The organism is Rhizobium sp. NLR8a (assembly GCF_019685235.1).
Taxonomy (GTDB): Bacteria; Pseudomonadota; Alphaproteobacteria; order Rhizobiales; family Rhizobiaceae; genus Rhizobium.
In genome coordinates, this window is record NZ_JABDWI010000014.1 from 115344 (window position 1) to 214917 (window position 99574).

84 protein-coding genes and 7 pseudogenes (1 of these 91 running past the window's edge) are annotated in these 99574 nt (G+C 60.8%); 53 read left to right on the forward strand and 38 right to left on the reverse strand.

The features are described from left to right. Positions 1-67 carry the 3' portion of an NCS1 family nucleobase:cation symporter-1 gene (locus HJC04_RS25170; RefSeq protein WP_221147380.1) on the forward strand. 1385 nt of this gene lie to the left of the window's left edge, so 67 of the gene's 1452 nt are visible here — the last part of the coding sequence; its start codon lies off the left edge, out of view; its stop codon occupies positions 65-67. Positions 68-156: 89 nt separating this feature from the next. Here HJC04_RS25170 and HJC04_RS25175 read toward each other — a convergent pair whose 3' ends face one another. Further along, complete coding sequence (locus HJC04_RS25175) at positions 157-2040, reverse strand: HAMP domain-containing methyl-accepting chemotaxis protein (RefSeq protein WP_221147381.1); 1884 nt, start codon at positions 2038-2040, stop codon at positions 157-159. 197 nt (positions 2041-2237) lie between these two features. Between HJC04_RS25175 and HJC04_RS25180 the strand changes: the two genes are divergently transcribed. Then, positions 2238-2948, forward strand: coding sequence for a DUF4272 domain-containing protein (locus HJC04_RS25180; RefSeq protein ID WP_221147382.1), 711 nt, complete (start codon positions 2238-2240; stop codon positions 2946-2948). Between the two features lie 160 nt (positions 2949-3108). Further along, entirely contained in the window at positions 3109-4152 is a 1044-nt protein-coding gene (locus HJC04_RS25185) for a magnesium and cobalt transport protein CorA (protein ID WP_221147383.1), read from the forward strand. Here HJC04_RS25185 and HJC04_RS25190 read toward each other — a convergent pair whose 3' ends face one another. The 3 genes from HJC04_RS25190 to HJC04_RS25200 all read right to left on the reverse strand — a co-directional run bounded on the left by HJC04_RS25190 (position 4153) and on the right by HJC04_RS25200 (position 6251). Beyond that, positions 4153-4926 (reverse strand): phosphotransferase enzyme family protein, encoded by a 774-nt coding sequence (locus tag HJC04_RS25190; RefSeq protein ID WP_221147384.1) that lies wholly within the window; start codon positions 4924-4926, stop codon positions 4153-4155. Positions 4927-4936: 10 nt separating this feature from the next. Further along, positions 4937-5818: an MBL fold metallo-hydrolase gene (locus tag HJC04_RS25195; protein WP_210631829.1), complete on the reverse strand. Its 882-nt coding sequence runs from the start codon at positions 5816-5818 to the stop codon at positions 4937-4939. A 70-nt stretch (positions 5819-5888) separates the two neighbouring features. Continuing rightward, positions 5889-6251 carry a hypothetical protein gene (locus HJC04_RS25200; protein ID WP_221147385.1) on the reverse strand — a complete coding sequence of 121 codons (363 nt, stop codon included), beginning with the start codon at positions 6249-6251 and terminating at the stop codon, positions 5889-5891. 269 nt (positions 6252-6520) lie between these two features. Between HJC04_RS25200 and HJC04_RS25205 the strand changes: the two genes are divergently transcribed. The 3 genes from HJC04_RS25205 to glgB are packed head-to-tail and all read left to right on the forward strand — an operon-like array spanning position 6521 to position 15231. Then, positions 6521-9748 (forward strand): alpha-1,4-glucan--maltose-1-phosphate maltosyltransferase, encoded by a 3228-nt coding sequence (locus tag HJC04_RS25205; RefSeq protein ID WP_221147386.1) that lies wholly within the window; start codon positions 6521-6523, stop codon positions 9746-9748. Continuing rightward, positions 9749-13030: a maltose alpha-D-glucosyltransferase gene (gene treS / locus HJC04_RS25210; RefSeq protein ID WP_221147387.1), complete on the forward strand. Its 3282-nt coding sequence runs from the start codon at positions 9749-9751 to the stop codon at positions 13028-13030. It begins immediately after the preceding gene. After that, positions 13027-15231, forward strand: a complete 2205-nt coding sequence (gene glgB / locus HJC04_RS25215) for a 1,4-alpha-glucan branching protein GlgB (RefSeq protein WP_210631833.1) — start codon at positions 13027-13029, stop codon at positions 15229-15231. The genes treS and glgB overlap by 4 nt, the downstream gene beginning before the upstream one ends. Before the next feature lie 21 nt (positions 15232-15252). Here glgB and HJC04_RS25220 read toward each other — a convergent pair whose 3' ends face one another. Both HJC04_RS25220 and HJC04_RS25225 read right to left on the reverse strand, forming a co-directional pair. Continuing rightward, positions 15253-16881, reverse strand: coding sequence for a thiamine pyrophosphate-dependent enzyme (locus tag HJC04_RS25220; RefSeq protein WP_221147388.1), 1629 nt, complete (start codon positions 16879-16881; stop codon positions 15253-15255). A 25-nt stretch (positions 16882-16906) separates the two neighbouring features. Beyond that, positions 16907-18085: an amino acid aminotransferase gene (locus HJC04_RS25225; RefSeq protein ID WP_221147389.1), complete on the reverse strand. Its 1179-nt coding sequence runs from the start codon at positions 18083-18085 to the stop codon at positions 16907-16909. 153 nt (positions 18086-18238) lie between these two features. On the opposite strand from HJC04_RS25225, the gene HJC04_RS25230 reads away from it, so the two are divergent. Further along, a complete protein-coding gene (locus tag HJC04_RS25230; protein ID WP_210631836.1) occupies positions 18239-18706 on the forward strand; it encodes an Lrp/AsnC family transcriptional regulator in 468 nt (155 codons plus the stop codon). An 18-nt stretch (positions 18707-18724) separates the two neighbouring features. Here the strand turns inward: HJC04_RS25230 and HJC04_RS25235 are convergent, their stop codons facing one another. The 5 genes from HJC04_RS25235 to HJC04_RS25255 all read right to left on the reverse strand — a co-directional run bounded on the left by HJC04_RS25235 (position 18725) and on the right by HJC04_RS25255 (position 22467). Further along, positions 18725-19486: an ABC transporter ATP-binding protein gene (locus HJC04_RS25235; RefSeq protein ID WP_210631837.1), complete on the reverse strand. Its 762-nt coding sequence runs from the start codon at positions 19484-19486 to the stop codon at positions 18725-18727. After that, positions 19483-20523, reverse strand: coding sequence for an iron ABC transporter permease (locus HJC04_RS25240; RefSeq protein WP_221147390.1), 1041 nt, complete (start codon positions 20521-20523; stop codon positions 19483-19485). Before HJC04_RS25240 ends, HJC04_RS25235 begins: the two co-directional genes overlap by 4 nt. Further along, entirely contained in the window at positions 20520-21545 is a 1026-nt protein-coding gene (locus tag HJC04_RS25245) for an ABC transporter substrate-binding protein (RefSeq protein ID WP_210631839.1), read from the reverse strand. The genes HJC04_RS25240 and HJC04_RS25245 overlap by 4 nt, the downstream gene beginning before the upstream one ends. 161 nt (positions 21546-21706) lie before the next feature. Further along, positions 21707-21988, reverse strand: coding sequence for a hypothetical protein (locus HJC04_RS25250; RefSeq protein WP_210631840.1), 282 nt, complete (start codon positions 21986-21988; stop codon positions 21707-21709). Between the two features lie 26 nt (positions 21989-22014). Continuing rightward, entirely contained in the window at positions 22015-22467 is a 453-nt protein-coding gene (locus HJC04_RS25255; protein WP_221147391.1) for a hypothetical protein, read from the reverse strand. 168 nt (positions 22468-22635) lie between these two features. Between HJC04_RS25255 and HJC04_RS25260 the strand changes: the two genes are divergently transcribed. Both HJC04_RS25260 and HJC04_RS25265 read left to right on the forward strand, forming a co-directional pair. After that, positions 22636-28935 carry a HAMP domain-containing protein gene (locus HJC04_RS25260; RefSeq protein ID WP_221147392.1) on the forward strand — a complete coding sequence of 2100 codons (6300 nt, stop codon included), beginning with the start codon at positions 22636-22638 and terminating at the stop codon, positions 28933-28935. Positions 28936-28945: 10 nt separating this feature from the next. After that, positions 28946-30619, forward strand: coding sequence for a response regulator (locus tag HJC04_RS25265; RefSeq protein WP_221147393.1), 1674 nt, complete (start codon positions 28946-28948; stop codon positions 30617-30619). Between the two features lie 60 nt (positions 30620-30679). Here the strand turns inward: HJC04_RS25265 and HJC04_RS25270 are convergent, their stop codons facing one another. Then, a complete protein-coding gene (locus tag HJC04_RS25270) occupies positions 30680-31162 on the reverse strand; it encodes a hypothetical protein (protein ID WP_221147394.1) in 483 nt (160 codons plus the stop codon). 305 nt (positions 31163-31467) lie between these two features. Between HJC04_RS25270 and treZ the strand changes: the two genes are divergently transcribed. From treZ to HJC04_RS25305, 7 genes are all read left to right on the forward strand, one after another. After that, positions 31468-33246 carry a malto-oligosyltrehalose trehalohydrolase gene (gene treZ, locus HJC04_RS25275; RefSeq protein WP_221147395.1) on the forward strand — a complete coding sequence of 593 codons (1779 nt, stop codon included), beginning with the start codon at positions 31468-31470 and terminating at the stop codon, positions 33244-33246. Positions 33247-33259: 13 nt separating this feature from the next. After that, complete coding sequence (gene malQ / locus HJC04_RS25280) at positions 33260-35179, forward strand: 4-alpha-glucanotransferase (RefSeq protein WP_221147396.1); 1920 nt, start codon at positions 33260-33262, stop codon at positions 35177-35179. 11 nt (positions 35180-35190) lie between these two features. Beyond that, complete coding sequence (locus HJC04_RS25285) at positions 35191-35391, forward strand: hypothetical protein (RefSeq protein WP_210631846.1); 201 nt, start codon at positions 35191-35193, stop codon at positions 35389-35391. A gap of 103 nt (positions 35392-35494) precedes the next feature. Further along, the gene (locus HJC04_RS25290) at positions 35495-35710 is read left to right on the forward strand and encodes a hypothetical protein (protein ID WP_210631847.1); all 216 of its coding nucleotides are present in this window, start codon (positions 35495-35497) and stop codon (positions 35708-35710) included. Positions 35711-35720: 10 nt separating this feature from the next. Then, positions 35721-35897 (forward strand): hypothetical protein, encoded by a 177-nt coding sequence (locus HJC04_RS25295; protein ID WP_210631848.1) that lies wholly within the window; start codon positions 35721-35723, stop codon positions 35895-35897. A gap of 9 nt (positions 35898-35906) precedes the next feature. Then, a complete protein-coding gene (locus HJC04_RS25300) occupies positions 35907-36095 on the forward strand; it encodes a hypothetical protein (protein ID WP_210631849.1) in 189 nt (62 codons plus the stop codon). Positions 36096-36178: 83 nt separating this feature from the next. Continuing rightward, a complete protein-coding gene (locus HJC04_RS25305; protein WP_210631850.1) occupies positions 36179-36340 on the forward strand; it encodes a hypothetical protein in 162 nt (53 codons plus the stop codon). Between the two features lie 57 nt (positions 36341-36397). Here the strand turns inward: HJC04_RS25305 and HJC04_RS25310 are convergent, their stop codons facing one another. The 5 genes from HJC04_RS25310 to HJC04_RS25330 form a co-directional block, all read right to left on the reverse strand. After that, a complete protein-coding gene (locus tag HJC04_RS25310) occupies positions 36398-36541 on the reverse strand; it encodes a hypothetical protein (protein ID WP_210631851.1) in 144 nt (47 codons plus the stop codon). 11 nt (positions 36542-36552) lie between these two features. Continuing rightward, a complete protein-coding gene (locus HJC04_RS25315; RefSeq protein ID WP_210631852.1) occupies positions 36553-36774 on the reverse strand; it encodes a hypothetical protein in 222 nt (73 codons plus the stop codon). Between the two features lie 47 nt (positions 36775-36821). Next, complete coding sequence (locus HJC04_RS25320) at positions 36822-37112, reverse strand: hypothetical protein (protein ID WP_247241766.1); 291 nt, start codon at positions 37110-37112, stop codon at positions 36822-36824. A gap of 207 nt (positions 37113-37319) precedes the next feature. Beyond that, positions 37320-37508 carry a hypothetical protein gene (locus tag HJC04_RS25325; protein WP_184491010.1) on the reverse strand — a complete coding sequence of 63 codons (189 nt, stop codon included), beginning with the start codon at positions 37506-37508 and terminating at the stop codon, positions 37320-37322. 200 nt (positions 37509-37708) lie between these two features. Then, a complete protein-coding gene (locus tag HJC04_RS25330) occupies positions 37709-37915 on the reverse strand; it encodes a DUF982 domain-containing protein (protein WP_247241779.1) in 207 nt (68 codons plus the stop codon). Positions 37916-38255: 340 nt separating this feature from the next. On the opposite strand from HJC04_RS25330, the gene HJC04_RS25335 reads away from it, so the two are divergent. From HJC04_RS25335 to HJC04_RS25355, 5 genes are all read left to right on the forward strand, one after another. Then, on the forward strand, positions 38256-38546 hold the full coding sequence (locus HJC04_RS25335) for a hypothetical protein (RefSeq protein WP_210631854.1): 291 nt from the start codon (positions 38256-38258) through the stop codon (positions 38544-38546). 15 nt (positions 38547-38561) lie between these two features. Next, the gene (locus HJC04_RS25340; RefSeq protein ID WP_221102841.1) at positions 38562-38969 is read left to right on the forward strand and encodes a hypothetical protein; all 408 of its coding nucleotides are present in this window, start codon (positions 38562-38564) and stop codon (positions 38967-38969) included. Between the two features lie 66 nt (positions 38970-39035). After that, entirely contained in the window at positions 39036-39284 is a 249-nt protein-coding gene (locus HJC04_RS25345; protein WP_210631857.1) for a hypothetical protein, read from the forward strand. A 209-nt stretch (positions 39285-39493) separates the two neighbouring features. After that, positions 39494-39724 carry a hypothetical protein gene (locus HJC04_RS25350; protein WP_210632201.1) on the forward strand — a complete coding sequence of 77 codons (231 nt, stop codon included), beginning with the start codon at positions 39494-39496 and terminating at the stop codon, positions 39722-39724. Between the two features lie 99 nt (positions 39725-39823). After that, on the forward strand, positions 39824-40087 hold the full coding sequence (locus HJC04_RS25355) for a hypothetical protein (RefSeq protein ID WP_210632202.1): 264 nt from the start codon (positions 39824-39826) through the stop codon (positions 40085-40087). Between the two features lie 31 nt (positions 40088-40118). Here HJC04_RS25355 and HJC04_RS25360 read toward each other — a convergent pair whose 3' ends face one another. Then, on the reverse strand, positions 40119-41189 hold the full coding sequence (locus HJC04_RS25360) for a LacI family DNA-binding transcriptional regulator (protein WP_210631858.1): 1071 nt from the start codon (positions 41187-41189) through the stop codon (positions 40119-40121). Between the two features lie 179 nt (positions 41190-41368). Between HJC04_RS25360 and HJC04_RS25365 the strand changes: the two genes are divergently transcribed. The 5 genes from HJC04_RS25365 to HJC04_RS25385 all read left to right on the forward strand — a co-directional run bounded on the left by HJC04_RS25365 (position 41369) and on the right by HJC04_RS25385 (position 45987). After that, positions 41369-42196, forward strand: coding sequence for an ABC transporter substrate-binding protein (locus tag HJC04_RS25365; RefSeq protein ID WP_210631859.1), 828 nt, complete (start codon positions 41369-41371; stop codon positions 42194-42196). 76 nt (positions 42197-42272) lie between these two features. After that, complete coding sequence (locus HJC04_RS32125; protein ID WP_221147397.1) at positions 42273-43811, forward strand: amino acid ABC transporter permease/ATP-binding protein; 1539 nt, start codon at positions 42273-42275, stop codon at positions 43809-43811. Between the two features lie 64 nt (positions 43812-43875). Next, entirely contained in the window at positions 43876-45012 is a 1137-nt protein-coding gene (locus tag HJC04_RS25375; protein ID WP_221147398.1) for an FAD-binding oxidoreductase, read from the forward strand. Between the two features lie 94 nt (positions 45013-45106). Further along, a complete protein-coding gene (locus HJC04_RS25380) occupies positions 45107-45619 on the forward strand; it encodes a hypothetical protein (RefSeq protein ID WP_210631862.1) in 513 nt (170 codons plus the stop codon). 116 nt (positions 45620-45735) lie between these two features. Next, positions 45736-45987, forward strand: a complete 252-nt coding sequence (locus tag HJC04_RS25385) for a hypothetical protein (protein WP_210631863.1) — start codon at positions 45736-45738, stop codon at positions 45985-45987. 149 nt (positions 45988-46136) lie between these two features. Here the strand turns inward: HJC04_RS25385 and HJC04_RS25390 are convergent. Together HJC04_RS25390 and HJC04_RS25395 are read right to left on the reverse strand one after the other, a co-directional pair. Continuing rightward, positions 46137-48630 (reverse strand): annotated as a pseudogene (locus HJC04_RS25390) (methyl-accepting chemotaxis protein). A gap of 211 nt (positions 48631-48841) precedes the next feature. Next, on the reverse strand, positions 48842-49570 hold the full coding sequence (locus HJC04_RS25395; protein WP_221147399.1) for an endonuclease/exonuclease/phosphatase family protein: 729 nt from the start codon (positions 49568-49570) through the stop codon (positions 48842-48844). Positions 49571-49694: 124 nt separating this feature from the next. Between HJC04_RS25395 and HJC04_RS25400 the strand changes: the two genes are divergently transcribed. Continuing rightward, positions 49695-50654 (forward strand): lysylphosphatidylglycerol synthase domain-containing protein, encoded by a 960-nt coding sequence (locus HJC04_RS25400; protein ID WP_221147400.1) that lies wholly within the window; start codon positions 49695-49697, stop codon positions 50652-50654. Here the strand turns inward: HJC04_RS25400 and HJC04_RS25405 are convergent. Continuing rightward, positions 50601-52136: a phospholipase D-like domain-containing protein gene (locus tag HJC04_RS25405; protein ID WP_221147401.1), complete on the reverse strand. Its 1536-nt coding sequence runs from the start codon at positions 52134-52136 to the stop codon at positions 50601-50603. The two genes, HJC04_RS25400 and HJC04_RS25405, sit on opposite strands and share 54 nt — an antisense overlap. Before the next feature lie 108 nt (positions 52137-52244). Between HJC04_RS25405 and HJC04_RS25410 the strand changes: the two genes are divergently transcribed. Next, positions 52245-53495, forward strand: a complete 1251-nt coding sequence (locus tag HJC04_RS25410; RefSeq protein ID WP_221147402.1) for a DUF763 domain-containing protein — start codon at positions 52245-52247, stop codon at positions 53493-53495. A 75-nt stretch (positions 53496-53570) separates the two neighbouring features. Here HJC04_RS25410 and HJC04_RS25415 read toward each other — a convergent pair whose 3' ends face one another. The 8 genes and pseudogenes from HJC04_RS25415 to HJC04_RS25450 form a co-directional block, all read right to left on the reverse strand. Continuing rightward, positions 53571-54386: a DUF4105 domain-containing protein gene (locus HJC04_RS25415; protein ID WP_311044471.1), complete on the reverse strand. Its 816-nt coding sequence runs from the start codon at positions 54384-54386 to the stop codon at positions 53571-53573. A 546-nt stretch (positions 54387-54932) separates the two neighbouring features. Further along, entirely contained in the window at positions 54933-55850 is a 918-nt protein-coding gene (locus HJC04_RS25420; protein ID WP_221147404.1) for a DMT family transporter, read from the reverse strand. A 220-nt stretch (positions 55851-56070) separates the two neighbouring features. Then, positions 56071-57164, reverse strand: a pseudogene (locus HJC04_RS32130) (hypothetical protein). Between the two features lie 179 nt (positions 57165-57343). After that, positions 57344-57613 (reverse strand): annotated as a pseudogene (locus HJC04_RS25430) (ABC transporter substrate-binding protein); the annotation flags it as partial. 45 nt (positions 57614-57658) lie between these two features. Continuing rightward, on the reverse strand, positions 57659-58603 hold the full coding sequence (locus HJC04_RS25435) for a dihydrodipicolinate synthase family protein (RefSeq protein ID WP_221147405.1): 945 nt from the start codon (positions 58601-58603) through the stop codon (positions 57659-57661). Positions 58604-58637: 34 nt separating this feature from the next. Beyond that, entirely contained in the window at positions 58638-59513 is an 876-nt protein-coding gene (locus tag HJC04_RS25440; RefSeq protein ID WP_221147406.1) for an SMP-30/gluconolactonase/LRE family protein, read from the reverse strand. Continuing rightward, positions 59510-60340: an NAD(P)-dependent oxidoreductase gene (locus HJC04_RS25445; RefSeq protein ID WP_221147407.1), complete on the reverse strand. Its 831-nt coding sequence runs from the start codon at positions 60338-60340 to the stop codon at positions 59510-59512. Before HJC04_RS25445 ends, HJC04_RS25440 begins: the two co-directional genes overlap by 4 nt. 21 nt (positions 60341-60361) lie before the next feature. Continuing rightward, a complete protein-coding gene (locus tag HJC04_RS25450) occupies positions 60362-61075 on the reverse strand; it encodes a FadR/GntR family transcriptional regulator (protein WP_210631877.1) in 714 nt (237 codons plus the stop codon). A 371-nt stretch (positions 61076-61446) separates the two neighbouring features. On the opposite strand from HJC04_RS25450, the gene HJC04_RS25455 reads away from it, so the two are divergent. From HJC04_RS25455 to HJC04_RS25480, 6 genes are all read left to right on the forward strand, one after another. Continuing rightward, the gene (locus HJC04_RS25455; protein ID WP_221147408.1) at positions 61447-63384 is read left to right on the forward strand and encodes an ABC transporter substrate-binding protein; all 1938 of its coding nucleotides are present in this window, start codon (positions 61447-61449) and stop codon (positions 63382-63384) included. 115 nt (positions 63385-63499) lie between these two features. Then, positions 63500-64486, forward strand: coding sequence for an ABC transporter permease (locus HJC04_RS25460; protein ID WP_221147409.1), 987 nt, complete (start codon positions 63500-63502; stop codon positions 64484-64486). 9 nt (positions 64487-64495) lie between these two features. Further along, positions 64496-65617 (forward strand): ABC transporter permease, encoded by a 1122-nt coding sequence (locus HJC04_RS25465; RefSeq protein ID WP_210631880.1) that lies wholly within the window; start codon positions 64496-64498, stop codon positions 65615-65617. Between the two features lie 7 nt (positions 65618-65624). Next, positions 65625-67346, forward strand: a complete 1722-nt coding sequence (locus tag HJC04_RS25470) for an ABC transporter ATP-binding protein (protein WP_221147410.1) — start codon at positions 65625-65627, stop codon at positions 67344-67346. Further along, positions 67343-68560, forward strand: a complete 1218-nt coding sequence (locus HJC04_RS25475) for a mandelate racemase/muconate lactonizing enzyme family protein (protein WP_210631882.1) — start codon at positions 67343-67345, stop codon at positions 68558-68560. The genes HJC04_RS25470 and HJC04_RS25475 overlap by 4 nt, the downstream gene beginning before the upstream one ends. Before the next feature lie 12 nt (positions 68561-68572). Next, a complete protein-coding gene (locus HJC04_RS25480) occupies positions 68573-69760 on the forward strand; it encodes a mandelate racemase/muconate lactonizing enzyme family protein (RefSeq protein ID WP_221147424.1) in 1188 nt (395 codons plus the stop codon). Positions 69761-69865: 105 nt separating this feature from the next. Here the strand turns inward: HJC04_RS25480 and HJC04_RS25485 are convergent, their stop codons facing one another. The 7 genes and pseudogenes from HJC04_RS25485 to HJC04_RS25515 all read right to left on the reverse strand — a co-directional run bounded on the left by HJC04_RS25485 (position 69866) and on the right by HJC04_RS25515 (position 76953). Further along, on the reverse strand, positions 69866-70438 hold the full coding sequence (locus HJC04_RS25485; RefSeq protein ID WP_221147411.1) for an NADPH-dependent FMN reductase: 573 nt from the start codon (positions 70436-70438) through the stop codon (positions 69866-69868). 82 nt (positions 70439-70520) lie between these two features. Next, a pseudogene (locus HJC04_RS25490) lies at positions 70521-70863 on the reverse strand (nitroreductase family protein). Between the two features lie 205 nt (positions 70864-71068). After that, positions 71069-71422 carry a helix-turn-helix transcriptional regulator gene (locus HJC04_RS25495; protein WP_210631884.1) on the reverse strand — a complete coding sequence of 118 codons (354 nt, stop codon included), beginning with the start codon at positions 71420-71422 and terminating at the stop codon, positions 71069-71071. Positions 71423-71605: 183 nt separating this feature from the next. Continuing rightward, positions 71606-72298 (reverse strand): annotated as a pseudogene (locus tag HJC04_RS25500) (response regulator transcription factor). Position 72299: 1 nt separating this feature from the next. Beyond that, entirely contained in the window at positions 72300-72677 is a 378-nt protein-coding gene (locus HJC04_RS25505; RefSeq protein ID WP_210631886.1) for a response regulator, read from the reverse strand. A 2-nt stretch (positions 72678-72679) separates the two neighbouring features. Then, the gene (locus HJC04_RS25510; RefSeq protein ID WP_210631887.1) at positions 72680-73321 is read right to left on the reverse strand and encodes a response regulator transcription factor; all 642 of its coding nucleotides are present in this window, start codon (positions 73319-73321) and stop codon (positions 72680-72682) included. Then, the gene (locus HJC04_RS25515) at positions 73318-76953 is read right to left on the reverse strand and encodes a PAS domain-containing protein (RefSeq protein ID WP_221147412.1); all 3636 of its coding nucleotides are present in this window, start codon (positions 76951-76953) and stop codon (positions 73318-73320) included. Before HJC04_RS25515 ends, HJC04_RS25510 begins: the two co-directional genes overlap by 4 nt. A 336-nt stretch (positions 76954-77289) precedes the next feature. Between HJC04_RS25515 and HJC04_RS25520 the strand changes: the two genes are divergently transcribed. The 3 genes from HJC04_RS25520 (at position 77290) to HJC04_RS25530 (ending at position 78746) form a co-directional block, all read left to right on the forward strand. After that, positions 77290-78042: an SDR family oxidoreductase gene (locus HJC04_RS25520; protein ID WP_221147413.1), complete on the forward strand. Its 753-nt coding sequence runs from the start codon at positions 77290-77292 to the stop codon at positions 78040-78042. A gap of 69 nt (positions 78043-78111) precedes the next feature. Continuing rightward, the gene (locus HJC04_RS25525) at positions 78112-78345 is read left to right on the forward strand and encodes an AbrB/MazE/SpoVT family DNA-binding domain-containing protein (protein ID WP_064693019.1); all 234 of its coding nucleotides are present in this window, start codon (positions 78112-78114) and stop codon (positions 78343-78345) included. Next, positions 78342-78746, forward strand: a complete 405-nt coding sequence (locus tag HJC04_RS25530; protein ID WP_210631890.1) for a type II toxin-antitoxin system VapC family toxin — start codon at positions 78342-78344, stop codon at positions 78744-78746. Before HJC04_RS25525 ends, HJC04_RS25530 begins: the two co-directional genes overlap by 4 nt. A 200-nt stretch (positions 78747-78946) precedes the next feature. Here HJC04_RS25530 and HJC04_RS25535 read toward each other — a convergent pair whose 3' ends face one another. Further along, on the reverse strand, positions 78947-80050 hold the full coding sequence (locus HJC04_RS25535; protein WP_210631891.1) for a LacI family DNA-binding transcriptional regulator: 1104 nt from the start codon (positions 80048-80050) through the stop codon (positions 78947-78949). Positions 80051-80377: 327 nt separating this feature from the next. Here HJC04_RS25535 and HJC04_RS25540 point away from each other — a divergent pair, with 327 nt between their 5' ends. The 11 genes and pseudogenes from HJC04_RS25540 (at position 80378) to repC (ending at position 93858) form a co-directional block, all read left to right on the forward strand. After that, positions 80378-81340, forward strand: coding sequence for a sugar-binding protein (locus HJC04_RS25540; protein WP_210631892.1), 963 nt, complete (start codon positions 80378-80380; stop codon positions 81338-81340). A 75-nt stretch (positions 81341-81415) separates the two neighbouring features. Beyond that, positions 81416-82957 carry a sugar ABC transporter ATP-binding protein gene (locus HJC04_RS25545; protein WP_221147414.1) on the forward strand — a complete coding sequence of 514 codons (1542 nt, stop codon included), beginning with the start codon at positions 81416-81418 and terminating at the stop codon, positions 82955-82957. A gap of 42 nt (positions 82958-82999) precedes the next feature. Further along, positions 83000-84025, forward strand: coding sequence for an ABC transporter permease (locus HJC04_RS25550; protein WP_221147415.1), 1026 nt, complete (start codon positions 83000-83002; stop codon positions 84023-84025). A gap of 304 nt (positions 84026-84329) precedes the next feature. Further along, positions 84330-85328, forward strand: coding sequence for a LacI family DNA-binding transcriptional regulator (locus HJC04_RS25555; protein ID WP_210631895.1), 999 nt, complete (start codon positions 84330-84332; stop codon positions 85326-85328). Continuing rightward, entirely contained in the window at positions 85325-86845 is a 1521-nt protein-coding gene (locus HJC04_RS25560; RefSeq protein WP_210631896.1) for a sugar ABC transporter ATP-binding protein, read from the forward strand. The genes HJC04_RS25555 and HJC04_RS25560 overlap by 4 nt, the downstream gene beginning before the upstream one ends. After that, positions 86845-87888 (forward strand): ABC transporter permease, encoded by a 1044-nt coding sequence (locus tag HJC04_RS25565; protein WP_210632205.1) that lies wholly within the window; start codon positions 86845-86847, stop codon positions 87886-87888. Before HJC04_RS25560 ends, HJC04_RS25565 begins: the two co-directional genes overlap by 1 nt. Before the next feature lie 53 nt (positions 87889-87941). After that, positions 87942-88931 carry a substrate-binding domain-containing protein gene (locus tag HJC04_RS25570; protein WP_221147425.1) on the forward strand — a complete coding sequence of 330 codons (990 nt, stop codon included), beginning with the start codon at positions 87942-87944 and terminating at the stop codon, positions 88929-88931. Positions 88932-88937: 6 nt separating this feature from the next. Further along, positions 88938-89928, forward strand: a pseudogene (locus HJC04_RS25575) (hypothetical protein); the annotation flags it as partial. A gap of 274 nt (positions 89929-90202) precedes the next feature. Next, the gene (gene repA / locus HJC04_RS25580; RefSeq protein WP_221147416.1) at positions 90203-91396 is read left to right on the forward strand and encodes a plasmid partitioning protein RepA; all 1194 of its coding nucleotides are present in this window, start codon (positions 90203-90205) and stop codon (positions 91394-91396) included. 1 nt (position 91397) lies between these two features. After that, on the forward strand, positions 91398-92399 hold the full coding sequence (gene repB, locus HJC04_RS25585) for a plasmid partitioning protein RepB (RefSeq protein ID WP_210631898.1): 1002 nt from the start codon (positions 91398-91400) through the stop codon (positions 92397-92399). Between the two features lie 154 nt (positions 92400-92553). Then, the gene (gene repC, locus HJC04_RS25590; protein ID WP_221147417.1) at positions 92554-93858 is read left to right on the forward strand and encodes a plasmid replication protein RepC; all 1305 of its coding nucleotides are present in this window, start codon (positions 92554-92556) and stop codon (positions 93856-93858) included. Positions 93859-93902: 44 nt separating this feature from the next. Here the strand turns inward: repC and HJC04_RS25595 are convergent, their stop codons facing one another. Continuing rightward, positions 93903-94916 (reverse strand): substrate-binding domain-containing protein, encoded by a 1014-nt coding sequence (locus HJC04_RS25595; protein WP_210631900.1) that lies wholly within the window; start codon positions 94914-94916, stop codon positions 93903-93905. A 269-nt stretch (positions 94917-95185) separates the two neighbouring features. Between HJC04_RS25595 and HJC04_RS25600 the strand changes: the two genes are divergently transcribed. From HJC04_RS25600 to HJC04_RS25620, 5 genes and pseudogenes are all read left to right on the forward strand, one after another. Beyond that, positions 95186-96448 carry an ABC transporter substrate-binding protein gene (locus HJC04_RS25600; RefSeq protein ID WP_221147418.1) on the forward strand — a complete coding sequence of 421 codons (1263 nt, stop codon included), beginning with the start codon at positions 95186-95188 and terminating at the stop codon, positions 96446-96448. 66 nt (positions 96449-96514) lie between these two features. Then, positions 96515-97501, forward strand: a complete 987-nt coding sequence (locus HJC04_RS25605) for a carbohydrate ABC transporter permease (RefSeq protein ID WP_221147419.1) — start codon at positions 96515-96517, stop codon at positions 97499-97501. Beyond that, complete coding sequence (locus HJC04_RS25610; protein WP_221147420.1) at positions 97501-98331, forward strand: carbohydrate ABC transporter permease; 831 nt, start codon at positions 97501-97503, stop codon at positions 98329-98331. Before HJC04_RS25605 ends, HJC04_RS25610 begins: the two co-directional genes overlap by 1 nt. Before the next feature lie 11 nt (positions 98332-98342). After that, positions 98343-99368 carry an ABC transporter ATP-binding protein gene (locus HJC04_RS25615; RefSeq protein WP_210631904.1) on the forward strand — a complete coding sequence of 342 codons (1026 nt, stop codon included), beginning with the start codon at positions 98343-98345 and terminating at the stop codon, positions 99366-99368. A gap of 58 nt (positions 99369-99426) precedes the next feature. Continuing rightward, positions 99427-99574, forward strand: a pseudogene (locus tag HJC04_RS25620) (trehalose utilization protein ThuA); the annotation flags it as partial.

Below are 99574 nucleotides of genomic sequence, written 5' to 3' on the forward strand. Positions count from 1 at the left end.
CATCGGCGGAGCGATCTATTTCGTGCTGAGGATGGGCGCACGGCGCAATCCGGCCTTCGCCGCATGACGAAACAAAGGCGCCTGGCCATCGCCAGGCGCCTTCATGTTCTGTTTGGAAAATCTGCCGGCCCGAGGGAGCCGGTCATTTCGCCCGGTTCAACGGCGTGCCGCCACCGCATGGATGGCCCCACGGCCGATGGGCTGGGCCATGGATTTTGCCGTCGAGCGGAGGGCTGCGGAATGGCTGGAGACCACCTCGTCGAGCCTGAACTGTGCGACAAGTTCGCGAAGCTTCTGGGCCTCCTGCGCCAGTGAATCGGATGCTGCAGTCGATTCTTCCACCATCGCTGCGTTCTGTTGTGTGGTCTGGTCCATCTGATTGACCGCGACGTTCACTTCGCTCAGTCCGATCGACTGTTCTTTCGCAGAGGTGGCGATCGAATCCATGTGGTGATTGATCTGTGTGATGAAGCCGCCGATGGTCTTCAAGGCCTGGCCGGTATCGCGCACCAGCTTGACGCCGCTTTCCACTTCCCTCGATGAGTTCTGGATAAGCCCCTTGATTTCCTTGGCAGCGCCGGCAGAGCGCTGTGCGAGTTCGCGCACTTCCTGGGCGACGACCGCAAAACCCTTGCCGGCTTCGCCGGCTCTCGCCGCTTCGACGCCGGCATTGAGGGCAAGAAGGTTGGTCTGGAATGCGATTTCGTCGATGACGCCGATGATGTTGGAAATCTGCTGCGACGAGGCCTCGATGCGTTCCATCGCTTCCTCCGCATGGGAGACGACTTCCGCCGAAATCCCGGCGCTCCGGTTTGCCTCGGTGGCGACTGCGCGCGTCTCCTCGGTCCGCTTGCTGGAGTTCGACACGTTCGCTGTGATTTGTTCTAATGCGGCCGCCGTTTCTTCGAGCGAGGCCGCCTGCTGCTCTGTCCGTTTCGAAAGATCACCGGCGCCCGAGGAGATTTCCCGGGTGCCTTCGTCGATCGTGCCGATGCTTTCGGAGATTGCTCTCAGCGTCGCGCCAAGCTGCGTGACCGACTGGTTGAAGTCATGGCGGAGTGCTTCAAACTCGGGGGCGAAGGCCTCATTGAGCTGGAAAGCGAGATCGCCCGAAGCGAGCCGTTTCAGACCGGCGGCCAGACCGGAAGTGGCGATGCGCAACCGCTCTGATGCGTCGGCTTCCGCCTGCATCTGCGCCGCAACACGATCTGCCTCCGCCCTGTTGCGGTTCTCCTCGGCTTCCACCGCCAGGCGCTTGTTCGCAATCGCGGCCTGGCGGAAAATCTCCACCGCTCCCGCCATCAATCCGATTTCGTCGGCGCGATCGGCAAAAGGAATTTCCGAGCCGGTGTCGCCTTCGGCGAGATGCCGCATCGAGGCGGTGATGTTGGTAATCGGATTGGCGATGCTCTTCAGTACGAAGACGATCGCGCCGAGAACGAGCAATCCCGCAAAGGCGATCGTTGCAAGGAGGTAGGATTCGATGGAGGCGAAGGTCTCCTTGCTGAGATCGGCAGCCTTCTTGCTGCCGCTGACGTTCAATTCGACCAGGGCCGCCGTGGCCTCCTTGAGCTTGTCCGAATAGGAACGCATCTCGCCGCCCAGATATTGGCCAGCTTCTTCGGTCTTGTTTGCACGGGAAAGAGCAAGCAACTGCGAACTGCTGGCGACGTAGCCTTCGACACTTTCTTTGATCGTCTTGATCAGATCCCGCTCGCGATCGGATGAAGCCAGCTGAAGATAAGCGTCTGCCGATTTGCGAGTTGCATCTTCGGCGGCCTTAATGGCCTCTTCACGGGATTTCTTCTCTGCTTCCGCCTGGACGATAATGTGATCGCGGTAAGCGAGGCGCAAATTTGTCATGGCGAGGCTGATCGCTTGCGAAGCCTGCACGCTCGGCAGCCAGTTGGCGGCGATTTCTTCGGTGGAGCCGTTCGTCTTTTGCAGGCCGTCGACCGCGAGATAGGCAACGAGCCCGAAAAGGAGAGCTATGCCGCTGAAAATGAACAGCAAACTCGATTTAATGTTTGGACGGCGCATCAAAGTCCCCATCGAACAGTCCGGTGTCGTGCCGGTTTGACCAGGCATGTTTGTAACGGAAAAAATTTAACGATGTGTTCCGGAGTGTAAAACGCCGTTTACCAGTTTACGCGAAACTCGCCGCCCTCTTCGTGTTCAGATTCCCGCTCCAACCGGAAAACGCTTAATCGACGGCTCAGGGACAATAGGAGCCAGACATGGTGAAGCGCATATTTTCCGCCCTTCTTGCGTTGGTCCTGCCGGTACAGGCAGCCGTTTCTCAACCCCCTGATGACGCACAGGCACGCAAAGCCCGGTCTGTCGCCCAGCTTCAGTCGGAAGGCGTGCCGACCATCGATCATCTGCCGTCCATCGAGGCAGAGAGCGACAGTACCCGCCGCGATAAAAGAGCAGTCGTTCAGCGCGCTATCGCGCTTGCGATCGTTGCCGTAAAAGGCGAGACTGGTGATCACTCGATGGGCCAGGCTCTCATCCGGCAATTCGATGCAGCAAGTTTCTTCACCCCCAAGGAACAGGCGTTCATGGACGACCCCGATCCTTCGGAGCAGGACCGGGTGAACTTCGCTTGGCGCTATGAGGGCGTGCACGTCATGTTATGGGCGCTCGGGATCACGGCCGATCTCGAACGTCCCGACCATATTTGCGATGTGCCATCCATCGCCGGGACGCTTCGCGAACTCGGCACCGACGGGCTGATGCGCCGCGCCAGGCTGCGTCCGCAGAAAGAACTGCTCGACGCCGCCGACCTGATCTACCGCTACGATTGGGCGGTCGTGAATGCACGGCTGAAGGGCGAGGAGGCGCCGGCCGGACTGGACAAGGGCGTGGTTTACGAGCGCCACTACGCCCTCAACTGGCTGATCGGTTACCTGAATCAGGACTGGGATGATATTTCCACCGATACGTGACGAGTGTGGACTTCCTGCCCAAGTCGAGGATTGAGGCGGGGGAGTCGGCCCCCGTGCCGAAGTGGATGCATGTTTTGCGAAATGGCATTATGATCGGCGCATCGCCTGACCGGCGTTGGTTTCGGACACGTGATCCGCAGGACGGGGAGGACGGCAGGATTTGGAACGGCTGAAGGATCTGGACAGTGTTTCCGCGCGGGTTGGCAGCGGGTCGGCGTCGTCTCCCTACGAGCGGCGCGGCGTCGTGGCCGCAGCCGTATACCAGCATGGGCAGCGCATTCGCGACATCAGGATAGAGGAGGCTGGCGAATGGCGGAACCGGGAGGATGCGATCGTCTGGATCGGCCTGCACGAGCCGGATGAAGTGCTGCTGCACCAGATCCAGGCCGAATTCAATCTCCATCCGCTGGCGATCGAGGATGCGGCGCAGCCGCACCAGCGTCCGAAGCTGGAGATTTACGGTGACGCGATGTTCATCGTCGCCCGGACCGCCCATATGAAGGATGGCGAGATCATCTTCGGCGAAACGCATCTGTTCGTTGGCCGCGGTTATGTCGTCTCCGTTCGCCACGGAGAATCGTCTTCCTATCTGGCCGTCAGGCAGCGATGCGAGGCGACGCCCGCCGCCCTTGCCCATGGCGAGAACTACATTCTCTATTCCATCCTCGACTTCATCGTCGACAACTACATGCCTGTTATCGAGGTGGTGCAGGAGGAGGTCGAGATGCTCGAGGATCTCGTGCTGCGCGAACAGCTGGGAAAATCCGACATCGAGCGGCTTTACATGCTGCGGCGCAAGCTTCTGCGGCTGCGCAACGCAGTAGTGCCGCTCGTCGACGTCTGCCGGCGATACGAGCATATCGATCTTCCCGGCATGGATCCGACGCTGCAATCGCTGTTCCGCGATGTGACCGATCACGTGCGCCGGGTTCAGGAGGATATCGACGCGTTGCGCGAGGTGCTCGCTTTCGCCTTCGAGGCCAGCGTGATGATCGGCCAGACGGAACAGACGGCAATCGCCCGCAAGCTCGCTGCCTGGGCGGCGATTCTCGCTGTTCCCACCGCGATCGCCGGCATCTACGGCATGAATTTCAGCGACATGCCGGAATTAAAATTCCAATATGGCTATTTCGTCGTGTTGGGCGTCATCGTCGTCCTGTGCCTCAGCCTTTTCGGCTTCTTCCGCCGGCGAAAGTGGCTTTAGTCAGGACAGCGCTTTCAGCAGCCGATTTCGGTGTATCCCGATATAGCCGATGTCGTTCAGATAGAGCCTGGCGTCTCCTGCATCGACGTCTTCCGCGAAGGTCTCGTCGCCGGCCGCAGCCTTTGCCAACATGAAATCGGCAAGGGCTTGGAGCCGCGTGCAGACCATTTCGGGAAGCCCACGCCGTTCTGCCATCGTCGCGCCATAGGCGGTGCAGAAGATTTCCGCCCGCCGCAGTTGCTCGTCGAGACCGAATGCCACGGAGGCATTGGCAGGATCGGAGAGGGGCGCCCAGCGATAGACCGCATAGGCGAGATCCCAAAGGCGCGGGGCGGGATGGGCAGTGTCGAAATCGACGATCCCGACAGCTTCCTGATCGACGGTGGCGACATTGTAGGGCGCAAAGTCTCCGTGACAGACGATCTCCCGCGGCTCCTGCGGCGGCAGCATCCATATCTGAGCATCGTCATCCGATTCCAGAAAGCCTTGAGATGCTCTATGAAAATCGCGCAGAAGTCTTGCTGCGGAAATCAGCATGCGCTCCGATCCGACAAGGGGATCACTGAGGTCTTCGCAGACGCGCCCGTCGACATAGCTGACGACCTCCTGATCGTCGCCGATAATTTGAATGGGCTGCGGAGCCGCCGGGAAGCCGTTGCTTCTGAGATGGCGCAAGAACCGGTGCGTGGTCGGCGTCCATGCTCCTGATGGTCTGATGACGGTATCGCCGTCGCGCCAGATCTGCCCGGTTCGACCGCCCTCCAATAATTCCACGCATGGCCTCCTACGCAGATTTCAGTTTTTCGATATGGGCCTGAACCGTAGCGCCAAGGTTCGTCTCATGGCAGTTCCGGTAGAACGCCGCCGTGTCCGACGGCATCCCGTTGGGAATGGCGACGAAGTCGTCAAGCCGGAAACCACTTGTACTGCCGAGTTGCGGGTCAGCCAGCTGGCTTTCACTCAGGGCGCCGACGCGAACGGCCAAGTCTTGGAAATAAGCGAGGTTCTCGTCCACTGCCGAAGGCGTCGATGTTCTGCCGTGTGCGGGAATGACCAGTTTCGCATCAAGGTCACGGATAAGCCTGAGTGAGGAGCGGATCTGGCGAAGATCATCGGCACTCCTGCTCCAGACTTCGGGAATGGGATATTCCACCGCGTCGACGGCGAGGCAGATGCGGAGTTCCGGAATCCAGACGGCGATATGGTCAGGCGTGTGTCCCGGCGTGTGAATGAGTTCCAGCGTCAGATCGCCGCCGTTAAGGACCATCGAGCCGGAGAAGGTGATATCCGGGCCGATAAGTTCGACGTTCGCAAACCGCGTTTCCTGTCTCGCCTTGTCCTTCAGGATCTGCTGCGTAGAGGCATCACGCAGACGGTCGAGCGCGGCGGCATGCGCGATGATCGGAGCACGCCCTGAAACCGCAGTGTTCCCCCAGAAGTGATCCCAATCCATATGCGAATTGACGACGATCAGCGGGCGATCCTCGCCTCTGTCCCCAACCAGATCGAGCGCAATCCGGCACAGTTCCGGCGTGCCGAGCGTATCGATCAGGACATTGAACCTCTCGGTCCGCACAAACACGGCATCGACCTCGTCTCCCGCCCGGAGGATAATGATGCGCTCGTCAAGTCCGGGATAGGAGCACAATTCTACCGCTGGGTTCACGTCTGCCCGCCTTCGCTGCAATCGCAGTGATATCATCTACTACATCAAATCTCGTTTGGATGCTCGCCCTCTAAGGGCTTCCCGATTTCCGCTCCACCGGCACTGGCACATCCCACCGTTCCATCACGGCGTTCGGCACAGCGGCCGCGCAGATCACTATAACGCTGGGCTTCGAGCGGCCGAGGCTCTTCGGCGTCCATCGTGCCTGCAGGGGCACCGCGCATCGGGGCACAAGCACCTTCGCATTGGGTTCTAGCACGTTCCACTGCTCGTGCGCCTTGGCGTTCTCCTGTGCGATGAAGCGCCTGGCCTTTTCGCGGATTTCGAACAGGCCGTGCTTATCCGGCGTCGAGCGATCGGTCTCGATGCTCCAGGAGGCGAGGCAGGGTATGCAAGCCGTGAGGGCGGTGATGAAGACTATTGATCGAAGCATTGATGGGCTCTCAACCGCTCGAGATTTCCGGATCGGAAACAGTCGGACGATCTTTTATCGCATGGCGGCAATATCTCTACCGGCAAATCGTGAGGACTTCCTTCTCTCGCTGAGCGAGATCGGCCTGCCGGATCACGTCGTCTCCCACCTCGCGCGCAGGCGCGTTCAGCCTTTAGCCATGTGCCCCATGCAGCCGTGAATTGACGGTTTGAGTGGAACAACCTCCGCCAAAAGAAGTTTGCCTGAAAAGCAACACGAGGCGGCGGCCGATGTTACTCTCTGCGAAGCAGGGTGCGTTCAGCACCCCACCCCGGATCTATTATGTCAACCCGCTACTTCTCCAAGGCATCGATGCATGGCGCGAGGTTTTCGACCATGCGGCGGATACTGGCTTTGAGTATGTTCTGACGGCGCCGCTCTTCGACCGAGGCGGGGACTGCAGCGTCTTTACCTCCCGGGATTTCGATCGGCTCGATCCTGAACTGCAGCTCGGAAGCGCGGTCGATGATGGGATATCGCGCCTGTCGGAGGCCGCTGACAAGAGCGGCGTCGGCCTGATGATGGACCTGATGCTCGACGGGAAAGTCGGCGATGCGCAAGTGGGCTTTCGTCCGATCGATCCTCGACGCTCGCCGCTCGATCCGGCGGAGCCGATGAACACGATCGGGTCCGAGCGGCAATTGCGTTTGTTGGGGGAGTGGACCGAACGGCTGTGGCGGCTGTCCGGGCTCGGCCTCTCCGGCTACCGAGTGCTCGGGATCGATCGCGCTGAACCGGCGCTTTTCAAATCGCTGATCGCTGCGGTGCGCGAGAAGGCTGACGCGCAATTCCTCGCCTGGACGCCCGCCACCGACTTTGCGGTAAGAAGAGGGATCGCGGATGCGGGCTTTTCTGGATGTTTTTCATCGATGGCCTGGTGGGATCTCGACGAGAGATGGTTCGTCGAGGAGCATCGCGTTCAGGAGGCGCTCGGCTGGCAAATTGCCTTTCCCGAACCGCCCTTTGCCAGACGGATTGCGCATGGGACCGAGAGCCGTGAAATTCTCGAGCGGCGTGCCGTCAGAGCGCTGCGGCTCGCCGCCTCGCTCGGCGGCGGCCTCATGGTTCCGATTGGTTTCGAATATGGTGCGGCGACGCCGCTCGATCCAACCCACGGCGATGGTTCGGGGCTGCGGAAGCTGCGCCATGATCTCGCCTTCGACATCTCCTCTGAAATACGTGCCGCCAATGCCGAGATCGGCAGGCCCGGCCACGCGCGCGCTCCGTCGCTTCGCCTGATCCGCAACGCCAACGGGCCGGTCTCCGCGCTTGTGCAATCCGAGGAGCAGGATCTCCGCAGTGCATCGAATGTGCGGTTCGTCCTGATTAACCGGGACCTCCGGAGAAGCGCGCCCGCGCCGATGACGGCGCTTCGCGAGGCGGTGTCCGGCTATCTTCCCGTCGCGGCCGATGGCGCAATCCTGCGCCTGCGGGCCGGGGAGACGCGGATCATCGGAGCCAGAGCGCCGGAGCCGATCACATCCCGACCCGCCCTCGACGTCGAGCAGGCGATCGCTTCGCCGCGGCTTGCCATCGAAAACATCATGCCGCGGGTCGATGACGGACGCTTTCCTGTCAAGCGGGTGGTCGGCGAGACCGTCACCGTCGAGGCCGATCTATTCGCCGACGGTCACGACCCGATCGCGGCCGTCCTGCTCTGGCGGCCGCACGACGCCATGGCGGAGTGGAACGAGACTGAGATGCAGCTGGTCGAGAACGACCGCTGGCGCGCCGAATTCCTGCTGGAGCGCATCGGACGCTACGAGTTCGCGGTCGAAGCGTGGAAGAATCCGTTCGCGATCTTCCGCTACGAACTGACCAAGAAGAACGATGCCAGGTTGGACCTGAAGCTGGAGCTTCAGGAGGGGTTGAACCTCGTGCGCGCCGCGAGGGCCGAAGCGCCGGCGGCACTCGGCGCCGACTTGCAGGCGCTCATCGACGGTCTGGAAAACGCCTCGGATGCCGAGCGCACGGCAATCCTGCTCGACCCCGAGACCTCCGAGTTGATGAACAAGGCTGACAGGCGGCCCTTCCGGCTTCGCTCCACGACAAGCGCCGTCGATGCTGAACGCAAGTCGGCGGCCTTCGCCAGCTGGTATCAGATCTTCCCGCGCTCACAGAGCGGCGATCCCAATCGGCACGGCACCTTCGACGACGTCATCCCGAGATTGTCTGCCATCCGCGACATGGGTTTCGACGTGCTCTATTTCCCGCCGATCCATCCGATTGGAACGACCAACCGAAAGGGACGCAATAACAGCCTGAAGGCAGCGCCTGATGATCCCGGAAGTCCCTATGCCATCGGTTCCGAGGAGGGCGGCCACGATGCCATTCATCCCGAGCTTGGCGATTTCGAGGATTTCGGCCGGCTGGTCGAGGAGGCGGGCCGGCATGGTTTGGAGATCGCGCTCGATCTCGCGATCCAGGCTTCGCCCGATCATCCCTGGCTGACGGAACATCCCGGCTGGTTCGACTGGAGGCCCGACGGCACGATCAAATATGCCGAGAACCCGCCGAAAAAGTACGAGGACATCGTCAATGTCGATTTCTATACGAAAGACGCGCTGCCCTCTCTGTGGGTGGAACTCAGGGATATTGTCCAGCTTTGGGTCGACCAGGGCGTCAAGCTGTTTCGGGTCGACAATCCGCACACAAAGCCATTTCCGTTCTGGGAATGGCTGATCGGCGATATCAGGGCGCGCCATCCCGACGTCGTCTTCCTGTCGGAAGCCTTCACCAAGCCGAAGGTCATGTACCGGTTGGCGAAGATTGGCTTCTCCCAGTCCTACACATACTTCACCTGGCGCAATACCAAGTGGGAGCTCGAGCAATATATGCGAGAGCTGACCGAGACGGCGCCGAAGGAATTCTTCCGCCCGCATTTCTTCGTCAACACCCATGACATCAATCCGGATTTTCTGCAGAACGCGCCGCGCCCGGCCTTCCTGATCCGCGCTGCACTCGCCGCGACGCTTTCCGGTCTGTGGGGCGTTTATAACGGCTTCGAACTCTGCGAGGGCCGTCCCGACGCCAAGCGCAAGGAATATGCCGACAGCGAGAAATACGAGATCCGCGCCTGGGATTACGACCGGCCGGGCAACATCATCGCCGAAATCAGGATGCTGAACCGCATTCGGAACGAAAATACCGCGCTGCATTCGCATCTCGGGCTGACGCTGCTGAACGCCTGGAATGACAACATCCTGTTCTTCGAGAAGGCGAGCCAAGCCCGCGACAATGTCTTGCTGATCGCGATCAGCCTTGACCCCCATAATTTTCAGGAAAGCGATGTCGAACTGCCGCTTTGGAAGTGGTCGTTGGATGATGGCAGCGCGCTCGACGCCGAGGACTTGGTCACGGGGCACCGGTTCAGGTGGAACGGCAAGCGGCAGAGAGTGGGTTTCAATCCTCAGATCCTGCCCTTTGCGATCTGGCGCGTTCGCGCAGCGGAGGCATGAATGGACACGATGAATCCCGGTAGCGTCGACCCGCTGCTCTGGTACAAGGATGCGATCATCTACCAGCTGCACATCAAGTCATTCTACGACGCCAATGGCGACGGCGTCGGCGATTTTGCCGGCCTGCACCAGAAGCTCGATCACGTCGCAGCGCTCGGCGTCAACGCGATCTGGCTTCTGCCTTTCTTTCCCTCACCGCGTCGTGACGACGGCTACGACATCGCCGACTACGGCAATGTCAGCCCGGATTACGGGACCATGGAGGATTTCCGCGCTTTCGTCGACGCCGCCCACCAGCGCAATATCCGTGTTATCATCGAGCTCGTCATCAACCACACCTCCGACCAGCATCCCTGGTTCCAGCGGGCACGTAATGCACCTGCGGGATCGCCGGAGCGGGATTTCTATGTCTGGTCGGACAGCGATCAGAAATTTCCGGAAACGCGCATCATCTTCCTCGACACGGAAAAATCGAACTGGACGTGGGATGCCGTCGCCGGCGCCTATTATTGGCACCGCTTCTATTCCCACCAGCCCGACCTCAATTTCGACAGCCCGCTTGTTATGGAGGAGCTGCTGAAGGTGATGCGCTTCTGGCTGGAGACCGGTATCGACGGTTTCCGCCTCGATGCGATTCCGTACCTCGTCGAGCGCGAGGGGACGATCAACGAAAACCTTCCCGAGACGCACGCAATCCTCAAGCGCATCCGTGCCGCCCTCGATGCCACTCATCCCGGCGTGATGCTGCTTGCCGAAGCCAATCAATGGCCGGAGGACACGCGCGAATATTTCGGCGAAGGCGACGAATGCCATATGGCGTTCCACTTCCCGCTGATGCCGCGCATGTACATGGCGATTGCCAAGGAAGACCGCTTCCCGATCACCGACATCCTGCGCCAGACGCCTGAAATCCCGGAGAATTGCCAATGGGCGATCTTCCTGCGCAATCACGACGAACTGACGCTTGAGATGGTCACCGACGCCGAGCGGGACTATCTCTGGGAGACCTATGCTTCCGACAAGCGCGCCCGCATCAATCTCGGCATCAGGCGGCGCTTGGCGCCGCTGATGGAACGCGATCGCCGGCGCATAGAGTTGATGAACGCGCTTCTTCTGTCGATGCCGGGGACGCCCGTTATCTATTACGGTGATGAGATCGGCATGGGCGACAACATCTATCTCGGCGACCGTGACGGGGTGCGGACGCCGATGCAATGGTCACCCGACCGCAATGGCGGCTTCTCCCGAACGGATCCGGCGCGCCTCGTCCTGCCGCCGATCGCCGATCCGCTCTACGGCTTCGAAGCTGTCAATGTCGAAGCCCAGAGCACCGATGCGCATTCACTGCTTAACTGGACGCGCAAGATGCTGGCGCTGCGCGGTCGGCATCCGGCCTTCGGACGCGGTTCGCTGCGTTTCCTCTCGCCTGAGAACCGCAAGATCCTGGCCTATCTCAGGGAATATGAAGGCGAGACGCTGATGTGCGTCGCAAACCTCTCGCGACTGCCCCAGGCGGTCGAGCTCGACCTCTCGGCCTTCGAGGGCCGCGTGCCGATCGAACTGACGGGCATGTCGCCCTTTCCGCCGATCGGGCAACTGACCTATCTCCTGACGCTGCCGCCCTATGGCTTCTTCTGGTTTCAGCTGGAGGCCGATGCCGATCCGCCGGCATGGCGTACTGCTCCGCCCGAACAGCTTCCCGATCTCGTGACGATGGTCCTCCGCCGCGGTCTGCTCGACCTCGTCGATGAACCGCGGCTGGGACGCGTCCTCAGCAACGAAATTCTGCCCGCCTACCTCTCCAAACGGCGGTGGTTCGGCGCAAAGGATCAGCCGCTTCAGGCGGCTCGACTGATTTCGGCAACGCCGATCCCCTATGCCGATGGGATCGTTCTCGGCGAGTTGGAGGTGGAGCTGCCGGATCACAGCGAATCCTATCAGTTGCCGCTGGCGGTCGCCTGGGATGATGCGCAACCCTCCGCTCTGACACAGCAGCTTGCGCTCGGGCGGGTTCGTCAGGGCAGGCGGGTCGGCTTCCTGACAGATGGGTTCGCGGTCGAGCCGATGGCGCGCGGTATCCTGCGCGGGCTGACCGACCGCTCGCGCATCACCGGACGTACCGGCACCCTCGAATTTCTCGGCACCGAGCGGCTCGACCGCCTACAGGTTACCGACGGCATGCCGGTTCATTGGCTATCGGCCGAACAATCCAACAGTTCGCTGATCGTCGGCGACGTCGCCATGATCAAGCTGATCCGGCACATCTTTCCGGGCGTCCATCCGGAAGTCGAGATGACGCGGTTTCTGACCTGCGCGGGTTACCATCACACCGCTCCACTCCTCGGCGAGGTCGCGCATACGGATTCCAGTGGGCGTCGCTCGACCTTGATCATCGTCCAGGGCGCGATCCGCAACCAGGGCGACGCCTGGAATTGGATGCTGAACAATCTGCGCCGCGCGGCCGACGAGCTCGTGTTGAACGATCCGGCGGTCGAGCCCGGCGACGACGTCTTCCGGCCGCTGATCAGCTTCGTTGCCATGGTCGGTATGAGGCTCGGCGAGTTACACGTCGTGCTCTCCGGGGAAAACGCGGACGAGGCTTTCAGCCCTGTGGTCGCTGGCGACGATGAGGTCGAGGCGATCAAGAAGGCGGTGGCGGGCGAAGTCGCCTATGCCATGTCGAAGCTTGCCGAGCGCGAGGAAAATGCCGAGCCCGCTATCGATCTGCTCGCCCGTCCGCTTCTGGAACGCCGCTCCGAACTGGTTGAACTTGGCGCGCGCCTGGCGGAGAGCGCCCGCGGCACGCTGATGACGCGTACGCATGGCGACTTCCATCTCGGTCAGATCCTGGTCAGTGAGGGCGACGCCGTCATCATCGATTTCGAGGGCGAACCCGCGAAAAACCTCGCTGAACGCCGCGCCAAGACGGTTCCGCTGCGCGATGTCGCCGGGCTTCTCCGGTCGCTCAGCTATCTCGTCGCCACCGCCCAGCTCGACAATGACGCAGTCACCGAACACGAAAACGAGGTGCGCCATGACGCCATCGCCCGTTTCGGGCGCAATGCCGAGCAGGCTTTTCTCGATGCCTATTGGCAGGCGGTCTCGGCCTCGAAGGCGCTCGCCATGCCGACCGAACAACGACGGAGGGTTCTCGATGCTTTTCTTCTCGAAAAGGCGGCATACGAAATCGCCTATGAGGCCCGCATCAGGCCGAAATGGCTGCCGATCCCGCTTGCCGGCCTTACCGAAATCGTATCGCGCTTAGCGGGGGTCGAGGCATGAATGTTGAACGCTCGGAACTTCTCGCCGGCATCGGACATGATGCGCTCTGGGCGCTGATCGAGGGACGCCATGGCGATCCCTTTTCGATCCTCGGCCCGCATGAAAGCGGCGGCATGACGATCGTGCGCGTCTATTTGCCGGGTGCCGAAGGCGTCGATCTCATCGAAGCGGCGAGCGGCAGGGTGGTGGCACCCTTCAGCATCGCTCACCCCTCAGGCTTGTTTGCGGCGGCGATGGGTTCGAGGATGCCCTACCGGTTGCGGATCACATGGCCGGATGGCGAGCAGATCACCGAAGATCCCTATAGTTTCGGACTTCTGCTTGGAGAGCTCGATCTCCACCTGATCTCCGAGGGCACGCATTATAGCCTGAGCCGGACGCTCGGCGCGGTTGAAATGTCGGTCGACGACGTCGCAGGTGTCCGTTTCGCCGTCTGGGCGCCGAATGCCCGCCGCGTTTCGGTTGTCGGCGATTTCAACGCCTGGGACGGGCGGCGAAACCCGATGCGGTTGAGGCAGTCCGCCGGCGTCTGGGAGCTGTTCGTGCCCCGGCTGGCGCCCGGCGAAAGATACAAGTTCGAGATCATCGATCCGCATGGAAACTGTTTGCCGCAGAAGGCCGATCCGGTGGCGAGAGCGAGCGAAGCTGCCCCGTCCACCGCTTCGATCGTCGCATCGTCGATGCGATTCCGGTGGACTGACGACAATTGGATGAAGGGCCGGTCGCGACAGCAAAGACTGGAAGGGCCGATCTCCGTCTACGAGGTGCATGCCGGTTCCTGGCTGCGGGAGAATGGCGGGCGGTCGCTCGACTGGGTCGAGCTCAGCCAGCGGCTCGTTCCCTATGTTCGCGATATGGGATTCACCCATATCGAGCTGCTGCCGATCATGGAACACCCCTTCGGCGGCTCCTGGGGGTATCAGCCGCTCGGCCTCTTCGCCCCGACCGGCCGTTATGGCACGCCTGAGGATCTCGCCTATTTCATCGACCGCTGCCATGGCGCCGGGATCGGCGTCATCCTCGATTGGGTGCCGGCTCATTTTCCCACCGACGTCTGGGGGCTCGCCCGCTTCGACGGCACCGCGCTCTACGAACACGAGGATCCGCGTGAAGGCTTTCACCGTGACTGGAACACGCTGATCTACAATCTCGGCCGCAACGAGGTGAAAGGCTTCCTGATCGCCAGCGCGCTGGAATGGCTCGAACGCTACCATATCGACGGATTGCGCGTCGATGCCGTCGCCTCGATGCTCTACCGCGACTACAGCCGCAACGAGGGGGAATGGATTCCGAACCGGTATGGCGGTCGTGAGAACCTGGAAGCGGTGGAATTCTTCAAGCACCTGAACAGCATCGTCCATGAGCGCTGCCCGCATGCGATGACGATCGCAGAGGAGTCGACCGCTTGGCCCGGCGTCACCAAGCCGCCGGAAGAGGGTGGGCTCGGTTTCGACATGAAGTGGAACATGGGCTGGATGCATGACAGCCTGAGCTATATCGAGAAGGACCCCGTCCATCGGAGCTACCATCACGGCACGATGACCTTCGGCATGATCTATGCCTATTCCGAACGCTTCATTCTGCCGATTTCGCACGACGAGGTGGTCTACGGAAAAGGCTCGCTGCTCGGCAAGATGCCGGGCGACGAGTGGCAGAAATTCGCCAATCTGCGGAGCTACCTCGCCTTCATGTGGGGCCATCCCGGCAAGAAGCTGATGTTCATGGGAGGCGAGATCGCTCAGCTCGGCGAGTGGAACCACGACGCCTCAATCAGCTGGGATGTGCTGGATCGGCCCGCGCATGCGGGAATCCAGCGGCTGGTCAAGGATCTGAACGGCTTCTACAAAGACGAGCCGGCATTGCAGTTCGGCGATTTCCATCACCAAGGCTTCGAATGGGCGGCGGCCGACGACGCGGTGAATTCAGTGCTCGGCATGCTGCGTTATGCCCCCGATCGCTCGTCCTCGGTTCTCGTCCTCTCGAACTTCACGCCGGTGCCCCGTTACGGCTACAGGATCGGCGTGCCGCAGGATGGCGTGTGGGTCGAACGGGTCACGACGGATGCGCGCGAATATGGCGGGTCCGGTCTCGTCAACGGCGCAGTGTCGAGCGAACCCGTGGCCGCCCATGGCAGGCCGCATTCCCTCGCGCTGACACTGCCACCGCTGGCGACGATATTTCTCAAGGGGCCGTCGCCGTGAAAAGGTCTCGGCCCCTTGCGGTCATTCGGCATGCGGAGCCGGATGAATGAAAGGCCAGGGACTCGCCTCAGATCCCCTTCCAACCGGAACTTCGATGAGAACGGGCTCGTCGAGTGCGAGTGCCTTCTCCAGCACCTCTCTCAATTCGCCGGGGCTTGTCGCCCGGAAGGATCGGATGCCGAAGCTCTCGCCAAGGACGACGAAATCGGGATTGGTCAGATCCGAGCCGAGAGTGCGGCCCTTGTAGATCTGCCTCTGGTCGCGCAGCACATTGCCGTAGGCTGAATTGTTGAAGACGATGGCGACGACGGCGATCTTGTGCTGGACGGCTGTGGCAAGTTCCTGGACGCCGAACATGAAGCCGCCATCGCCCGAAACGGAGACCACTGCCTTATCGGGATGGGCGACTTTCACGCCCAAGGCGGTGTTGAAGCCGAAACCGAGATTGTCCTGATAGCCGCATGTCACGTATTGGCGAGGGCCGTAGGTCGGGAAGGCAAAGCGGGCGGCAAAGCCAGTCTGGCTGATTTCCTCGACGAAGAAGCCGTCTTTCGGCAGGGCCTCGCGAATGGCTTCGAGATAGCCAAGCTGTGGCTGCACCGCCGAGAAACGAGATCTTGCTTCTTCATTGAGTTCGGCAAATTTGTCCCTGCGATCCCCTCGGAAGTACCCCGCCAGCGCGTCGGTAAGAGCCTGGGCCCCATCCTTGGCGTCCGAGACGATGCCGACATCCGGCTTGAGACGGACCATCTCGGTCGGATCGATATCGATGCGGATGATCTTGAGCCCCTTGGGAAGCCACTTCCAGCGCATGAACTGCAATTCGAGCCTGCTGCCGATCCCGATCAGCACGTCGACCTTCTTCCAGTATTCATAGGCGGCCACGAAATTCAGATAGTTCGGATGGTCGTCGGGCACGATGCCCTTGCCGGAGCGATGCGATGTCACCGGCGCCTGCAGCAATTCCGCTAACGCGGCGATCTCCGCGCCGGCATCCGCCGCGCCGCCGCCGACCATGATCATCGGATTGCTTGCGCTTGATATCAGTGCTGCCGCGGCTGCGATCTGATCGGGATCGACGGTTGGATGAGGCGCTCTCGCGCCAACGGGAATGTCGATTTCAGGGCCGGATTGTCCGAACACGTCCCAAGGGGCTTCGACCGCTCCCGGGCCCTGGCGGCCGGAGAGCATCTTGCCGACGACCGCCGCCATGACCGGACCGGCTTCGGACTGATGGTTGATGCGTTCTGCCGCCTTGGTAATCCCGCGCATCGTCGCAAGCTGATCCGGCAGTTCGTGCAGCTGTCCTCTGCCTCGGCCGATGAGGTGCGACATGATGTTGCCGGTGATGCAGAGCACCGGCGCGTTGGCGCCGTAAGCGGTGCAGAGGGCGGCGCCCGAATTGAGAACGCCCGGGCCGGGCACGACGGTATAGGCACCGATCCTGCCGGTGGATTTGGCATAGCCGTAGGCCATGTAGGCCGCGCCCTGTTCATGCCGGGTGTGGATGAACCGGATCTTGTCGCCGGCGTCGTAGAGGGCATCGTTGAAATCGTACATGTGGGCGCCGGGGATGCCGAAGACTGTATCGATCCCATGGGCGACAAGCGATCGGGTGATCGCCTGGCCGGTCGTTTCTTTCCTGTTCATTCAAAGGCTCCAATGGTGCGATCGGTTATGATTTCAGGCAGCCTTCGGCCCGGAGCGCCGCGACGATGGCGCCGGCATCGGCGGGCTGCATGCCGGCAAGGTTCATGCGCCCGGAATCCGCCATGTAGATGCCGTGGTTTGCCCTGAGCGCGACCGCCGTTTCCTTGCGCATGGAGAGATTGGAAAACAGGCCGCGCTGACGGCTGATGAAAGCCAGTTCGGGCGAGGCAGCAGCCAGCGCCGCGCGATTGCCGTTGATGCGCTCGCACATCTCTTCGAGTTCGGCGCGCCACATTGCCGTCATTTCCGGGTTTTCGAGAATGGCCCTGACGATGGCGGCCCCATGATCCGGCGGCATGGACCAGTTGACGCGGGCAAGCGCCGCCATGTTGCTTTCCGCCTTTCTGGCGTCATCGGCATGGCGAGCCACGACATACAGCGCGCCGACGCGTTCGCGATAGAGGCCGAAGTTCTTGTCGCAGGAATAGGCGATCAGCGCTTCCTCGACCGCATCGAGGATTATGCGCGTCGGTGCTGCATCTTGTTCAAGACCGTCGCCGAGCCCCTGATAGGCAAGATCGATGAAGGGCACGAGCCTGTGCGCAACGAGAAGTTGGGTAATCTCTCGCCACTGTTCCACGGTAAAATCGATACCCGTGGGATTATGGCAGCAACCGTGAAGCAGCACGACGTCGCCTTCCCCGGCGGAAGACAAAGCGGAGACCACGCTTTCGAACGTCACCTGCTGTGACGTCAGGTCGACGAAGGCATACTCCTTTACGTCCAAGCGTGCCGAAGCGAAGATCGGTGCATGGTTAGGCCAGCTCGGCGTTCCCAAGAGAACCTTTGCCGATGGATTTGCCGTTTGGATGAGTTCCGCGCCGAGACGGAGCGCGCCGCTGCCGCCCGGCGTCTGAATGCCGGCGAGCCGTTGGGCGAATTTCGGCGAGTTGCCGAAGATGATCGGCTCAAGCAGGCGCACGAATTGCAGATCACCCTCGGGGCCGAGATATTTCTTGCTGTCCTGGGTCTCCAGGAGAAACTGCTCCGCCGCCTTGACGGCCCGCATGACGGGCGTGCGTCCCATGGCATCGCGATAGACGCCGACGCCGAGGTCGATCTTTCCGGGACGATCGTCGGCCTGGAAGGCTTTGATGAGCGCGAGCAGGCTATCGGCCGGCCGGCTGTTCAGTTGGTCAAACACTGTCACCTCCACTTGCATGTCAGAGGCCGAAGATTAACGGAACTATCGCGACGAATTTCTGCGATTATCGTCCTGTTTAAGCGTAATTGTGCAGATAATCTGCGTCATATCGGTATAATACGCAGAAACTCACCGCAATCGAGGCCGATGACCATGCTGGACCCATTTGATATCAAACTGCTCGCCGCTCTCCAGCAGAACAGCGAACTGACGCAGAGCGAACTCTCTCAGAAGGTCAATCTCTCGGCGACCCAATGCGCCCGCCGTTTGGAAAGGCTGCGCAACGAGCAATATATTCAGAGCGTCGTCGCCATCCTCAATCCGGTGAAGCTGGGTTTCACCGTCGTCGCGCATACGCTCGTCAGCCTTCGCGCGCATACAGAAGGCGGAAACGAGCGGCTCCATCGTTTCATCGAGACTGCGCCGGAGATCCTGGAATGTTATTCGCAGACGGGTGACGCCGACTTTCTGATGAAGGTCATGACGCGCGACCTCGACCATCTCAGCCAGTTTCTCGAAAGAATGATCCGGGTCACCGACAATCTGGCGTCGGTGAAATCGAGCATCGTCCTGAAGACGATCAAAAAAACGACCGCTCTGCCGCTGCAGATCGTGACGTGAGGGCGGTTCCGGCCGCTTTCACCTGAGATAATGGATATGCGGGCGCGAATGATGGGGTGAAGCTTCGATGCGGGCTTCGACCGAAAAGACTTCGCGCAGCAGTTTCTCGCTCAACACGTCCTCTGGCGCGCCGGAGGCGACGATCCTGCCCTGCTGCATGATAATAAGCTCATCGCAGAACATGGCGGCATGGTTGAGATCGTGCAGCGCGACGATGCTGGTGATCGGCAGGCCGGAAACGAGCCGCATTAGGCCGATCTGGTGCTGAATGTCGAGATGATTTGTCGGTTCGTCGAGGATCAGCTCCTGCGGCGATTGGGCAAGCGCCCTGGCGATATGGGTGCGCTGCTTTTCGCCGCCCGACAGGCTCTGCCAGCGCTCGTCGCGCTTTTCGGCCATGCCGGCGCGTGCGAGTGCGGCCTCGACCGCCTCTTCGTCGGCTCTCGTCCAGCCCGAGAACATCGACCGGTGCGGGAAGCGGCCGAGCTTGACGACGTCGACGACCTTGAGGTTGGCGTTCGTCGTCGCGTGCTGCTCGACGAAGGCGATGCGCCGGGCGATCGACCGGCGGCTGATGGTACCGATATCGCTACCGGCGAGGATGACGCGACCCGAATGCGGCCGCTTCAGGCCGGCGAGAAGCCGCAGCAGCGAGGTCTTGCCCGATCCGTTTGGCCCGAGCAGGCCGAGCATCCGGCCGGGCTGCGCCTCCATGGAAACACCGTCCAGAATGGTCTTCCTGCCAATTTTCCAGGTGAGGTTGTCAGCCTTGATGCTCATGGCGCGCGCTGGAACCGGTAGAGGATGATTGAGAAGAAGGGCACGCCCACCAGCGCCGTGACGACGCCAATCGGCAGGATCTGGTTGGGAATGAGGGCGCGCGCGGCAATGTCTGCGAGCACCATGAAGATCGCTCCCGCGATGGCGCAGGCCGGCAGGAGACGGATATGCAGCGGCCCGACGACGAAGCGGGCGACATGCGGCACGACGAGGCCGACGAACCCGATCGAGCCGACCATGCTGACGATCGTCGCCGTCATCATCGCGGTCAGCGCGAAGAGCGCCATTCTGGCGCGGCTGACATTGACGCCGAGCGAGGACGCCGCTTCGTCGCCGAAAGCGAAGGCGTCGAGCACGCGGGCGTAGAGCAGACAGGCGGCGAGGCCGAAACCGACGACGATCGAGACCAGCGCGAATTCCGGCCAGCGCACGCCGCTGAAGCTGCCGAGCAGCCAGAACATGACGTCGCGGGCCTGTTGCGCGTTGGCCGAGGTGGTGACGATATAGGAGGTGGAGGCGTTGAAGAGCTGCGATGCGGCGACACCGGCAAGGATGGTGCGGTCCGCGCCGCCGCGCGTGCCGTTCGACAGCAGCGCCACGAAGAAGAAGGCCGCGAAGGCGCCGGCGAAGGCGCCTGCTGAGAGCGATACAGCGCCCGCGCCGACGCCCAAGATGACGATCGCGACGGCGCCGGTGGAGGCTCCGGCGGAGATGCCGAGCACATAGGGTTCGGCCAGCGGATTGCGCAGCAGCGACTGCATGATGGCGCCCGACAGCGCCAGTCCCGCGCCGCAGAAGGCGGCGACGAGCGCGCGGCTGAGCCGATAGTCCCAGATGACGGTCTCATGGATGCGGTTCAGCTCGACCGCGGTCCAGCCGAGCCGGTTGGTGACGGCCGAAAAAGTGGTCGCAAGCGGGATCGGCAGGTCGCCGATCCCGACGCTGACGCCAATGGCGACAGCGATGAGGCAGAGGGAAGCGAGCAGCAGTGCGGTGACCGCTCCCAGCCGCCGGAAGAGACGGCCTGCGTTGGTCACTTCAGCAGACCAAGGGCCTTCAATTGCTCGGCAACCTGCTCGGCGCCGTAGATCGTGCGGATGGTCGGATTCATCGCCTGGCCGTCCATCACGACGAGAGCCTTGTTCTTGACGGCCGGGATCTGGCTGACGGCCGGATCGGTGTTCAGGAAGTTGATCTTGGCCTCGGGCTTGTCGAGCTCCCAGCGGTTGCGGTCGAGGCTGGCGACGACGATGACGGCGGGATTGGAGGCGATGATGCCTTCCCAGCCGACGGTCGGCCATTCGGCGTCCGCGGTGATCGCATTGTGGCCGCCAAGCAGGTCGGCGATGAAGCCGGAAGCGCTGTACTTGCCGCCGACATAGGCATCGGCCGAGGGGCTGGGGCTGGAGAACCAGAAAACGTAGGAGAGGTTCTGGCCGTCCTTGGCAACGCTGCCGCGGAGCTTGGCTTCACGCGCCTTGAAATCGGCGATCAGCGCCTGGCCGCGATCGGCGACATCGAAAATCTGCGAGAGTTCGTCGATCTCCCTGTAGAGCAGATCCATGTTCCATGGCTCGCCGCGGCTGCCGTACTGGTCCTTGACATCCTTGGTGCTGAGGCAGGTGCTCGGCGAGAGATAGGTTGAAACGCCGACCTTGTCGAAATCCTCGCGCTTGGCGATCTTGCTGTTCGGGCCGACGAGGCTCGGCAGGGCGACGGCCACGAAATCGGGATTTTCGGCAAGCATGGATTCGAAGGTCGGCATCTCCACGGTGAGGAGCTTGACCTTGGCATTGGCTTCGGCGAGTTGCGGCAGGACCTTGCTAGGCCAGAAGGCGGTGCCGACCATCTTGTCCTGGAGGCCGAGCAGCAGCAGGATTTCCGCGCTGTTCTGCCCAAGCCCGATCGCCCGCTCGGGCGCTTTCTTGAAGGTCACCTGCGCGCCGCAGTTTTCGAGCGTCAGCGGGTAGGTTGTCGAACCGGCGAATGACGGGGCTGCGGCAAGGCCGATCAGGGCGGAGAGGCCGCAGGCGGCCAGAAGTGATTTGAGGCTGGTCACGAAGAAAATCCCGGTGCGTGAATATATGCGGCCGGGGTATAGCCACAGGAACGATCGGAAAACAAGACAAAAAAGATCAACTTATCGCAAAAATCGACGGCACTGAACATTGCCGCCGGAACAGTGCTCGCCGGTGTCGAGCGAAAAGCCTTCGAACATGATTAGCTGAGCTTGCCCACAAGCTTGGCATAGTCCGAAAAAGTGGCGCCTTCGCCTTTTCCGCCGGCTTCGCCGGCAAGCTGCAGTACGCGGATCGGAAATAGGATTGCCGCCAAGTTGGCGCCGGACAGCTCGTGGTCGTCGTCTTCCTCAATCGCCTTTTGAGCTTTCGAGAGCGCGGCGTCGATCTCGCCGCGCGTGAGCAGTTCCTTTTCCACGATGGCGTCGAATATCGAGGCCATCGCCATGATCAGGCCTTTGAGCTGCAGATTGGCGGTATTCATGAGAACTCCCAGGTGAAGAAAGGATCCTAGTCTGGCTCGACGGGCCGGATTGTTTCGACCGAGACCGTACCCTCGAGTATACCGCGCTTTATATCATGTCTGTTCCGATCGATCTCTATCACGGTGTAGAGTTTATCGTCGCGAAAGGCGCTAGCATTGGCGGTCGTGACGTCCTCGGCGGGCGCCGCATCGACTTCCATGAAATCGAGTTCTCGTGCGGCCGCGACGATCCTGGCATCGCCTGGCGTTCGGGCGGCCACGACGATCGTGCCGTGATTGGTGGCATTGCCCCATCTGGGATCATCGGGTTTCGCAATCGGTTCCAGCCGATAGATGTTGAGCACCTCGCCGCCGGCCTCTGGCGATGCCTCCGCGGCGGCATCCTGCATCTGCGCCTGACTCTCGACCGAGCGCCCGAAGGTCGTCGGGCTGGTCGCGTTGTTGATCTCGTCTTTGCCTGTCCTTGAGACGTTCGACATGTCGCTCTCCTTGTCAGGGCGGAAACGACGGGCGGCGGGAAACTGTTCCCGCGCAGGCAAAGTTTGGGCGTTGACGATGGGTTAGGCCTATCTCTGCAACCCTGCCGCACACCCATACCCTTTTTCCAGCCGAGCACTAGTTACCTTCTGTCGAATAAGGGGGATTCCGTGAGCAAGCAGACCAGTGAATATTCGGCCGATAGCATTGCGGCAGAGAGCCTCAACGGACGTGACCATAAAAGCATGGCGTTTGACGATGCCAGCGCGCTTCTGGAGGTGCTTGTCGCGGTCCGGCGCGGCGATTTTTCCGTACGGATGCGCTCCGACCTGACCGGTGTTACCGGCAAGGTCGCTGATGCGCTGAACGATATCATCGCCGCCAACCAGCGCATGGCAAAGCAGCTCGAACATGTCGGCCAGGTGGTCGGCCGCGACGGGCGCACGAGCACGCGCGTGCGCTTCGGCCTGTCGGATGGTTCATGGTCCGAGATGGAAGGCTCGATCAATGGTCTCATCGACGATCTCCTCTGGCCGACGACGGCCGTCACCCGCACGATCACCGCGGTCGCCAAGGGCGATCTGCTGCAGACCGTGCCGCTCGATGTCGACGGGCGGGCGCTCAAGGGCGAATTCCTGCGCTCGGCCGATATCGTCAACACGATGATCAAGCAGCTCAGCGTCTTTACCTCGGAGGTGACGCGCGTTGCCCGCGAAGTGGGCACCGACGGCAAACTCGGCGGGCAGGCGCAGGTGCCTGAAGTGACCGGCGTCTGGAAGGACCTGACCGAAAGCGTCAACTCGATGGCGTCGAACCTGACGGCGCAGGTGCGCAATATCGCGGAAGTGACCATCGCCGTTGCCAACGGCGACCTTTCCAAGAAGATCACTGTCGACGTGCGCGGTGAGATCCTGCAGTTGAAGGAGGCGATCAACACCATGGTCGACCAGCTGCGCTCCTTCGCTTCCGAAGTGACGCGCGTCGCCCGCGAGGTCGGCACCGAAGGCAAGCTCGGCGGCCAGGCGCTGGTGCCTGGCGTCGCCGGCACCTGGAAGGACCTGACCGACTCGGTCAACGCCATGTGCGGCAACCTGACTGCCCAGGTGCGCAACATCGCGCAGGTGACGACGGCGGTTGCGCGCGGCGACCTCTCGCGCAAGATCACGGTCGACGTCTCGGGCGAAATCCTTGAACTGAAGGAAACCATCAATACGATGGTCGATCAGCTGAACGGCTTTGCCGGCGAGGTGACGCGCGTGGCGCGCGAAGTCGGCACCGAGGGCCGCCTCGGCGGCCAGGCGCAGGTGCCCGGCGTCGCCGGCACCTGGAAGGATCTGACTGACAACGTCAATTCGATGGCCTCGAACCTGACGGCGCAGGTGCGCAATATCGCCGAAGTCTCCACAGCCATCGCCAATGGCGACCTGTCGAAGAAGATTACGGTGACAGTGTCGGGCGAAATCCTCGAACTGAAGGAGACCATCAACACGATGGTCGACCAGCTGAACGCCTTTGCCTCGGAAGTGACCCGTGTGGCGCGCGAAGTCGGCACGGAAGGCCGGCTCGGCGGCCAGGCGAACGTGCGTGGCGTCGCCGGCACCTGGAAGGACCTGACCGAAAACGTCAACTCGATGGGCGGCAACCTGACGGCGCAGGTGCGCAATATCGCCGAAGTCTCGACTGCGATCGCTAACGGCGACCTGTCGAAGAAGATCACCGTCGACGTGAAGGGTGAAATCCTCGAACTCAAGGAAACCATCAATACGATGGTGGACCAGCTGAACGCCTTCGCTTCGGAAGTGACGCGCGTGGCGCGTGAGGTCGGCACGGAAGGCCGGCTCGGCGGCCAGGCGAACGTGCGCGGCGTCGCGGGCACCTGGAAGGACCTGACCGATAGCGTCAATTCCATGGCCTCGAACCTGACCGGCCAGGTGCGCAACATCGCCGAAGTCGCGACCGCCGTCGCCCAGGGCGACCTTTCCAAGAAGATCACCGTTCCGGTTTCGGGCGAAATCCTCGAGCTGAAGGAGACCATCAACACGATGGTTGATCAGTTGAACGGTTTTGCCGGCGAGGTGACGCGCGTGGCGCGCGAGGTCGGCACGGAAGGTCGGCTCGGCGGCCAGGCGAACGTGCTCGGAGTCGCCGGTACCTGGAAGGACCTGACCGACAGCGTCAACTCCATGGCCGGCAATTTGACGGCGCAGGTGCGCAACATTGCCGAAGTCTCCACAGCGATCGCCAATGGTGACCTGTCGAAAAAGATCACCGTGTCGGTCTCGGGCGAAATCCTCGAGCTCAAGGAAACGCTGAACACCATGGTGGACCAGCTGAACCGCTTCGCCTCGGAAGTGACTCGTGTCGCCCGCGAAGTCGGCACCGAAGGCAAGCTCGGCGGCCAGGCTCAGGTGCCTGGCGTGGCCGGTACCTGGAAGGACCTCACCGAAAACGTCAACTCCATGGCCTCCAACCTGACAGGCCAGGTGCGCAACATCGCCGAAGTCACCACCGCCGTGGCGCGCGGCGACCTCTCGCGCAAGATCACCGTCGACGTGAAGGGGGAAATCCTCGAACTGAAGAACACCATCAATACGATGGTGGACCAGCTCAACGCTTTCGCCGGCGAAGTGACCCGCGTCGCCCGCGAAGTCGGCACCGAAGGCAAACTCGGCGGCCAGGCGCAGGTCTCCGGCGTCGCCGGCACCTGGAAGGACCTGACGGACAGCGTCAACTCCATGGCCGGCAACCTGACGGCGCAGGTGCGCAACATCGCCGAGGTGGCGACCGCGATCGCCAATGGCGACCTGTCGCGCAAGATTACCGTCGACGTGCGCGGCGAAATCCTGCTCCTCAAGGATACCTTGAACACCATGGTCGACCAGCTTCGCTCCTTCGCCGGCGAAGTGACGCGCGTCGCCCGCGAAGTCGGCACCGACGGCCGGCTCGGCGGCCAGGCCGTCGTTCCCGGCGTGGCCGGCACCTGGAAGGACCTGACCGATAACGTCAACCTGCTCGCCGCCAACCTGACGACCCAGGTGCGCAACATCGCCGAAGTCACGACCGCAGTGGCGCGCGGCGACCTGTCGCGCAAGATCACCGTCGACGTGAAGGGCGAAATCCTCGAACTGAAGAACACTATCAACACGATGGTGGACCAGCTCAACGCCTTTGCCGGCGAAGTGACGCGCGTGGCGCGCGAGGTCGGCACCGAAGGCAAGCTCGGCGGCCAGGCGCAGGTGCCGGGTGTGGCCGGCACCTGGAAGGATTTGACCGACACCGTCAACGTCATGGCAGCCAACTTGACCGAACAGGTGCGCGGCATCGTCAAGGTGGTGACGGCGGTCGCCAACGGCGACCTCAAGCAGAACCTCACCGTCGCCTCCAAGGGCGAGGTGGCGGCGCTTGCCGAAACCATCAACAACATGACCAATACGCTCGCGACCTTCGCCGATCAGGTGACGACGGTGGCGCGTGAAGTCGGCGTCGAGGGCCGCCTCGGCGGCCAGGCGAATGTCCCCGGTACCGCGGGAACGTGGAAGGACCTGACCGGTAACGTCAACCTGCTTGCCGCGAACCTCACGACCCAGGTGCGCGCCATCGCCGAGGTCGCCACCGCCGTCACCAAGGGCGACCTGACGCGCTCGATCAAGGTCGATGCACGCGGCGAAGTGGCCGAGCTCAAGGACAACATCAACACGATGATCGACAACCTGCGCCTGACGACGGAGCGCAACACCGAGCAGGACTGGCTGAAGACCAACCTGGCGCGCTTCACCAACATGCTGCAGGGGCAGCGCGACCTGACGCTGGTCGGCAAGATGATGCTCTCCGAGCTCGCGCCGCTGGTTGGCGCGCATCAGGGTGTCATCTATCAGGTGGATGCCGACGAAGAGCAGGCGTTTCTGTCGCTGCTGTCGGTCTATGCGCAGGGCGTCGAAGCGGCGCATCCGCCGCGGCTCGATTTCGGCCAGGGCCTCGTCGGGCAATGCGCCAGCGATGCCCGCCGCATCCTCGTCACCGATCTTCCCGACAACGTCGTTCCCATCAGTTCGGGCGTGTTCACGACGCTGCCGCGAAGCGCCATTGTCCTGCCGGTGCATTTCGAGGGGCAGGTGAAGGCGGTGATCGAGCTTGCCTCCGCCGGTGAATTCACCGAGCTGCAGCTTTCCTTCCTCGACCAGCTGACGACCTCGATCGGCATCGTTCTCAACTCGATCGAAGCGACGATGCAAACCGAAGGACTGCTCAAGCAGTCGCAGCAGCTTGCCGCCGAACTGCAGACGCAGCAGCGCGAGTTGCAGCAGACCAACGAACAGCTCGGCCAGAAGGCGCAACAGCTGGAGGAACGCAACGTCGAAGTCGAAGCGAAGAACCAGGAAATCGAGCAGGCGAGACGCGCGCTCGAGGAAAAGGCGACGGAGCTTGCACTCACCTCCAAATACAAATCCGAATTCCTCGCCAACATGTCGCATGAGCTGCGCACACCTTTGAATTCGATCCTCATCCTCGGCCAGCAGCTCGGAGAAAACCCGGACGGCAATCTGTCGGTCAAGCAGATCGAATTCGCAAAGACGATCCACGGCGCCGGCACCGATCTGCTCAACCTCATCAGCGACATTCTCGACCTCTCGAAGATCGAGTCCGGCACGGTCTCGGTCGATGCCGAGGAGATCTTCGTCAGCAACCTGCTGGAGGTGATGGCGCGGCCGTTCCGCCACGAGGCGGAAAACCGCAACCTCTCCTTCGCGGTCGAGGTCGGCGCCGATGTGACAAAGAGCATCATCACCGACTCGAAGCGGCTGCAGCAGATCCTCAAGAACCTGCTCTCGAACGCCTTCAAGTTCACCGCGCAGGGCGGCGTGACGCTTCGCGTCGCATCGGCGACGAGCGGCTGGTCACCGGAGCATCCTTCTCTGCGGCACGCGCCTTCGGTCATTGCCTTCGAAGTGGTCGATACCGGCATCGGCATACCGCCCGAGAAGCAGCGCATCATCTTCGAGGCGTTCCAGCAGGCGGATGCGTCGACCAGCCGCAAATATGGCGGCACCGGACTTGGCCTGGCGATCAGCCGCGAACTGGCGAACCTGCTCGGCGGCGAGATCCAGCTGCGCAGCACGCCCGGCGTCGGCAGCACCTTCGTGCTTTACCTGCCGCTCACCTATGTCGGCGCCGGCGCGGTGGCGCCGAAGTCCACTCCGGCAGCGGCGAACGTCGTCGAGTTCGCCGAGGCGGCTGCCCGTCGGGCTGACAAACCGGTCGAACATGTCGCGGACGACCGTCACCGGATCGAGCCCGGCGACTCCGTGCTGCTCGTCGTCGAAGACGATGCGCATTATGCCCGCGTCCTCGTCGATCTCGCCCGCGACAACGGTTTCAAGGTGCTGGTCGCGATGCGCGGCAGCGACGCGCTTGTTCTCGCCCAGGAATACAGACCGTTGGCGATCTCGCTCGATATTTTCCTCCCTGATATGCTGGGCTGGACGGTGCTGAGCCAGCTCAAACAGAATTCCCAGACGCGACACATTCCGGTTCAGATCATCAGCCTCGACGAGGACCGCCAGCACGGGTTGACCCGCGGCGCCTTCGCCTTCATGAGCAAGCCGACGACCCCGGAAGGCCTCGGCAAGGCACTGTCGCGGCTGAAGGCCTATGCCGAGCCGCGCCGCAAGCAGTTGCTGCTGGTGGAAGACAACGAGGCCGAGCGCGTGAGCGTCACCGCCCTTCTCGGGCACGACGACATCGACATAACAAGCGTCGGCTCCGGCTCGGAGGCGCTCGCCGTTCTCCGGCAAGGCTCTGCCGACTGCGTCGTGCTTGACCTTACGCTGCCTGACATGTCCGGCTTCGAAGTGCTGGAGCAAATCCGCGACGACGACGGGATCGCCGAAGTCCCGGTGGTCGTCTTCACCGGCCGGGAGCTTTCACCTGACGAAGACGCGATGCTGCACAGCATGGCCCGCAGCGTCGTGGTGAAGGGCGTGGAGTCGCCTGAGCGCCTGCTCGACGAGACTGCGCTCTTCCTGCACCGCGTCGTCGCCGACCTGCCGGCCGCAAAACAAGCGACGCTGCAGGAGCTGCACAGCTCGGACGAGGATCTGGTGGGCGAGACCGTGCTGCTCGTCGATGACGATGCGCGCAACATCTTCGCGCTGAGCAGCGTTCTCGAACGTCGCGGCATGAAGGTGCTGACGGCGACGACGGGCAGCGAGGCGATCGACGTCATCAACAATGAGCCTTCCGTCGCGATCGTGCTGATGGACATCATGATGCCGGGGATGGATGGCTATGAAACAATGCAGGTGATCCGATCTGAGCCCCGCTTCCGGCGGCTGCCGATCCTGGCGCTGACGGCCAAGGCGATGAAGGGCGACCGGGAAAAATGCCTGGAAGCCGGCGCCTCGGACTACCTGGCGAAGCCCGTCAACACAGAGCAGCTGCTGTCGGCTCTGCGCATGTGGCTGCACCGCTGAGGATCCGGTCATGAGCCCCGTCAATATCCTCCTCGTCGACGATCAGCCTGCAAAGCTTCTGAGCTATGAGGTGATTCTCGAAGAGCTCGAGGAAAACCTGATCAAGGCGCAGTCGGCGCGCGAAGCATTCGAGCACCTGTTGCGCACCGAGATCGCCGTGATCCTCGTCGACGTCTGCATGCCCGAGCAGGACGGTTTCGAACTCGTCGGAATGATCCGTCAGCACCCGCGCTATCAGAACACGCCGATCATCTTCGTCTCGGCCGTGATGCTGGCCGAACCTGACCGGCTGCGCGGCTACGCGGTCGGCGCCGTCGACTATGTCTCGGTCCCGATCGTGCCCGAGGTGCTGAGGGCAAAGGTCAGAGTCTTTGCCGATCTCTACCGGAAGACACGGGAACTCGAGCGCCTGAATGCCGAACTGGAGGCCAGGGTGCACCAGCGCACCGCCGAGCTCGAGGCCTCGGCCGCGCAATTGCGTCAGCTGAACGAGGAACTCGAACACCGCATCGACCAAAGGACGCGCGAACGCGAGGAGGCGCTGGCGCAGCTGTTCGAGGCGCAGAAGCTCGATACGATCGGCCACCTGACAGGCGGCGTGGCGCACGATTTCAATAATCTTCTCATGGCGGTGCTCGGCAGCCTCAGTCTGCTCAAGAAGCGGCTTCCGGCCGATGAGCGCAGCGAACGCCTGGTGACGAACGCCATCCAGGCGGCCGAACGCGGTACGGCGCTCACCCAGCGTCTGCTCGCCTTCGCCCGCCGACAGGAGCTGAAGCCACAGGCGGTCGACTTCCTCCGGCTGTTCGAAAACGTCGAGGATCTGCTCGCAAAGGCGGTTGGACCGCGCGTCGAGATCCGAAAGCGCATACCGGCGGATCTGGAGCCGCTTCTGGTGGACAGCAACCAGTTGGAACTGGCCCTGCTAAATCTCTTCGTCAATGCGCGGGATGCGCTTGAAAGTGGCGGTGCGGTGACGGTCGCCGCGGCGGCGGAGCAAGACCGGCCCGCCGGTCTTGCAGGCGGAAACTACATCAGGATATCGGTCTCGGATGACGGCGAAGGGATGGACGAGGCGACGGTCCTGCGCGCCGCCGAGCCATTCTTCACCACGAAAGGAATCGGCAAAGGCACTGGTCTTGGCCTATCGATGGTGCACGGCCTGGCGGCGCAATCGGGCGGTTCCATCCAGATTTCGAGCACAAGAGGGAAGGGCACAACCGTCTCGCTCTGGCTGCCCGTTGCGCAGAGCATTGCCAAGGAGGAGCCGGCGGTCGTGCCTGCGGCCGCGGAACCCTTGAAACCGGTCTCGCGATCGCTTGCCATCCTCGTCGTCGACGACGACGCGCTCGTCAGGACCGGAACCGTGGCAATGCTGGAGGATCTCGGACATCTGCCGCGGGAGGCGGCTTCCGCTACCCAGGCCCTGGAATTCCTCGCCGGCGGACAGGAGTGTGATCTCGTCATCACCGATCATGCCATGCCGGGGATGACCGGCGCCGAGCTCGCGCGCCACCTTCGTTCAGCCTTCCCCAACCTGCCCGTGATCCTCGCTTCAGGTTATGTCGAGCTTGCCGAGGATCAGGGGCTCGGCCGCATGCTCAGGATGGCGAAGCCGTTCACGCAAGAGCAACTCCAGGCGGCCATGGACGAGGCGCTGAGGGACAAGGTCGCGGCGGCATGATGATCGAGGCGCGGCGGCTGGGGAGAGCTTGACTGGTTGGAGCAGGATCAGTTCCATTTCTTAATTGCCTCGCTCCCAGGAGAGGATCAGAAAATACGAAAAGCTGTCAATTTTACTGTCCTTTGGATTGATGGCCAAAGCTGCCTCCTCAAAACTCCTGGCGCCGCCCAGGAGATAGACTGTTTTGCATCTTCCGAGAGTATCTACAGACGGATTGCAGAATATTAAGTGTCGATTTTTGATGTTTAATTCTTCATTTATAGTTTTACCAACGTCCAGCAATATTTCCTTTGCGTAGATGTCTGGATTTCTAATATACGAAGCGCCGTCAAAATTTAAGCTCTTGGCAATCATCAACGTCCGTTTGTTTCCATCGCATTGCATGACGAGCGACGCGTCTGATGAAGTTTTTCCAAAACCTGGACAGCTAGTAGCGACGGAATCGAGCGACTTTATAGAAAAGCTCTCTGGTAGTGCAGGCGTATACAGCCCGACTGCAAGCAAAATTGATACAAAGCTGAAGGCGTGAGGCGCTGCTGTCATCTTTGCATCCACACTCGATTAATCCGCGACATAACGCGCATATCATATTTGGGACTGGTTTGGTGCTGAAATCGCGGCCTTTACCCCGCATGGTTGAATCACAACCGCGTTGCAAACGGAATACGAAAAGCTAGTCTTTCGTCCGCGTGAATCCTTCACGATCAACGAGATGACGTCGCGGCTAAATTCGGACTTGCGCCGCCCGCTGATCAGGTCTCGCTCGCTTGCTGCGCTCCACCCCAGGCGAAACTTTTTGCCCTGACAAAAGTTACTCAAACCCATCTCACGTCACCGAAGGCTTTCCTTTGACCAAAACGATGTTCGGCCCCGCGTTCACCGAAGATGGCGTCCTATTTCGCCTGTGGGCTCCCCTGCATGAAAGCGTTTCATTGAAAATCGAAAGCACCGATCCGCGTCCGATGCAAGCGGCTGAAGACGGCTGGCATCGGTGCACGGTCGCGGATGCCGGCCCTGGTACGCAGTATCGCTTTATCCTGCCGGATGGACTCGAAATTCCCGATCCTGCCTCGCGCTTCCAACCGCAGGATGTGCATGGTCCGAGCGAAGTGGTCGACCTTGCTGCATATCGCTGGAGCACGCGCGAATGGACCGGCCGGCCCTGGGAGGAGATGGTCATCTACGAACTGCACGTCGGCTGTTTCACACCCCAGGGGACTTTCAAGGCCGCGATCGAGCGTCTCGACCATCTGCGGCAGCTGGGCGTCATGGCGCTGCAGATCATGCCGCTCAGCGACTTCCCGGGTCGCTACAACTGGGGCTATGACGGCGTGCTTCCCTACGCGCCCGACAGCAGTTACGGCCGGCCGGAAGATCTTATGGCGCTGGTGGATGCGGCGCACGAACGTGGCATTTCTGTCTTCCTGGACGCAGTCTACAACCACTTCGGACCCGACGGGAACTATGTCCCCTCCTACGCGCCGCTCTTTACCGATCATCACAAGACGCCCTGGGGCCACGGCATCAATTACGACGGCGACGGCTCTGAGATGATCCGCGAATTCATCATCGAGAACGCCATCTATTGGATCAGCGAGTTCAGGCTCGACGGTTTTCGCTTCGACGCCGTCCACGCCATCAAGGACGACAGTTCTGAGCATCTTCTTCACGCGCTGGCCCGCCGCGTCAGGGCTGCGGCCGGTGACCGGCATGTTCATCTGATCGTGGAAAATGAGGAGAATGACAGCGACCTTTTGGAACGTGACGCAGACGGCGAGGCGAGGTTGTTCACGGCCCAATGGAACGACGATATCCACCATGTTCTGCATGTTGCTGCCACGGGTGAAACCTTCGGCTACTATGCCGATTATGCCGGCGACACCGGCAAGCTCGGTCGGGCGCTGACGGAAGGATTCGTGTTCCAGGGCGAGCACATGCCGTATCGTGGAGGAAGCCGAGGCAGGCCGAGCGGCCACCTGCCGCCCACCGCCTTCGTGTCCTTTATCCAGAATCACGACCAGATCGGCAATCGGGCGCTGGGGGACCGGATCATGGCTTCGAGCCCGACCGATGCCGTCAAGGCCGTCACATCGATCTACCTGCTGGCGCCTGAGATACCGATGCTGTTCATGGGTGAGGAATGGGGTGCGCGAGAGCCTTTTCCGTTTTTTTGCGATTTCGACGAGTATCTGAACGAGAAGGTCAGGAAGGGCAGGCGCGAGGAGCTTTCGCGCCTGCCGGGTTTCGACGCTGACGAGCTTCTTGACCCGACGGCGCCGTCGACCTTTGCGGCCGCCAAGCTCGACTGGTCGAAAAGTGTCTCATCAGAAATGCTTGAATTCTATAGGACGCTTCTCGACCTCCGACGTCAACGGATCGTACCTCTGCTGAAAGGTGCCGGCGGTGGAAACGCGGCCTATCGTTCGAGTTCAACGCTTGCGGTGGATTGGGCCCTGGCCGGCGATCGGCGGCTTCATCTGGATGCCAATCTCGGCAGCGAAGCGGCGCCGCTTCTCCAGCAGCGCAACGAAGGCGAGATGATCTTCCGCCTCGGCGGCAGCGAGGGAGGCAAACTGGCGCCCTGGACGGTGATCTGGAGCATTTCGAAAGGTGAGGGCTTGGCATGAAGGCGATCGGACGATGAAATCTGCCGAGCTCGACAAGCTCGCCCGTCGATACGGGATCAGCCCAACCAGGCCCAGTCCCGAGGATCACGAGGTGGCAATTTCCGCCGACACCAAACGCAAGATACTCTCGGCTTTGGGAGTCGAGCTATCGGGAAACACCCATCCCGAGATCTATCCACTGCGACGGCAGCGGCAGTCGGGGCCGGCGGATGAGGCGATCCCCAAATCATTTCTGCCGGATTTCCTGCTCAAGACGCGGGTCTGGGGTATCAGCCTGCAGCTTTACGAACTCCGTTCGGTGCGCAACTGGGGCATCGGAGATTTCGAGGATCTGTCCGATGTGGCCGACCTGGCGGGAAAGCTTGGCGCCGATTTCATCGGCCTCAATCCGCTTCACGCACCATTTCTTGCCGATCCCGATCGCTGCAGCCCCTATGAACCTTCAAGCCGTCAGCATCTCAACCCGCTCTATATCGCGGTCGACCGATTGCCGGGTTTTGTCAGTAGTGCCGAACTCGAACGGCAATTGGAGGGACTTCGCGGAAGCGACCTCGTCGATTATGCCGGAGTTGCGAGGGTCAAGCTTGGAATTCTGCGGGATCGCTGGCGCGCCTGGCTGCAAGCGGATGCCGCCGATGAAACCTACAATCCCGTCGATTTCGATGTCTTCGTCGCGCAGGGCGGCGACAGCTTGCGGCGACACGCGCTTTTCGAATGCCTTTCGCTTTCCATGGTGGAGCGTGGGAGGGGCGCCGGTTGGCAGCGATGGCCGGCCGATTTCCGGCGCTTCGACAGCGCCGCCGTCGCCGAATTCGCACGTGAGCATGCGGAGGAGGTCCGTTTTCATATGTGGTTGCAGTGGCTCGCCCACCGGCAGTTGCTGCAGGCGGCGGACCGGGCGCGCGAAGCCGGCCTGCGGATCGGGCTTTATCTCGATCTTGCCGTGGGCGAGGCGGTCGACGGATCGGCGATGTGGAGCGAGCCGGATGTCTATATCTCGAAGGCGACCATCGGCAGCCCTCCCGATCCATTCGCGGTAGAGGGGCAGGACTGGCATCTCGCCGGATATCTGCCGTCCGCGATCGCTGCGGGAGACAATTCTCCTTACCGGCGCATGGTAAGCGCCGCCATGCGCTATGCCGGTGCGATCCGGATCGATCACGCCCCGGCGCTCCGACGCCTCTTTCTGGTGCCGCTCGGCAGCAGGCCGGATGGCGGCGCCTATGTCCGCTACCCCCAGCATCGGCTTCTACAGATCCTGGCCGAGACCTCCGCTGAGCATCGATGCCTCGTCATCGGTGAAGCGCTGGGAGTGATACCGCCGGATTTGCCTGACGAGCTCGCGGCGGCGCAGATCCTTTCGTATCGCATTCTCTCCTATGAACAAGACGGGAAAGGCTTCAAGCCGCCGGATGCCTATCCCGTTTTCGGCCTGGCCTGCATTTCGACGCACGACCATCAGACGCTTGCCGGTTGGTGGCGCAGCGCCGACATCCAGGATCGCCGCGACCATGGTATCGTGCCGCCCGATCTCACGGCAAAACATCGTCAGCACCGCCGACGCGAGCGACGAAATCTGAAGACGGCGCTCCGCGCTGCCGGCATCGACGTGCCGGCCCGTCTCAACGCAAGGGCGAGCCGGGAGACCTTGAGGGAATTGACCGTCAGCGCCTACCGCTTCATCGCCCGTACTCCGTCGCTTCTCGTCGCGGTTCGGGTTGCCGACCTGACCGACGAGAAAAGCCCCACCAACATCCCCGGCACGAGCGACAGCTACCCCAACTGGAAACCGAAGCTGTCGGTTTCGCTGGAGGGGCTGGCGTCGAACCCGCTGCTGCATCGCATTACGGCGGCGATGCGGGAAGAAAGGCCACGAATTCACGCGGCGAGGGAACGATCAGGGAGCAGGCGGATTTCGAATAGACAGGGATAAGGATCGCCGAGATGAAAGCCAGAAAACCACTTGTCGAGGTCGCGGTAGAGACCGAGGAAGGCCGGGTGCCGTTGGGCATCATGAACGCCAAGCAGGCATTGTCGCTTCCTGACGATCTCGATGTGAAGGTATCGCATCCTGATCACGAGCCGGGCAGCACCGACATTTTCATTCCCAAGGACGAACTGCACCGGCATCTGGACAAGTCATAGGATGCGTCACCTTACCAGCTCGACGCGGGCAGGCGATTTGAATTCGAGCCCGGAACCTCGGCGGGCCTGGAGTGTTTGACTCGATAAACCGAAGGAGAAAATCATGGCACATGCCGACCGGAAACATATTGGTGCTGGCACGAAGGGAAAGGGCGACGGCGGCGGCGCGATGACCGATCTCGACCGGGAACAGCTTCCCGAAAACATGGTCCTCTCGAACCGCGACAAGACGCAGCATTCCAAGGAGCGCGGCCTCGACGGCAAGACGATCCAAACTGAGCAATACGCGGATCACAGCTCCAATCGGAATCCTAAGTGAGGAAAAGGTGATGAGCAGCAGATTGCCCCCCATTCCCGCCAAAAACGTCAGCAACAAGGGAGCCGGCAAGCCGGCGCGGACCGAGGCGGAGGATACCGCAAGCGGCAACGAAAACCCTGAGAAGAAGGGTCAACAAGGAAACACCAAAGTCAACACTACCCATCAGGGTTACCAGCAGGACAGGTAGGAGGCATCGATGTCTACCTCGCAGAAGAGCCCGTCAACTATCCGCCAGGGCGGCCCAGGCGCATCCCACGAAAACGCCAAGGCGCCGCTCGAGGTACCGAAGCCGGCAGCCGAGCCGGATAGACGCACGCGAAGCAAGGTTTCCGGCGGCGGCGGCGAGCATGATCGCCACCACACCCACGACGCAAGAGAGAAGTGAGGGACAGACCTGGCGGCGGAACCCTGATCGGCCAACGTCGCAGGTCCACCGCTTCACATGATCAACATGACGGAAAACAGACCATGACGACCGCATTCATCCTTGTTGCACTGGCTCTCCTCATCATCTACGCCGGCCCGACATTGCTTTACATCTGCGTTGGTTATGCTGACTACATGATCGAGCGGCGCCGACATTTGCTGGCTGTGAAACACGCCGTAAAGCGTCGCAGCGACGAGCTTTAGCTGTCCGTTACAACGGGCCATCAATACTTGGGGTGCCGTATCTTTGGCTCCGCAGGTTCATTCTTCTTCGTTGGAGCGCTGGGTGATCGCGAAGTCCTGGAGGATGCCGGCCTTTTCAGGCTCGCTGCCGGCATGGGCGATAAGAGCATGGAAGGCGGCTCGAACGATCTCTTTCTTGGTGGCCTGCGGATGCGATTTCATCACCGCCTTGATCAGCTGTTCCCCGAACCGTCGTCTTCGATTTCCTCGACATCATGACGAGGCAGAATGCGCTGCTTCACTTCCTCGGCCGCGACCGCGATACCTCTGGCCGTTCCCGCCAGCGCCAGTTCAGCGGCGATAAGAGGGTGCTTGCGCACAAGCTTGCCCAGCACTTTGGCGGCTGCAGCCGCCTTGGCCTGGGACAGGACGCCTTTATTAGCGCGTTTGCGCAAGAGAGATTCCAGCTTTCGCTTCGAACGCTTTCGGGGCGGCGTCGAATCTAATGTACGGCGACGCCCTTCCGAGGGTTTTCTTCGGCCTGTTTCCGGACTTTCTTCGGGAGCGCCGAACTGGCGGCGTCACGCACGACGCCGACGGCCGCATCGGTTGCGCTGTGAAAGGCTCGGCCGACTAGCCCAAGGGTCTTGGCGCCCTTGCGCCCACCCGATTTTGCGGCGCCGGCAATGTCGTCGCTATCCTCCACGAGCACGGCCGCTGCAGCGCCGGCCCCGGCGATCAGCGCCTTTCCCAAGATATCGCGGCCTGTCGAGCTCGCCAGTAATGTTTTCACTATAGAATTCTTCCGGATGCCTTTAGGTACCTTGTATCCTGCAATCCTCTTCGGAATCTTTGTCTTGGCCATAGTACAGCTCCCTTTTGAACGTTGGAAACGCGGTAAAGCGCACCCTGTTCCCAGATTAGGTGGCACAGTTCGCGATGGCGGGATCTCCGGCAGTGCGGGAGCTCCGGTCTCGTCGCAGCAAAGGGAGAATAGACGTTAGTGGATCGACTGCGAGGTCGGAGCGTTGATCTTGAGCAGATCCGGGGCGGGAAACATCTCGATCAATCCTGCTGCGAGGTCGTCGACATCCGTCTTGCCGTCATTGAAGAGCTGAATGGCGGCGCTGCACAGGATCTGGCTGTCGTGTTCGCTCACCGAGACGCCGAAATGGCGATACCAGCTCATGACAGCCTTCGAAAGACATCTGAAATCCTGCGGTAGTATCGGTCTGTAGAAAATCGCCATGAACGCCCACCACGATTGCCGCTTGTCGCCTTCACTTAATCAAGATAATGCCCGTCCTGTTTGATACCAAGCGGCTTGTTTCTTCGGTGCGTTAGCGCACGGACCAGCTATTTCGAGCGGCGTGCCGAGCCTCCTTTGCCTCAGGCAAGGACACCCGCGGCAATGGCGGCCTGGATGAAACGTTGGCGCGCCAGTTCGGCGCTTCCGCGTCGGCGAAGCGCATCGACGCAGCGCCGCTTCGCTTCGAAATAACCGCCGCCCCGAACGTTGGTCCAGCGATGATTCAGGATGTCGAGTGCCGCGTCCGGACCTTCTATGCGCTGCTGCTCGCTCTCGGCGGTGCGGATGAAAACTGGATATTACCAAACCAGGTGGAAATCGACCTCGATGACGTCAGCCATGATATGATCCAGAATGGTCTTTCGGACGGTGGCCCCTGCCGCTGTCCTGGAACGTCCGGTAGTGGCCCGGGTGAACAAACGCATGGCGAGCCCTGGCCGGGAGCCTTGGTCGGATCGGTGCTTCATGGTCCATATGGCATCTCCTTTGCCGGTCGAACTACGCCATGGCACGGGTGTTCCTGTTCGAAAAAGGAACTCCTGCCTGCCGCCACCGAGTACTGGAACAATGTCTGCCTCGCCTTGTTATTTGTGCGACAGGCGAATGCCGAAGCAGCCGGAGGATACGATGAGGCGGAGCATTGTGCTTGGGCTGGTTCTGGCCATCGCGCTGACGGGTTGCACCACCAGCGCAGGCAGCTACACATCGGCGGGACTTGAGCCTATTCCGGGCAGCATCACCTATCAGGGGCAGCCGCGCACAAAGCTGACGAAATCGCCGGTCGGTTCATCGTTCCCGCACAGCTTCACGGATCAATGGGGGCGGCAAGTCGAGGAGATCTATATTATCCAGCCGGACCGCAGCTTACTGATTTCCCAGCGCCACTACCGACCGGTTTTTTCGCTCGACGACGACTAGGAAGGAGACCTGATCATGCCGCGCCGTAAGAACAATGTTGGGACGACGCTCGACACCGAGGGAGCCAAGATCGGCGAGCCTGTTCCGAAAGCGATCATCGATATCAACACCGCCTCTGTCGGGGTCCCCCGCCAGGCCGAGCAAGATTTGCGCACTGAATTGGGCGCTCTGCGGCAACAGGTTGATAGGCTACAGCAACAGGTCATCAGTGCCGGGCGTTCTGCGAAGGGCGGCGCCCGAAACGCAGTCCGCGAGACCGAGGCTCTGGTGAAGCATTATCCGCTCTCAACGTTTGCCCTCATGGCTGCTGTCGCGGGTTTGTTGACGTTTGCCTCACGTCAGCTCTCCCCACCACGCCATCGTGAGTCCTCAGCCCTACGAGATCTCAGGGATTTCTACGACAGGATGCGCGAGCGGATCTGACAAGATTTTAGGATTGCCAGCATTCCGATTCTGCCCGACTCTCTGTCAGGCAAGGAGGGAAAATGCATGCTCGACGTCCTTATACGAAGCGCTCTCGATATTGTCCGGCGCGCGGAGCGCTTGATCGAAGCGGCGAGACGGCTGCTTGACAGGCATGATCTTGCTGAGGGCGAGCGATATGAACTCGATTATGAGATCGAGCGGCTGAGGGACGCGGTTCTTGCGGTGGAGGAGGCCGTCCGGTCGCTCGCGCGCAGGAGCGAACGCTGGCCGCAGGCCGCTCGTGTCCATGCGCTGCAGACGACATTGCACTGATTGCGTGACTTCACAGGCTCCCTGTCGTTTTCCATAAATTACTGTTTTCCAAGCAATTTTCTAAGGCGTAACTGCATGTCACGCCGATGTCACGCGACCATGGAAGCAATATATGCTTGATTGGGCCGCTTAGCGCTTATGATTTCCGGCACCGGGTGCATGAAACGGGGGACGAGGAACAGGGGCGCTGTGATCGTTGGGGCATCGCGATGACTTTGGAAACATCCGGGCAAATATCCGAGCCCGACGAATTCGTATTTCCGGTTCACACCCGGACGATCGCTCAGATACGCTATGATATTCGCAGTCATGTTATGACGGTCATCTATCACGACGGCCGCTCGCGCACGACAACGGGCATACAGGGTCCGGCGATGCTAAAGATCCTCGCCCAGCGTCCGCTGGAGCGTTCCCCGTTTCTTTTGCGGACGGTCATCTGATCGAGAAAGTCGAGCATCCACCGCTAAATCGTGTTGGTGGTGCATCCATTTCAGTGGAGCTGCGTTCATCCTGGGTAGTCAGACATGAAGGGAACGCCGATGACCTTTCCACCGCCAAAAGCCGAGGCTCCCGCTCAGCGGTTCGAAGAAGCGAGCGCTGCTGCGCGCGACGCTTTGGAGGAGCTGATTGCAGCCGCCAATCAAGCCGGATGGGCAACCGAAGAAATCTCGGTCGCATTCCTTGAGGCGGCGCGGTTTTTGACCGAGGCCAATAAAAAAGATCCCGATCCTGCGGAAGATCCCGTGATTAGCGACGTGCCGGGCAAGCGGGAGCAGATCGGCCATGGTGAACTTTTCGATTAGGACGTCGCTCACATCCGGCTCAGGACGCATCTCACCGGCCAATCCTTGCGACCGAGCTGCGTATGACGAGGCTCGTGCTGACCCGCAGCCGTTCAACGGCTAGGGGGATCTGTTCGATGCGGGCGACGAGCCGCTCGCCGGCGAGTTTGCCCATCTCGTATACGCGCTGGTCAACGACTGTGATCGGGGGAACGGTAACGCTTGTCCAATCGGCATCCAGGAAGGAAATCATCGAGATGTCGTCGGGAATTGAGAGGCCGAGTGATTGCAGCGACTTGAAGACGCGCAGCCCCACCAGGCTGTCTGATGCGAGGATTGCCGTTGGCGGTGATGAATCCGAGAGCAGGCGTCTGATCACGGCGTCCGTCTGCGGTTGGTCCGTCGCGCCGAGCCGCACATAGTGAAGGGGGTTGGGCAAGCCTGCCTCTGTCAGGACGCTCACGAAGCCCTCCACGCGTTCACGCACGGCAGAATTCGATATGCGGGCGACATCGGTGGGTCCGCCGTCCTCGGCGTCCATGGCCGAAACGTAAGCGAGATGTCGGTGTCCTGCCTCGACCATAAACCGGGCGGCGGCGATGGCAGCCTCGCGATCATCGCCGGTCACGGCGTCGACATCGAGTTCCGGGATGCTCCGGTCGAAGAGGACCAGCGGCATACCGGCGCGGCCGACGTGCCGGAGATGGTCGACGCTGTCGCAGCGAGCGGGCGTCACGATCAAGCCATCGACACGCTTGCCGATCAGGAGGTCGACGGCTGATTTCTCCGCTTCGAGCTTCTCGCCCGAATTGGAAATGATCACGTTGAAGCCGGCGAGCCGAGCCGCATCGCTGATGCCGCGTACCGCCAGACTGAAGAAGGCGTTTTCGATATCGCCGACGACGATCCCGATGATGCCGGACCGGCCGGTGCTCATGCTGCGCGCAAGTTCGTTCGGCCGGTATTCGAGTGCGGCCGCCGCCGCCAGGACCTGATCCTTTATCTTACCGCTAACGACACCGTAGCCGCCGAGCACGCGGGCGGCCGTCGCTTTCGACACCCGTGCCGCCTTCGCGACGTCGGCGACAGTAACTGAACGTTTCGGGCCAGCGGAATTTTCCATGCCGCAGCACTACAAGAGTTATTGACGGGCGGTCAATTGACAGTTATCAAAATGGCTGTGAGACCGGTCTCTTTTAGATAGAGACCGGTTTCCTTGCAGGAAAGTGTTGCCGCAAAACGGCGGCAACGGATAAACAGCTAATGCCGACAAGAGCATTCCTTCCGGAGCGGAGAACGAACATGAAACTTTTTGAATCACTTCCGGCAGTCATTGCGCCTCTGCAAGCCGGCCTCACGGCTTGCTTTCTGGCGATGGGAGTGGGTTTCGCAGCAGCGGCCGACAATCCCTACAATCTGATCGAGCCTGGCGTTATCAGCGTCGGCACGATGGGCGATGCCAAGCCCTATACATTTGCGACCGCGGATGGCCAGTTCACCGGTTTCGACATCGAACTGTTTCTCAACGTCGTGTCTAGGCTCGGCTTTCAGAAAGACAAGGTGACATTCACCGGCCAGGAATTTTCCGCCCTCCTGCCATCGGTTGCAAACGAGCGGTTCGACGTTGCGGTCGCCGCGATCGGAACCACCGAAGCCCGCAAGAAGACCGTCGACTTCTCCGACGGCTATCTCGCCGGTTATCTCTCTGTGCTGACGTCGGACGGTGCCATCAAGGACGCGGCCGGGCTGAAGGGCAAGCGGCTTGGTGTCGTGCAGGGAACCTTGCAGGAAGTCTACGCCGCCAAGAATTTCGGTGAGACCGATCTCGTTAAATTTCCTGACAACAATTCCGCCGTCGCCGCGCTCAACAACGGCACGATCGATGCGCATTTCCTCGACTACGAGGCGGCCAAACAATATGGCGAACGCTATCCTGCGCTGAAGGTCGCCGTCAACATTCCATCCTTCGATGCGCCGGCGGGCTTCGTGATCAGGAAGGGAAACGACGCCTTCCGCACGGCGCTGAACAGTGCCCTTCACGACGCGATGCAGGACGGCACCTGGAAGACGCTCTATGAGAAGTGGTTCCCCGGCTCACCGATGCCGGACCAATATCTGCCGAAGAAATGAGGCGCCAGGCCGTCCGCCGAGGCGGACGGCCTAGTCTCGGCGGCTGCATGCCCGACAAGGCCTCACGGGGATCACGATGAACTGGATAGACAATCTGCGCCGCAGCTTCCTCGATTGGAGCGCGATGGCGGACGTGCTGCCGAGCATGATCAGTGTCGGCCTGAAAAATACTCTGATCCTTGCCGCGGCATCGACCGTGCTCGGCGTCGTCATCGGCATGGTTCTTGCCGTGATGGGCATCTCTCAGTCTCGCTGGCTGCGGCTGCCGGCGCGCATCTATACCGATATCTTTCGCGGGCTGCCGGCCATCGTTACGATCCTGATCATCGGCCAGGGCTTTGCCCGGATCGGACGGGATATCTTCGGCCCGTCGCCATTCCCGCTCGGAATACTGGCGCTCAGCCTGATTGCCGGCGCCTACATCGGCGAAATTTTTCGATCGGGCATCCAAAGCGTCGAGCGCGGCCAGATGGAAGCCTGCCGGGCGCTCAGCATGAGCTATGGGCAAGGCATGCGCCTGATCGTCATTCCGCAGGGTGTGCGGCGCGTGCTGCCGGCGCTGGTCAATCAGTTCATCGGCAACGTCAAGGATTCGAGCCTTGTTTATTTCCTCGGATTGCTCGCCTCAGAGCGGGAGATTTTCCGCGTCGGGCAAGACCACGCGGTCGTAACCGGCAACCTGTCGCCACTGCTCCTGGCAGGTGTTTTCTACCTCGTGATCACCGTGCCGCTGACCCACTTCGTCAATTACATCGATGCGAGGCTGCGATTGGGAAAACAGGGGCGGGGTCCCGGTCCCGGGAGTGGATTGGTCGAGGTGACCGAGCTTGCGGCGGCGGTGGGCCCCCACTCCATCACCGGCGTCGCGAGCTGCGATAATCAGCATTTCAAGGGCGGGACGCTTGAAATCCGAGATGTGAGTATGGCTTACGGAGAGCTCGAGGTACTCAAGGGTGTCGATCTCGATATCGCCGCCGGAACCGTCACTTGCATCATCGGCCCTTCCGGCTCGGGAAAATCGACGCTGCTGCGTTGCATGAACAGGCTCGTCGAACCGAAGGGTGGCGACATACGGCTCGACGGCGAAAGCATCCTGGCCATGAAGCCGGAAAAGCTCCGTCGTCGGGTCGGCATGGTGTTCCAGCACTTCAACCTCTTTCCCGACCACACCGCTTTCGAAAACGTCATGCTTGCACTGACGAAGATCAAGAAGATGCCGAGGCAGGAGGCGCGGCGCGTCGCCGAGGCGCGCCTGGCCGATGTCGGTCTTGCCGCGCGCCGGGATCACCGGCCGGCAGGCCTCTCCGGCGGGCAGCAGCAGCGCGTCGCGATCGCGCGGGCATTGGCCATGGATCCGGAGATCATCCTGTTTGACGAGGTGACGAGCGCGCTTGACCCTGAATTGGTGAAGGGCGTGCTCGACCTGATGGCGAGGCTCGGTCGTCAGGGCATGACGATGGCCGTCGTGACGCATGAGATGGGGTTTGCCCGCCGCGTCGCCGACCAGGTGGTCTTCATGGATGAGGGCCGTATCGTCGAAGCCGGCTCGCCGCAGCAGATCTTTGACAATCCGCGAAGCGAACGGCTGAAGCGCTTCCTTGCGGAAGTTCTCTGAGGCGCCAGCCGTAAGGCGTGCAAATTCGGTTCGATCAAGCAAGAGCAGGAACAGGGTACCCGACATGAATGCTTCCACCAAACCTTCGAAGGTCGTTGTCATCGGCGGCGGGATTTTCGGCGTCTCGACCGCGCTCCATCTGGCCCGGCTCGGGGTTGATACCATGCTCATCAATGACGGCCCCCTTGCCAACGGGGCTTCCGGCCGGTCGCTCGCCTGGCTGAACTCGGCGCGAAAGCGCTCCGATGCCTATCACCGGCTGCGTCTGGCAGGCATTGACCGCTATCGTACGCTGGCTGCTCGATATCCCGATGCGCCGTGGTTGCGCTTCGACGGCGGCCTGACCTGGGACGCGGACGACGCGAACAACGAGATCGCCGAAGTCTTCGACTATGAACGTGACCTCGGCTATCACGCACAATGGCTCACCCGGGAGAAGATTGCTGCGGTAACGCCCGGCGTCGACCCAAGCGCTGTGACGCCGCAAGGCGCTATCTTCAATCCGGGGGAGGGGTGGGTCGATCTTCCATCCCTGATTGGTAGGCTTTCGGAAGAATTCCAGGTGCTGGGCGGCGAGATCATCACGGATGCCGGACGCGCGGCGGTCGACGTCAGCAACGGGCGTGCCCGTTGCGTAGTCACACCGGACGGCACGCGCCACGACGCCGACGCCGTGCTGCTCGCTGCAGGCAGCGAGGTTCCCGCAATCGTTGCGGAGGCCGGCCAACAGATCGAGGATGCAACGCCTGTCGCCCTTCTCGTCAGGACAAAGCCGATCCGCCACCCGCTGAAGGCCGTGCTCAACACGCCGCGTGTTGCCATTCGACCGATGTCCAATGGGGGCTTCGCACTCGATTCCGCCTGGTCGGAGGAAGAGGTAGGCGTCAACCCCGACGGCAGCTACAATGTCAGGCAATCGACGCTGCAGGGACTGCTGCGGGAAGCGTCGAAAGTCCTCGAAGGCAATCCGGTCCTTGAGATCGAAGATTATGGGGTCGGTCCGAAACCTATTCCTGGCGATGGCGAGCCTGTTTTCGGCGAGCTGTCCTCGATCCCGGGTTACTTCGTCGCCTTTAGTCATAGCGGCGCCACCCTTGGCCTGATTGCCGGCGAGCTGTTGGCGGATGAGATCGCCACGGGCCGCCGCCATCCGCTGCTGGCGGCGTTTCGCCCTGAGCGCTTCAGCGCATCGTGCCGGTGACGTCCGCGATATGGGTGGCTGCCAGCCTGATCGGCGCGCGGATCATTTAGAGCCATCGAGCGTTCTGCCGAAAGGAACCAATGGGAGACGCAACATGTTCAAGGATCAGGCCGCCGCCTTCGGCGCCGAAAATAACCGAGGCGATGCCGCCGCTTCAATGCCGAATGGAGAGGAACCAGCCATCAATCCGGATCTCATTCGGCGTGAGGGCTTCGCGAGCGAGGCCGAATACCGCGCCTACTTTGCCACATTGGGCAGAGATGTGTCCGCTCCGACCGAAGATCACGTGGGAGAACCGGTGCGGACCTCCGGGGAACACATCCTGGAAAGCCGGCTGCAGGAATTGAGGTGGGAACTCGAAATTCTGCAGGCTCGTCTTCATGGAATCAGACGCCAGGCCGCGACCGTTGTCACCGAAAACCTCCGGTGGGCTGATTCCAGCGCCCATGCCCAGCTTGGCGATCAGCCCTGGCTGAAGCTCGCCGGCGCGATGGCGGGTGCCTTCGTCATCACCAGGGGTTTGAAGCGCCTGCCTTGGGGAACTGTGGCGACAACGGCGCTCCCCCTGGCCGTCGCGGCAATGAACAGAAAGCTCGCTCGGCGGTGATGTGGCAGGCACAGATGGTTCTGCGTGAGATCGCGCGCCGGTTCCTTAATCATGAAGGGACGCCATCATCTCGCCGAAGTGTTCGTGACATCCTACCGCTTTAAACGGAGGCGAACATGGCTGGACATGACGATCGCTACGTCGAGATTACCACGCGTCTTCGCTCGGTACGGTCGTTCTGCGACTTCCTCTCGCAGGGCGGAACTGTCCGCGTCGCCCTATCGGAGGGCGAACCGTACAAGGATGTTACTGCCGCGCTGCTGGAGCGGAACCGCCGGGAGGCGGAGGCACTCGCCCGCACGCGCAGGTACCTCTACCCGGAGCTGGCCGACGAAGAGGTGGCGCCGCCGCTCTACAGCCATCACTGACGCACCCGCGCGTCGTGACCATCGCGAGGGTAGGATGGGATGGGCCTAAAGCGCGTCGCGATCTTTCGGATTCGTCTGCCGCGCTTTGCGTCCTTGTGCTTACGCATGTCGTTATTGCAAAACCGCTGCACACTTTTGCGCGACATGCTCTATGCAGCGGCAACCCGGCGTGCCTCCGTTTGATCCAGCTGGAACTGGTCGATCAGCTGCAGGAGCGTTCTGGTCTCATCGGCAAGTTCCTTCGTCGCCGCGCTGGTTTCCTCGACCATGGCGGCATTCTGCTGCGTCATCTGGTCCATCCTGTTGACGGAAGAATTGACCTCGTGCAGCGCGTTGTACTGCTCCCGGCTCGAGCGGGCGATGACATCCATCTGCTCGGATGCGGTGACCACTTTTGCGGAAATGCTTTCAAGGACCTCACTCGTTTCGCGAACGACCCGCGCGCCGTTGGTGATCTCGGCTCGCGAACGTCCGATGAGTTGCTTGATCCGTTGGCCGGCCTCCGCTGAGCGCTGGGCGAGATCGCGGACTTCCTGGGCCACGACCGCAAAACCTTTGCCGGCCTCGCCGGCGCGGGCCGCTTCGATGCCGGCATTGAGCGCGAGCAGGTTCGTCTGAAAGGCGATGTCATCGATAACGCCGATGATCTGCACGATCTCATTGGAAGCCGCCTCTATCTTGCTCATCGCCTCGATGGCGCTGGCTACCACCTCGGATGAAGAATCGGCGGTCTTCTTGGTATCCGTGATAATCTCACGGGCATCGTCGGCGCAGGCCGCTGATGAGCGAACCGTCGTTGTAATCTCCTCGATGGCGGCGGCGATCTCTTCGAGCCCTACGGCCTGCTGTTCCGTGCGCTTCGCGAGGTTGCTGGCGGACAGATCCATCTGACCGGCATTGCCCTCGATCATCCGCGTGTTGGTGCGAATCTGGTCAATCGTTTCCTGCAGACGAAGCAGCGACGAATTGAAATCGTTACGAAGTTGCTCCAGCCGGCCGAAGAAAGGCGTCGCGATCGTCTGGGAGATGTCGCCTCGCGCCAGGCGCCCGAGCCCCTCGGCCAGTGCCGTCACAGCAAAATCGATCTGCTGCTCGACAGCGCGTTTCTCCTCATCATTACGGTGCCTTTCCTCCTCGGCCCTCGTCCGTTCGATCTCGCTGCGCTCCTCAATCTCGACCTTGGCGATCGCATTGTTCTTGAAGACACCAAGCGCACGAGCCATGTCGCCGATTTCATCGGCGCGGCTTTCGCCGACGATCGACGTTTCCAGCCTGCCGTCCGCCAGTCGCCGCATTGCCGAGGTGATCTGATTGAGCGTCACAGTCAGACCGATGCCGGCTAGAATTGCGATCACCACGCCGAGGATCGTTGTTCCAAGCGACATGGAGTTGGCGTCATCGCGTTCGTCGGCCGCGTTCTGCCGCTGCATTTCGGCGAAAGCCGTCAGCTGGGACCACATCCGATCCACATCGGCGGCGGCGGCACGGAATTCGTCCTGGCGCTGCGCGCTGATGCGGACGAGGTCGGCAGCGGATTTCTGCATCTTGTCCAGCGCCGGCAGAAGCTTCGGTTTGAGATTGTCGAATTGTGTAACGCCGCCGGCATTGGAAACCAGCATGTCCAGACCTTTTCTGACGGCGGTGATCTCCTGCGAAAGCCGCTGGAGATTGGCGTCCGTCGGGGCCAGCGCCAGCTTCGCCATGACGATCTGGATCACGTAAGCCGAGGTCGTCAGCTTCTGACCATCTCTCTGACTGGTCTTGGCGCGCTCGACCATTTTGGCTGTCTCGGCCGCCTTGTCGGTCACGGCCTTCAGCCGCCGTGTGGCGACCACCCGCAATTCGGGCAGGCTGCCGACGATCTGGCCAGTTTTATCGCTAAGCGCGGCTGCGCGTTCATCGGTCTGGCCAGAGGTTTCGACGAGCGGCTTCAGGGAAGCGACGGCGTCGTCGATCGCCTTTTTGGCATCCGGCGCTTCGCCGCCAAGGGCCATTCCCACGATGCGCTGCTGCCGGGCGAGTTGCTCCATATCCGGCCTGGCAATCGTGCCTGCGGCCTGGGCCTTGTCGTTCAGCAATTGGGCGAAGGACGCGAAGTCCGAAATACGCTGTGCGTCGGCGAGGGTGTTGCGGGATTCATCTTCCTGCAGGTCGGCGGTACGCTGGAGAGCCTTGGTCCCTTCGACAATATCTGTCTGAGACGATACGACGACGCTCTGGGCTTTCTGAAGATCGGTGAGCAGCGCTGCCCTGCTCTCCTGAAGCTGCCACAGCAAATCCATGCGGGCTGCAATTCGGTCAATGGAAGAGAGCACCTGCTCCAGTTCCTGCTGACCACTATGATCTGCGCTGAGCCGCTCGATGCCGGATTTTTAAAAGGCTGCGCTGGTCGGCAAGCCTGGCGTTGACGGCCTCCCGGTTTTCCTGCGTGGCATTGGCGAGGAACTCGGCCATTGCCGCCGACAGATTGCGAAAGCCGCTCAAGGATTGCAGGACGGAGTTGGAAATATCCATCCGCCCCTGAAGCAGACTCGATGCATAAAAACCCGTCGCGCCCACGGCCATGATGCTCAAGATGAACGGAATGATGAACAGCATCACCTGCGTCTGGATGCGAACCCGCGATAACAGCCTTCCCAGCATCAAACCCCTCCACCCCTGCAGGAAACAGCCGATCTCGAGTGAAGGTCCCGATCCGCTCGAATCGACTCTATCCGTCTCCGTCCCGACACCTATGGGATCGCGGAATGAATATTTCATAACGCCTAACTCGTGAAATATTCGCTTCAATGTCGCTATGGGTGAACGTTGAATGCCGTTTTCTGCCGGAGACTCCACCGCCGCTGGCGAATGATCAGGCGAAACTGATTTCTGCAAGAAGAGGGAGGTGGTCGGAGGCGACCCTCGTCAGCCGGCTTTGGAGCACTATTGCCCGTTGGACGACCAGGTCTTCGGTGACGAAGATGTGGTCGAGACGCATCAGCGGATAGCGGGAGGGGAAGGTCGCTCTCGGCGCCTCGCTGCCTGCGAGCTGGGCGTCGGTCAATGAGCGCGCGGCAAGCCGGTAAGTCGCCGATGACGGAATGGCGTTGAAATCGCCGCAGAGAATGCTTGGAACCGGTTCGTCCGACGGACCGCGCAGCCAGCCGGAATTCAAGAGCGTCGTCATCTGCCGAATGCGCTCGCGCCCTCGAAGGCCGAGATGAGTATTGACCACGAGCAACTTCCTGTCGCCGAGCAATATTTCGACGGACAATGCGCCCCTCGCTTCGCCGATGGAGGGCAGCGGACCGGCCTTGACCGCGCCGGTTGGCAACGCGGTGATGATTGCATCGCCATATTGCTCCTCGGCAATTGACAGCGCAGGGTGAAAATGAGCCTGCATCTTTAGAAGGGAAGCGATTGCATGGGCCTGGTCGACGCCGCCGGTCCTGCGCCTGAGGACGTCGACCTCCTGCAGGGCGACAATGTCGGCTTCAGCCTCGGCGATGACCGAAGCGATCCGCCCGGGGTCGAGCTTCCGGTCGTTGCCGATGCAGCTGTGAACGTTATAAGTTAGGAGTTTGATCGATCTATCCGGCATAGGTCCGCTGAAGCTGATCTCCCCTCGAGAGACGGGACTCGTTCTCCCCCAGGGGAACACAGAACTCTTTTGATCGTTCCAAATGATCGAGCCGTGGGGCTCGCACTTCGGAAACGGACAATCGATGAATCTGAAAACCATAATCTGGAATGGACTGCTCGTTGCCGCCCTTTGCGTCGCGGGCTTTCTACTCTATCGGATTTTCCGCCAGTACAGCCTGGAGCAGATCGTCCAATCGGTCCGCGGCATACCGTTTGAGACCTTCGCCACCGCGTTGCTCTTCGCGGCGGCATCCTATCTATGCCTCAGCTGTTTCGACCTGCTGGCGATCCGTTCCCTTGGCAAATCCCTGCCTTACCGGAGGGTCTTGCTCGCCTCATTCATCAGCCTTTCGCTCGGTCACAATATCGGCTTTGCAGGTCTGAGTAGCGGCGCCTTCCGCTATCGTTATTATTCCCGCTGGGGACTGACGACGGAGGACGTGGCGAAGATCATCCTGTTCTGCGGTGTCACAGTGGGGCTCGGCCTCATCACGCTCGGCGGCTTTGCCCTGATCGTCAATCCCGCTGACGCGGCACGTCTGCTGCGTCTCGATGCGGCAAGCACCCGGGTGTTCGGGCTGCTGGCTCTGACCGTGCCGGCCGTCTACGCGGGGTTGGCGTTCTTCATCCGCGGCAAGCTGCGGCTGTGGCGATGGTCGTTTCAACTGCCGCGCTTTCCGATCGCGGTGGCGCAGGTAGGCGTTGGGACGATCAACTTCATGCTGGTGTCCGCCTGCCTGCACCAGATGCTCGCGACCTTCGGCGACGTTGCCTTCTTACGCTCCGTCACGGCTTACGTGCTCGCCAATTCGGCGATCCTGGCAACCCATGTCCCCGGCGGCCTCGGCGTGCTGGAGGCGACCGTCTCCTACGCCGTGCCGCAGCAGGCCTCGATCGGCGCGCTGATCGCTTTCCGCTGCGCTTATTTCTTCATCCCGCTGACGCTGGGCACGACACTTCTCCTCGTCAGCGAATTCATCTTCCGGCGGTCACGCAGTGCGGGCGAACAGGCGGAGGAGCGCGCCGAGGCCCAGTCGGTGTAGGAGCAGAAAGGGCCGGCTGGGGTCGACGATCGCCGTACCTGTGATCGGCGAGACTTTGCCTGACAGTTCGACGGCAAATTCCCTGAGGCCGCGAGCCCCCTGGTTCAGCGCGTCTATCGCCTCGATCATCGAACCGCGTTGCGCGTAGGCAGCCGCGAAAGCCTCGGGAGCGGCTCCGAGATATTCCGCGAGAAGCCGATTGTACAGCTCCGCGATCGCGCGGCGATGCTCGCCGGTTTCAGCCTCGAACAGCAGATCGCATTCTGAATCAAGCCCTTCCGAGCGATTGTTGAGATTGGAAGAGCCGATGCGGACCAGTTCGTCGTCGGCGATTATCAATTTCGAATGGATGAGCACCTCGACCTCGCTGTCTGCCTGCGCCGACTGCCCGGGCGCCTCAGGCCCTGGCACTTTCGGCCCGGGCACGACGGGGTAACAGACCCGCAGGCGGTTGGCGCGATCGGCGCGTTTGAGGCGGCGGATGACACGGTCGCGATTGCTGCCCATGACGAGCTTTTCGATCAGCCCGTGAGAACTGCGCGTGCAGATGACGACCACCTCGGGCCCGTCCTCCTCCTGCAACCGTGCGGCAATGGCGTCGGCGACGCGGAAGGAGGCGAGATATTGCGCCTCGATATAGAGTTGACGCCGCGCTCGGGCGATGATCTCCAGGGTCGATGCGATGCCGTCGCCGATACCGGTGCGCCAGGTGGTTTCCGGCTCCGTGAGGGCGAAACCGACCGGGATGTCTTGCAGCGATATCGAGAGATCGTCTGGCCAGGCGAAGGACAGGCTGCCGGCAAGTGGCAGATGCTTTTCGCCGGTGGCGTTTTCCCAGCGCCGCCTGGCGATATCGCCGATCAGCCGGGCGGCATCGCCCGTAACCATCGCCTGCACGTCGTGCAGCGGATCGTAGGGGGCACCGTCGGGGTCGCGCCGCAGCTTGTCCTTGGCGTGATGGCGCCTGGTATCCCATCGCCGCGACGTCATGTCTATACCGCCGATGAAGGCGACCGCGTCGTCGATGCAGACGAGTTTCTGATGATGACAGCCGCGCAACGCGTCCTGAAGATCGAAACGCAGATCGATCCTGGCATTCTTGGGGAAATTCTTCTTCCGAAGTAGATCTATCGATTTGTCCGAGTAGATCGGCCCGAGCGCCCAAATAAGAATGCGTATTTCGAGTTCGGGATTTTCCGCCGCCAGCGCGTGCAGCAGGTCCGCCAAGGTTTCGTCCGACTTCTCGGGCTCCAATCGAATATTGGGATGGAAGTCCCATCCGATGATCCACACATTGCGGCGGGCCTGCCGCAACGCCCTTGAAACTTCGGCAAAATATTTGTTGCCGTTGATTAGAAAGGCGGCTTTTTCCGCGCGTCCCTGGAGCCGAAATGCCGCACTCCCCTCTTTTTCGCCTCCCCGATGTTGCGCTTTTGTTCGGGTCAGGTAAGGTTGATCGGAAATGGTTTCGAATGCGGTCATGTTTGCCTCGGCCGTTTTGACTGAAAACAAACGCCTGGAAATTCACCGGGTTCCCGATCCCGGCCGTCGCCGCACAGCGGGTCGAACAGCGAGGATATAGGAAACGAGATGTCACAGCGGGCAGGCAGCGCCGATCTTCCCCTTCACGGGGGACGTGTGCCGCATTGGCTCGGCGACAGGATGACCCGGTTGGGAACGCTGATCACCGAGGCGATCGTTCATCACTACGGCCGCGACGAATTTCTGCGCCGGCTTGCCCACCCTTTCTGGTTCCAGTCCTTCGGCGCGGTCATGGGCATGGATTGGCATTCCTCCGGCATTACGACAAGTGTTCTCGGTGCGTTGAAGCGCGGGCTGAAGCCGCGCGCCGGCGAGCTCGGCCTGCATGTCTGCGGCGGCCGAGGCGCGCATTCGCGCAAGACCCCGCAAGAGCTGGTCTCGATCGGCGAGCGCGTCGGCCTCGACGGGGAGGGGCTGGCGACGACGAGCCGGCTCATCGCCAAGGTCGACAGCGCCGCGCTGCAGGACGGCTTCGACCTCTATCTGCACGGCTTCATCGTCGCCGATGACGGTCATTGGGTAGTGGTGCAGCAGGGCATGAATGGCGACCGGCGGCAGGCCCGGCGTTATCACTGGCTCTCCGAAGGACTCGAAAGTTTCGTCGACTCGCCGCATGCGGCAATTGAAGGCAGAAGTCAGGGCGAAATTGTCAATCTCGCCGATAAACGCGCCGAGCGCTCACGGCGTGGTCAGCTCGACCTCTTGGCAACGCTCGGCCCCGACAGGATCATCCGTGAGGCGGCCGCGCTGATGCGTGCGGAGGAGCCGGCGCCCGAACCTGCCGAACAGCCGATGCTGCCGCATTTGGTCATGCCCACTCATCATGATGTCCGCGAGAGCGATGTCCACATGCGGCGCCTGCATGGAAATATGGCGGCTGCGGCGGACCGCGGACCGGTGGACTTTCAGGAGTTGCTCCTCGTTCCAGGTGTCGGCGCCCGCACGGTGAAGGCGCTGGCGATGGTGGCGGAAGTGATACACGGCGCGCCCTGCCGTTTTTCTGACCCGGCACGCTTCTCCATCGCCCACGGCGGCAAGGATCGACATCCCTTCCCGGTGCCGCTCAAGGTCTATGACGAAACGATCGACGTGATGAAATCGGCGGTGCGCAAGGGCAGGCTCGGGCGCGAGGAGGAACTGCAGGCGCTGAAGCGCCTGGACGATCAATCCCGGCAGATGGAACGCTATGTCACGGGTCCCGATCTCAAGGAGATCATCGCCGGCGAATTCCGCCAATCCGCCGATTTCGGCGGCCGCAGCGTCTTCGGCTGGGAGCCGCCGCCCGGGGATGAGGATTAGGCCATGACGGCGAATGTGTCAGCCATTTCGGGCGGCATCGTGCCATCGATTCGGAGTTTCAGGCCGATGCGCTGTTCAATCGCCCGGTGAAGGCACACCCTCGCGGATCTCTTTCGAAAATTCCTCGGAGGCGGCGGCACCCTTTGCCCGTGCGGTGATACGCGCCGCCGCTTTCAATTCCTCAAAAGGCAGCTTCATATCGAGCGCTTTCCGGTCATAGGCGAATTCCGGAAGGTAACCGTTCACGATCAGCCGCCAATCAAACGGAAATGTAGCGCCGACGGCCCGCATCATTTTAGCGGCAGTCGTGGTGCAGTTGGTGGTGAGCGAGTTGTAGAAGCGCGGGTGTTCGGCGAGCGTGTTCGCATCGCTCACATATTGCAGGAGAAGCCGAGCGGCATTGGCCGGCGGAACGCGCATGCGAAAAAGCTGAACGTCCTCGCCGCGTATGTTGGATCGGACAAGAATGACGTCGCTTTCGGTGGCCGCGATAATGACGAGGGGATTGCTTTTGAAGAGGTCGCCGATCGGAGAGAATTTACCCCCGGCCGTCCTCCGCACCTCGATCGACCATGCCAGGTATTGGTAGTCTTCGAACCCGAAACTCAGGATCATGTGCGCCATCTCAGGCCCTGACCAATAGGACATGAACAAATCGAGGCTCCTGAGCTTGTTCAGGTCGTAGGTGCGCGACTCCCATTTCTCCACAAAACCGCCATCCGTTTTCCAGGCGAAATTTCTGACATTGGTCAGCGTGAGGATGTTGCCGTCGACCGTGCCTGTCACCTGCCTGGCGACGTCTCCCGCCCAGTCGGCCGTCACTGGCGGCTTTATTGAGGTCCACCAAACGGCGATGCCTGCAAAACATAGGACGAACGGAAGGACAACCATGGGGCGTGGCTTCCAGATTATTGAAACTGCCGCGGCAACACCGACCAACGCGAGGACTCCTGCTGCGACCTCTCGGACCAGCACGGAAACGGGCAGACGATAGAATAGCGCGAGAGAGGCCCATATGGTCGCCAGCAGAAACGCTAGACAGAAGACAGCCTTTGCAGCCCGAAACAATATCCGAACGAGCAGGGGCGCTTGCCGCCGTCCGCGGCCTGAATATCTTGACGCACTTTGGCTGTTGTTGAAACTCATGACGCCTTCCTATCCTTGTTGAAGGTCAATCGATGATTTCGGTGTCCCAGTCATGTGACGAGGGCCGAGAAGGCGTATTTATCCGGAGACGCGGCTCCCGTGACGAGGGGATGGCGAACAATTTGTCTTGAACTGAGGACGCTTGTCCAGTCCGCATCGGACAAAGCCAAGAGTCTTACGAGCAAACGACAGTCGAATATATCCGGGCGATATGTCCGTGCCATTCGGAGCAGCGCCAGCAAGAGTAGATCCTTACGGGCAAGACGCATTCCTGAATGCCGATGCGGTTCGTCAATGGCCGTCCGGGGGGACGGCCTCCGCCGGCACCGTCTCCTTCAGGTTCTTCCGGTGGAAGATGAACAGGCCGGCAAAGACGATGATTGCGGCGCCGACGACGATCTGCATATCGGGAATATCGTTGAAGAAGATATAGCCCAGCACGATTGCCCAGAGCAGCAGCGTATATTGCAGCGGCGCCAGCAGCGATGCTGGCGCGAGCTTCAGCGAGCGGGTGATCAGCAGATGCGCGCAGGTGGCGACGATGCCGAGCAGCAGCATGCCGGCCCAATCGATCGATGTTGCCGGCTGCCAGTTGCCGATGCTGATTACGATGCCGGTGGCAAGGGCGGCGACCGTCTGCCATGTCACCAGCGTCGTGTCGCTGGTCGAGCGCAGGTAGCGGCTCATTACCAGTGACAGCGCGAAGGAAAAGCTGCCAGTGAGGCCGAAGAGGGAGGGAAGCGACAGCATTGCCGTCGACGGACGCAACGCGATGACGACGCCGGCAAAACCGACCAGAACGGCGAGCCAGCGGCGCCAGCCGATCTTTTCCCCGAGAAAGAAATGCGAGAGCGCCGCAATGTAGATCGGTCCGGCCATGTAGAAGGTCATGACATCGGCGAGCGGCAGATAGGCGACGGCGGCGTAGAACAGTGCGACATCGCCGGTCGCCATGACGACCCGCATGAACTGCAAGCCCTTCTGCTCGACGCGGAAGAGCGCCATCGGTCCCTGCCGCAGGATCATCGGCCCGAGCAGGATGAAAGCGCCGACCGAACGGATCACCAACACCTGACCGACGGCAAAGCTCGTCACCAGCCACTTGCCCATCGCATCGTTCAACGCAAACAGCAGATCGCCGAGCAGCATCAGCACGACGCCCGTCATGATCAGGTTTCCGGCATTGGCGACGGCCGCCTTCTTTTTCATTCCTCGAATCCTCGCAAAAACGGCCGCGCATGCGCGGCCGATTGCGGCTTCGGCCTTAACGCGGCCGATGTCAACGATCAGTTTGAAACACCTGTCTTGAATTTCACATAGGTGACAGGGTGAGCGACTTTGCCCCGGCACAGGCCCGACGACGCGTTGAGTTTTCTGGACTTCGTCACTTCCGTCGAGTTGAGCGTAAATGGCGGCGATCTGACCGCCTTCAGTATTTCCAGCTTGTATAGTCGCCCGCAACGCATCCGAAGGGAGCGCGATCTTGGCCGAACCGCTTCCGCAATTGAATGCACCCCCATTTGTTCAACGGCGTCGGCATGAGATTGTTGATGTCCATCCCCGGCGACTGGAAAGGTGTGCTGGCACTTGTCACGTACCAAAGCCAGAAACCGATGAAGCCGGCGAGGATCAAGAGGAGGGTGCCAAAAAACAGCCGCAGCCGCGCGCCGACCGACATTGTCTTCCCGCGCTTGCCGATCAAGACCGGCACAGTCTGTCCACCGCCGTGCTGTGCGAATGGCGCAAGCGCAATCTTTCGCTCGTCATCCGTCAGCCCGATACGTTGCAGACGATCATCCAGAAGCACTGGCAGCGCTGTCCTGCCATGCCGGACCGCCAAGCCCACGGCTTTGCCGTTTGCCACCCCCACAATCAAAGGCTCCTGACCTCCCTTCATCTGGGTGTAGGCTGATCGACCTGTCCGATCGTTGGCGATCTTGTCATTGTAGGTAACGGAAAGAATGTGCGCTTGCGATCGAACGCAGCAATTTCCACCGGTATGGTATCCAAGAACGCCGGTTGGCGCAGTTGCCGTTTAACACGCCAGATCCGCAACGCCTGGAACAGTGTTCCAAGGCTCATGCCGCCAAGAAACAGGGCAAATACGGTGAGGGTTATGATCCGGTTCCAGAGCTTGTCCAGACCGAGGCTCATTGTCGCCAATTCCGGATGGTCGGCCGAGATCACCACGCCCGTTTCATAATCGCCGGTATGAAAATCGACGAACATCACTTGGACTTCCGTGTCGTAGTTGCGTCCGTCGTAACTGTAGACGAGCCGCGCCTCACAGTCCGTAAAGAAGAGCTTGCGTGTCGTGCATCTCCCGTTTTGGACGTCACCATTCTCGACGGCCAACGGATTTTGGCTGACCTGAAAATCCCTGATGACGCCGGGCGCTTGCCAAGTGACCATAAACACCGCCAGTGCCGCGATGACGGGAGTGGCCCAGAAGTAAGCCCGCGGCGTGGAGATCACATCAGGTGCAAGCGATAAAGGGCGGCTGGGAAGAACGAGCGCAGGCACGGGGATGACGCCTTTCGAGTATTCGAGCTGAGAAATACGCCGGATAGGAATTTTGATCGAAGCGGGTGACAGCTTCGCAGTAATGTTCGCACTGATACATTGTGCGCTGGCCAAATGTCACTCTGGTTGTCTCGCGAGACCGGCACATCTTCACATAAAACTGGGGGTGTCATGGGTCGTGCGCTGGCGGACCATCGAGGGACGGTTTTCGTCGCCAGCATCGGTTTCAGGGTCTTGAGGTCATCAGGCGACAGCTGCACGAGATTGTCGTGGAGGTTCGAGATCAGCTCGGACACCGTGCGGGCGTTGTTCTGGGCCGGATCGAGCGTCCGGATACCGGTCAGATTCGTGCCGATGACAAGCATGTTGGGCGGCGATGCCGCCAGGCTCGGCTGCGCCGCCATCAGCGCGCCTGTCATTGCGATCGTCGTCAGTAGCTGTTTCAGCATCTCAAGACCTCCCAATCCTGTTGCTTGCGGGAATGATGTTTTGAATTAGCCGGCCGTCTTCACGTCCTGCCGGTCCGTTTGGATATCGCCCTCGGTCTCCCAGCCTCGAAGCAGCCGACGCAGCTCGTCGCGATCCTGCGCGTCGAGCCGCGGCAGTCCTGGCACGCGTACCGGGCCGACATCGAGGCCGGAATAGGTGACGGCCTCTTTGACGACGGTGACGTTCGCGCCGTTGCGGAACTTGGTGCGCATCCGCTCGAAGGGTTCGAGCTTGTTGACGATTGCTCTCGCCGCGGCGAAGTCGCCTTTCTCAAGCGCTTCATGGACGGCGAGCGACAGCTTCGGCGCGACGTTGACGAGGCCCGAGGTGAAGCCGCGCGCGCCGGCCGCGGTGAATGTCGGCGCCCAGCTCTCCGCCAGGCCGCACACGAACAACGCGCCTTTGGGATCGGCGGCGGGGATCGCCCTCGCCAGCAGCATCAGATCTGTCGTGGCGAACTTGATGCCGGCAATATTGCCGTGATTGGCGAGGCGGACGATCTCGGCGACGCTGAAACCCTCGGCTCTGACGTAAGCGACGAGCGGCAGAGTGGATGCATCGGCGAGATTGCAGAAATAATCGATCTGGGCCGACGGCGCCGCGAAGGGATCGACCGGCTGATGCGACATGACCGCGGAGGCGCCGATCGCGGCCGCATCCCTGGCCATGCCGGTCGCTTCGCGCAGCGACCGGCCGATCGCCGCCGTCACCGGCGCCCGGCTATCCACACCCGATACCGCCGCCTCGTGGACGATCCGGATCTCTTGCGGCGTCAGGGCATAAAATTCTCCGGTATTGCCGGCCGCGACGATGTTGTGAATGCCGGCCGCGGCCACCCGCGCATAGACCTTCGCGGTAATCCGGGGCTCGACTTCGCCCCCGGCATCATAAGCCGTGACGGGAACGCCCGACACGCCCCTAAGCGCCTTGCGCATGATCGCGATGCTCATTTTTCTCCCCCGTTGGCTCTTCTTCCAGTGATCGTCAGCCGAACCGGAAGGGCGGCAGCCCCTCCGCATCGACATCGAAGGCAATGACCGTCCCCGCCTCGAGACGTCCGGTGCGGTCGCTCGACAGGCTCGTGACGTAGAGGGTGCTGAGATCAGGGCCTCCGAAACACGGCATTGTCGGTGCTGCGACCGGCAGAATGTAGATTTCAACGATTTCGCCGTCGGCCGATATTCTGTTCAGGCGGCCGGCGGAGACGCCGGCGCTCCAGTAGAAACCGTCGCGATCGGTGGTCGCTCCGTCCGGCCGGCCTTGTTCTTCGGTGAAACTGCGAAGGCGGCGTCCCCCGCCGAGTTCGCCCGTCTCGGGATTGAAATCGAAGGCTTGCAGAAAACACTGCCGGCTGTCGGAGTGATACATCCGCCGGCCGTCCGGCGACCAGGCAAGGCCGTTGGAACTCGTCAGCCCCGTTGCGACGGTCCGCGTGCTGCCGTCGGCGCCGACACTGAAGAGCGCCGCATCATTCACCTGCGGCTTGGCCTCGCTGATCGAGCCGACCCAGAAGCGGCCGTCCGGCCCGACCTTGCCGTCGTTGAGGCGGCCGATCATCTCTCGTCCCACGGGATCGCACAAAAATTCAAGCTGGCGGGAGACGGGATCGAAGAGATGCACGCCCGTCTGGAGTCCGACGACGATCCTGCCGTCGCGGCATAGTCCGAGGCAGCCGATCGCGGAAGGCATGTCGAAGTGGTCGGCTTTGCCTTCGGCCGAGAGCCGGACGAGCGCCGGCGCCAGGATATCGACGAGCCAGAGCGCGCCGGTCTCCTCGTCCCATACCGGCGATTCACCGACCGTCAGCGGTTGCTGCAGGACAGGACGGATCTTCGGCTCAACGATGCGGGGTGCCGTCACGAGACTGTCTCCGGATCTTTGACGAGGCCTTCGGCATCGCGCATGCGGATGCTGCCATCGTGATTGAATTCGCAGAAGCCGCCGCCCTGGAATGCAAGGGCGACCCGTCCTTCCGCGCCGTTCTCGATATGGGCGTGATCACGCGGCCGGTCCTGCGGCTGGTAGCCAAGCCGCGTCGCCAGATCGTTGTCCCACCATTTCGTGTCGGTATCGGAAACGCCATAAACGACGGTCGCGGCGATCTGCGGATGGGTGAGGCCGATCCGCACCAATTGCGCCAGATCCCGGGCGCTGATCCAGATTGCGATCGTGCGTTCGCTGTTGGGATAGGTGCCGGCATTGCCGATGCGGATGGATAGGGAGCGAATGCCCGACGTATCGTAATAGAGTCCCGCCACCAGTTCGCCCCAGCATTTGGAAAGCCCGTAGGGGCTGTCCGGTCGCATGGGATCGAGCGGTGAAATGACCTCGCCGCGGGGATAAAAGCCGGTCGCATGGTTACTGGAAGCGTAGACCATCCTCTCGACCTTGTTGATCCGGGCGGCCTCATAGAGATTGTAGGTGCCGAGGACATTAGCCTGCAAAATAGCGTTCATATCGACGCCGCTGGCGATGCCGGCGAGATGAACGACGCCGTCGACGCCGCGCAAAGCGGCCGTTACCTCTTCGAGCTTTGACAGATCGGCGCGGACGAAGCTTTCATTTCCGGCCAGGTCCACAGGCTCGCGAATATCGATCAAGCGGACATGCTCCGCATGCTGCCGGAGGAACGGGCGCAACAGCGTCCCGACACGTCCGGCGGCACCCGTTATGGCGATCCGTCTCATCGTCCTTCCTCCCATTGTCGCTCAAACCCCCTGGAACATGCGGGCGCGCGCATTCAGTATGTGTCTCTTCATCGCGTCGTGCGCTTCGATTTCCCGACGTGCGAAGATCGCCTCTACGATGACCGCATGCTCGTCCTGAACGCTGCGGATCTGCTCCGGAGTCCGTTTCAGGCTCAGGCTTCGCGTTACGGAATGGCCGATGGCGAAATGCGGCTTGAACCATTCACGCACGGTGATGTGAAACTGATTTCCCGTCGCCATCGCGATCGCGTCGTGCAGGGCCTGGTCTTCGTCGGCGCCGAGTTCGCCGTTCCTCAAACATTGTTCGATTGCAAGAAGCGCCTCAGTGATCCGCTCCTTGTCGGCCGGCTGCCAGTTTCGCGCGGCAAGCTCCGCAGCTTCGGCCTCGAGGCCGGCGCGGAATTCGAAGAACCGCTGGACATCGGCAAGCGAGCCGACCGGGACCATTTTCAGCATCGACGAATCCGGCCGCTGCCGGACATAGGAGCCAGAGCCCTTGCGGGAAACGACGAGGCCATCGGCTCTCAGGCGTTCGAGCGCTTCGCGCACGACGGGTCTCGATGCGCCGAAATCGGCTGCAAGCCTGGTCTCCGACGGCAGCCGCTCGTTGACAGGGAAATTGCCGTCCGCGATCATCCCCACGATCTTCTCGTAGATGATGTCGCTGAAGCGCGTTGCGCCCCGGTTCGAAACGGCATCAAGTGCAAACGTCATTATCGCTCTTTTCTCCCCCGCCAAGTGGCAAATTCGCCCCGTCGGCTCTTCGCCCGGCGAGCAGAAGCCGGATATGCCTTCTCGACCATGCGCCGGGATGGCGCCGCGCCGTCACCGGCCGCGATGCGGCCTGTATACAGCTTCTGACAGATCTGTCTTCTTTCTCTATCCAACGCAGGATTGCCAACGGCTTGGCGTTGTGTCTGATACGGCATGTGCTATCGAATCTGTAATTATCTGTCAACTCTTGTAATCATTTGAGAACGTGTCTATGGTTTCGTTCCAGCGCCGAGGAGGGCGCAAAACGGCAGGTCGGGAGCCCGCCGCACCAGCCGGGACAAGCCAGTGCCGGCATAAAAGGGGAGGAATCGATGCCCAATGAAATTCTGTCTCGCGGTGTCACCCGCCGCGCCGTTCTCGGCGGCATGGCTGGTGCTGCAGCACTGTCCATCGCCGGTCGCGCCTTCGCCGCCGGCGGCGAAGCGCCTGCGCTGGCGCAACTGGTCAAGGACGGCAAATTGCCGCCGCTGGCCGAGCGCCTGCCGAAGAAGCCGATGGTGGTAACGCCGTTCGAGAAGGTCGGCACCTATGGCGGCACGTTGCGCCGCGGCCTGCGCGGTTCATCCGACCATAACGGCATCCTGCGCATGGTCGGCAACCAGAGCCTCGTGCGCTGGAATCTGGAATTCACCGCCGTGCAGCCGAACCTTGCCGAGCGCTGGGAAGTCAGCGACGACGCAACGCAATTCACCTTCCATCTGATCGAAGGCGTGCGCTGGTCAGACGGTCATCCCTTTACCGCCGACGACGTCGTTTTCGCGATCGAAGACTGCGTCAAGAACACCGAACTCTACAGCTCGACACCGGCGCAGCTTGCTGTCGCCGGCAAGCCGGTCACCGTCGAGAAGATCGACGATTATACGGTGAAGTTCACCTTTGCGGCGGCGAACGCGCTTTACCTCGAAAATCTCGCCACGCCGCTCGGCCAGCATCCGACGCTCTTCCCGAAGCATTACTGCAGCCAGTTCCTGCCGAAATACAATCCCAATATCGAGGCCGATGCGAAGAAGGCGGGCGTCACCAGCTGGACGGAGCTCTTCCGCAGCCGCTGCGGTGACATCGAGATCCCGACACGCTGGGGCAATGTCGACAAGCCGACCCTCGATCCCTGGGTCGTCAGTGAGCCTTATGTCGGCGGCGCCACGCGCGTCGTCATGGCCCGGAACCCCTATTTCTGGCAGGTCGATACGGCAGGCAACCAGCTTCCCTACATCGATGAGATCAATTTCGGCATTTCCCAGGACGTCGAATCGCTGATGCTGAACGTCATCTCGGGCAAGATCGATATTCAGGAACGTCACATCAGCGTGCTGGCCAACAAGCCGACGCTTTCCCAGAACATGCAGAAGGGCGATTATCGCCTGCTGACGCTCGTGCCTTCGGCCTCGCAGCAGTGCCAGATCTACTTCAACATCACCCACAAAGATCCTGCCATGCGCAAGATGTTTGCGGACAAGTCATTCCGGCAGGCGCTCTCGATCGGCATCAATCGCCCGGAGCTTATCGACATCGTCTATTTCGGGCAGAGCGAGCCCTACCAGGCCGGGCCGCGTCCGACCCATCCGTGGTATCATGAGAAATATGCGCGCCAATTCACCGAATATGATCCTGAAGAGGCAGGCGCGATGCTTGATCAGGCCGGTTATAAGAAGGGGCCGGACGGCTTTCGCGTTCGGCCCGACGGTCAGAAGGTGTTCTTCTCGGTCGACGTCATTCCGACGCTTTATCCCGATCTCGTCGATGCCCTGGAGCTGGTCAAGACGCATTGGTCGCAGATCGGCATCGACATGAAGGTCAATACGATCGAGCGGGCCCTCTATTATACCCGCGGCGACGATAATGCCCATGATGCGCAGGTGTGGCCGGGGCCGGGTGGTCTCGATCCGATGCTTGACCCGCGCGATTTCTTCGCTTTCCATCCGCAGGGTTCGCGTTACGCCATTCCGTGGACGCTCTGGTATACGTCTAACGGCGCGCGCGGCGAGGAGCCGCCGGAAAGCCAGAAGAAGCGCATGAAGCTGTTCGACGAAGCGCGTTCGACGGCCGATCTCGACAAACGCGGCGCGATCATGAAGCAGATCTTCGACATCGCCGCGGAGGAATTCGAGACCGTCGGACTTTGCCTCGCCGTTGGCGGCTTCGGCATCATCCGCAATAATCTGCGCAATGTTCCCGAGAAGCAGCCGGATAGCTGGTCCTGGCCCAATCCGGGACCTGCGATGCCGCAGCAGTTCACCTTCACGAGCTGATTTTGATCGAGCGCCGTACCGACGGTACGGCGCTTTCTTCGGTTCGCCTTCCGATGCCTTGCCGGCGATGAGAGCCGGTTAGCCCCGAGGGCGGTACTCAATGCAAGAGGCGCCCATGCTGGTCTTTATCGCCAAACGTTTGCTGTGGATGATTCCATCGCTCTTTGCCGTCAGCTTCCTCGCTTTCGTGCTGATCCAGCTGCCGCCGGGCGATTACGTCACGACCTATATTGCGACGCTGGCGGCTTCCAACGAGATCGTCGATCAGAACACCGCGGCACAATTGCGTGAACGCTTCGGACTCGATGACCCGATGCTCATCCAATATTTCAAATGGATCTGGGGCATCCTCTCGCGCGGCGATTTCGGCATTTCCTTCGAATGGCAGCAGCCGGTGTCGGATCTGATCTGGGAGCGCATGGCGCTGACCCTGGTTCTCGCTCTTTCGACATTGATCGCCACCTGGGCGATTGCTCTTCCGATCGGCGTCTTTTCCGCGGTGCGCAAATACTCGATCGGCGACTATTTCTTCACCGCCTTCACCTTCTTCGGTCTGGCCGTTCCGTCCTTCCTCCTGGCGCTGGTGCTGATGTATATCGCAGCGGTCGAATTCGGCCAGGACGTCGGTGGATTGTTTTCGCCACAATATGGGAATGCGCCCTGGAGCTTTGCCAAGATGGGCGATCTCTTCTCGCATCTCTGGCTTCCCGTCGTCATCCTTGCCGTCTCCTCGACGGCGAGCCTCATCCGCGTCATGCGCGCAAACATGCTCGACGAGCTGCCGAAGCCTTACGTGACGACGGCACGGGCAAAGGGGCTCTCGGAATTCCGCCTGCTGATGAAATATCCGATGATGATCGCGCTCAATCCGTTCATCTCGACGATTGCCTGGCTACTGCCCAATCTCATCTCCGGCTCGGTCGTCGTCGCCATCGTCCTCAACCTGCCGACGGCCGCCCCCTTGCTGCTGCAGGCACTGATGGCCCAGGACATGTATCTGGCCGGCGCCTTCGTTCTGCTGATTTGCGCGCTGACGCTGATAGGCTCTCTGATCAGCGACATCCTGCTTGCGCTGGTCGATCCCCGCATCCGGTTGGAATAGGAGCCTGATATGGCCGACATCGCCGTTACAAACATTCAGCCGGATCGCGCCGCCGTCGCATCGCAGTGGCAGCTGATCTGGTGGGCTTTTCGCCGCCACAAACTGGCCATGGTGGCGCTCGTCGTCACCGTGATGATGTACATCGTTGCCCTGGTTCCGGGCTTCTTCACCATCAACGATCCGAACCTGCAAAATGCGCGGGCGACCTTCCACCCGCCGCAGAAATTGCATCTGATCGATACCGAGAACGGATTTTCCTTCGGTCCGCACTATTATCCGATGAAGCTGAGCCGCGATCCGGAAACGCTCGCCGCCATCTTCAAGGAAGACACGACGAAGCGCGTCGACGTCCAGTTCTTCGGGCGCGGCTATGAATATTCCGTGTTTGGCCTGTTCAAGACCAACATCCATCTGATCGCCTCGCCCGACAAGACGACGCCGTTGCTTCTCTTCGGCGCCGACCGGCTGGGGCGCGATGTTTTCAGCCGGACGGTTCAGGGTTCGCAGGTCTCGCTGTCGATCGGCCTCGTCGGCGTCTTCCTGTCATTGATGCTCGGTATCGTGATCGGCGGCATCTCGGGATATTACGGCGGCCGCATCGATTTCTTCATGCAGCGTGTAATCGACTTCGTGCTGTCGCTGCCGACGATACCGATCTGGCTCGCCATGGCTGCCGCCCTGCCGCAGGATTGGCCGGCGACGCTGCAATATATGATGATCACGATCATCCTGTCGCTGACCGGCTGGGCCCAGCTTGCCCGCGTCGTTCGCGGCCGCTTCCTATCCCTGCGAACCGAGGAATTCGTCGCGGCCGCCAGACTGGATGGCGTTCGTGAAGGCCGCATCATCTTTCGCCACATGCTGCCGAGCTTTGCGAGCCATATCATTGCTTCGATCACCCTCGCAGTGCCGGCGATGATCCTGGCTGAAACCTCTCTGTCCTTCCTCGGGCTCGGGCTGCAGCCGCCGACCATTTCCTGGGGCGTGCTGCTGCGCGAGGCCCAGAACATTCGCTCGATCGCCACGGCGCCCTGGCTCTTCCTGCCGGGCTGCGCGGTCGTGGTCGCCGTCATGGCGCTCAATCTCCTCGGCGACGGTCTGCGCGACGCGGCCGATCCCTACAACAAATGAGGCCGGCATGACCGACATCGTTCCCATTGCCGGCAGGCCGCTGCTCGAGGTGAAAAACCTCACCGTCGAGTTCCCCCTGCGCACCGGCGTCTTTCGCGCCGTCAGCGACCTGTCCTTTACAATCGAGCCGGGCAAGACGCTCTGCGTGGTGGGTGAAAGCGGATCCGGAAAGTCGGTGACGGCGCGCTCGATCCTGCAGATTGTCGACGCGCCCGGCCGGATCGCCGGCGGTTCGATCACATTGAACCACCCGAAGGGCGGCTCCATAGATCTGACCAGCCTCAATCCGCGCGGGCGCCAGATCCGGGCGATCCGCGGCCGCGATATCGCGATGATCTTCCAGGAGCCGATGTCGTCGCTGTCGCCCATCCACACCGTCGGCAACCAGATCATCGAGGCGCTTCGCCTCCACACCAGGATGAGCAAGGGGGAAGCGCGCGCCGAAGCCATATCGCTGCTCAAACAGGTGGAAATTCCCGCGCCTGAAAAGGCGTTGGATCGATATGCCTTTCAATATTCCGGCGGCATGCGTCAGCGCGCGATGATCGCCATGGCCCTCGCCTGCAGGCCGCAGTTGCTGATCGCCGACGAGCCGACCACGGCGCTTGATGTGACGACGCAGGCCGAAATTCTCGACCTGATCGCCCGGCTGCAGAAGGCCAACGGCATGGCCGTTCTCTTCATCACGCATGATATGGGCGTCGTGGCGCAGATCGCCGATGATGTTTTGGTCATGCATAACGGCGTCGCCAAGGAATATGCGCCGGTCGAGCAGATCTTTCACGCCCCGAAAGACGATTATACCCGCATGTTGATTGGCTCGGTGCTGAAGCTGGAGCAGAAGGCCGAGATTCGCCTGGCGCGGGCGCCGCTCGATCGGACGGCGGCGCCAATCCTGGAATTGCGTAATCTTTCGATGGATTTCGGCGAGGTAAAAGCACTCGACGACGTCTCCATTTCGCTGTTGCCCGGTGAGACACTCGGCATCGTCGGCGAAAGCGGATCCGGCAAGACGACGATGGGCCGCTCGATCATGCGGCTGCTCGATCCAACTGCCGGCGAAATCCTCTATCGCCGCGCCGATGGCGGCATCATCGACCTGGCAACGGCAAAAGGGCAGACGCTTGCTGCCGCGCGCCGCGAATTGCGCATGGTGTTCCAGGATCCCTTCGGCTCCCTCAATCCACGCATGACCGTCTCCCAGATCATCGGCGAACCCTTGCTCGTCAACGGCATCGCCAAGGGGAGGGCGCTCGACGAGCGCGTCTGCCACCTGATGGAGCAGGTCGGCCTCGATCCGAGGGCGCGCGAACGCTACCCGCATGCCTTCTCCGGCGGCCAGCGCCAGCGCATCGGCATCGCCCGCGCCATCACCCTCAATCCGCGGGTCATCGTTGCCGATGAGGCGACCTCGGCGCTCGACGTCTCCGTGCGCTCGCAGGTGCTCGATCTCCTGATGCGCCTGCAGGACGAACTCGGCCTCGCCTATATCTTCATCAGCCATGATATCGGCGTGATCCGCTATATGTGCGACCGCGTCGGCGTCATGTATAAGGGTCAGCTCGTCGAAATCGGTGAGGCGGAGAAGGTCTGCCGCACGCCCGAGCATGCTTACACGCAAGCGCTGATATCGGCCATTCCGCGCCCCGATCCACGTGACCGCGACCGTTCGCGGCGCTTCCGCTATATCGCTCCCGACACTCTCAAGAACGGGAGCGCTCAGCGATGAGGATCACCGGCATAAGAACATTTCTCATGCACGCCGGTCAGCCAGACCCTTCGAAATGGGCCTCGGATGAGCGGTCGGGAGACGGTGCATCCACGCAGCTGCGGGGCACGAGAAATTGGCTGTTTTTGAAGATCGACACCGATGAAGGCATCACCGGCATCGGCGAATGCTCCGGCTGGCCGCGGGTGATCGAGACGGCGATCCATGATCTGGCGCCTCTCCTGATCGGCGAAGATCCCGCCCATATCGAACGTCTGTGGCAGAAGTTGCATATCGCAATGATGGGTCACGGCATGCTCGGCACCGTCGGAGGCGGCGCGATGACCGGCATCGACATGGCGCTCTGGGACATCAAGGGCAAGGCGCTCGGCGTGCCGGTCTGGATGTTGCTCGGCGGCAAGGTGCGCGACAAGATCCCGATCTATTCGCATGCCAATACGCCCGAACGCGCGCTTGCGGTCAAACAGCGCGGCATAAAGGCGATCAAGTGCGGTGGCGTGGCCGATCCGGTTCGCAAGGTCGCAGCACTGCGCGAGGCGGTCGGCGACGATATGGACGTCGCCATCGACCTGCACGGGCCGCCATGGCTGACCCCTGCGGACGCCTGCCGCCTGGTGCGGGCGCTCGAACCCTATGAGCTGATGTGGGTGGAAGATCCGATCGCGCCCGACAATCTTGAAGGCTACCAGCGCATTCGCGACGCCGCTCATGTGCCGCTTGCCGCCGGCGAACGTTCGGCGACCATCTTTGGCGAGCGCGAGCTCATCGAAAGAGAGCTGGTCGACGTAATTCAGCCCGATACCGGCCGAGCCGGCGGCATCACCCAGATGAAGAAGATCGCGGCCATGGCCGAAGCCCATCATATCCAGATGGCACCGCATTCAGGCTCGCTCGGACCGGTGGCGGAATATGCAGCCTTGCATCTGTTGGCCGCCATTCCGAACGCGCTCATCCTCGAGCGGCTCGACGATGACTGGGACGGCCGCCGCCAGACGATCGTGCCGCATCCAAAGCAGGTGGACGGGATGATCACCGTTCCCGACGCCCCCGGGCTTGGCTGCGATATCGACGAGGAATTCGTCGCCCGCTTTCCGAGCGGCGGCAACGTCTCCGTTCCCGTGCCGGAGGCCGCCGGTTCCTACAATCCCGGAACCTACGACGAGCATCTCTACGTGCAGACGCGCGTGGCGCGCCGCAGTTATTTCAATCGCTAGAAGGACAGAATGATGAAGATCGACCGCATGCGGGTGTTCATGACCCGCGACAAGGACCGACCCCGCGTGATCGTCGCGCTCGATACCGACGACGGCCTGACGGGCTGGGGCGAATGCTACAATCACGGCCCCGATAAGGCGCTGCCGCCGCTGCTCGATTATCTCTACGGCTTTCTCTCCGGCCAGGACCCGACACGCGTCGATTATCTCGTCAACCTGCTGATCCAGCAAAGCCGCTTCCCGCCGGGTGCACTCGGCCTTGCCGCGATTTCCGCGCTCGACCATTGCCTGTGGGATTTGGCGGCCAAGGCCGCGAATGTCCCGGTCTACAAGCTGCTGGGGGGCGAGGTCCGCGACCGCATCAAGGTCTATGCCGGGGTCTATACCGCCCCCGACGCGCCCGCCGCCCGCGACGAGTTCGATCGCCTCAAGGAGGAATGGGGCTTCACCGCCTTCAAACTCAGCCCCTGGCGTATCGACATGCATGCCCATCGCTGGGGCAATGTCGTAAAAGCCTCGGCCGACTATTTCCGCTCGCTTCGCGAGACGGTCAATGACGAATACGAGATTGCCTTCGATGCTCATGCCAAGATTTTCGAACCGATCGCCGCAAGGCAACTCGGCAATGCGCTGGCGCCCTATGATCCGCTGTTCTACGAAGAGCCGCTGCGTCCAGAGAACATCGAGGCCTGGGGCGACCTGAAACAGGGGCTCAACTGCGTCCTGGCCACCGGCGAGTCGCTCTATAACAGGAACGAATTCCTGCGGCTGCTGCAGGTCAAGGGCGCCGACCTGATCCAGCCCGACATTTGCGTCGTTGGCGGCATCAGCGAAATGCGCCGCATCGCCACGCTTGCCGAAGCCTATTTCGTCGGCATTGCTCCACACAACCCGATGGGGCCGCTGGCAACGGCGGTCAATGTGCATTTTTCGGCCGCGGCCCAGAATTTCCGCATCCTCGAATACCGGCTGCCAAAAGGCCAGGCCTATGTCTATGGCGGCCTCGACATCGAGAAGCGGCAGGGGGAAACCCGCTATGTCGTCGACCCCTATCTGCCGAAGGATGGCCATCTCGAACTGCGCCCCGACCGGCCGGGCTGGGGCGTCGAAATGGACGAGAAGGCAATGCAGGAGGAAGGCTATATCCATTGGCAACGGCGCGTGCCGAAGCGGCCGGACGGCTCTTATGCCTTCGCCTGAGGGCTTCACACACTAATCGGAGCTGGCCGCCGGATGACGCGGCCGCTCCTGCGCGGCGACGTTTGCAGGCATTGCAGGAACATCGCCATCCCATTCCAAGCGCCTCTAGGCGTCTTTCGGCAACACTGAGCGAACCCTCGCGATGAAGACGTGGAAGTCCTGCATGAACGTTCGAAGGAAATCGGCGGTGCTGGCGTTCGTGACCTCGCCGTCATCAGTAATCAGCCCCGGCGTGAATTGGATGTAGGCTTCTGGAGCATTCATCTGCGGAGAGTTGCAGAAACTGAGCACGCTGCGCAAATTCTGCTGGGCGACGGCTGTGCCTACAGCGCCCGGCGACGTGCCGATCACCGCCGACGGCTTGCGTGTGAACGAGTTGGTCCCGTAAGGGCGGCTCGCCCAGTCGATTGCGTTTTTCAGCCCGCCGGGGATGGATCGATTATATTCGGGCGTCACGAACAGTACTGCGTCGACGGCCGCGATTGACGCCTTGAATGCTCTGCCGGCCGGAGGGTAGTCGGCGTCGTAATCGTAGCTATAGAGTGGCAGGTCCTTGAAGGAGATCTCTGACATTTCAAGTTCCGGCGGGGCGACGCGCACCAACGCCTTGGCGAGCTTGCGGTTGATCGAGCCCTTGGCGAGGCTGCCGATAAGATAGCCTACTTTATGCGTGGTCATGGCGTTCTCCAGTATCCCGCATGATAAGGGACCATCATACGCGGAATTCTCGACGGGGTCTCTGTCCTTTGAGTGCAAGCAACTATTCGTCGATGAACGTGACCGTTTCGGCCAGCGGGGCGCGGCCCGTACGGGCGTAACCGCAGGGTCTTCGTAGCCGATCGACATGCCGCAGAAGAGGATCAGCCCATCGGGCGGCGACAGGACCTCGGCGACCGTCTCGCGCACCTGCGACCACGCCATCTGCGGGCAACTGTGCAGTCCTTCGGCGCGGAGCAGCAACATGACCGTCTGCAGATACATGCCGACGTTGACGGCGACCAGGCAGCGGCGGCCAGCACGCGCTCAAGTATCTCCATCGCCACAGGCTGGTCCTTGAATCCGCGCACCGACCGTCGGCTTGTGACTGCCTCATATACGTCCATGATCGCCTCCGTGCGCCGGGCCCTTCGTTCCGTTTCTGATGTGGTTCATTATCTCCATTCGCAATGGAGGCGTAATCACACCGTGGTCTAGGAGGCGTACATCAAACGAACATCGAACGTACATCAGCGATCGACGGGTCGAGGCGCATGTCAGCAGAATTGAAGACCAATCATGAGCGGCAAGGTCAGCGTTCCGCCATTGGAGTTAGGCGCCGACGGCTCGAGCACGTTCTGCCGCCGTACGGCGATGCGATCCGAAGATGTCCGCGAGCGTATCGAGCATTGCCCTGACCCCTTCAGATTGAAGTGAATAGTAGATCGTCTGCGCAGCCCTTCGCGTCTGCACGAGTTCCTGGTCTCGAAGAATTGCCAGATGCTGAGACGTCGAAGATTGGCTCAATCCCACTTCGTCAGCCAGGACGGTTACGGACATTTCTCCTTCGCTCAACAGATGCAGAATGTGAAGCCGTTTGGAATTCCCGATAGCCGACAGGAAGTTTGCTTCGGTGTCGAAGGCATTGGTTTTAGGGGAAGGCGCGACTGACGATTGATTGTTCAAGGCGAGATCTCCTTTGGGGAACCAAAGCCGGGCACGATGTCATATCCCCGAACTTTAATTTAGAGATAACGCAAGCGTGCGGGGTCGGAACCCATTGCCGGCGCCGCATCGTCTTTTTTGGCGTGAATCGGATACGGCGTGCATCAAATGGACAGCCGGCGTTCTTGGCTCCTTGATTAAAAGCTAACGCGCCCCAGCCTGACGCATCTGCGCCGGCAATGTTTCCCAGGCCCGGATCAGTTCGCCGATTGAGGCGGCCTCCATCTTGTGCATGACATTGCTGCGATGCAGCTTGACCGTCACCTCGCTGATGCCGAGATCGAAGGCGATCTGCTTGTTGAGGCGTCAGCGTGCCACTTCGTGCAGAACCTCGCGCTCGCGCTGCGTCAGCGTCTCCAGCCGTTCGATATTGCGATTGGCGATCGCCGCTTCCGCCCGTCGTTCGCCGTCCATTGAAATAGCGGCGGTCACGGCATCAAGCAGCGTCTGATCCCGCGCCGGCTTGGTGAGGAAATCCACGGCGCCGGCTTTCATCGCCTGGACGGTCATCGGGATATCGCCATGGCCGGTCAGGAAGATGATCGGCTTGGCAATGCCGTTCTCAGCCAGATGGCTCTGCAGGTGGAGACCGCTTGCCCCCGGCATGCGCACATCGAGGATCAGGCAGCCGGGTCTGTCCAAAACATCCGCATCGAGCAGTTCGCGGGTAGAAGCAAAGCTAATCGGCTGAAAACCGGCCGACAGGATCAGCTCCGACAGCGCCTCGCGAATGGATGCGTCGTCGTCCACGATCATGACGAGCGGCTGATCCTCTTCACATTCACGCTGCGCTGAAAAAGGCGCCGATCTACGAACGAACGGCTGGTCAACCCTCATGTCACCCTCCATCTCTCGATTTGTGTAAGGCATGGGCGATGGCCGCGATCAGGGCCTGGGCATCGAATGGCTTGCGGAAGAATCCGCCGGCGCCTTGAGCGCGGCCCTGATCCGCGATCTCGTGGCGGCCCGTGATCAGGAAAACCGGCAGCTCCGGACGTGATTTCCTGACGAGATCACGAAGCTCGAAGCCGTCTATGCCGGGCATTCCGATGTCGGTGATGAGCAGATCCAGGTCCGACAGCCCATTGACGAGCAGCGAGCCTGCCGACGAGAAGCCGCGGGCGACATAGCCCGCCGATTCCAGAAGGTCACTCATCGATTCGAGGAGTCTTGGATCGTCATCGACAATTGCCACGACATGTCTTGTCTTGTTCATGTTCAATTCCCTCCCACCCGGCGCGAGTGGGTTATCGGTATTTCCAGTTTCTCCGCGATGCGCACGAGATCGGCGAGCGATGCAGCCGCCATCTTCTGCATCACGTTTCTTCTGTGAATCTGCAGAGTGACTTCGCTGATCCCCAGCTCTGCCGCTGCCTGCTTGTTGAGGAGGCCGCTGACGACGAGCGGCAACACCTCGCGTTCGCGCGGCGTCAGTTCGAGATAGTGTTGCCTCAGCATTCCGAGTTCTGCGCGGCCGGCTCTCTTTTCCCGATCCTCGGCGATCGCTGCCTGGATTGCCGCCATGAGGTCCTCATCGCTGAACGGCTTGGTGAGAAAATCCACCGCGCCGCGCTTGATGGCGCGCACGGAGGAGGGGATGTCCCCATGTCCGGTGATGAAGACGATCGGCGGATGATCGCCGTCGGCGATCTGCCTCTGCAGGTCGAGGCCGTTGATATCGGGCAGTTCGATATCGAGGATGAGGCAGGCGGGAACATCCGGCTTGTTCGCTTGCACATAGTCGCAGGCAGACTCGAAGGCGATGGCGCGTATGCCATGCGAGTCCAGCAGCTCGCCGAGAGCCTCCCGGATGCGTTCATCGTCATCCACGATGAAGACGATATGGTCATCGGTCGTCATGACGCTGCCTTCGTTTCGATGGGTAATGTGAAGATCAACGTCGCTCCGTGCGGTTGGTTCTTCTCCGCCCACAATCGTCCGCCATGCAGCTCGACGATCGAGCGGCAGATCGCCAGCCCCATCCCCATGCCGTTTTCCTTCGTGCTGAAAAAAGGCTCGAACATCTTTTCGGGAAACTCGATGCCCCGCCCCAGATCGCGGATCTCGGTCTGGACGGCATTGCCGACCTGGTGCGAGCGTATCTCGACCAGCCTGTCGCTTGTCGTGGCGTCCAGGGCCTCGATCCCGTTGCGGATGAGATTGATCAGAACCTGCTGGATCTGAATGCGGTCGAGCGCGATGGACGGCAAGCTGTCGTCAACATCGACGTCGATGCGGACGCGCCGCCGCCAGGCTTCGTCGGCCATCAGGCTGCGCACCTCCTCGATGACGCTGGAAAGAGTCGTCTGAACTCTCCTGTCGGCGGATTGTTTGAACAAGGCGCGAATGCGGCCGACGACCTCAGCCGCCGAATTGGCGTCGCGGATGATGCGCTCGACCGTTCTCTGCGCCCGCTCCATATTCGGCGGGTCGGCCATCAGCCAGCGCTGACAGGCGTGGGAATTCGCCACCACGGCCGCCAGGGGCTGGTTCACCTCGTGCGCGATCGAGGCGGAAAGCTCGGCGAGGCTCGCTGCCTGGCCCGCCCGGGCAAGCCCCTCTTGCGTCCGGCGCAGCTCTTCCTGCGCCTGAACCTCACCGTCGATATCGAGGCATATGACATTCCACTGCACGATCGCGCCCTCGCCGTCGCGCATCGGCGCGGCCCGCGTCTCCACCCAGCGATAATCGCCATCGAACCGCCGCAGCCGATGCCGGCGCGCATAGGGTTCGCCGGTGGCGAGCGAATGGGCATATTTCTCCTTGACATCGGCCAGGTCGTCGGGATGAACGCCGGCATCGAGTGTGCCGGCCAGCCGTGACTTGCCGGTTCCGTCAAGGTCTTCGAGCCTGTATCCGAGAAAATCCCGAAGCTGCGGATTGCGATAGACCGGCTCTCCGTCGGGAGCCGCGCAGTCGATCATCACAGGCAGCGTTTCGACGATCTGCCAGAGCGACCGTTCCCTCTCGCGCAGCGCCTTCTCGACGCGCAGCTGGTCGTCGATATCATGCGACAGACCGTACCACTGGACGATCTGCCCGTTTTCGTCACGCAGCGGCTCGGCGCTGCCCTTCACCCAGCGATAGACGCCGTCAGCGCGCCGGAGGCGAAATTGTTGCGAGAAGCGTTCGCCGGTGACCAGGGAATGGTTGAGCGCCTCGGAGAGTTTCTCAGCATCTTCGGGATGGACGGCGACTTCGATGAGGGCCGCGAGCCGGCCGATGCCCGGTTTCTCCATCTCGGCGACGTCGAGACCGAGAAAATCGATCAGGCGCTTGTTGAAAAAGGTTGGACTGCCTTGCGGATTGAGCCGCCAGAGCAGACTCGGGACCATGTCCACCAGTTGGGAGAGCTCCCGCTCCCGATTGCGCAGCGCCTCCTGCGCGCGCATCTCGTCGTCGATGTCGACCGATATCACGTACCATTGCACGATCTCACCGTTCTGACCCCGCAGCGGCTCGGCGCGGCAGTCGACCCAACGATAGGCACCGTCGAAACGACGCATGCGGTATTTGATCGAGAAGGGATCGCCGCTGGCGAGGGAACGGTGGACTGTCTCAAGCAGCCTGGGCGCATCATCTGGATGGACGAGAGTGTGAATGTTTGAGGAAAGGCGGCTCATGCCCGGCCGATCCATATCTCCGACGTCGACACCGAAAAAGTCGATCAGGCGCTTGTTGAGGAAGACCGGCTCGCCTTCAGGCGTCAGGCGCCTGATCTGGACCGGGACCATGTCCACGAGCTGCGAGAGTTCGCGCTCGCGATCGCGCAAGGCTTCCAGCGCCCGCACCTCGTCATCGATGTCGAGGGACACGCCGTACCATTGCACGACCTTCCCCTCGTCGTCGCGCCGCGGCTCCACCCTGCATTCGGCCCAGCGATAGACGCCGTCTTTTTCAAGCCAGCGGAACCGCATCGCGGTGCCGCCGTCGCTTTCGAAGCAATTGCGCAGCATGCGCCGCACAGCGGGCGCCTCGTGGGGGTGCACCAGCTGGTTCAGCAGCTCGTCGATGCGCGGCTCGGCCAGGGCATCGAAATCGGCGATGACCGATCGGAAGTGATCCTGGTAGCGTTTGTTGAAGTAGATCGACTCGCCCGCCGGCTCCACACTCCAGATGCGGACGGGAACGGCGTCGATCATCTGCTGCAGCTGCTGCTCGCTCCGGCGCAGGGCCTCTTCGGCATGGACCTGATCATCGATATCGTGGCAAAGACCGTACCATTGGACGATTTTTTCAGCCTGATCGCGCATGGGCACGGCGCGGCTCGACATCCACCGATAGACGCCGTCGGCGCGGCGCAGCCGATAGCGCATGGCGAAGACTTCGCCGGTGACGAGGCAATGGCTGAGCGACTCTCTGAACGCCGCCATATCATTGGGATGAACGATGGCTTGAAGGACTGCCTCCAGCCGGCTCACATCAGGCCGGTCTGAATCCGCAACGTCGATGCCGAGGAAGTCGATCATGCGTTTGTTGAAGAAGGTCGGCTCGCCGTCCGGTCTCAGGCGCCAAACATGGCTCGGCACCATGTCTACGAGCTGCGATAATTCCCGTTCCCTTTCGCTGAGCGTTTCCACGCTCTGACGCAACGAAAACACCGCCAGCTGATGCTGACGCGATATGGCGGCGACGATCAGCGCTGAGAATGCTGAGATCGCCAGGAAAAGCTGCAGCATGACCTGGTTGTATTTCTGGGACGCCGGGTCGCCGGCAAACTGGCTGGCGCCCGTCATCGTGGAGACGGCGGTGATCAGGGCTAGGAGAGCGAGCGACACTGCCGCCCCCTTGATTTCGAAGCGGACCGCGGCCCAGAGAAGAGGCGGCATGATGATATAGGCGAAGGGGAGATAGCCACTCAGCGAAAGAGCGGCGACGCCGAGAAAGATCAGCGCCAGGACGGCAGCTTCCACCCATTGCCCTGCCGAGAGTTGGGTCTTGCCGGGCCAGCTGTGGAACAGAACCAGTGCAAGCGGTGCCACGATCAGGACACCGGTCGCGTCTCCGATCCACCATAAGGGCCAGGCCGTCAGGAAGGATTGCGACTGGATGCTGAACCAGGCGAGCGTGGCGCTTCCGATGGTCGCGCTGACGGTTGGCGCAATTCCGGCGCTGATGATAACAAATGCAATCACTTCCTGCAGGGTTTCGAGCCGAACCGGGAGCTTCAAAGTCCGGTTGACGAGCCATGCCGCGACCATCGCTTCGAGAGCGTTGCCGACATAGATCAGGAAGGCCGCAGCTTGCGGACTATGGAACCATAGGACATTACTGAACATCTCTCCCAGGCAGCCGGCCAGAATCCACCATGGCCAGCTGGGTCGGGAGGCGAGGATCAGGGTCGCGATGAACAGCCCGGCCGGAGGCCAGATGGAAATACCGGTTTCCGGCACCACCGCGAGCGACTGGGCGAAGCCGCACGCGAGCACATAGGCGAGGAAGAAAAGCGCCAGACGCAGGAATGGCGGGCGGTGCGACCAGACGCTTTCCATCCATCGTTCCGGCTGGACAGGCGAAGCCAGGGAATTGTCAGCATGTCCTGCAGCAGTTGTTTTCCATTTCGGGGCCGGCGCGCTCATATTGGAACCGTAATCCTGGCGCACCACAACCGCAACTCATGGAAACCCATGCATTGCGCGGGAATGTAGGCGGATTTCTCCACCGCCGGCTGACCTTCCATCTTTCCGATCCGGCATCCTAGACTTTGGGCTGGCTCCGCTAATCCTGCGTCTCGGACATCCGACCCTCAAGCATGATGGAAGGCGTTCGGCGTCCCGGTCATTCTCCGTCCGCGCGGGCATATAGACGATGCAACAGAGGATGCCGAGATGAAAATCATGATAGCGGGAGCAAGCGGTCTGATCGGAACGCAACTGGCGGCGGAGCTGCGGCGTTTGGGCCACGACGTCACGGCCGCATCTCTGTCGTTCGGAGTCGATACGGTGATCGGCAAGGGCATCGATGCGGCGATGACGGGAGCGGACGTCGTCATCGATGTGACCAATGCCGCGTCCTTTGGCGACAGTTCGGCGCTCGATTTCTTCAAGGCATCGACGAAGAACCTGCTCGCGGCGGCGGCGGAAGCCCGCGTCCGGCACTATCTCGCGCTTTCCGTCGTCGGCACGCCGCGCCTCGTCGAAAGCGATTATTTTCGCGCGAAAGCGGTTCAAGAAAATCTCATCAGGGCCTCGGCTCGCCCCTACACGATCCTCCGCTCGACGCAGTTCTACGAATTCATCAACGGCGTGATCGACATCGGTGCCGAAGGCAACGTCGTTCGTTTGCCTCCGGCCCCCATCAGGCCGGTCTGGGCTCGGGAAGTCGCGGCATTCCTGGCGGAATTGTCAGCCGGAGATCCCTTGGGCAATATCGTCGAGATCGGCGGCCCCGAACAGTTCGGCATCGACGACATCGCCCGCATCTATCTGTCCGCGAACGAGGACCCGCGACAGGTGATAACCGATCCTTCCACCTCGTATTTCGGCGTCGAACTGAGCGGTGATGTGTTGCTGCCTCATGTCGGCGCGCGCGTGGGGAGCCAGACGCTCTCCGAGTGGCTCTATAGGTCGATGGCGGCTTAGCGGCCATCTTGAATTTTGCCGAACGAAGTAATACCTTCTTCTTGGAGAGTATTACAGAAGGCGTTCGCTATGACCACCACCGTTACTGCGAAAGGGCAGGTGACCATTCCGAAGCCTGTACGGGACATGCTTGGCATCGTTCCTGGCAGCCAGGTCGATTTTCATCGTGCTGCCGACGGCAGTGTGGTTCTGACGCGCGCCGACAAGAAACGGCCGGCGAGCCGCTTCGAGAAGCTGCGCGGCCATGCCGGCAAGGGCCTGGATACCGACGCTATCATGGCTTTAACGCGCGGCGAAACGTGACCCTGGTTGATACCAATGTGCTCCTGGACCTCGTAACCGACGACCCGGAATGGTCCGACTGGTCTATTGCGCAACTCGAAGCCGCGAGTATCGAGGGTCCCCTGCTCATTAATGATGTAGTCTTTGCCGAACTTGCGGTTCGATACGAGAGGATCGAGGACCTGGAGGCCTTTGTGGAACAGGCCGCCCTCGAGATGATACCGATGCCGAAACCCGCCCTGTTTCTTGCCGGGAAGGTTTTCACGCAATATCGCAAAGCAGGCGGTACGCGCACCGGCGTACTTCCCGATTTCTTCATCGGCGCTCATGCCGCCGTGCAGGAGCTGCCGCTCCTGACGCGAGATGTCGGCCGCTATCGCCGCTATTTCCCCTCGTTGAAATTGATAGCGCCCGGTTCCTGAGGCGAAGACCCGCGTTATGGCAGATTCCAATAAATCTCCCTGCAGCCGGGGCTCAAGCTTTGCGCGGCCTCAACACTATTGACCGGTTGGCCTTCGCATCAAAGGGTGAATCCTGTTCTATTGAACAACCAGAGAATGATGCCGACCGAAACGGGGATCATGCTCCAGCGGTGCAGTGCCCCGCCGGCTCGACCTCCAGTCTATCGCGGCCCATGCGCCCCATCGAAGATATGCCGCGCCTTGGCCCTCGGCGCAGCGACGGAATGACGATTGACCAGTGAGCATTCGAGCTTCGTAATTGGATAGCGCTTGCCGGGCATGGTCTGAAGGTTGAGATGTTCAATCGCCCACTGACCCATGGCGAGGTGCGGAAGGACCGAAGTGGTCAGTGCCGGCACCAGATGTCTTGAAATTTCCTCATCGTCGTAGCCGACCACCGACATATCCTGGGGAATGCGAAGCCCGGCATCTTTGAGCGCTTCGTAGCATCCCACTGCAGTGCGATCGTTCTGGCAGAAAATGGCGGTGGGGGGGTCCTGCAAAGCAAGCAATTGCATCGTAGCGGCGTAGCCGGCACCGGCCGACCAGTCGCCTTCAACGACTAATTCTGGATCGAAGGGTATATCGGCGGTCGCCAGTGCACGGCGGTATCCCGTCAGCCGGTCTTGTGCAGCCTGCATCCAGATTTCACCAGTGATCGTCCCTATGCGATGGTGACCGTGCGCGATTAGATGCCGGGTGGAGCTCTGGCCTCCGGCGATTTCACTTGGCACCACGGCTGGAAAGGCATGATCCGCCGTGTAGCAGTTCAACAATACCGTCGGGATCTTGAGTTCGTAGACATAAGAAGGGAGTTGGACCTCTCTGGTATAGATTGTCATGTATATGAGCGCGGATATGCCCCCGTTCGTCAGCGCCCTGATCGCTTTTGGCTCCATGACAGGATCACCCAGCGTTTGGGTGACCAACAGCACGTTGCCCGTGTTCCACGACGCTTGGCGGGCGCCCTCGATTGCGACGATCGCTTCCGGGCTGGTAGCGAGCTGATCCACTGCGAAACCGATCACGTTGTCCAGGCCCGAATAAGTGGCCTTCATGGTATAGCTTGTCCCCATGTAGCCGAGGGCGCGCGCCGCCTCCAATACGCGGTCGCGAGTCTGCTGTGAGATGCGGGTACCGGGCGTGTCGTTGAGCACGAAGGAAACAGCAGCCTGCGAGCAGCCGGCCGCCGCGGCGATGTCCATCATGGTCACGCGGGCGGGCTTATCCATTTCAGGATTCTTTTGGGTCTTAGGCTTTCGCATGCGGGGGAATGATCTCCGGATCTTGGAAGGAGTTGCGTTTTAGGTAATTAATATTAGCATTTATCCGAAAGTGCTGGCAATCGCGCGATCACCTGCATTGCTTGGCGATCATCACTTCAAAACTTGATTCTAGTTATCCCGCGATGAAATGTTTTGATGTGCATTGATAATACTATTTACTAATTAAGATTCTTGTATACCGTCAGAGGGCGATCGGAACCTATGCCACTCGTCGCTTTTGCGGCGGCCCTTAGGAGGGGGCGCGCATTCGGCCGGCCGTAAATCGCAAACGGGCCCATGCGACTGCGGCCCCTCGGGAGGTATATTATGAAACAGCTGAAACGGAATGCAGCCTTGTTCCTTGCCGGGCTGGTACTGAGCGCGGCGCCGATTGCAGTATCCGATGCCGCCGACAAACCAACTCTTGCTTTCGTCGTCAACGGCGCGTCTGACTTCTGGAAAGCCGCGGAAGCGGGCGTGAAGAAGGCCCAGGCCGAATTGCCGGATTACCAACTGGAACTGAAGTACCCTGAGCAGGCATCGGTAGCCATCCAGCAGCGCCTGATGGAAGACCTCGTCAGTGCTGGCGTCAAGGGGATCATGGTTTCCGCAGTCGATCCCAAGACGCAGACCGAGGGCTTGAACAAGATCGGCTCACAAACAGCCCTCTTCACGACCGACAGCGACGCGCCGCAGACCAACCGCGTCGCTTATATTGGCTCGTCCAATATCGACGCCGGTCTGCAGGCGGCTGAAATCGCGAAGAAGGCAATGCCGGATGGCGGCAAATGCATCGGTTTTGTCGGGCTCCTCGGAGCCGATAATGCCAAGGAACGCATTCAGGGCATGAAGGATGGGCTTAAGGGGACGAAGATCGAGCTGACAGATGTGCGCGGTGACGATATCGACCAGACACGCGCAAAAAAGAATGTCGAGGATGCACTGGTTGCCAGCCCGGACGTGACCTGCATGGTCGGCTTCTACTCATATAACACGCCACGCATCTATGAGGCGCTGCGCGACGCCGGAAAGCTTGGTCAGATCACTGTCGTCGGCTTTGACGACGATCCGATCACGCTCGGCGGCGTCAAGGAAGGCACTGTCGCGGCAACCGTCGTGCAGCAGCCATTCGAATGGGCTTATCAGGGGATGAAGCTGATGGCTGCCTACCTCAAGGGCGACAAGTCCGGTGTTCCCAGCAACGGCTTGATCATCATTCCGACAGTGATCATCGGCAAGGATGACGTCGATAAATATGCCGCCAACTTGAAGGCCATGGCTGGAAAGTAATTCTCTTTCGCGGCGGGGGTACTCCCCGCCGCGAAAGACGTTTCATGCCGCAGCACCCGCAGTCATGGACAGGCAATGAATCATAGCTCAGACATCCCGTCACCGAACGCGCCTGCAACGCCGTTCCTTTCGCTTTCCGGCGTTGGCAAGACTTTTCCAGGCGTCGTAGCGCTTGACGGGTTGTCGCTCGACATCGTGCCGGGAGAGGTCATCGGCTTGGTCGGCGAGAATGGGGCCGGCAAATCGACGCTGATGAATATTCTTGGCGGCGTGATCGCTCCGGATCGGGGCACGATCCTGCTCGATGGCGCAGAGCTTCGCCACCTTACTGTGGAGACGAGCATCGCATCCGGCATCGCTTTTGTGCATCAAGAACTCAACCTTTTTGACAATCTCGACGTCGCCGCCAATATCTTCCTGGGCCGTGAGCCGTTGAAAGCGGGACCTTTCAAGTTTGTCGATCGTGCTCGGCTTCGAGAGATGGTGACCCCGCTCTTGAAGCGCGTGGGAGCACATTTTTCCGCCGACACACCCGTTGCGTTGCTTTCTCTTGCCGAGCAGCAGATGGTGGAAATCGCCAAGGCGCTGTCGATCAAGGCTCGGCTTGTCATCTTCGACGAACCCACTTCCAGCCTGCCGCTGGCCGAAACCGAGCGGCTGCTGAACATCATCACATCGCTGAAAGCGGATGGAATCAGTGTGATCTTCATCTCGCACCGTCTCCACGAGGTTGAGCGCGTAGCAGATCGGGTGGTCGTATTACGCGATGGCACGCTCGTAGGTACGCTCGCCAAGAAGGACATTGGCCATGATCAAATGGTCAAGCTGATGATCGGCCGGTTGCTCGCGGCCCGGACGGCAAAGCCGCAGCGTTCGCCAGGGCCGGTCGCATTGAAGGTAAACGGCGTGCGCACTGAGGCCTATCCCAGCCGCCCCGTTGACCTGGAAATAAGGTACGGAGAAATCCTGGGGCTTGCAGGCCTCGTCGGGTCTGGCCGCACCGAGCTTGCAAGGGTACTCTTCGGCATCGACCGGAGTTACGGCGGAGCCATTCTGCAGGACGGACGCCAAATTGCGATCGGTTCTGCTCGGGACGCTGTCGCCCGGGGCATTTTTCTGGTGCCGGAGGATCGCAAGCGCAATGGCATTCTTCTTGATCTTCCGATCGCCCAGAACATCACCCTTGCCGATCTTCCCAGGATTTCTAGCCGCTTCATGGTCTCCGCTGAACGGGAGATCGAGGCCGCTGAAAAGCAGCGTGTTCGTCTCGGGATCAAAGCGCCCTCCGTTTCGACGCGAACCGGCACTCTGTCCGGCGGCAACCAGCAAAAGGTGGTTCTAGCCAAATGGTTGTCGATGAGCCCGAGGGTAATGATCTTCGATGAGCCGACACGCGGCATCGATATCGGCGCGAAGAACGAAATCTACGGCCTGATGCGAGCGCTTGCTGATGCCGGTGTCGCGATCCTGATGATCTCCAGCGACATGGAAGAGGTGATCGGCGTTTCTGACCGCATCGCCGTCATGCACGAGGGCCAGATCGCCGGCATTCTCGAAGAGGACGAATTCAGCCAGGAAAGCGTCCTTTTGCTTGCTGTCGGCAAAAGCGTAAAATAGCGGCCGCGGCCATTATGAACGGGTATCGGAGATGGGTCTCGAATGATCAAGAAAGATCTTGGACTGCTGCTTTTGATCGTCGTTGTCGGCGTCGTCGTCGCCATCATCAACCCGCGCTTCTTGCTGCCGATCAACCTCGCGAACACCGCCAACCTGATTGGTCTGTTCGGCATCCTGTCGATGGGTCAGGCCTTTGTCATCATTACGGGCGGTATCGAGCTTTCGGTGGGCTCGCTCGTAGCGCTTCTTGGCGTACTGTTCGTCGATTTCATAGCGGTACAAGATATGCCCTGGACGCTGGCACTGCCGCTCATTCTCCTGCTCGGCGCCGTCATAGGCGCCGTCCACGGTTGGCTCATCACCCGGCTCAACTTGCAGCCCTTCGTCGTCACCCTTTGCGGCCTCCTGATCTATCGCGGGGCAGCGCGCTTCTATACGGCCGACGGAACGGCGGGATTTGCTTTCGGCCAGAATTTCCCGAAGCTTGAGTTTCTGACCGCCGGGCGGTTCTATGGCATTCCGAGCACCTTCATTGCGATGGTCGTCATTTCCGTGGCCATGTGGCTGGTGCTTCATCGCTCTGTCTTCGGACGTTATCTTTACGCGGTTGGAAAAAACGAAGAGGCTGCTCGCTATTCAGGTATCCGGACTGACCGCTTGGTTATGACGGCCTATATCATCTGCGGACTGCTTACGGCGCTTTCGGCGATCTATTTCGCCATGTACACGCGCTCGATCTCGCCGGCGAGCCATGGCCAGTTCTACGAGCTCTACGCGATCGCCGCCGCCGTGCTCGGCGGCTTTTCACTCCGCGGCGGTGAGGGATCGATCGTCGGGGTCGTGCTGGGCACAGTCCTACTGCAAGAGTTGCAAAACCTTGTAAACCTGCTCGGCATTCCTTCGTCGCTGAACTTCGCCGTCATGGGTGGCGTGATCCTCATTGGCGTCCTGATCGACCAACAATGGCATTCTATCCGCGCAAAGCGACGCCTCGTCTCCGCCGCACGGCAGACTGAATCCCGTCGTCCAAACGAAGGAACCTTGCCGGTGGTTGCTAACCGGGAATAGATGCGGCCACACTCGGCGAAGAGTTGATCGCCTGCTCGTTTCTGGAGCTCATGTCATGACCATTGAAGCCATGACCAACATTGGTCGACCGTGAACGCGGAACATCTTTTCACGTGTACCTTCCTTCCAAGGAGGGGGTGCGGCTTGAGAGATATCCATACGAAATCGATTGCGCAAACGTTTCGATGACGTTAGCGTGATCATATTCGCGGATCCCGGGAAAGCCTGTTCGAGTTGGTTCCGCTTGGGAGGATAATTTGAGCAGCTTCCTTGTAGTGCTGCTGGCGAAAGCCGGAGGGCACGCATGACCACTATTTCCGCGGTCGCAAGGGCGGCCGGAGTTTCTGTCTCCACGGTTTCGCACGTTCTTAACAAGACCCGCTACGTGTCGCCCGAAAAGGCGAAGCTCGTCATGGAGGCTGTGGACGCGATTGGCTACATTCCAAACGCCGTTGCGCGCTCGCTCAAACTCTCCTCGACAGGTACAGTCGGCTTGGCGATTTCCGCGATCTCGAACCCTTATTTCAGCGACATCATTTGCGCGATCGAAGCCGAGTGTTCCAAGAGAGGCTTGATCGCATTTTTGTGTGACACTCAGGACGATCCAGATCGAGAACTGGAGCTCGTCCGGCATTTGCATCGGCGCCGCGTCGATGGGATTATTCTTGCCCCTTCGGGCGATCCAAAAAGATCGTTGGACTACCTTATCGACTGCAATCTTCCCTGCGTGCTCGTCGACAGGCTCTCCGATGATCGTTTCGATCAGGTCGGGACCGATAACACGGCGGCTATTCGCATGCTGGTCGATCATCTCGTTGCACTCCATCACGAACGGATCGGAATCATCCTGGGTCAGCCGGGATTTGCGACGACCGTGGAGCGCACGAAGGCTTTCCGGGCTGCCATGGCGGAGAAGGGGATAGAGGTGCCGCCTGCTTTCATCAGCAATGGCAATAGCAGCACCGCAGACGCCACGGCTTCGACGCACCGGTTGCTGGAGCTGAAGGAGCCACCCACAGCAATCCTGGCCTCAAATAATCTTGCGATGATCGGCACCATGAGAGCCATTCGGGAACGCGGTCTACGCGTTCCCGTGGACATATCCGTGCTCGGAATCGATGATTTCGAATGGGCGGATTATTTCGAACCGCGCCTGACGCTCATGGCCCAGCCTTGTGACGAGATTGGTTACAAAGCAGCGGATCTCCTGATCCAACGGATCGGCGATAAACATCTACCTCGGCAGACCGTGCGCCTGTCGCCAGTCCTGCGTATCCGTCAATCGTGTGGAGAAGCAGCATGAATAATCAGGTTGTTCTTTCGGCGAAAGGGGTCACCAAGCATTTCGGCGGTGTTCAAGCGCTACGTGGCGTGGATTTCGATCTCAAAGTTGGAGAGATTCATGCCCTGCTTGGGGAGAACGGCGCGGGCAAATCAACATTGATGAACCTGATGTCGGGGGTGCATACGCCGGATCGGGGAGAGATCTTCATCAACGGAAACCCCGCGCGATTTTACACCCCCCGCGATGCACAAGCCGCAGGAATCGCGACGATCTTCCAGGAATTGGATCTCGTTTCGAGTTTGAGCGTCGCGGCCAATCTCTTTCTTGGTCGCGAGTTGGTCCATCGACACGGCATGCTGGACGGAAAGGCGATGTTGCGCGAAGCCCGCAACAGACTGGAAGCGATTGACCGTTCAATTGATCCGGCTCAGCTCGTAAGCGAACTTTCAATCGGCCAGCGCCAGGTTGTCGCCATTGTCAAGGCGCTGTCTTATGCGTCGCGTGCTCTGATTATGGACGAGCCAACAGCTGCCTTGACCGCTGGGGAAGTCGATCGCTTGTTCGAAATCATGCGCGGACTCGCATCATCAGGCGTAGGTATCGTCTATATTTCGCATCGGCTTGAGGAAGTCCCGCAGATTGCCGATCGAGTGACGGTGATGCGCGACGGTAGAGTAGCTGGCGTTACCGAACCGAACGCGCCGCAGGCCAAGTTGGTACAGCTTCTCGTCGGCCGTCCATTGAGCGAGCTTTACCCGCCTCGCTCCGGTCATGTCGGAGATGTGCTTCTGCGGATGCGGCAGGCCTCCTTCCGTCCGCATCGGCCGTCACCCGGGTGGCGGGCCCCATCTAAAATTGATCTGGATGTTCACCGCGGTGAAATTGTCGGTTTGGCTGGTGTGATGGGCGCGGGCCGGACGGAGCTTCTGAGCGCTCTGTACGGGACGGGCGTGCCGGGAAGATGGCAGGGCGAGGTTACAATTGACGGCAAACCGGCAAGGCTCAGATCCATCGCCGCTGCGCGCAGAGTTGGTCTCGCATTCGTAACCGATGATCGGCGCGGTGCCGGACTTATGTTGCGTATGTCTGTTGGCCTCAATCTGGTGATGTCGATCATTCGGCGGATATCGCCGAATGGCTTGTTGTCTGCGCGTCGACAGGACGATGCGATTAAGAACTCGTTCGGGAATTTCGACATTCGTCCGAAGAACCCCCGGATCGCGGTGGGTGCTCTTTCTGGCGGCAATCAACAGAAGGTCGTCCTTGCGAAGGAGGTATTGGGCAATCCCAGCTTGTTGCTTCTCGACGAGCCGACCCGTGGTGTTGACGTCGGAGCGAAGGGGGAGATTTACACTCGCCTGCGCAAATTTGCCTCGGACGGATTGGGCATTCTTGTCGCTTCAAGCGAAATGCCGGAGCTGATCGGCTTATGCGACCGAATAGTGGTTCTCCGCGACGGCTGCAGCGTTGCCGAATTTTCCGGCGGCGTGGGCGAGCATGAGGTTCTGGCCGCTGCCAACGGGAGGGAGGGATGATGTCCGAACAGCAGATCACGTCCAATCCAGCGATACAGCCTGCTAAGCGTATTGATCCGCTTGCTGTGATAGTGCGCTTCCAAAGCCTGATCGGCCTTGTGCTGGTCTTTGCCGGCGGCATCATATTCTCTCCCCGCCGGCACGGCGTTATCCTGTTTCTCCAGCCCGACAACATCGCCAACATCGTCCGCGCGGTATCCGAAACCGGCATCATCGCGATCGGGATGACGTTTGTGATCATCACCGCCGGGATCGATCTATCGGTCGGGGCGACCCTTGGTCTTGCGAGCGTTGTTACTGCAACGTTGATGGTCTCTGGTGGCTTCGGGCTAATTACGACGGTTGTGGCGGTGCTCCTGATGGGAACTTGTTTCGGGTTGGTCCAAGGAGCAATCTCAAGCAAGTTTCGGCTCGAAGCATTCATCGTGACCCTTGCGGGGCTGCAGGCTGCTCGAGGCCTGGCACTCGTGGTCTCGGGAAATCAATACATCAATATATCGTATGGCGAGGGGCCAGGCCTTGCTCCGCCGATCTTCGCAATCCTGGGCGGCCGTCTGTTCGGCAACGTCGTTCCGGTAGCCACCATCGTCTTTCTGATTTTCGCCTTCATCGCCACGATCCTTCTCAATACAACGCGGTTCGGCCGTTACGTCTATGCGGTTGGCGGAAATGAGCGTGCCGCCCGCATATCGGGCGTTCCTGTCTCGGCGATCAAGATCGCCGTCTATGCCATAACAGGCTTTGCATCCGCGCTAGCCGGCATCGTCCACGCCGGCCAATTCAACTTCGGTAGCGCCAATGATGGCACCGGATACGAATTGACTGCCATCGCCGCCGTGGTGATTGGAGGAACCAGTCTGTTTGGCGGCGCGGGTTCCATGGTCGGAACGATCGCCGGCACGATCATGCTGGGTGCCTTAGCCAATATTCTGCAGCTCAACAACATCACGCCAGCGATGCAATTGCTTGCCACGGCGGCAATCATTGTCTTGGCGGCAGTCCTTCAATCCCTCGTTCGTCGCCGCGAAGGGTTGGGCAGGTAATGTGGCGGCACCTCCCGGAAGGTGGATCCGGGATCAATGTGGAGGAGAAAGCAATGATACGGACTACATTTCAGTCATCAAATACCTGGCGAATCCTGCTACTGGCCTGCTCTTGCGTCGGTTCTGTGAGCGTGGCCCAAGCTGCCGATCCGCTCGTGAAGGCTTGCGCCAAAGACGGCGAATTCGTCATCGGCTTCTCGCAAGCCAACAACGCTGAGCCATACCGCCAGCATGTCAACGATGAGCTGGAGGCGGCCGCCAAGGCGGTCCCTCAGTTTACGCTGCAGATTGCCGACGGGGCCGGCAATGTGAACACTCAGACATCACAGGTCGACAATTTCATAACGCAAAAGGTTGACCTCCTGTTGATATCGCCTTTCGAAGCGGCTCCGCTTACCCCTGCCGTCAAGCGGGCAATGGACGCGGGTATCCCGGTCATCGAACTCGATCGTAAGACGAACGGTGAAGCCGGCAAGGACTACACAGCTTTCATCGGTGGCGATAATTACAAGATTGCTTTGGCAGCCGGCGAATATACGAGCAAGACGCTTCTTCCAGATGGCGGCGAGGCTGCCGTGCTGGAGGGGCTGCCGAGTTCGACACCGGCCGTCGAACGGCTGAACGGCTTCAAAGATGGTGTGAAGGCCAATCCTAAGATTCAGATCGTTGCAGAACAGGCAGCTGACTGGCTGCCGGACAAAGCGCAAACGGCTTTCGCGGCTATGTTGCAGGCTCATCCCGATATCAAGATGGTCTATGCCAGCAACGACATGATGGCGGCCGGTGCGCTGCTTGCTGCAAAAGGCGCCGGCAAGAGCGTGAAGATCATCGGCACCGACGGCTTGCCTGGCCCTGCCGGCGGGATTGAAGCGGTCGCGAAGGGTGATTGGTCCGCGACCTTTACCTATCCCACGGGCGCGAAGGAAGCGATCGACATGGCAAAGTCGATATTACTCGATTGCGCCTCGTCGGTGCCGGCAACCGTAACAGTCGACACCACCGCGATTACGCCTGATAACGCCAAGCAGATGATGGGTAAATAAAACCCGACACTCCCCCGGCCGGCCGCGTCCGATCGGCCGGGTGGTGACATAAACGGCCACGACATTCGAGTGGAGGAACGTTGCTGCGTCCAACATAAGAATGTGAGCATCAATCAAATCGTTGTCGGCATCGCCAGCGACAAGCGGCAGGCCTATCTGCAGTTCGTGCTCTTGAATCTCAGCGCTGACAGAAGCAAAAGCGTCGAAATTGATTTCGAGGCGCTCGTGCGCTCGGTCAAGCTCGATCCTTCCGATCGGGATTTCGATCTCATCCCGACGAACGATGATGGCGAACTCGACGGCGTCTTTACCCATCTCGATACCGGCGTCCGTCCAAATGTCTTCGGCTGCGTCGACCTATATTCCGATAGTGAGATTACCGTGTTCGATCCGAATGGTATGTTCAGCACGGAACTGCCGAAGGGGGCCGGAGCATTACCGAGCATTGCAAGGACAATCCCACCGATTGCGGCCTTTATAAACTCGCCGACGGGGGCTTCTTCTCTTCGGCTGTGTCGCTCGAAATGCGCAGCGTCACTTCTGCCTACGGCACGATCGAGGTCGAGACGAAGCCATTTTCGAAGAAGGGCGATGACCTGGTGATCGACGCAGATGATTACCGGGCGGTGCCGCCATTCGAGGACGGCGCAACGCTTGACGGCGAATGGGTCTACAACTTTGCGTCAAGTGGCATGACCGCGACCTCCTCGGGATCGGTCGCCACCAGCCACACGCTGACGCTGCGCAAGAACGGCACTTTCGAACGCACCCGCTGGTCCGGCGCCTCGATGACCAGGGAGGTCGGTGGGTCGCGGACGGGTGTGACCACGTCCGGTGACCGGCCCGGCTCCAGCGTTATAGGCTTTCGGACTATCGCCTCGACCTGACCGATACGCATAGCAAGATGGAGAGCCTGAGCATTTTCGAACCGGACAAGGGTTCCGACGGGCTCTTGGTGATCAACGGCAACAACTACCTGAAAGATGACGGGCAATAGTCGGGTCGAACCCTTTCCGTCCTGCCGGCGGCCCGCAAAGTTTCAATGATTTTCATATGGATGTTGAGCATGCAGGCCTTGCCTGTCGGCATCTCGGGCGGTGCGAATCACCGCCATCCAAGCCGCCAAACCTGCGTTTTTCGGAGCCTGTTTTGCCGGCTCTGATGCGCGTTTTGGTTAAGCATTTGTAATTCGGTCACGAATCGCGGCATATAGTAACTGCGCAACTGAAGCGCTTTCGTTCAAAATTGCGCAGTTACGCAGGAAAGAGATCATGCAACCGAGTCTTGCTCTTCAAGATGATCAAGAGCACCTTCCGTCGCTTCTGGCAACGGATGCGAAGGAGTTATCCTATCAACTTCAGCAGCATCAGGCCAAAATCTTTCCCCCTCTGTCGCAAAAGACGATCAGGACATTTTCTCCGGCGGAGGCTGCGGCCTTCATCGGCATAGGCGAAGGTTATCTCCGGCAGGTGGCCGCTGACGGCCATGGACCGGATCCGCTGGCAAACGGACGCCGGCTCTATAGCGCAACCGACATGGACCGGATCCGCCGGGTCCTCGACGAGCGGAACGGGACGCCGAAATACGTGCCGGCCCGCAGGCCGGGCGAAAAACTCCAGATCGTTTCCGTGATGAATTTCAAGGGCGGCTCGGGCAAGACCACGACCGCCGCCCACTTCGCGCAGTTCATGGCGCTCCGGGGCTACCGCGTACTCGCCGTCGACCTCGACCCGCAGGCCTCCCTGTCTGCTTTGTTTGGCCATCAGCCGGAGTTCGACGTCGGCGAGGGCGAAACGATCTACGGTGCGATCCGCTATGACGATCCGCGCTCGATCGCCGACATCGTGCGCGCCACCTATACGTCGAACCTGCATCTCATTCCCGGAAATCTCGAACTCATGGAGTTCGAGCACGAGACGCCGAAGGCCATGGCATCGGGCACGGCGGAGACGATGTTCTTCGCCCGCATCGGCGAGGTGCTGACCAATATCGAAAGCCTTTATGACATCGTCGTCGTCGACTGCCCGCCGCAGCTCGGCTTCCTGACGATGTCGGCGCTCTGCGCCGCGACCTCGGTGCTGATTACGGTTCACCCGCAGATGCTCGACGTCATGTCGATGTCGCAGTTCCTGACGATGACGAGTGAATTGATGTCGGTCGTCGAGAAGGCCGGCGGGCGCACCAGCTATGACTGGATGCGCTATCTCGTGACGCGGTTCGAGCCGAATGACGGGCCGCAAAGCCAGATGACCGGCTTCATGCGGGCGATCTTCGGCAATCGCATGCTCCACAACGCCATGGTGAAATCGACGGCCGTTTCCGATGCCGGCGTCACCAAGCAGACACTCTACGAAGTCGAGCGTTCGCAGTTCACACGCGGAACCTATGATCGCGCGCTGGAGTCGCTGAACCTCGTGAATGGTGAGATCGAAGCGCATATTCGCTCCACCTGGGGAAGGAGATAGGATGGCGCGCAAGAACCTCATCGAAATTTCCGCGCCGAGTCCGGCAAGGGTGGAAGCGGTCGCGCCGCGCGACAATCGTCCGATTGCCGGCTTCGTGCCGCAGGAGCGCAGCGGCGGGCCGGTCGGCGGCATCACCAAGACGCTCGGCAACATTACCGAGAAGATGGAGCGGGCGAGCGAGCTGGAACGGCAGCTTGCGGCCGGCCAGATGATCGTCGAGCTCGATCCCGGGCTCATCGACGGCTCCTTCGTCAGCGACCGCCTGGCGATCGATGCGGCTGAACTCGCCGAGCTGGTCGAGCAGATCCGCGAGCATGGGCAGCAGGTTCCGATCCTCGTGCGTCCGCATCCGGAAGCCAGGGGCCGCTATCAGGTCGCCTATGGCCATCGCCGCCTGGCGGCCACGAGAGAGATCGGCATCAGGGTGCGCGCGGTCGTCCGCGACCTGACCGACGGCCAGCTGGTCGTCAGCCAGGGGCAGGAAAACAGCGCCCGCACCAATCTCTCCTATATCGAGCGTGCGCTTTTCGCGTCGCGGCTCGAGGAACGCGGCTTTGCCCGCGACGTCATCATGGCGGCGCTGAGCGTCGACAAGGCGGCGCTGTCGAGAATGCTGATCGTGATACGGCAGGTGCCCCTGGCGCTCATCAACGCCATCGGGGCTGCGCCTGATATTGGCCGCCGACGCTGGCTGGAACTCGGCGAGCGGCTGGAAAATGCCGATGTCGATAAGATCATCGCGGAGTTGTCCGCGGACGACGCGCGCGGAATTTCGAGTGACGAGCGGTTTCACCGGGCATTCGTTCTGGCAACGAAGAAGGCTGCGGCACCGAAGCCGGCGGCGAGTAAATCAGAAATCAGCGGCGTGCCGGTAATGGTCAAAAAGACAGGGTCCGGCGCCACTTTCGTCTTCGACGGCAAGACCGCGCCCGGGTTCGACCAATTCGTCCAGGAGCGGCTGCAAGGCCTGTTCCAGGAGTTCAAAAAGTACAGAGGAGCGTAGCGCGCAAAAGAAAAAGGCCCCCAACGACGCCGTCGTGGAAGCCCTTCTCAGATCTTAAGCACATCGAGAATCGCATTTCCACGAATCACAGTCAAGCGTCTTAGGCACCAAAGTGGTGGACTGTTTTCTTTTGCCTGAACGAAGGTGAAGGCAAATGGAGAGTGGATATGTGACGACGCCCTTTGGGCGGCGGCCGATGTCGCTCGGCATGCTGGCAAGCCAGCAACTGGCCGAGACGATCGAGCCGGGGATGAAACGCAGCAAGTGGAAACTGTTCAGGGCGATCTGCGAGGCGCGGCCGGCGCTTGGCGTGACCGATCGGGCGCTGACGGTGCTCGATGCGCTGCTGACCTTCTATCCCGATGACGAGATTTCCGAGGAGAAAGGCCTGATCGTCTTTCCCTCGAATGCGCAGCTTTCGCTTCGCGCCCGGGGTATGACGCCGGCGACGCTGCGGCGGCATCTTGCCGTGCTGGTCGAGGCCGGCCTGATCCTGCGCAAGGACAGCCCGAACGGAAAGCGTTATGCGCGCCGCGACAGGGAAGGGGAGATCGGTGAGGCCTTCGGCTTCAGCGTCGCGCCACTGCTGGCGCGCGCGGCAGAGATCGAAACCCTGGCCGCCGAGGTGGTTGCTGACCGAGAACTTATCCGGGTGACCAGGGAGCGCCTCACCGTATGCCGGCGCGATATTTCCAAGCTGATCGCAGCAGCGCTCGATGAGGCTGTGCCCGGCGACTGGGAGCAGATGTCGTTGATGTTTCGCGATCTCGTGTGCAGGATTCCGCGCGTGGCGGGTCGCGAGGAATTGGCTTCCTTGCTCGACGAGATGGGCCTGTTGCGCGATGAAGCCGTCAACTTGCTGGAAAGACATATAAAATCACAAAAAATAGACGCCAATGAGTCTCAAACTGAGCGCCACAAACAGAATTCAAACCCCTATTCCACATCTGAACTTGAACCAAGCTTCGAAACGAAGCAGGGCGCGAAGCTGACGACCGATATTAACCGGGTCGCCGGGCCGCAGGACGAGCAAAGATTGAGACATCCGGCATCTGCCGGCGCAATGAGCGGCAGGAAATCCGGCGCGGCTGAACCGGCGGCGGGACATACGCTGAAATCCTTCCCGCTTGGTCTGGTTCTTCAGGCCTGCCCGCAGATTCTCGATTATGGGCCGGGTGGAACGATCGGCAATTGGCGCGACCTGATGTCGGCTGCCGTCGTCGTCCGCTCGATGCTCGGCGTCAGCCCCTCGGCCTATGAAGAAGCCTGCGCCGGCATGGGGCCGGAAAACGCCGCGACGGTGATCGCCTGCATTCTGGAAAGGGGCGGACACATCAATTCGCCCGGCGGTTATCTCCGCGATCTCACCCGGAGGACCGAGAGAGGCGAATTTGCGATCGGCCCGATGCTGATGGCCCTGGTGCGGGCAAATGGTGGAGTGCGGCGCGATGCCGGCTGACGGACTTCGGCTGCTAGGCCGCGCGTGCATCGGAAGTTGGTCGGTCAACGCGGCGGCGCGGTACTTTCCCGCAGGATCAGCTCGACCGGCCACAATTCGTGGATCTCGTCCGCGGCGCGCCCGGCGATAAGCTGTAGCGTCAGCTCGGCGCAACGTGTGCCCGCGGCACGCATGGAGGATCGTGTGGTCGAGAGCGACGGGACCATATTTTCAGCCGTCAGATAGGGAAAGACGTCGTCATGGGCGATGACGGAAACATCCTGCCCCACCGTCATTCCAAGCGAACGGACGGCGCGGTAGACACCAAGCGCCGTCATCGTGGAACCGGCAACGATGGCGGTCGGGGCATTGGCGCTCTCCAGAAAAGAGCGGGCATGGCGAAAGCCGCTCTCGTCGGAGAATTTGTCGCAGACCATGAGGTTGGGATCTGCGGTGAGCCCACGCTCCTGATGGGCGATCCGAAAACCCTGTTCTCGATGAATCGAATAGGTCTTGCCCCGCAGCCCATTGATCATCGCAATGCGGCGGTGCCCGAGATCGAGCAGGTGTTCGGTCACTCTGCGCACGGCATTTTCATTGTCGATATCGAGCCACGCATGAACGTGATCGGTCTCCGAGCGGCCGTGGACCAGAAACGGCACGCCCAAGCTGTTCAGCATCTCGATCCGAGGGTCCCTGGGGCGGGGCGAATGAATGATCACGGCGTCCACCCGGCGGCTTTCGACCAGGCGCCGGTAGGCCTGTATCTCGTCCTCGTCATTATGCGCGGTAATCGGTGTGATGAGAATATCCGTATCGGTGGTTTCCAGGCGTTGCGCCATGCCTGACACGAATTCAGCGAAATGAATTTCTCCCGAACGCCCCATCATGACGCCGATCGCTCCGGCTCGCCCGGTCTTCAGGCGCACGGCATTGATATCGGGGCGATAGCCAAGCCGCATTGCTTCGCTTGCAACCCGGGCGCGCGTGGCTTCGCTCACCTCCGGATAGCCGCTGAGTGCACGGCTGACCGTTGTCGGAGAAAGCCCAAGCTGCTTTGCAAATTCGCGAAGTTTCATCGATGTCTTCTTTGGCTGGGAAATCAATGGACGATGCGTTGATGATGCGCAACGGGCAAGTGGCGTTTCAGTTCATATTGAAACCGATTTCAATTATGTGGCGTTGCTGTTTTGGCTGCAAATGCCGAATTTACGCCCTTATCCGCGCAGCATGGCCATTATTATCATACAAATACAACCAGCAGAGGCTGGTTTTGGTGTCTTGACGTCATCAAAGCCTTCTGCAATGTTTCGTTTGCCAAATCGATTTCAATTTCTGGGAGGAGATTATGAAACAGTTTGCTCTGGCCTTGTCCGCGCTTGGCCTCGCTATCGCGGCCGGCCCCATCCACGCCGCAGAAATTTCGTTTGCCGCGAACACCACCGGGAAAAACGTCGAATTCCTGAACAAGCAGCTTGCGATTTTTGAGAAGGAGACCGGCAATCAGGTGAAGCTCGTCACCATGCCGTCATCGAGCAGCGAGCAGTTCTCGCAATATCGCTTGTGGCTTGCCGCAGGCAACAAGGATATCGACGTCTATCAGACCGATGTCATCTGGGCGCCGCAGCTTGCCGATCAGTTCATTGATCTGAAGGAGGCCACCAAAGACGTGGCCGGCCAGTTCTTCTCGTCGATCATCGCCTCGCAGACTGTGAACGGCCGGCTCGTGGCGCTGCCGTTATTTACCGATGCTCCGGCGCTGTTTTATCGAAAGGACCTGCTCGAGAAATATGACAAGCAGCCGCCGAAGACCTGGGACGAGATGGCCGCAACCGCCAAGGAGATTCAGGACAAGGAACGCCAGGCGGGCCAGAAGGACCTCTGGGGCTATGTCTTCCAGGGCAACTCCTACGAGGGCCTGACCTGCAACGCGCTGGAATGGGTGAAGTCGTCGGGGGGCGGCCAGATCGTTGAGCCGGACGGGACGATCTCGATCAACAACGACAAGGCGGCAGCAGCGCTCGAACGCGCCAAGGGGTGGATCGGCACGATCTCGCCGCCCGGCGTGCTCGCCTATCAGGAAGAAGAATCGCGCGGCGTCTGGCAGACCGGCAACGCCGTCTTCATGCGCAACTGGCCCTATGCTTATTCCCTCGGCAACGGAGCCGATAGTGCCGTCAAGGGCAAGTTCGACGTGATGACGCTGCCGGTTGCGGCCGCCGGCGACAAGCCATCCTCGACACTCGGCGGCTGGAACCTGGCGGTGTCGAAATATTCCGAAAAACAGGAAGCGGCCATCGCGCTCGTGAAATTCCTGGCGTCGAAGAATGTGCAAAAGGCTCGCGCCATCGAGCTGTCCAATCTGCCGACACTGAGCGACCTTTATGACGACAAGGATGTCGCCACCGCACAGCCCTTCATGCCGAACTGGAAACCCATTTTCCAGGATGCGGTGCCGCGTCCTTCGGCGACTGCCAAGGTAAAGTACAACGAAGTGTCCTCGAAGTTCTGGACGGCCGTGCACAACACGCTGTCCGGCAGCGGCTCGGCTGCCGAGAACCTCGAGCTCCTCGAAGCCGACCTGACGACCCTCAAGGGCGATGCCTGGTGAGTAGCGGGACCGGCGGCCGAGAGGTCGTCGGTCCAGTCTCCGCAGCGCTAAACGGGAAGGCGTTTCATGACTGAAATCGTAGCTCCACAAGCAGTCGAACAAAGGGTTTCCAACCTCAGAGCCTCTACGGAACTGCGATCCGAGCGCATTCGATCGGCCTGGGTGTTTCTGGCGCCGACGCTGTTGATCCTGGCAATCGTCGCCGGCTGGCCACTCTTCAGAACCATCTATTTCAGCTTTACCAATGCGTCACTCAACGACCTCGGCAATGCGCAATTCGTCGGCTTTGCCAATTATCTGTCGTGGGTGACGTTGAAGAGCGGAAGGACCGTCTATCGGGGGTTGCTGGCCGATCCGGTCTGGTGGAATGCCGTCTGGAACACGGCCAAATTCACCCTCCTTTCCGTCGCGATCGAGACTATGCTCGGGCTGATCGTCGCACTGGTGCTGAACGCACAGTTCGTTGGGCGTGGAATCGTTCGGGCCGCAATCCTCATTCCGTGGGCGATCCCGACCATCGTTTCGGCCAAGATGTGGGCCTGGATGCTCAACGACCAGTTCGGCATTCTCAATGATGTTCTGCTCGGTTTCGGCCTGATCAGCGAGAAGATCGCCTGGACCGCCAATCCCGAAACGGCGATGATCGCCGTGTTGATCGTCGACGTCTGGAAGACGACACCGTTCATGGCGCTTCTGATCCTTGCCGGGCTGCAGATGGTGCCGGGAGACATCTATGAGGCCGCCAAGATCGACGGCGTCAATCCAGTCAAGGTTTTCTGGCGTCTGACGCTGCCGCTGATCCGGCCTGCCATCATGGTTGCCGTGATTTTTCGGATGCTGGATGCGATGCGCATCTTCGACCTGATCTATGTTCTGACGCCCAACAATGCGCAGACGAAGACGATGTCGGTCATGGCGCGCGAGAACCTGTTCGACTTCGATAAGTTCGCCTATGGCGCCACCGCCTCGACGGTGCTCTTCCTCATCATCGCGTCCGTCACCGTCTTCTATATCTGGCTCGGCCGCGTCAAGCTCGGCGGGGAGGAACGCTGATGCTGCTTTCGATCACCAAGAACACACTCTTCTACCTGCTCGTGACGATCATCGTCATCATTGCGGTTTTCCCGTTCTACTATGCGATCCTCACCAGCCTGAAGACCGGCACGGCCCTTTTCCAAGTTGATTATTGGCCGACCTCGATCTCCTTCGGCAACTATGCTTCCGTGATGGGCCAAGGTAGCTTCGTCCGCAGTCTTGCAAATTCCGCGATGATCGCCTGCGTCGTGGTGTCAGCATCGCTGTTGCTTTCGATCACCGCTTCGTTCGCTTTGGCCCGGGTGAATTTTCGCGGACGGGCACTGTTGATGCTGACTATCCTTTCGGTGTCGATGTTTCCGCAGATTGCTGTTCTTGCCGGCCTCTTCGAACTCATCCGATGGATCGGCGTCTTCAACACGCCCTTCGCGCTGATCTTTTCCTACGTGATCTTCACGCTGCCCTTCACCGTCTGGGTGCTGACGACCTTCATGCGGGAATTGCCGATCGAGATCGAGGAGGCGGCGATCGTCGACGGCGCCTCGCCATGGGTCATCGTCACCCAGGTGTTCATGCCGCTGATGTGGCCGGCGCTGGTGACGACCGGTCTGCTCGCTTTCATCGCCGCCTGGAACGAGTTTCTTTTCGCGCTGACGTTCACATCCTCGGATACGCAGCGGACCGTGCCGGTCGCCATCGCTCTGCTGTCGGGCAACAGCGAATTCGAAATTCCCTGGGGCAACATCATGGCGGCTTCGGTGATCGTCACCGTGCCGGTTGTCGTGCTTGTTTTGATATTCCAGCGCCGGATCATTTCGGGGCTGACCGCCGGCGGCGTCAAGGGTTGAGGGAGTAGGACATGGCAGAAATCCGATTGGAAAATATCCGCAAGAGCTTCGGCGCTTTCGAGGTGATTAAGGGTGTGACGATGGAGATCCGCAGGGGCGAGTTCATGGTGTTCGTGGGGCCGTCTGGATGTGGCAAGTCCACGCTGCTGCGGCTCATCTCCGGGCTCGAGGACATCACCTCGGGAACCCTCGCTTTCGACGGTGAGACGGTAAACCGGCACGCGCCGTCGAAGAGAGGGATCGCCATGGTGTTCCAGTCCTACGCGCTCTACCCGCATATGACGGTCTTCGACAACATGGCTTTCGGCATGAAGCTTTCCGGGAGCAACAGAGACGAATGCCGCCGGCGCGTTGAGCAGGCGGCCGGTATGCTGCAGCTCTCGTCCTTCCTGGACCGCTTGCCGCGACAGCTTTCCGGCGGACAGCGTCAGCGCGTCGCCATCGGCCGGGCGATCGTGCGCGATCCCAAGGTTTTCCTCTTCGACGAGCCGCTGTCCAACCTCGATGCGGCGCTTCGCGTCGCGACGAGGCTCGAGATCGCCAAGCTTCATCGCAGCATGCACGGCACGACGATGATCTATGTAACGCATGATCAGGTCGAGGCCATGACGCTGGCCGATCGGATCTGCGTGTTGAGGGACGGCGTCGTCGAGCAGATCGGCACGCCGCTGGAACTTTACGAAAGCCCGAATTCGGTCTTCGTCGCCGGTTTCATCGGTTCGCCGAAAATGAACTTCCTGTCGGGCGGGCAGGCGCAGCCCTATCACAGCCATACGATCGGTGTGCGCGCAGAGCATGTGCGCGTCACGGCGGAGTCGCCGGTTTGGAGTGGCACGGTCATCCATTCCGAAATCCTCGGTTCCGATAGCTTCGTTTACTTGGATATCGGGGCCGATGAACCGCTTGTCGTGCGGGAGGCCGGCGTCTCTCGACATGAGCCGGGCCAAACGCTTGGCCTCGCGCCACTTGCCGGTCACATCCACCGTTTCGACCGGTCGGGCCGGGCGCTCGAACGTGAATCCATGCGGGCTGCCTGATCTTTCAGGCTCGATGTCCTTCCCAGGCTCGATCCGCTTCAGCTACAAGGAGAAAGACGTGACTATACGCACCGTTGTGTGGGGTGAAAACATCCACGAGAATACCAATGCGATCGTCCGGGGCATCTACCCTGAAGGCATGCATACGACGATCGCCAATGCGCTGAATACCGATGCCGGCATCTCGGCGACCACGGCGACGCTGC

What these genes read in the sequence shown, in the direction of transcription:
- HJC04_RS25175 (WP_221147381.1), bottom strand. Translation starts at nt 2,040, where the DNA reads ATGCGCCGTCCAAACATTAAATCGAGTTTGCTGTTCATTTTCAGCGGC.
- HJC04_RS25180 (WP_221147382.1), top strand. Translation starts at nt 2,238, where the DNA reads ATGGTGAAGCGCATATTTTCCGCCCTTCTTGCGTTGGTCCTGCCGGTA.
- HJC04_RS25200 (WP_221147385.1), bottom strand. Translation starts at nt 6,251, where the DNA reads ATGCTTCGATCAATAGTCTTCATCACCGCCCTCACGGCTTGCATACCC.
- HJC04_RS25205 (WP_221147386.1), top strand. Translation starts at nt 6,521, where the DNA reads ATGTTACTCTCTGCGAAGCAGGGTGCGTTCAGCACCCCACCCCGGATC.
- treS (WP_221147387.1), top strand. Translation starts at nt 9,749, where the DNA reads ATGGACACGATGAATCCCGGTAGCGTCGACCCGCTGCTCTGGTACAAG.
- glgB (WP_210631833.1), top strand. Translation starts at nt 13,027, where the DNA reads ATGAATGTTGAACGCTCGGAACTTCTCGCCGGCATCGGACATGATGCG.
- HJC04_RS25220 (WP_221147388.1), bottom strand. Translation starts at nt 16,881, where the DNA reads ATGAACAGGAAAGAAACGACCGGCCAGGCGATCACCCGATCGCTTGTC.
- HJC04_RS25230 (WP_210631836.1), top strand. Translation starts at nt 18,239, where the DNA reads ATGCTGGACCCATTTGATATCAAACTGCTCGCCGCTCTCCAGCAGAAC.
- HJC04_RS25235 (WP_210631837.1), bottom strand. Translation starts at nt 19,486, where the DNA reads ATGAGCATCAAGGCTGACAACCTCACCTGGAAAATTGGCAGGAAGACC.
- HJC04_RS25250 (WP_210631840.1), bottom strand. Translation starts at nt 21,988, where the DNA reads ATGAATACCGCCAATCTGCAGCTCAAAGGCCTGATCATGGCGATGGCC.
- HJC04_RS25255 (WP_221147391.1), bottom strand. Translation starts at nt 22,467, where the DNA reads ATGTCGAACGTCTCAAGGACAGGCAAAGACGAGATCAACAACGCGACC.
- HJC04_RS25265 (WP_221147393.1), top strand. Translation starts at nt 28,946, where the DNA reads ATGAGCCCCGTCAATATCCTCCTCGTCGACGATCAGCCTGCAAAGCTT.
- HJC04_RS25270 (WP_221147394.1), bottom strand. Translation starts at nt 31,162, where the DNA reads ATGACAGCAGCGCCTCACGCCTTCAGCTTTGTATCAATTTTGCTTGCA.
- malQ (WP_221147396.1), top strand. Translation starts at nt 33,260, where the DNA reads ATGAAATCTGCCGAGCTCGACAAGCTCGCCCGTCGATACGGGATCAGC.
- HJC04_RS25285 (WP_210631846.1), top strand. Translation starts at nt 35,191, where the DNA reads ATGAAAGCCAGAAAACCACTTGTCGAGGTCGCGGTAGAGACCGAGGAA.
- HJC04_RS25290 (WP_210631847.1), top strand. Translation starts at nt 35,495, where the DNA reads ATGGCACATGCCGACCGGAAACATATTGGTGCTGGCACGAAGGGAAAG.
- HJC04_RS25295 (WP_210631848.1), top strand. Translation starts at nt 35,721, where the DNA reads ATGAGCAGCAGATTGCCCCCCATTCCCGCCAAAAACGTCAGCAACAAG.
- HJC04_RS25300 (WP_210631849.1), top strand. Translation starts at nt 35,907, where the DNA reads ATGTCTACCTCGCAGAAGAGCCCGTCAACTATCCGCCAGGGCGGCCCA.
- HJC04_RS25305 (WP_210631850.1), top strand. Translation starts at nt 36,179, where the DNA reads ATGACGACCGCATTCATCCTTGTTGCACTGGCTCTCCTCATCATCTAC.
- HJC04_RS25310 (WP_210631851.1), bottom strand. Translation starts at nt 36,541, where the DNA reads ATGAAATCGCATCCGCAGGCCACCAAGAAAGAGATCGTTCGAGCCGCC.
- HJC04_RS25325 (WP_184491010.1), bottom strand. Translation starts at nt 37,508, where the DNA reads ATGAGCTGGTATCGCCATTTCGGCGTCTCGGTGAGCGAACACGACAGC.
- HJC04_RS25335 (WP_210631854.1), top strand. Translation starts at nt 38,256, where the DNA reads ATGAGGCGGAGCATTGTGCTTGGGCTGGTTCTGGCCATCGCGCTGACG.
- HJC04_RS25340 (WP_221102841.1), top strand. Translation starts at nt 38,562, where the DNA reads ATGCCGCGCCGTAAGAACAATGTTGGGACGACGCTCGACACCGAGGGA.
- HJC04_RS25345 (WP_210631857.1), top strand. Translation starts at nt 39,036, where the DNA reads ATGCTCGACGTCCTTATACGAAGCGCTCTCGATATTGTCCGGCGCGCG.
- HJC04_RS25350 (WP_210632201.1), top strand. Translation starts at nt 39,494, where the DNA reads ATGACTTTGGAAACATCCGGGCAAATATCCGAGCCCGACGAATTCGTA.
- HJC04_RS25355 (WP_210632202.1), top strand. Translation starts at nt 39,824, where the DNA reads ATGACCTTTCCACCGCCAAAAGCCGAGGCTCCCGCTCAGCGGTTCGAA.
- HJC04_RS25360 (WP_210631858.1), bottom strand. Translation starts at nt 41,189, where the DNA reads ATGGAAAATTCCGCTGGCCCGAAACGTTCAGTTACTGTCGCCGACGTC.
- HJC04_RS25365 (WP_210631859.1), top strand. Translation starts at nt 41,369, where the DNA reads ATGAAACTTTTTGAATCACTTCCGGCAGTCATTGCGCCTCTGCAAGCC.
- HJC04_RS32125 (WP_221147397.1), top strand. Translation starts at nt 42,273, where the DNA reads ATGAACTGGATAGACAATCTGCGCCGCAGCTTCCTCGATTGGAGCGCG.
- HJC04_RS25375 (WP_221147398.1), top strand. Translation starts at nt 43,876, where the DNA reads ATGAATGCTTCCACCAAACCTTCGAAGGTCGTTGTCATCGGCGGCGGG.
- HJC04_RS25380 (WP_210631862.1), top strand. Translation starts at nt 45,107, where the DNA reads ATGTTCAAGGATCAGGCCGCCGCCTTCGGCGCCGAAAATAACCGAGGC.
- HJC04_RS25385 (WP_210631863.1), top strand. Translation starts at nt 45,736, where the DNA reads ATGGCTGGACATGACGATCGCTACGTCGAGATTACCACGCGTCTTCGC.
- HJC04_RS25395 (WP_221147399.1), bottom strand. Translation starts at nt 49,570, where the DNA reads ATGCCGGATAGATCGATCAAACTCCTAACTTATAACGTTCACAGCTGC.
- HJC04_RS25400 (WP_221147400.1), top strand. Translation starts at nt 49,695, where the DNA reads ATGAATCTGAAAACCATAATCTGGAATGGACTGCTCGTTGCCGCCCTT.
- HJC04_RS25405 (WP_221147401.1), bottom strand. Translation starts at nt 52,136, where the DNA reads ATGACCGCATTCGAAACCATTTCCGATCAACCTTACCTGACCCGAACA.
- HJC04_RS25410 (WP_221147402.1), top strand. Translation starts at nt 52,245, where the DNA reads ATGTCACAGCGGGCAGGCAGCGCCGATCTTCCCCTTCACGGGGGACGT.
- HJC04_RS25415 (WP_311044471.1), bottom strand. Translation starts at nt 54,386, where the DNA reads ATGGTTGTCCTTCCGTTCGTCCTATGTTTTGCAGGCATCGCCGTTTGG.
- HJC04_RS25420 (WP_221147404.1), bottom strand. Translation starts at nt 55,850, where the DNA reads ATGAAAAAGAAGGCGGCCGTCGCCAATGCCGGAAACCTGATCATGACG.
- HJC04_RS25435 (WP_221147405.1), bottom strand. Translation starts at nt 58,603, where the DNA reads ATGAGCATCGCGATCATGCGCAAGGCGCTTAGGGGCGTGTCGGGCGTT.
- HJC04_RS25445 (WP_221147407.1), bottom strand. Translation starts at nt 60,340, where the DNA reads ATGAGACGGATCGCCATAACGGGTGCCGCCGGACGTGTCGGGACGCTG.
- HJC04_RS25450 (WP_210631877.1), bottom strand. Translation starts at nt 61,075, where the DNA reads ATGACGTTTGCACTTGATGCCGTTTCGAACCGGGGCGCAACGCGCTTC.
- HJC04_RS25455 (WP_221147408.1), top strand. Translation starts at nt 61,447, where the DNA reads ATGCCCAATGAAATTCTGTCTCGCGGTGTCACCCGCCGCGCCGTTCTC.
- HJC04_RS25460 (WP_221147409.1), top strand. Translation starts at nt 63,500, where the DNA reads ATGCTGGTCTTTATCGCCAAACGTTTGCTGTGGATGATTCCATCGCTC.
- HJC04_RS25465 (WP_210631880.1), top strand. Translation starts at nt 64,496, where the DNA reads ATGGCCGACATCGCCGTTACAAACATTCAGCCGGATCGCGCCGCCGTC.
- HJC04_RS25470 (WP_221147410.1), top strand. Translation starts at nt 65,625, where the DNA reads ATGACCGACATCGTTCCCATTGCCGGCAGGCCGCTGCTCGAGGTGAAA.
- HJC04_RS25475 (WP_210631882.1), top strand. Translation starts at nt 67,343, where the DNA reads ATGAGGATCACCGGCATAAGAACATTTCTCATGCACGCCGGTCAGCCA.
- HJC04_RS25480 (WP_221147424.1), top strand. Translation starts at nt 68,573, where the DNA reads ATGAAGATCGACCGCATGCGGGTGTTCATGACCCGCGACAAGGACCGA.
- HJC04_RS25485 (WP_221147411.1), bottom strand. Translation starts at nt 70,438, where the DNA reads ATGACCACGCATAAAGTAGGCTATCTTATCGGCAGCCTCGCCAAGGGC.
- HJC04_RS25505 (WP_210631886.1), bottom strand. Translation starts at nt 72,677, where the DNA reads ATGAACAAGACAAGACATGTCGTGGCAATTGTCGATGACGATCCAAGA.
- HJC04_RS25510 (WP_210631887.1), bottom strand. Translation starts at nt 73,321, where the DNA reads ATGACGACCGATGACCATATCGTCTTCATCGTGGATGACGATGAACGC.
- HJC04_RS25515 (WP_221147412.1), bottom strand. Translation starts at nt 76,953, where the DNA reads ATGGAAAGCGTCTGGTCGCACCGCCCGCCATTCCTGCGTCTGGCGCTT.
- HJC04_RS25520 (WP_221147413.1), top strand. Translation starts at nt 77,290, where the DNA reads ATGAAAATCATGATAGCGGGAGCAAGCGGTCTGATCGGAACGCAACTG.
- HJC04_RS25525 (WP_064693019.1), top strand. Translation starts at nt 78,112, where the DNA reads ATGACCACCACCGTTACTGCGAAAGGGCAGGTGACCATTCCGAAGCCT.
- HJC04_RS25535 (WP_210631891.1), bottom strand. Translation starts at nt 80,050, where the DNA reads ATGCGAAAGCCTAAGACCCAAAAGAATCCTGAAATGGATAAGCCCGCC.
- HJC04_RS25540 (WP_210631892.1), top strand. Translation starts at nt 80,378, where the DNA reads ATGAAACAGCTGAAACGGAATGCAGCCTTGTTCCTTGCCGGGCTGGTA.
- HJC04_RS25545 (WP_221147414.1), top strand. Translation starts at nt 81,416, where the DNA reads ATGAATCATAGCTCAGACATCCCGTCACCGAACGCGCCTGCAACGCCG.
- HJC04_RS25550 (WP_221147415.1), top strand. Translation starts at nt 83,000, where the DNA reads ATGATCAAGAAAGATCTTGGACTGCTGCTTTTGATCGTCGTTGTCGGC.
- HJC04_RS25555 (WP_210631895.1), top strand. Translation starts at nt 84,330, where the DNA reads ATGACCACTATTTCCGCGGTCGCAAGGGCGGCCGGAGTTTCTGTCTCC.
- HJC04_RS25560 (WP_210631896.1), top strand. Translation starts at nt 85,325, where the DNA reads ATGAATAATCAGGTTGTTCTTTCGGCGAAAGGGGTCACCAAGCATTTC.
- HJC04_RS25565 (WP_210632205.1), top strand. Translation starts at nt 86,845, where the DNA reads ATGTCCGAACAGCAGATCACGTCCAATCCAGCGATACAGCCTGCTAAG.
- HJC04_RS25570 (WP_221147425.1), top strand. Translation starts at nt 87,942, where the DNA reads ATGATACGGACTACATTTCAGTCATCAAATACCTGGCGAATCCTGCTA.
- repA (WP_221147416.1), top strand. Translation starts at nt 90,203, where the DNA reads ATGCAACCGAGTCTTGCTCTTCAAGATGATCAAGAGCACCTTCCGTCG.
- repB (WP_210631898.1), top strand. Translation starts at nt 91,398, where the DNA reads ATGGCGCGCAAGAACCTCATCGAAATTTCCGCGCCGAGTCCGGCAAGG.
- repC (WP_221147417.1), top strand. Translation starts at nt 92,554, where the DNA reads ATGGAGAGTGGATATGTGACGACGCCCTTTGGGCGGCGGCCGATGTCG.
- HJC04_RS25595 (WP_210631900.1), bottom strand. Translation starts at nt 94,916, where the DNA reads ATGAAACTTCGCGAATTTGCAAAGCAGCTTGGGCTTTCTCCGACAACG.
- HJC04_RS25600 (WP_221147418.1), top strand. Translation starts at nt 95,186, where the DNA reads ATGAAACAGTTTGCTCTGGCCTTGTCCGCGCTTGGCCTCGCTATCGCG.
- HJC04_RS25605 (WP_221147419.1), top strand. Translation starts at nt 96,515, where the DNA reads ATGACTGAAATCGTAGCTCCACAAGCAGTCGAACAAAGGGTTTCCAAC.
- HJC04_RS25610 (WP_221147420.1), top strand. Translation starts at nt 97,501, where the DNA reads ATGCTGCTTTCGATCACCAAGAACACACTCTTCTACCTGCTCGTGACG.
- HJC04_RS25615 (WP_210631904.1), top strand. Translation starts at nt 98,343, where the DNA reads ATGGCAGAAATCCGATTGGAAAATATCCGCAAGAGCTTCGGCGCTTTC.